Origin of the sequence: Comamonas sediminis (assembly GCF_041107495.1) — a bacterium.
Classification (GTDB): domain Bacteria; phylum Pseudomonadota; class Gammaproteobacteria; order Burkholderiales; family Burkholderiaceae_C; genus Comamonas; species Comamonas sediminis.
On record NZ_JBGBDC010000006.1, the window covers coordinates 113,716 to 227,462 of the forward strand.

The following is a 113,747-nucleotide window of genomic DNA, read 5'->3' on the forward strand; positions in this document are numbered from 1 at the left end:
TGGAATTTGGTCAGCCTCTGTTCATCATTGAATAAGGCCTCGCCCATGTTCAAGAAAATTCTGGTTGCCAACCGCGGAGAGATCGCACTGCGTGTGCAGCGCGCGTGCCGCGAGCTGGGCATCAAGGCCGTGATGGTCTATTCAGAGGCGGACCGCGACGCCAAGTATGTGAAGCTGGCCGATGAGGCGGTTTGCATTGGCCCGGCGCCGTCGGCCCAAAGCTACCTGAACATGCCTGCGATCATCTCGGCTGCCGAGGTGACCGACGCCGAGGCGATCCACCCTGGTTATGGCTTTCTGTCCGAGAACGCCGATTTTGCCGAGCGCGTGGAAAAGAGCGGTTTCCAGTTCATTGGCCCGACGCCCGAGTCCATCCGCATCATGGGTGACAAGGTGTCCGCCAAGCAGGCGATGATCAAGGCTGGTGTGCCTTGCGTGCCTGGTTCGGACGGCGAACTGCCCGACGACCCGGCGCTGATCCGCCGCATTGCCAAGGCCATCGGCTACCCGGTGATCATCAAGGCCGCTGGCGGCGGTGGTGGCCGGGGCATGCGTGTGGTGCATACCGAGGCAGCGCTGGTCAATGCGGTGCAGATGACCAAGGCGGAAGCCGGTGCTGCATTCGGCAATCCTGCGGTGTACATGGAAAAGTACCTGCAGAACCCGCGCCACATCGAAATCCAGGTGATGGCCGACAAGTTCAAGAACGCCGTGTATCTGGGCGAGCGCGATTGCTCCATGCAGCGCCGCCACCAGAAGGTGATCGAAGAGGCGCCGGCCCCAGGCATTCCACGCCGTCTGATCGAAAAGATTGGCGACCGCTGCGTGGCCGCCTGCAAGAAGATCGGCTACCGCGGTGCGGGCACGTTCGAATTTCTGTACGAAAACGGCGAGTTCTACTTCATCGAGATGAACACCCGCGTGCAGGTTGAGCACCCGGTGACGGAATGGATCACTGGCGTCGACATCGTCGGCACCCAGATCATGGTCGCCGCTGGTGAGAAACTGCCGTTCACGCAGCGCCAGATCAACGCACAGATGCGCGGTCATGCGATCGAATGCCGGATCAACGCCGAAGATGCCTACAAGTTCACGCCGTCGCCTGGCCGTGTCACTACCTGGCACATGCCCGGCGGCCCCGGTGTGCGGGTCGATTCGCATGTGTATGCGAACTACTTCGTGCCACCGAACTACGACTCGATGATTGGCAAGCTGATCGTCTATGGCGACACCCGCGAACAAGCCATTGCCCGCATGCGCACCGCGCTGCTGGAGACGGCGGTCGAGGGTATTTCGACGAATATTCCGCTGCATTCGGAACTGATGGTGGATGCCAAGTTCAATGCCGGCGGCACCAATATCCACTATCTGGAAGAGTGGCTGGCTGCGCGCAAGCGTTGATGCACCCCCTTTCATCGTGATAGATGCTGGCATTTCCAAGGGAATGCCAGCTTTTTGCATTAAGGAAACCCTGTCATGTACGAACTGTGCCTGATGTGCCCGGAAGACCGGGTCGAGAGCGTGAGCGAAGCGCTGGATGCGCTCGATGCGCTCAGCGTCTCGGTCGAAGATGCCGATGCCCAGACCGATGCCGAGCAGGCGCTGTTTGGCGAACCCGGCATGCCGCCGCCCAAGGATGGCTGGCAGCGCAGCCGCATCGTGGCGCTGTTCCCGCAGCGCGCTGCAGCCGAAGAGGCGCAGAGCCTGCTGCAGCTGCAGGATTTCTTTGCAGGCTGCAGCCTGCTGGGCATCCGTGAAGTGGCCGAGCAGGACTGGGTGCGCCTGACCCAATCGCAGTTCGCGCCGGTGGACATCACGCCGGATTTCTGGATTGTGCCCACCTGGCACGAATTGCCGGCAGCTGCCACCCGCAGCATCCGCCTGGACCCGGGCCTGGCCTTTGGCACCGGCACCCACCCCACCACCCGCATGTGCCTGCGCTGGATTGCGCAGCGCGGCGCCGAGGGGCAGGATCTGGGCCGCGTGCTGGATTACGGCTGCGGCTCTGGCATTCTGGCCATTGGCGCCGCCAAGTTTGGCGCGCTGGACATCGACGCGGTGGACATCGACACCGCTGCCGTGGAATCGACCGAGTACAACGCCCAGGCCAACCACGTGCAGTTGCGCGCCGGCTTGCCCGATGCCGCACAGGGCGTATACCAGACGGTGCTGGCCAACATCCTGGCAACGCCACTGAAGGTGCTGGCCCCCTTGCTGTGCGCCCATGTGGCCGAAGGCGGTCACCTGGTGCTGGCCGGTATTCTGGAGCGCCAGACCGATGAGTTGAAGGCCGCGTATGCGCCTTACCTGCAGCTGGACGTGGCCGATAGCGAAGATGGTTGGGTGCTGATGACGGCACGGCGCGCAGCAGATTCCGCCACCGGGACAGGCCGCTGAGTTTCTGACCCTACAATCCACTGCGATGAGCCAGATAACGCGTTGCCCCCAGTGCCAGACCCGCTTCAAGGTGGTGGATGACCAGTTGCGCATCTCCGATGGCTGGGTGCGCTGCGGCAAATGCAAGGCGGTATTTGATGCGCTCACGCACCTGGTAGCCAGTGCGCCGGCAGCGCCTGCCGGCCCGCAGGCGCCGTCTGTGGAACAGGCCCCTGTTGCAGCGCAGGCCCCGGTGGCGGCTCCGTCCATGGAGGCGGCGCTCAACCCCGAGCCCACGCAGAGTGGGGCGGCGGTGCTGCGGACCGAGAACTCGCTGCAGGTCGACCCCCATGCCCAGGTGCCCGAGCTGTCGGTGCTGGTGTTTCCGCGCCGTGCCAATGCCAGCGGGGATTCGGGCTATGTGGACTCGTCCTGGATGCAGGCTTATGGGGACGAGGCCGAAGCGCAGACCCCCGCCGCGCCACCTGCAGCGCAGGACCGCAGCGGTCTGGAAAGCGAATGGCAGCCGATGGCCGACCAGCGCCCGGAATCGCTGCGCAGCAGCCGGGTGGATTTTTCGGCGACCGACGATCTGGCAGAGCTGCAAGCCCGCGAGGGCCGCTTGCTGGAGGCCATTGCCGAGCGCCAAAAGCCCGCAACTGTGCCTGTGCCGCCAGCGCCCGTGCAGCCCGCTACTGTGGATGATGCTCCGCTGCCCGTCGCTGCGGAGGTGGTGGCACCTGTTGCCCCTGTTGACCCTGTTGCAAACGACCGGCATGTCCCGGAACCTGCTTTGCCTCCGCCGTATTTGCGGCAGAGCAGCGCCCATGGTCTGTCCGACCCCGCCCCGGTAGCGCGGCAAGAGGATGAACTGCTGCTGGCGCCCGAGATGGCGGGCAGAAGCCTGCATGCGGGCAAGGTAGAGCCCTCGCTGTCCGGGCCGACCAACTATGTGGCGCAGATGGATGAGGCCGTTGCGGCGGCCGATGCCGCGGCGGCCGATGCCGCGGCTGCCGTTGGCATGGATAGGGCCGCCGAGCCCGGCTTTGTACGCGCTGCCAAACGCAAGGCGTTCTGGCGCAAGCCCTGGGTGGTGGTGCTGTCACTGCTGCTCAGTCTGCTGCTGTTGGCGGCCTTGCTGCTGCAGATGGCGCTAACCCAGCGGGACCGCCTGGCGCTGGCCCAGCCCCAGTGGCGGCCAGCACTGCAAGCGGCCTGCCGCCTGGCGGGTTGCGAGATAGCGCCGCCTCGGCAACTGCAGTCCGTCTCTATCGACAGCACCAGTTTCAACGCCGTGGGGCCACGCCAGTTCCGGCTGCGGGTGGTGTTGCGCAATGGGGCAGACTATCCGGTGGCAGTCCCTGCGCTGGAGTTGAGCCTCAACGACGCGGCAGAGAAGCTGGTGCTGCGCCGCGTGCTGCGCCCGCAGGAGCTGCAGGCACCAGACGCGCTGCAAGCGCATGGCGAGTGGACGGCGGAGATGGTCATCCAGGTGGCAGAGGCTGCCGGCGATGTGGTGGGCTACCGCGTACTCGCGTTCTACCCTTGAAATTTTGATAACAGAAAGAATAGCTTCATGGCTTCGCTGATCTGCGGCTCGCTCGCGTTTGACAACATCATGACCTTCTCTGGCCGCTTTGCCGACCAGATCATGCCCGATCAGATTCATATCCTGAACGTGTCCTTTCTGGTGCCGACCCTGCGGCGGGATTTTGGCGGCTGCGCCGGCAATATCGCCTACGCGCTGAACCTGCTGGGCGGCAAAGCCCTGCCGATGGCCGTCGTCGGTCATGACGGTGATGGCTACGTAGCGCATTTCAAGCAGCTGGGCATCGACACGCGCTTCATCAAGAAGCTCGACGACCATTACACCGCCCAGTGCATGATCACCACCGACATGGACAACAACCAGATCACCGCCTTCCACCCCGGCGCGATGATGCAGGCCCATCAAAATACCATCACCAAGGACTGCGGCGCAGCCATTGGCATCGTGGCGCCCGATGGCCGTGACGCCATGCTCCAGCACGCCGAGCAGCTGCATGCCGCCGGCATTCCCTTTGTGTTTGACCCCGGCCAGGGCCTGCCGATGTTCGATGGCAATGACCTGCGCCACTTCATCAGTCTGGCCACCTGGGTGACCGTGAACGACTACGAAGGCAAGATGCTGAGCGAGCGCACTGGCCTGTCGTTTGCCGATATCTCGACCCAGGTGCAGGGCCTGATGGTGACCCTGGGCGCCGAGGGCTGCGATCTGTGGGAAAACGGCGAGCGCACCCATGTGCCTGGCATCCAGGCCGCTGCGGTCGTCGATCCGACCGGCTGTGGTGACGCCTGGCGCGGTGGTTTGCTCTGGGGCCTGGAGCATGGCCGCCCGCTGCGCCAATGCGTGGAACTGGGCAACCGCATGGGCTCGCTGAAGATCGCAGCACGCGGGCCGCAAAACTACCAGCTGGATTTTGACCCTGCAGCGGTCTGAGACGGCGGCGCAAACCCCCTGGGTTGGGCCTTGCCGTCACGCTGGTTCAACGGGGGCCCAACGCGGGAAATGCGCCCGATGGGCTGAGGCGGGGCAAGCGCTCCTCTGAGCGGGCCCGGGCATCAACCCTTCGCAAAGGCCTCCAGCGCCTCGCCGGTCATCCGGTATTTGATCCATTCGCTCTGCGGCTTGGCGCCCAGGCTGTCGTAGAACTGGATCGATGGGGTGTTCCAGTCCAGCACGCTCCATTCGAAGCGCCCGCAGTCCTTGTCCAGCGCAATGCGCGCCAGATGGCGCAGCAAGGCCTTGCCCGCGCCGCTGCCGCGGTGGCCGGGGTCCACGTACAGGTCTTCCAGGTACAGGTCTTCCAGGTACAGGCCATTGCGCCCCTGCCAGGTGGAGTAATTGAAGAAATACACCGCAAAGCCGATGGCCTGGCCATCCTCCTCGCAGATCAGGCCATGCGCGGTGGCACCTGCACTGAACATCGTCTTGTGCACATGGGCGGGTGTGGAGAGCACCTCGTGCTCGGCGTTTTCGTAAACGGCCAGGTCGCGCACAAAGCGCAGGATGGTATCGGTGTCGTCGATGGTGGCGGGGCGAATGGTCAATGGCATACGGAAAAGCCGCGTAGGGCGCTGGCAAGCAAAAGCTCAATCGTACAACGGCAGCCAGGCGTGCACGGCCCAGGCCAGCACAATGCCGCAAACCACGCCACCCAGAATCTCGGCAAGGCTGTGGCCCATGCGTTCGCGCAGTGCAGTGGTGGTCGCCGCCGGGGCCTGCTGCTGTAGACGATTGATGGCCTGCGCATGCTTGCCTACCTGCCGGCGCAGGCTGCTGGCATCCAACACGACGATGAATGCCAGGGTCAGGGCAACGCCAAAAGCCGGGTGGTCAATACCATGCTTGAAAGCAACCAGCGCAGCCATGCTGCTGACGATCGCGCTGTGGTTGCTGGGCATGCCGCCATAGCCGATCAAGCCAAAGGCGGGCTTGCCCGCGCGCCAGCTGTTGATCAGAAACTTCAGTGAGCCGGCCACCAGCCAGGCCAGCAGCGGGGTCAGCAGATAGGACAGATCCATGCTTATCCTTTCAGTCCCGCCAGCGCCCACAGGCACACCAGCACCCATGCCAGTACCGTCAGCAGCAGCGGCAGATCGCTGAGCAAGGCATCGGTGGGCGACTCACCGCCGTCGAGCTTTTCCACCACATACCAGTAGCGAAACAGCCCAAACAGGACCAGCGGAATCGACACCACGAGTTGCGGGCGGACCGACATCACAAACATGCTGTAGAACAGCAGGGCACCGGTCGCAGCGATCTCGGCATAGCGCTCCACCAGCGACACCGAATATTTCTGCAAGACTGCCCGGGCTTCGGTACCCGTTTGCAGCAATTCCTGGCGCCGCTTGAGCGCCGCAAGATACAGCGCCAGACACAAGGTGGTGACAAACATCCAGGAGCTGATTGGCACCTGCAGCGCCTGCGCGCCGCCCCATACGCGCAGTACAAAGCCGATGGCGATCGTGAAAATATCCAGGACTGGCTGGTGCTTGAGGTAGTAGCTGTAGGCCAGATTCAGCACCAGGTAGGCGGCAATCACTGGCAGCACCTGCGGGGCCCATGGCCAGGCGGCCAGCAGCAGCGCATACAGCACCAGCAGCAGCAGCAGCGCCTGGCGCACCGTGACCAGGCCCGCGGCGAGGGGGCGGGTCCGGGATTTGCTGGGGTGCTTGCGGTCCTGCTCGATATCACGCAGGTCGTTGACGATGTAGGTGGCCGAGGAGGCCACACAAAACAGCAGCATGGCCAGCAGCGCCTGGACTACGGCATGCCGGTCGGTGAACGAGCCGGTGAATACCAGCGGTGCCAGCACAAAGCCGTTCTTGATCCACTGGCGTGGCCGCATCAGGCGCAGCAAGCCGAGCAGGCGTTGAGAGGGCGAAGCAGTGGTCGCGGGCATGGCGCTATCTTGCAGCACGCAGACGGTCTAGTACGCCAAAAATGGCACCTAACCAGAGCAGGATAAAGCCCGGCAGGAAGACGGCTGCATGGCGCTCTACCTCGACCATACCGTCGCCAAATACCGAGCTGAAGATGCTGTAGAAGCACAGCAAGCCGCCGATCCAGATGGCATGTGCCCACAGGGATTGGCGACCACGAGGCAGGAGCGCATAGACAAATGCCGCTGCTGCCAGCATGGCCATGACAGCAACCATTGCCAGGTACAGACCTCGTGGGGCACTGACGATCAGCGATGAGGGCGAACTGGCATACATGCCCGGAGACAGCTCACTGGCATGGTAAGGATAGAGTTGCGGGAAAAAGCCGTAGACCGGTTTGTAGGCCTCCACGCCTGCGAGCAGCGTCTTGGCAATAGTCGACGGTTGCTTCGCTGCCAGGTTCAGCAGCTTTAAGCGGCTGATGCTGGCAACCTCCGGGCAGATATTCTGTTTGAGGCCATGGTTGAAGGCATGCGCACCAATGCCGGCCATCTGGGCACATTCTGGGCGCAGCCCCAGGCTGACTGCAGCCTCCTCAGGGTTGCGGGAGTGCATCAGCACGCCATAAAAGATGGTGTCGGTGCGGTTGACGCGGTCGATGCCGGCATAGAACTCCTGGCTTTGTGCGGGGCGCAGATAGCTATGGCACAGGCTGGCCACCAGTACAGCGCAGAGCATCGCGGTGCTGTGCAGGCGGTACTGCCTGCCATTGAAGAGCAGGAAGACGGCCGTCAGCACGATGGCCAGGTAAAAGTACTGCTGGTTGGAAAACCCGAGCATGAAGGTCAGCAACGCGAGCAGCAGCGAGGCCCAGGGACTGCGCGAGAACGCATCCAGGCGGCAGGCCAGCAAAGCCGTGACGACAAATAACGAGAAGAACAGGCTGCTGAAGACCGGGTAGAGCGACTGGAAATACAGCAAGGTGCTCATGTCCCACCACAGCAGCACAAAACAGGCACTGAGAAACACGCGCAGGCGCATGCTGCGCAAGGCCCACATCAGCGCGGTATAGGCCAGCAGCACGATGACCCATTTGGCATAGGCCAGGTGCTGGATGGGGAAGGTGTCGCCCACGCTGTGGCCCAGCTTGAGTGCACTGAGGTAAATGGTTTCAGCCGTCGGATTGCAAAACTGCCACAGCCTTTCGCCGTTGTAGTGCAGCTGCGCGACCACCCGGTCAGGCGCAGGGCTGTGGAAGGCTTCGGACTGGGCGTCAAAGTTCCAGATGCCTACGCAGCCGGAGGTGCGCAGGAAATCGAAATTGTTGGGGTAGCCGAGCACAGGCGAGTGCGCGCTGAACACCAGAAAACGAACTGTACCCAGCAGCAGCAGCACGGCAATGAGCAGCCAGGGCCCGCGGGCACCTGGGCGGTTGGAGACAAAGGCTTGCATGGGCGCTATTGTCCGTTGCCCGCCAGCACTTTCTGCACGATCTGGAAATGGTCCTCAAAAAACTCGGCCTCGCGGGCGCGTATCGCATCGATGCTGAGCCAGAAGGCCTCGGCTGCATCATCGTCGGCACGCACCGCAGGCTTGGGGCTGCGCTGCAGGTCGAAATAGTGCACATGGGTGATAGTGCGGCCACGCTGGCTGCGGTCCGGGTGGTCGAACACGGTGACCGACTGCAAGCTGGCCTGCAACTGGGCCTCATTCAACGCGCAATGCGTCTCTTCCTGGAGTTCGCGCAGGCACGATTGCCAGAGGCTGTCGCGCGGCTCGACAAAGCCGCCGGGCAAGGCCAGCAGACCCTTGCCGGGCGCATGGCCTCGGCGAATCACCAGCACGTCATTGCCGCAGCGCAGCAGCGCATCGACGGTCACGAAGACCGGCGGGTAGGGCGCTGCCGCCCAGGAGGCCTGGTAGCGGCGCAGCATCTGCCATTCGGTTTGCAGTGCGGCGTATTCGGGGGTGGCGCGGAACTGCTGCAGAAACTGCAGCGAGCTGGCCGGCAGCATGCCGGCCAAGGCGGCCAGGCCTGCTGCGGAATCATTGCCTTGCAAGCCAAAGTAGGCGTCGCGGATGGGGGTGGCGTCAATGCTGTTCTGGCGCGGCAGGCTGACCAGCTCCCAGCCAGGGAAGTGGGCCAGGTAGCTGCTGCTCTCGTCCTTGAAGTGGCCCACCAGGCCAATGCGGGCGCCAGGTTGGCTGTGGCTGGTGACAGCTTCGCGCACGGCCGTGACCCAGCGCGGCTCGTCGTAGTAATCGCGGATGGGCACAAACACCAGGCGCGCCGCATCGGCCGGGCTCAGTGCTGCGGCAAACATCTGCGCACGCTCTTGCCAGGTAAAGGGGTTTTTGGGGCTGCGGGCCTGCAGTGCCGATCCCAATACCACCACCACCTTGCTGGCGCGGGCAAGCGCGTGCTGCAGCAAGGCCAGGTGGCCCAGGTGCGGCGGCTGGAAGCGGCCAATCAATACCGCCAGGTCATAGTGCTCGTTAGCTGCGCTCATATCTCGTTGTCTTGGTGCCTGCTGGTGTGTTTGTTGGGGATTATGCGCTGGGCATGCGCCGGCTCGCTTCAGGGGTAGTAGGCCGCAATCGGCATTTGCCGGCCGGTGCCAAAGGCGCGGGGGCGCAGGCGCAGAATGGGCGGCGCCTGGCGGCGCTTGTATTCGCTGCGGTGGACCATGCGCTGCACCTTGGCGACGGTCTGGCGGCCCGCGTCCGTCTGCGCCAGCCGCTCGACGAACTGCTGGGCGGCGTTGTATTCCAGGGTCGACAGGCGCTGGCCTTCGATCAGGATCTTGAGGATCTCGTCGAGCACCGCATAGGGCGGCAGGCTGTCCTCGTCCTTCTGGTCGGGGGCCAGCTCGGCCGATGGCGGCTTGTCGATGATGGCCTCGGGGATCAACTCGCGCCCGGCGCTGGCGTTGATGTGGCGCGAGAGCGCGAAGACCTCCGTCTTGTACAGGTCGCCCAGCAGCCCCAGGCCGCCATTGGTGTCGCCATACAGGGTGCAATAGCCTACGGAGATTTCGGACTTGTTGCCCGTGGTCAGCAGCAGATGGCCGAAGGCATTGCTGTACTCCATCAGGATGGTGCCGCGAATGCGGGCCTGAACGTTCTCCAGCGGCAGGCCCTGCAGTGGCGCGCCAAAGCTGGTCTCGAACTGCCGGGCATAGCCCTGTACCAGGTCGGCAATCGGGTGGGTGTGCAGCGCAATGCCCAGGTTGCGGCACAGTGCCACCGAGTCGTCCACCGAGCCGCTGGAGGAGTAGCGCGAGGGCATGGTGATGCCGACCACGTTCTCGGGGCCGAGTGCCTCTGCTGCCAGCGCCAGGGTGAGCGCGGAATCGATGCCGCCCGAGCTGCCCACGACGACCTGGCGAAAGCCGCAGCGGCGCGCATAGTCGCGCAGACCCAGAATGATCTGCTGGCGGTAGAACTCCATCGTCGGCAGGCCTTCTGCCGGTGGGCGGGCAGGTGGCGTGCCATCGGGCAGGCAGAAGCCGCCGTTGTCAAAGCCCAAGGTGCAGACGGTTTGCACAAAGCGCGGCGCTTCCCAGACGATGCCGCGCTCGGGCTGTACTGCAAACGATGCACCATCGAACACGATCTGGTCCTGGCCCCCGATCTGGTTGACATACAGGATGGGCAGGCCGTGGCGGCGCGCGGCCTGGCTGAAGATCTGGTGGCGTTCCTCGCGCTTGCCCAGGTGGCTGGGGCTGGCGTTGATGCTGACGACCACATCGGGGGCCGCATCGGCCATGCGCTCGAAGGGGTTGGTCGCGTAGTCGGCACCGCTGTCGTTCCAGCCGTCCTCACAGATCAGAAAGCCGACCTGCATCTGGCCGATGCGCAGCACCTTGGCCACATCGCGGCCCGGCTCGAAGTGGCGCCGTTCGTCAAAGATGTTGTAGGTGGGCAGCAGCTGCTTGTCGTACTGCAGGCGGATGGCGCCGTTGTGCAGCACCAGCAGGCTGTTGTGCAGATGCTTGCCGGGGCCGGCGGCGCGGGTGGGCGCGCCCAATACCCAGTGCAGATCGGGCAACTGCTGGCTCTCTTGCAACAGGCGCGCAATGCCGGCATCCACGCGGGCCAGAAAATCGGGCTCGTCGAGCAGATCGCCGGGGTAGTAGGCGGTCAGTGACAGCTCGGCAAAGACGACCAGCTGCGCGCCTTCGGCCTGCGCCTGGCGGGCGGCGGCCACCATCTGGTCGATATTGCCATCCATGTCGCCGACGGTGGGGTTCAGTTGGGCCAGGGTGATCTTGAGCATGGCGGCTCCTTAATGCGTCACATGGAACACTTGCTTGAGGTAGGCGAGGTAGGTCTCGTCGTCGCACAGGGTCTTGCCTGGGCTGTCACTGAGCTTGGCCACCGGTTGGCCATTGGCGTGGGTGAGCTTCATCACGATGTTGAGCTGCTTGAGACCCATGTCATTGGCAAGTTGCGTACCTATGCCAAAACCGCACTGGATGCGATCGGCGAAGTGCTGGTAGAGTGCCAGCGCGCTGTCCAGGGTCAGGCCATCGGAGAACACCAGGCGCTTGGAATGCGCATTGATGCGCAGCTTGGCGTAGTGGGCCAGCGCTTTTTCGCCCCATTCATAGGGGTCACCGGAGTCATGGCGCAAGCCGTCGAACAGCTTGGCAAAGTACATGTCGAAATCGGCGAGGAAGGCATCCATGCCCACCGTGTCGGTCAGTGCGATTCCCAGGTCGCCCCGGTACTCTTGCACCCAGTCTTCGAGCGCGGCGATCTGGAAATCGCGCAGCCGCACGCCGTGGGCCTGGTAGCTTTGCAGGTATTCATGGGCCATGGTGCCGATGGGCACCAGGTTCAGATCACGGGCCAGCAGCACATTGGAGGTGCCCTTGAACCACTGCGCCGTCTGCGTGGCAAAAGCTTGTACCACCTCGCGCTGCCAGGGGGCCGAAAAGCGCCGGCGCACGCCAAAGTCAAACAGCTCAAAAGGGTGGCGGTGCTTGGCCTCTTGCGCCAGCTCCTGCAGCCGCACGATCTTGGCGCCCAGGCGCTTGCGCCCTTCGGCCAGCGCGCTGGCCTGGTCAAAGCGGCGGAAGTACAGCTCGTTGACGATGGAGAGCACAAAGATCTCGAAGCCCATCACATGCACCTGGGGACCATGGGCGACGATATGCAGGCCATCGCCATCGGGCTCGACCTCGATAAAATCACGCTGGAACTGGAAGATGCGCAGAAAGTCGATGAAGTCGCTCTTCATGAAGCGCAGGCTGGCCAGGTAGTCGAGCTCATCCTTCTTGAACTTCAGCGCGCACAGCGCGTCGATCTCGGTGCGCACCTCGGCCAGCAGATCGACCAGCGGAAACTTGGTCTGCGAGCGGCAGACAAAGCGGTAGGTGGACTGGGTCTGCGGATGGCGATGGAGCATGGCCTGCCACATCGTGAACTTGTACAAATCGGTGTCGAGCAGGCTGGTGATGATGGGCTGCATACCGCGTCTTTCTCTGTCAAAAAGGAGAGCTGCCAGCGCCAGTTCAGTCCGTGCTGGCGCTGAAGTATTTATAAATGGAAAGCAGTGCTGGTGCAGCAGCGTACACCGATGGCGCGCATCTGCTGCAAAAAGGTTTCTTGGGCCGCTTCAAAGCCAGCGACGGGGCTCATGCAGTCGGTCAGCAGGACGATGCGCGAGAAATCCTCGGCGCCCCAAAGCGGCCCCATATGCTGCACGATGTGCTCGGTGGTGGCACGCACGCAGTGGCTGCCCGCCTCACCGGCAATCACCAGCGTATCGGCCTGTGCCAGCTGCTGCAGCAGGGCGGTGTTGAGGCCAGTGTCCGCATCCTGCGGATCGGGCACCTCGGCGCAGATGGCGCTGTAGTGTTCGGTGTAGGGGTTCATGCCCTTGAACACATGCTTGACGGCGCGTTGGCGCTGGCTCTGCCATTGGCGGCAGGCATTCAGGATGCTGGCGTGCACGCCGTGGCCGATGCTGCCGATTTCGCAGTGCAGCGGCCAGACCATCAAGGTGTAGCGGCCCTGGGCTTCCAGTGCATCCAAATAGGCGAGGCTGCGGTCCTGCTCGTCCAGGTTGCGGGGCCTGAAGCTGCTGTCGCGCAGCTGCGCGGCCGTGATGGCGGTAAAGGGCTGCACCGGGCTGCCATCGCCTTGCTGCCAGAAGGCGGGGTGGGCAATGTCGTAGGCCTGGTGGGAGTCGAGCGTGACGGTGATGCCATCGAGCTGAGAGGCATGCTGCAGCAGCCATTGCGCCAGGCGTTGCATGTCTGCATGGGCGCCCGCCACCGGCAGGCTGGGGGCAAATGGCGAGGGGCTTGCCGCACTGCTGGGGCGCCAATCTGGCGGCAGGTCGCAAAAGTCGTTTTGCGGGTCGATGATGAGCAGCTGTGTGCGTTGGCGCATGTCTTTCTCCTTCAATGAATGCCAGTCTACGCCTGTTAAATTAATTTTGCAACTAACTGATTGTGGGGGTCGGCAGCAAATCCTTGGCCTGAAGCCTAGGTTTGTATTGATTCCGGGTAGCTGTGGCGGCATACTGCCCCTTATGAGAAAGACTTGGTACAGAAATGAATCAAAGTGAAACCGCCTTGGGCCAGGTGCTGACCACCGTGGATGTGGTGGTGCTGACCTTGGTGGACGGGGTGTTGAGCGTCGTGCTGGTGCAGCGCGAGCGCGCGCCGTTTGCCGGGGTGTGGGCTTTGCCGGGCGGCTACATCCATGCGCAAGAAGACGCCGATGCCTATGCCAGTGCCGCCCGTGTGCTGCGCAGCAAGGCGGGGATTGAAGACGCTTATCTGGAGCAACTGGCCACGTTTACCGGCCCGGCACGGGACCCGCGCGGCTGGTCGGTCGCCATCAGCTATTGCGCACTGATCCCGCAGCAGAAGCTGCCGACCCATCGGCCCGGGCTGAAGCTGGTGCCGGTCACTGCCACCGGCCAGTTGCCGTTTGACCATGCACAAATCCTGCAGGCCGCAGTGGCGCGGGTGCGCAGCAAGAGCCAGTACTCCTCGCTGCCGGTGCATTTCTTTGGCGAGAGCTTTACCTTGCCGCAGTTGCAGCAGGTCTATGAAAGCATTTTGGGCGAGCCGCTGAACAAGGTGAGTTTTCGGCGCAAGATGGACGAGCTGGGCATGCTCGAGCCCGTGCCGGGAGAAATGCAGGCCGGCGGTGCACACCGGCCGGCGCAGTTGCACCGGGTTCGGCCGGAGTTCAAGCAGCAGCTGGCGCTGAGTGCGCGGGGATTGTGACTGCGCTGCCTGGGCCTGTGACCCTCCCATGAAAAAATCCGCTGGATCACTCCGAGCGGATTTCTTGCGAAGACAGACCTGAATTACTTCAGACCGGCAGCAGCACGCAGCAGCGCAGCCTTGTCGGTACGTTGGCTTCGGCCGGGCCTGGCGGCCCTTCACATCGCGAGCGATGTGAGCCTGCGCCGAAGAACCGACAAACTCGCTGCGCTCGGGGCCTTACAGGCCCGCAGCAGCGCGCAGCACTGCTGGCTGTCAGCGGTCTTTGGCTTCGGCCGGGCCTGGCGGCCCTTCACATCGCAAGCGATGTGAGCCTGCGCCGAAGAACCGACAAACTCGCTGCGCTCGGGGGCCTTACAGGCCCGCAGCAGCGCGCAGCACTGCTGCCTTGTCGGTTCTTTCCCAAGTAAACTCCGGCTCCTCACGGCCAAAGTGGCCATACGCCGCCGTCTTGCTGTAGATCGGGCGCAGCAGGTCCAGCATCTGGATGATGCCTTTGGGGCGCAGGTCGAAGTGCGCGGCCACCAGCTTGGCGATGTCGGCATCGGGGATCACGCCGGTGCCTTCGGTGTAGACGGTGATGTTCATCGGGCGGGCCACGCCGATCGCGTAGGCCACCTGCACCTGGCACTGGCGCGCCAGACCGGCAGCGACGACGTTCTTGGCGACGTAGCGGGCAGCGTAGGCGGCAGAGCGGTCCACCTTCGTGGGATCCTTGCCGGAGAAGGCGCCTCCGCCGTGGGGGCAGGCACCGCCGTAGGTGTCCACAATGATCTTGCGGCCGGTGAGGCCACAGTCGCCCTGGGGGCCGCCCACGACGAAACGGCCGGTGGGGTTGATCAGGTACTTGGTGTCCTGCAGCCATTCGGATGGCAGCACGGGCTTGATGATCTCTTCGATGATGGCTTCGGTGAAGCTAGCCTTCATCTTGGTAGCGGTTTCCGACTGGTCGGGGCTGTGCTGGGTGGACAGCACCACGGTGTCGATGCTGTGGGGCTTGCCATCCACATAGCGCATGGTGACCTGGCTCTTGGCGTCAGGGCGCAGGAAAGGCAGGCGGCCATCCTTGCGCAGCTGGGCCTGGCGCTCGACCAGACGGTGTGCGTAGTAGATCGGCGCGGGCATCAGCTCGGGCGTTTCGTCGCAGGCATAGCCGAACATCAGGCCCTGGTCGCCAGCACCGGTGTTCAGTTCATCATCGCTGGCCTTGTCCACGCCCTGGGCGATGTCCTGGCTCTGCTTGTCATAGGCCACCAGCACGGCGCAACCCTTGTAGTCGATGCCGTAGTCGGTGTTGTCGTAGCCGATGCGCTTGATGGTGTCGCGGGCCACCTGGATGTAGTCCACGTTGGCGCCGGTGGTGATTTCGCCTGCCAATACCACCAAACCGGTGTTGGTCAGTGTCTCGGCAGCCACGCGGCTGTGCGGATCTTGGGTGAAAATAGCGTCCAAAATCGCATCAGAGATCTGGTCGGCTACTTTATCGGGGTGGCCTTCGGATACCGATTCCGAGGTGAACAGAAAATCGCTGTTTGCCATAAACAAAAAACTCCTTCAAAGCTTTGGCAATTGCGTTGCCCGAGCCTTGAGGGAGCCTGGCGAACGCTTTAGCAGTTTGTTTTTAACGTCGCCCTGCAAGTTGCTCTTTAACTCAGCGACCGACATATTCTAATGCCATTCTTGTTTCGACTGTTTGCTGCGCTGCCGTTGTGGCTATTGCATGGCCTGGGCGCTGTCCTGGGCTGGCTCACCTTTGCCGCCTCCCCCACCTACCGCCGGCGCTTTGTGGCCAATGCCCGGCAGGCAGGCTACCGCTTTGCCGATGTGAAAAAAGCGGTGGCCCATGCCGGCCGCATGGTGGCCGAGGTGCCGCGCCTGTGGTTTGGCGCGCCGCTGCCCTGTGATATCCATGGCGCCGAAGTGATCGAGCAGGCACTGGCCGATGGCAAGGGCATTGTGTTCTTGACCCCGCACATGGGGTGTTTTGAGCTCTCGGCCCAGTACATGGCACGGCGCTGGGGCGTGGTGCATGGCCCCATCACCGTGCTCTACCGCCCGGCGCGCCAGACCTGGTTGGCCAAGCTGATGGAGACGGCGCGCGCGCGTCCTGGCCTGGCCTCGGCACCGACGACGATGGCGGGGGTGCGGCAGATGATCAAGGCCTTGCGCCAAGGCCATAGCGTGGGTCTGCTGCCTGACCAGGTACCGCCCGACGGCCAGGGCATGTGGGTGCCGTTTTTTGGCAAGCCGGCCTACTCGATGACCTTGGCCGCCAAGTTGGCCCAGCAGACCGGTGCGGCTGTTATATTGGCGCGCTGTGTGCGCCGGCCTCTGGGCCGGGGCTTTGATCTGTATGTGCGCGGCCTGCAGGCCCCGCTGGCCCAGGAGGCCGAAGCCGCCGTGCTGCAGATCAACCAGGAAATGGAGCGTCTGATCCGCGAGAGCCCCGAGCAGTACCTGTGGGGCTATGCGCGCTACAAGCAGCCGCGCAGTCAGGCTGCCGCTCCCTCGGAAGGTCAAAAGCATGGGTAAGTTGTTTATCGGTTGGATGTGGCTGATGTCGCACCTGCCTTTGTCGGTGTTGCGCGGCCTGGGCTGGTTGATGGGGCGCGTGCTGTTCTATCTGGTGCCATCGCGCCGCCGCATTGCGCTGCGCAACCTGGAGCTGTGCTTTCCCGAGACCACTGCCGCGCAGCGGCGCGACTGGGCCAAGCAGAGTTTTGTGGTGTTCTGCCAAACCTGGCTGGACCGCAGCTGGCTGTGGTTCGCGCCGCAAAAGACCTTGGAGAAACGCACCCGCATGACGGGCGCGCTGCAGGAGCTGGAAGGCGATACACCGACCATCATCTTTGCGCCGCACTTCTACAGCATGGATGCCGGGGGCACGGCACTCACCATCCACTGCAACCGGCCCTTCACCAGCATCTTCTCGACCCAGCCCAATGCCGATGTCGATGCCTGGATCCGCAAGGGCCGCCAGCGCTTTGGCGATGTGCGCATGCTCAACCGCGACGATGGCATCAAGCCCATCATTGCCAGCCTGCGCAAGGACCATGGGTTGTTGTACCTGCTGCCGGACATGGACTTCGGCCCGAGCGACTCGCTGTTTGTGCCTTACTTTGGCCAGGTTGCCGCGACCATTCCCTCGCTGTCACGCTTTGCGCGGCTGGGCAAGGCCAAGGTGATTGGCATGTATACGCGGCTGACACCCCAGGGCTATGAGGTGACCATCTCGCCCGCCTGGCAGGACTTTCCCAGTGACGATGTGGTGGCCGACACCACGCGCCAGAACCGCGAGCTCGAAGCCCAGATCCGCACTATGGTGCCCCAGTACTATTGGGTGCACAAGCGCTTCAAGACCCGGCCGGAAGGCGAGCCCTCGCTCTATTCATAAACAACAAAGGCCCGAAGGGGCCTTTGTTGTTTGGCGTTCGTGCCGTTTATTGCTCGTCCGCAGGGGCCTCTGGCGCCGCAGCAGCGGCCTCGGGGCTGGCCAGCCCTTCCGGGTGCGACCACTGCCACAGCAGCTGGGCCACCTTGTCCACATTCTGCTTTTTCAGCGCGCTGAACAGCATCACCTCGCCACCACCGGCATTGAGCTTGGTGATGGACAGGATCTTGGCCTGCTCGACGCGGGTCAGCTTGTCGGCCTTGGTGAGCAAAATCAAGAACTTGAGGCCTTGCTCCACCCGAGGGCGGATGATGTCGAGCAGCGCTTCGTCGAGCTCGGTCAGGCCCAGGCGCGGGTCGCAGAGCAGCACAATGCCGGTCAGGCTGGGGCGGCTGACCAGGTAGTTCACCATGACCTGCTGCCAGCGTTTCTTGTCCTCGCGTGAGACGGCCGCATAGCCGTAACCGGGCAGGTCGGCCAGCACGGCATCCATGACGCCTTTCTTGCCCAGCGAAAACAGGTTGATGTGCTGGGTGCGCCCGGGCTTTTTCGACGCAAAGGCCAGCTGGTTCTGCTGGGTCAGCGTGTTGATCGACGTGGACTTGCCGGCATTGGAGCGGCCCACAAAGGCGAACTCGGGCACATCGACGACAGGCAATTGGTGCAGTTGCGCAGCGGTGGTGAAGAAGCGGGCGGTGTGCATCCAGCCCATAGCCGCCTTGCCATCGATGCCTGGGCTTGGCGTGTCTGCAACGGCTTGGGGGGTACTAGGTGTTGTCGTCATGTGCGTTCGAGTCTATCTAAGGCATCATTGTAGAATCTGGCCGCTTTGGCCTTATACCCATAAACCAGACAAAGACCCACGATATGAAGTTGCTCGCCCCTTTGCTGACAACGGCTGTACTGGCTTTCTGTTCCGTTTCTGTGTATGCGGCGTCAGAGACGCCCAACCGGTCGCCCAAGCCAGACCTGGTCAAAGGGGAGGCCAGCTACACCGCCGTCTGCGTGGCCTGCCACAATGCCGATGGCAACGCCTCCATTGCCATCAACCCCAAACTGTCGCAGCAGCATCCCGAGTACCTGCTCAAGCAGCTGCAGGAGTTCAAATCCGGCAAGCGCAAGGACCCGGTGATGCAGGGCATGGTCGCAGGTCTGTCGGATGCGGACATGCTCAACATCTCCGCCTGGCTGGCCAGCAAACCCGGCAAGCTGGGTTTTGCCAAGGACAAGGACGCTGTTGCGTTGGGTGAGCGCATCTACCGCGGCGGTGTGCCTGACCGCCAGATTGCTGCCTGCGCGGGCTGCCACAGCCCCAATGGCGCCGGCATTCCGGCCCAGTACCCGCGGCTGGCAGGCCAGAACGCCGATTACGTCAGCAAGACCTTGCATGATTTCCGCGATGGCAAGCGTGGCAACAGCTTGCAGATGACGGGGGTCACCGCCAAGATGAACGACAAGGAAATCAAGGCAGTGTCAGACTATATTGCGGGCTTGCGTTAGGCTTTTTCTGGGGGCTTGTGTCCGCGCCAACACATTGATGGCGCTGCGGGGCATTTTCCGGACCTTCGGGCTATCCCTAGGTGGGCCTACTAAACTTACGCGTTCTGCGAACTTGTACCCGGGTGGTGACTCCATGGTGTGCGGACTGGCAGCGCAGCAGCGGTCCTGCCCCTGCTTTTCACCGATAGCGTCGTACCATGTCTGAATCTTCTCCCCCGCCAGCGCAACTGCAGCCCCAATTGGCCCCTCGGGCTGTCTATGAGATGCTGTCGTCGATGCGCTTTGCGATTGCGCTGCTGTCGATCATCTGCATTGCCTCGGTCATTGGCACGGTACTGCGCCAGCATGAGCCGGCCGTCAACTATGTCAACCAGTTCGGTCCTTTCTGGGCGCAGCTGTTTCTCGTGCTCAAGCTCAATGCCGTCTACAGCGCCTGGTGGTTCCTGCTGATTCTGGCGTTCTTGGTGACCAGCACCAGCCTGTGCATTGCCAAGCATGCGCCTAAATACCTGGCTGATTTGCGCCACTACAAAGAGAATCTGCGGGTGCAAAGCCTGCAGGCCTTCCACCACCAGGCCAGCGCCCATTTGGCAGAGACCCCGGCGCAAGCAGCGCAGCGGGTGGGGGCGCAACTGGCCGGCAGTGGCTGGAAGGTGCGCTTGCAAGAGCGCAGCGATGGCTGGATGGTGGCGGCCAAGGCCGGTGCTGCCCACAAGATCGGCTACCTGGCCGCGCACAGCGCCATCGTGCTGATTTGCCTGGGCGGCCTGCTCGATGGTGATTTGATGGTGCGCGCGCAAATGTTGCTGGGGGGCAAGACCACCTTCAGCGGCAGCGGCATGATTGCCGATGTGCCCGAGCAGCACCGGCTGTCCGTCCGCAACCCGACGTTCCGGGGCAATCTGATCGTGGCCGAAGGCGCACAATCGGGCACGGCCATCCTCAACCAGTCGGATGGCATCCTGCTGCAGGATCTGCCGTTTTCGGTGGAGCTGAAGAAGTTCATTGTCGAGTACTACTCGACCGGTATGCCCCGGCTGTTCGCCAGCGAAGTGGTGCTGCATGACAAGGAAACGGGGGCCTCGGTCGAAAAGCGCATCGAGGTGAACCATCCCGCCAGCTACCAGGGCATCGAGATCTACCAATCGAGCTTTGAAGACGGCGGATCGCGCCTGCAACTGCGCGCAGTGCCGCTGGTGCCCGGCATGAAGAGCTTTGAGGTCAACGGTGAGGTGGGGGCGTCCACGCAGATCACGATGGGAGAGGGGCAGGCGCCGCTGGAGATGGAGTTCACCGGCCTGCGCACCATCAATGTGGAGAACATGGGCGCCAACCCGGGCGATGCAGTGCAAGGCGGCACCGATGTGCGCAAGGTGGATTTGAGATCCAGCCTGGACAACCACCTGGGCGCCGGCAACAAGGTGACCACGCCGCGCGACCTGCGCAATGTGGGTCCCAGCGTCAGCTACAAGCTGCGCGACGCCGCCGGCCAGGCGCGCGAGTTCAACAACTACATGCTGCCCGTTGACATGGGGGATGGCCAGCCGGTGTACCTGTGGGGTGTGCGTGAAACCTTGGCCGACCAGTTCCGCTATCTGCGTATTCCCGCCGATGAGCAATCGAGCTACCGGGGATTTTTGCGCCTGAAGGCGGCACTGCAAACGCCGGCGATGCGCGAGCGGGCCGTGCAGCAGTATGTGGAGGGCGCCGTCGAAGCAGGCCGCCCGGCGTTGCGCGAGCAACTGTATGCCTCGGCCCTGAAAGCGCTGGTGATTTTTGCTGGCGATGGACAGACAGGCGCGAGCAGCGTCACCGGCTTGCAGGCGATTTCGGCCTTCATGGAGCAAAATGTGCCCGAAGGCGAACGCGCCAAGGCCGGCGAGGTGCTGGTGCGCATCTTGAATGGTGTGCTGTTTGAGCTGATGCAGGTGGCGCGGACTGACGAAGGCCTGGCACCGCTGGCGCCCAATGCGCAGACGCAGCGCTTCATGACCCAGTCGGTGCTGTCGCTCAGCGACGCACTGCTGTACCCGGAGCCGCTGGTGTTTGAGCTGACCCAGTTTGACCAGGTGCAGGCGAGCGTCTTTCAGGTGGCCAAGGCCCCGGGTAAGCTGGTCGTGTACCTGGGATGCCTGTTTCTGATTCTGGGGGTGTTTGCGATGCTCTATGTGCGCGACCGGCGCCTGTGGGTCTGGCTGGCGCCGCGTGCCGATGGCAGTTCGGACGCGCGCATGGCGTTGTCGACCAACCGCCGGACCCTGGATGTGGACCGTGATTTTGAAGGCCTGAGCCACAAGCTTCTGGGCACCAGCCCCAGCGGAGAACAACGATGAATACTGCTTCCACCCATCTGCCGCCTGCCCAGGCGGGCACTGTGGTCCAAACGGTGCAACTGAGCCCCGGCTACTTCAGCAGCCGGTCGGTGTGGGACTGGCTGTTTGCGTTGGCCCTGGCAGTGGGCGGCGGTTTTGCGCTGTTTTTGTATGGCCACCATATGGATGGCTATGAAAAAGGCATCCTGATCGCATCGGTGCCGTTTTTCATCTGGCTGGGCTGGTTCTGGCGGCCCTTGCAGCTGTTGATGGTGGTGGTGGCTGCGCTGTCACTGCTGGCTATTGGCCTGTACCGGGTCGATGGCGCAGGGCAGATCGCGCGCTCGGAAACGGTGTTTGGGCTCAAGTACTTCCTGTCCAGCCAGTCGGCCATTCTATGGATGAGCGTGCTGTTCTTCATGAGCACGGTGTTTTACTGGATCGGACTGCTCTCCAAGGGCGAAGGATCGACACTGACGACGGTGGGCAGCCGCCTGACTTGGCTGGCCATCGTGATGGCCTTGGTGGGCACGATGGCGCGCTGGTATGAGAGCTACCTGATGGGGCCGGACATCGGCCATATCCCTGTCAGCAATCTCTATGAGGTGTTTGTGCTGTTTGCCTGGATGACGGCACTTTTCTACCTCTACTTCGAAGCGCATTACCAGACCCGGGCGCTGGGCGGCTTTGTGATGCTGGTGGTCAGTGCCTCGGTCGGATTTCTGCTGTGGTACACGGTGGCCCGCCAGGCCCATGAGATCCAGCCACTGGTGCCCGCGCTGCAAAGCTGGTGGATGAAGCTGCATGTGCCGGCCAATTTTGTCGGCTACGGCACCTTTGCGCTGGCTGCGATGGTGGCACTGGCCTATCTGCTGAAGGCGGCCACGCAGCGGGCGCTGTGGATCGGCCTGGTGCTCGTACCCATGCTGGTGCTGGTGCTGCCGTTGGCGGCCTTCCGTGTCTGGGGTGATGAAAGCCTCTACCCCTCGCTCGACAAGACCTTGCGCATGGCCTTGCCGCTGGAGCTGTTCTTTGCGCTGATGATCGGGTTGCGCCACTGGATCAACCGGGGCACGCCGCGCCTGCAGATCATGGATGACCTGATGTACAAGGCGATCGCCGTGGGCTTTGCGTTCTTCACTATTGCCACCGTGCTGGGGGCGCTGTGGGCGGCCGAGGCCTGGGGCGGTTACTGGAGCTGGGACCCCAAGGAGACCTGGGCGCTGATCGTCTGGCTGAACTATGCTGCCTGGCTCCACATGCGCCTGGTCAAGGGCCTGCGCGGTGCAGTCTCGGCCTGGTGGGCGCTGGTGGGCCTGGTGGTGACGACCTTTGCCTTCCTGGGGGTGAACATGTTCCTGTCCGGCTTGCACAGCTACGGTACGCTGTAAGCGGTACGGACCAGGCTTACTGCGGGCGTTGCGGCTGCGGCGAGATCGCCTGCTGGGGCAGGGTGTAGTTCTGGTTGTCCATCAGATCGACCCCGCACATCAGGTGGTCGAGCCAGTCAAAGAACTGGGCGATGGCCGGGCCCATGATGGGTGCGCCGTGCTGAGGCACGATCAATGAAATATCCAACTGGCGCGCCATGGCCACCCACAGGCGCAGCACCTTGTTGGACACCATGTAGCGCCGGTGAAAGCCCTCCATGCGGGGAATATGGGGGGCCAGGTCCGTCACCGGCGTGCGGGCGATATAGCCATCGGTCATCGAGACCCCCAGATCGCCGGTGAACAGGATGCGGCTGATCGGGTCGTAGAAGTGGAAATTGCCTTCCGCGTGCAGAAAATGCGCGGGCAGGATGTGCAACTGGCTCTGGCCCAGCGGCAGAATGCCACCGGGGTCCTGCACGGGAATGACCCGGTTTTCCGTCTTGCCGACCTTGGTGAAATGCGGCACAAAGCGCTCCCAGACGCGGGAGATCACCAAGGATGCACGGGTGGAGGTGAGCCAGCGGTCCAGTGAGGCGATGATGTCCGGGTCGGCATGCGATGCGATCAGGTAGGACAGCTTGTGCGGCGAGAAATAGCGCACCATGCCCATATACAGTTCATTGAAGGCGAGGTTGCCGCCCGGGTCGATGATGGCGCCGGTGCCATGGTCGACAATCAGGAACTGGTTGGCCTGCACGGCCTGCGCATCCTCTTCCACCAGATCGGTGAACATCAGACAAGCATGCTGCTCGTCACGGTACAGTTCCACAGGTTCCAACGCCATCTCTTCCGCCCACACATCAATTGCAACGGGCGTGACTGTAACGGGGTGTAGTGGATTGGACCTTGAGGTGGATCAAGGATGCAGGCGGGGTGGATTGCCGCCGCCGCTTTCATCAGGGCCTGGCAGGGGCCTGCATCACCGGGGACGGCTGCAACTGGGGCTCAGGCCGGTCCGGTGCACTGGGGTCCAGCGTCTGCGGCAAGGTCGCCCGGTTGGCTGCTGCAGGCTCGGTCGGCAGGTACAGAGGCCCACGCTGGCCACAAGCTGCCAATAGTGCCGCACCGGTGGCAAGGACAAAGGTCCTGCATACAATTTGGTAAATACTCCACATTGAAGCATTGTAATGAACGAACTCGAATACCTGGATGCCGCGGAAAAACTCTTGCTGGCGGTTGAGCAGACCTGCGACCGCATCAATGATGAGACCGATGCCGATATCGACGCCCAGCGCGTAGGCGGCCTGCTGACCCTGGTCTTTGCCAACCGCAGCCAGATCATCATCAACCTGCAGCCTCCGCTGCATGAGGTATGGCTGGCGGCCAAATCCGGCGGCTACCACTACAAGTGGGATGGCAGCGTGTGGCGCGATACCAAGACCGGTAACGACTTCTTCGCCGACCTGACGCGCGATGCCGCAGTCCAGTCAGGTCTGCCGCTGGTCTTCAAGGCCTGAAGCGGATCGCCCGCAAAAAAGGCCAGTTCGTAGCGATACGGACTGGCCTGGTGGCTGGGTGCTGCTGCGTCAGTTGCGGAACAGGTCCAGAATCTTGTTGCGCTCATCAGCGTTCGGTGGCGGCACCATGGTGTCGGCGGTAGGCGCCGGCGAGTCCAGTCCCAGATTAGGCGCGCTGCGGGCGTACTCTTCGTAGAGCCAGTCACCGCCGACGTTGACCAGTCCGTTTGGAGGCGTCATCTTGGCCACCGGCACATCCTTGAGCGCGTGCTGCATGTAGTTGATCCAGATGGGCAGACTGAGGCCCCCACCATATTCGCGCGCACCCAGACTGCGGGGGTTGTCATATCCCATCCAGACAACGGCCGCATTGGTGGGCTGGAAGCCCGCAAACCACGCGTCCACCGAATCATTCGTGGTACCGGTCTTGCCATAGATGTCAGGGCGCTTGAGTTGGGCCTGGGCCTTGGCAGCCGTGCCGTAGCGGGCAACGTCCTGCAGCAGCGAGTCCATCACGAACGCATTGCGGGCATCAATGGCGCGGGGCAGGTCATCGGTGGCGGGCGGCGTGAATTCGGACAGCACATTGCCCCGGTGGTCGGTGATTTTGGCAATCAGATAAGGATTGACCCGGTGCCCGCCATTGGCGAATACCGAATAGGCAGCCACCATCTGCATCGGTGTGACCGAGCCGGCGCCCAGCGCCATGGGCAGGTAGGGGGGCTGCTTGTCGGCATCAAAGCCGAACTTCGTGACCCATTCCTGGGCTTTTTTCGGGCCCACCGACTGCATCACGCGGATGGTCACCAGGTTTTTGGAACGGGCCAACGCCTGGCGCATCGTCATGGGGCCATCGAAGCGGCCATCAGAATTTTTGGGTTCCCAGGGTTGTTGCCCTGCCGATCCGGGGAAGCTCAGCGGAGCGTCATTGATCACAGTCGTGGGCGAAAAACCTTTTTCCAGCGCTGCCGAATAGATAAAGGGCTTGAAGCTGGAGCCCGGCTGGCGCCATGCCTGGGTCACGTGGTTGAACTTGTTCTTGTCGAAATCGAAGCCACCGACCAGTGCCTTGATGGCACCGCTGCGCGGATCGAGAGAGACAAACGCCCCTTCGACCTCGGGCAGCTGGGTCAGCTCCCAGGTTTTCTTGGCGGTTTCCATGATGCGCACCACAGCGCCGGGGCGCAGCTTGGTGTTGGGTGGCGCCTTGTCGCTCAGACCGGATTGCACCGGCTTGAGGCCCTCACCGGTGATCTCGATCGGATCACCATCGGCGCGGATCACCACGACCTTGCGCGGTGCGGCTTCCAGCACCACGGCAGAGAGAATGTTGCCATTGTCCGGGTGCTGGGCGAGCACCTCGTCGATCGCCTCGTCGCGCTCCTGGCCTGCTGCGGGCAAGGTGATGAATTTCTCCGGACCGCGATAGTGCTGGCGCTTTTCATAGTCCATGATGCCCTTGCGCAGCGCGTCATAGGCAGTTTCCTGGTCGCTGGCGATCAGCGTGGTGTAGACATTGAGGCCACGGGTGTAGGCTTCGTTGCCATACTGCGCAAAGATCAGCTGGCGCGCCATCTCGGCCACATACTCTGCATGCACCCGGTTGTCTGCATAACTGGAGCGGATCTTGAGCGGCTCCTCGCGTGCCTGGCTGGCCTGGGCCGGCGTGATGAACCGGTTTTCTTCCATCCGGTCGATGATGTAGAGCTGGCGAATGCGGGCGCGCTTGGGATTGCTGATCGGGTTGTAGGCTGATGGCGCCTTGGGCAGGCCTGCCAGCATCGCTGCTTCGGCCACGGTCACATCCTTGAGCGGCTTGCCGAAGTAGGTCTCCGATGCGGCGGAGAAGCCATAGGCGCGGTTGCCCAGATAGATCTGGTTCATATAGATTTCCAGAATCTGGTTCTTGCTCAAGGTGTGCTCAAGCTTAAGGGTCAGCAGGATCTCATATATCTTGCGGGTATAGGTTTTTTCAGACGATAGATAGACATTGCGGGCTACCTGCATCGTGATCGTCGATGCACCCTGGGCCTTTTCACGCCCCAGGTTGGCGAGCAAGGCACGCGCCATGCCCTTGTAGTCCACACCGCTGTGCTCGAAGAAGCGCGTGTCTTCAATAGCCAGCACGGCATCCACCATCACCTTCGGAATTTCGCTGATGGGCGTCAAATTGCGGCGTTCTTCACCGAACTCGCCCAACAAGGCGCCTTCTGAGGAGTAGACCCGCATCGGCAGCTTGGGGCGGTAGTCGGCCAGTTCCGAGACATCAGGAAGGTTGGGGTAGGCCATGGCCAGGCCCACGGCGACGACCGCAGCACCGGCGATGGCACCCGCGACCAGCAAGGCCAGCAGCCAGCCAAAGAACTTCAGCGTTTTGGTGGCAAAGCTCGAGGGCTTGGACTGCTTGGGGGGCTTGGGAGGTTTCTCAGGCGTTCTGCGCGAGATCGGAGCGTCTGGATTCATGGGGTCAGACCGTCGAGGGGAGCTTGCATAAGCAGGGGATGCTATCACGCGCCTGCTTCGCGTGGCGTTGGCGCCGGTTTTGATTTAGCTTGTGACAAATGTCATGCGGCGTCCAATGTTTCCCTTGTATCGTATTGTTTTGACAACGAATCGGCGCGGCGAGCAGGTGGTTCTTTGCTGGGCGACTATCTTGCTGATAGCATTCATAAGGGGTGTTAAGTTTTGTAGCTCAATATAGAGCAAATTAGGGAGGAGCCCATCTTGGTCTCAATGGGATCTTTGTTCCGACGCCAGCCGCCTAGCCTCTTGGGGATAGATGTGAGCGCGTCGAGCATCAAGTTGGTTGAATTGGGGAGGAGTGGTAGCGGTCAATTCATTGTTGAACGCTGTGCGCAAGAGCTGCTGGAGCCAGGCTGGGTGACCGAGTCGGGCATCGAGCGCTTTGACGAAGTGGCCGATTCCTTGCGCCGCTTGGTCAAGAAAAGCGGCACCCGCACCAAGCAAGCGGCACTGGCGTTGCCGCTTTCTGCCGTTATTCAGAAAAAAATCGTGCTGCCATCGGGGCTGTCAGAGCTCGAGATGGAGTTTCAAGTTGAATCAGAAGCTAACCAATACATACCATTTTCCCTCGACGAGGTGAACCTGGACTTCTATGTGATCGGTCCGTCCTCCAATTCGGTAGGCGATGTCGATGTTCTCATCGCGGCCGCACGCAAAGAGACGGTGCAGGACCGGCAAGGTCTGGCCGAAGCGGCAGGCCTCAAGCCCGTGGTGCTGGAGATCGAATCCAATGCCACCGCGCTGGCTGCCCGGCGCTTGATCGGCAACATGCCCAGCAAGGGCAAGGATGCATTCATTGCCATTTTCGAGATTGGGGGCAGTGCGTCGTTCCTGCAGATCATCCACAACAACCAGGTGATCTATGAGCGCGACCAGTCTTTCAACGGCGGCCAGCTCACGCAGATGATCATGCGCCAGTATGGCTTCTCGCAAGAAGAAGCGGAGCAAAAGAAGCGCGGCAATGACCTGCCCGCGGATTACAAGCAGGTGGTGCTGCGGCCTTTTGTCGAGAGCATCGGGCAGGAGATCAACCGCGCCCTGCAGTTTTTCTTCACCAGCACCCCCCACAACCGCATTGACCATATCTTGCTGGCTGGTGGCTCGGCGGTGCTCAGTGGTCTGACGGATGCAGTGATCGATGCGACCGGCTTTGCAGCGTCTGCTGCCAATCCGTTTGAAGACATGGTGATGGATGCGGCAGTGCGCACGCGCAGCAAGAGCAAGGACTTCACGACCTATCTCACCGCCTGTGGACTGGCGTTGCGGAGGTATGCGGCATGATCTTGATCAATCTGCTTCCGCACCGCGAAGCTGCGCGCAAGAAGCGCAAGGAAAGTTTCCAGGCATCGATGCTGGCCGCTGCGCTGGTCGGTGCGCTGGTCTGCGGCGCCGTCTACATGTTCTACCAGTACAAGATCGACCTGCAAGGCCAGCGCAACGCGCTGTTGACGCGCGAGATCAAGGCACTGGATGTCAAGATCGCCGACGTTGCCAAGATCGACGCGGAGATCGCTGCATTGAAGGCCCGGCAAAAGGCCGTTGAAGACCTGCAGTCCGATCGCAACCTGCCTGTCCATTTGCTCAATGAGCTGGTGCTCCAATTGCCAGACGGCGTCTACATCGAGAGCCTCAAGCAACAAGAGCAGACCGTGCAGATCCAGGGCATCGCCCAATCCAACGAGCGGGTGTCCGAATTGCTCAACAGCCTGGCCACCAAGACGCCGTGGCTGTCCAAGCCTGAGCTGGTCGAGGTGGTGGGTACGACCACACAGATCAATACCCGTGAGAGAAAGCGGGTCGCTGGCTTCAACCTGCGTTTCGGCTTGGTGCGCTCCAGTGATGTGGAGCAGGCCCACAACGCGCAGGCGCTGAAAAAGTAAAGGCGACCATGGCAACGAAAAAAAATATGCAAGTGGGAGAGGCGCTGCAAGGCTTTCAGCGCCAGTTTCAAAACCTTGATCCCAAGGACCCCTCTGTCTGGCCGGCTGCTCCTCGCGCGGTCTTGTTGGTGTTTATTGCGGCACTGGTAATTGGTTTGGGCTGGTATGCCTATTTGAGCAGCTTTGAGGACGAGCTGTCGGTGTCGCAGGCCGAAGAGCTCAAGCTCAAGGAAGACTACAAGACACGTCTGCGCAAGGCGGTCAATCTGGATGCGCTGCGCAAACAGCGCGAGCAGGTGTTGCAGTACGTGACCCAGCTGGAAAAACAATTGCCCAGCAAGGCGGAAATGGCTGCGTTGTTGTCCGATATCAACCAGGCCGGTATTGGCCGCAGCCTGCAGTTTGACCTGTTCAAACCGGGTCAGACGGTGGTGCGGGACTATTACGCCGAGTTGCCAATCACCTTGCAGGTCAATGGCAGGTACCACGATATTGGCTTTTTTGCGGCGGACGTCGCCAATCTCTCGCGCATCGTGACCTTGAACAACATTGCGCTGGCGCCCGCCAACAAGGAAAGTGCGACGTTGGTGCTGAACGCTACCGCAAGAACCTTCCGCTATCTGGATCCGCAAGAGCTCCAAGAGCAGCAAGCGGCGAAATCCAAGCAGAACGCGAAGAAGTAAGGTGGATATGCATACTTTGTCTAAATGGATAGGCGCTGCGTTGGCGGTGTCGCTGTTGGCAGCCTGTACTGACGAAGGCGATGACCTGCAGCAGTGGATGCAGCAGGAGCAGGCGAACACCCGGCCTTCGGTCAAGCCTATCACGGCGCCCAAGGAGTTTGTGCCTCAGGGCTATGTGGCCAGTACGACGCTCGACCCCTTCAGCAAGGAACGTCTTGCCGCGTTGCTGGGTGGCAGTGCCAACGCGCCTGCAACCATCTCTGACGCCCTGGTCGCACCTGAACGTGCGCGGCGCAAGGAGCAGCTCGAATCATTCCCGCTGGACACCATCTCCATGGTGGGCTTTTTGAAGAAGGGCGGACTGGATGTCGCCTTGATCAAGGCTGATGGCTTGATCTACCAGGTCAGCAAGGGCATGTATCTGGGCCAGAACTACGGGAAGATTAAAAGCATCAGCGAAAGCGCAGTCACCCTGCGGGAGATTGTGCAAGATGGTGTGGGTGAATGGATAGAGAGAGATGCAGTGCTTGAGCTGCAGGAGGCCAAAAAATGAAGAAATTCAGCGTATTAATCCCTCTGATGGCCATGCTGTTGCCATCCTGGGCGCTGGCGCAGGGGCGTATCAACAAGGTGTCGACGCTCGTGCGGGATGGCGTCGAGCTGGTCAAGATCGAGACCGAAGGTGCGCCTCTGGTATTGCCCGAGACCTTCAGCATCCAGTCGCCTGCGCGCGTGGTGCTGGACCTGCCGGGTTTCAAAAGCGCCATGCCCAGTAACCGGGTGGAACTCAACCAGGGCAACCTGCGCTCGTTGAATGTTGTGGAAACGGACACCAAGGCCCGCGTGGTGCTGAATCTCAAGGAAAGCACCAGCTACAAGACCGAGATCAGCGGCAGCGATTTGCTGGTGTCACTGGAGCCTGCGGCGAAGGCTGTGCCCACCGCAGCGGCGCAAAACACGCAGTTTGCCGAAGACGGCAACAATTATTCGCAGCCACTGTCAGATCTGGATTTCCGCCGGGGGAGCGATGGTGCGGGTCGGCTGGTCATCACGTTGCCCAACAACAAGGTGGGCGTGAATATCTCCAAGCAAGGCGATGGACTGACGTTGGAGCTGCAGCACACCTTGTTGCCCGAGGCCCTGCGTCGCCGGCTGGATGTCGCCGACTTTGGTACGCCCGTCGGCATGATCTCTGCCCGCCAGGCAGGCAGCACCGTGTTTGTGCAGCTGAAAAACGCGGGTGAATGGGAGCACAGCGCCTACCAGAGCGACAACCAGTTTGTCGTCGAAGTGCGCCAGCGCAAGAGCGATCCGAACAAGCTGGGCTCCTCGGGCACGTTCACGGGCGAGAAGCTCTCGCTGAGCTTCCAGAATATTGAAGTGCGGTCGCTGCTGCAAGTGATCGCCGATTTCACCAACTTCAATATCGTGACATCGGACACCGTCAACGGCGCGCTGACCCTGCGTCTGAAGGATGTCCCCTGGGACCAGGCGCTGCAGATCATTCTCGATGCCAAGGGTCTGGGCATGCGCAAGTCCGGCACGGTGCTGTGGATCGCACCCAAGGATGAGATTGATGAGCGCATCCAGAAAGACTTCGATGCCGTTGCCAAGCTGGAAGAGAAGGTCCCGCTGCAGACCCAGGCTTTCCAGCTCAACTACGCCAAGGCGACCGAACTGCTCAAGCAAATCACCACCAATTCAGGCAGCGGTGGTGGTACAGGCGGCACCCAAAGCCGCTTTCTGACGGCACGCGGTTCGGCCATCGCTGAGCCCCGTACCAACCAGTTGTTCGTGACCGACGTGCCCGCCAAGCTGGAGGAGCTGCGCCGCCTGCTGGTGACCCTGGACATTCCCGTGCGCCAGGTGCTGATCGAGGCGCGCATTGTTGAGGCACGCGACACCTTTGGCCGTGCGCTGGGTGTGCGCCTGGGTGGCGGTGATATGCGTGCCGCTAACGGTGGTGATGGCGGCTACAGCATTGGTGGTGGCAACCGCGTGGGCTTTGGTACCAGCTATGACAACGCGGTTGGCACCACGGGTATGGGTGGGACCAACACGTCGACGGGTAACTTTGTCAATCTGCCCGCGGCAGCCCTGTCCACGGGGGCAAGCAGTGGTACATTTGCGCTGTCCATTTTCAACTCCGCCGCCAACCGCTTTTTGTCGCTGGAATTGTCTGCGATGGAAGCCGACGGCAAAGGAAAAATTGTCTCCAGTCCGCGTTTGATCACGGCCGACCAAACCAAGGCGTTGATCGAGCAGGGTACCGAAATTCCATACCAGAACTCTGCGCAGAATGGTGCGACGACCGTGGAGTTCAAAAAGGCGGTGTTGAAGCTCGAAGTGGTACCTCAGATTACGCCTGAAGGCAGCATCATCTTGGACTTGGACGTTTCCAAGGATTCCCAGGGTGCGAACACTACAGCGGGTCCTGCAATCGATACCAAGCACATTAAGACCCAAGTCTTGGTGGAAAATGGCGGGACCGTGGTGATTGGCGGTATTTTTGAGCTCTCGGAAACACAGACCACTAACAAGATTCCGCTGTTGGGCGATGTGCCGGTGCTGGGCAATCTGTTCAAGAACAACGTTCGAGAATCGGAAAAGCGTGAAATGCTGGTGTTCATTACGCCAAAGATGATTTCAGACCGCGGTGAAATGCGTTAATTAAGATAGACAGGGAGAGTTATGAGAAATTTGTTGAAGCCCTTGGCGCTGGTGGCGCCGCTGTTGTTGGCAGCCTGTGGTGGCGGTGGTGGCAGCGGGGGTGAATCGCAGCAGCAGTACAGCATCAAGCTGACGTCGTCGAAGACCACCGTGCCGGTGAATGTGGGGGGAAGTTTGCCGGGCTATGGCAATGGTGACTACTACCCCTATATGTCCACCCTTTATATCCAGGCCAATGCGGGCAATAACCCGATTCCTAACCAGGAAGATGGTGCTTTTTCGTGCAATATCACGTCGGGACTGGATTCGGGCGCGCTTTATTACCTAGATGGTAAAGATGAGCACACCGTCGATGTCGCCATGGGTACGGAAACCGTCAAGGTGCCCGGTGCTTACCGCAATATCACGCTGGGCTCCAACGCCGGCGGTGCATCATTCCACATCATCTCGCATGGCATCGCTGGCGATGTGACCGTGCAGTGCAGCGTGACCGATCCACGTGACAACAAGATCTATACCGACCGTGCCACAGTGAAGGTTGGCGGCGGCAGCACCGCGACACCAGCAAATGTTACGCTCACCAAGGATGCGACCTATCTGGGCTCGCGTGACAACGTGAACAACATCGCCAACAGCATGGTGGTGCAGGCGATCCTCAAGAACGACAATGACCAGCCCGTGAGCAGTTCGGGCAATGCCAATCTGCAGGTCAGCATTGTTCCCAATGCCGCATCCGACGGCGCCAGACTGCTGGCCGGTGGCCAGACCAACAGTGGTTCCATCCAGATCAGCACCGTCAATGGCATTGGCCAGTTCTCGGTGGCCAGCGGTCCTGCTTCGGGCTCGCTGCTGCTGCGTTTGACCGTCGATCGCGCCGACAATGACCTGACCAATGGCATCCAGCAGCCCATCACCCAGTACGCGGTGATTCCTGTTGTGCATGCGATTGCTTCCAGTGCGCTGACCATTCCTGAGTCGGAACTGGCGCAGACGGTGCAGAATGCCGAGCCCTATTCTCATGCTCTGGTTGTAGAAGGTGGTGTTGCTCCTTTCCTGTGGTCAACCACTTCGACCCTGCCAACCGGTCTGAGCCTGAGCTCTGACGGCCTGATTTCCGGCACTCCGAATGTCAAGGGTCCTGGTGCATACACCGTGGTGTTGAATGTGCGCGATGCCAACGGTGCGACCGCGCGCCAAACCCTGGTGTTGACCGTCGTGGGCAACCTGCCGGACAACCCTGTGGCCTTCACCATCAATGGTTGCACCGGTTCGTCGACGTCGCCATGCGAGATCGCCTCGGTGGAAGTGGGAACCTCCTACACCTACACCTTCTCGGCCACTGGCGATAATGTGACCTGGGCGCTGGAAGGCGCACCTAGCTGGCTGCAAGTGGTGGGCCAAGGCTCCACCGGCCGTATCGCTTCGGGCTCTCCACTGACCTGCGCAGATGTGGCCACCTACCGCATGTTTGTGACGGCGAAGAACGCGACCAATTCGGTCAGCCGCGAAGTGACCTTCCGTGTGACTGACACGGCAGGCACTTGCACGCCGACGACACCGACGACCCCTACTGCAGCGTCTTGATGACAAGCCTGTAGTTCCCACCTGGGTCTGCGTTAAAAACCTCCGGCACGCCGGAGGTTTTTTTATGCCCGCCATTGCCGCTATCATGTGCAGTCCGTTTTCAGGATGTAGCGCAATGGCACCTTCCGTGTGTTTGATTGGGCTGCCCGGCAGTGGGAAATCCACCATTGGCCGGCAGCTGGCACGCCTATGGGGTGTGGATTTTGTCGATTCCGACCATGTGATCGAGGCGCAGCTGGGCTGCACGATCAAGGAGTACTTCTCGGCCCAGGGCGAGCAGGCTTTCCGCGATGTCGAGGCCCAGGTGATTGCCGCGTTGGCGACACGGGATCGGGCCTGCATCCTGTCCACCGGTGGCGGTGCGGTGCTGCGGCCCGAGAACCGCGCCGTGCTGCATGCCCACACAACGGTGTTCTACCTGCATTCCAGCCCCGAGGACATTGCCCGGCGCCTGCGCAACGATACCGGGCGCCCCTTGCTGCAAGGTGATGACACGCTCAAGCGCCTCAAGGACCTGCTGGCCGTGCGCGCGCCGCTGTACGAAGAGACAGCGCACTACACCATCGACACCTTGCGCTGCGGCACGGGCCAGGTTATGCGCAAGGTCAGCATGCAGGCCGAGTTGGCGGGCCTGGTGCCGCAGCCGGGCGCCACTTTGGCAACTCCCCGATAATGGACGAGCGATATCCATACAACTTTCCGACGCAAACGCTGTGACCGACACTGTTCATATTGACCTGGGCGACCGCTCCTACCCTATCCTGATTGCTTCCGGCTTGCTTGCCCAGGCGGACACCTTTGCACACTGCCCCAAGGCGTCGCAGGCGCTGATCGTCAGCAATGAAACGGTGGCCCCGCTCTATGCCCGCCAACTGCAGGCTGCGTTGGCACCCCACTACCCCAAGGTGGAACAGGTGGTGCTGCCCGATGGCGAAGCGCACAAGAACTGGACGACCCTGCAAGGCATTTTTGATGCACTGATGCACAATGGCGCCGACCGCAAGACGGTGCTGTTTGCACTGGGTGGCGGTGTGGTGGGTGATATGACCGGCTTTGCCGCTGCCAGCTTCATGCGCGGCGTGCCTTTTGTGCAGGTGCCCACCACCTTGCTGTCGCAGGTGGATTCGTCTGTCGGCGGCAAGACCGGCATCAACCACCCGCTGGGCAAGAACATGATCGGCGCCTTCTACCAGCCCCAGCTGGTGGTCTGCGACCTGGACACCTTTGACACCTTGCCCGCGCGCGAGCTGAGCGCTGGCTTGGCCGAAGTCATCAAGTACGGCCCGATTGCGGACATGGCGTTCATGGACTGGCTGGAGGCCGAAATGCCCGCGCTGATCGCCGGCGACAAGCGGGCGCTGGCCCATGCCGTGCGCCGCAGCTGTGAGATCAAGGCCGATGTGGTCTCCAAGGACGAGCGCGAGGCGGACCTGCGCGCCATCCTCAACTTTGGCCACACCTTTGGCCATGCGATCGAAGCGGGCATGGGCTATGGTGTCTGGCTGCATGGCGAAGGCGTGGGGGCCGGGATGGTGATGGCCGCCGAGCTGTCCCAGCGTCTGGGTCTGGTCGATGCTGCCTTTGTGCGGCGCCTGCGTGCGCTGGTGGCCCGTGCCGGTTTGCCGGTGCGCGGTGCCATGTTGGATAGCCAGGACAATGCAGGCCGCTATCTGGAACTGATGCGCCACGACAAGAAATCCCAGGCCGGCGCGATCCGCTTTGTGCTGATCGATGGGCCGGGCAAGGCGGTAGTGCGCGAGGCGCCCGATGCGCTGGTGCGCGAAGTCATCGACCTGTGCTGCGCCGAGGCAGTGCAGGCCTGACCGGATGGACCGCCCCGCGCCGCTGATGCAGCCAGCCGAGCCCCAGCAAATCTGGACCGAGCTGGGCCTGGCGCCTTATGCCTGCTTCTCCCACCGCAGCCAGGGCCGCCTGCATGCACAAGAGGCGGCGCCCACGCGTAGCGCTTTTCAGCGTGACCGCGACCGGATCGTGCACTCCACCGCTTTCCGCCGTCTGGTCTACAAAACCCAGGTTTTTTTGAACCACGAGGGCGACCTGTTCCGCACCCGCCTCACGCACTCGATCGAGGTGGCGCAGCTGGGCCGCTCGGTGGCGCGGGCACTGCGCATCAACGAAGACCTGACCGAGGCGATCTGCCTGGCCCATGACCTCGGCCACACGCCTTTTGGCCATGCGGGCCAGGATGTGCTCAATGACTGCATGCAGGACTTTGGCGGCTTTGAGCACAATATGCAGAGCCTGCGCGTGGTCGATACGCTCGAAGAGCGTTACCCCGACTACAGCGGGCTGAACCTGTGCTTTGAAACCCGGGAAGGGATTCTGAAACACTGCTCCGCCAAGCATGCGCGGCAGCTGGAGGCCCGCGAGCCGGGCGGCGTGGGCCAGCGTTTCCTGCTTGGCCAGCGGCCTGGTCTGGAAGCCCAGCTGGCCAATCTGGCCGATGAGATTGCCTACAACGCCCATGATGCCGACGACGGCGTGCGCTCCGGCTTGATCAGTCTGGGGCAGCTGATGGGCGTGCCGCTGTTTGCCCGCTATGCCCACGAGGCGCTGGCCGAGTACCCGCAGTTGCAGGAGCCGCGCTGGCAGCGCAAATGGCTGTACGAGGCCACGCGCCGCATGCTCAGCGAGCAGATCTACGATGTGATCCGCCACACCAGCGCTGGCCTGCAGGCTGCGCAGCCGGCCGATGTGGATGCCGTGCGCCAGCTGCCCGCCCTGGTCGGTTTCAGCAGCACGATGGCCGCCGAGTCGGCCGAGCTCAAGCGCTTTCTGTTCAAGAACCTGTACCGCCATCCGCAGGTGATGCAGACCACCGGCCAGGCCAAGGTTGTCGTGCGCGAGCTGTTTGACATCTACCTGGCCGACCCCGCCCAGATGAAGCCGCGCTTTGCCGCCCGTGCCGCCGGTCTGGACCCGATCGCCTGCGCCCGCGTGGTGGCCGATTTCATCGCCGGCATGACCGACCGCTATGCCCTGCGCGAGCATGAACGCCTGACCGGCCAGCGCGTGCTGGTCCCCTGACAGCCGGACGCCTGCACGCTGGGCATGGCTTAGCGCTGCAAGTGGCAAAGCGCCCCTCGCTACAATGGCAGGCCCAGCGTCAGCCTCTGCCTGCCTGCGGCCTTGCGCCGCCATGGCGCCCAGCGCCCACCCCTTTGCAGGGTGATGGCCCGCAGACAGCCCCCGCTGGCCACCTATAACTCCACCAGAAAGCCCCACGATGACCGATACCCATGCTGCACCTGCGCCTGCAGATGAGGCCTTGCACCAGGTGGTGATGGCCGACACCGTGAACTGGCTGGAAAAAGCCGTCATCGGTCTGAACCTGTGCCCGTTTGCCAAGGGTGTGCATGTCAAGGACCAGATCCACTATGTGGTGAGCGATGCGCAGGATGCCGAAGCGGTGGCACATGATCTGCACCGTGAGCTCGAAGCGCTGGCCGAAGCCAATCCGGACAAGCGCGATACCACGTTGCTGATCCTCCCTTATGCGCTGCATGATTTTCTGGATTTCAATGATTTCCTCGAAATCGCCGACGACATGATCGAAGAGCTGGATCTGGGCGGCATCCTGCAGGTGGCCTCGTTTCACCCCTTGTTCCAGTTCGAGGGCACGACGGTCGATGACGTGACCAACTGCACGAATCGCTCGCCATACCCCATCCTGCACCTGCTGCGCGAAGAGAGCATTGACAAGGCGGTCGAGGCCTTCCCCGAGGCGGATGCGATTTACGAAAAGAACATGGACACGCTCGATGCGCTGGGCCTGGAAGGCTGGTTGGATCTGGGCGTGGGCCCGCGCTGCCCCTTCCCGCACCAGGATGCTGCCAGCGACAAGGCCAAGGAATGAAAACGATGAAAGCACCGCGCGCCGCTGGCCGTAGCACCCCCAAGCCCGCCGCCCCCGATGTCGCCCAGCAGCTGGAGCTCAAGCCCGGCCAGTCGATTGAGCTGCTCAAGGCGCTGCACATTCTCACGCGCGATGGCAAGCTGAACCAGGATTCGCGCCGCAAGCTCAAGCAGGTCTACCACCTCTACCAGTTCATCGAGCCTTTGCTGACCGAGCTGTCGGCGCAAGACCACCCGGTCAGTCTGGCCGACCATGGCGCCGGCAAGTCCTACCTGGGTTTTATCCTCTACGACCTGTTCTTCAAGAACCTGGGCCGTGGCCATATCTACGGCATCGAAACCCGTGCGCCGTTGGTCGAGGCCTCGCAGCAGCTGGCTGGCGATCTGGGTTTTGACCGCATGTCGTTCCTGAACATGTCGGTCGCCGATTCCACCCGCACCGATGCGGTGCCCGAGCGCTTTGATGTGGTCACGGCGCTGCATGCCTGCGATACCGCCACCGATGACGCCATCGCCTTTGGTCTGGAAAAGCGGGCCCGTGCGATGGTGCTGGTGCCTTGCTGCCAGGCCGAAGTGGCGGCATGCCTGCGCCAGAACAAGGCTATGAACCTTGCGCGCACCCCCTTGGCAGAGCTGTGGCGCCACCCCATCCACACCCGTGAGATGGGCAGCCAGATCACCAATGTGCTGCGCTGCCTCTACCTGGAAAGCCAGGGCTACCAGGTCACCGTGACCGAGCTGGTCGGCTGGGAACACAGCATGAAGAACGAGCTGATCCTCGCCAGGTACACCGGCCACAAAAAGCGCGCGGCGGCCGAGCGGCTGCAGCAACTGTTGGCGGAGTTCGGTCTGGAGCAGTCGCTGCAGCACCGCTACCGGATGGAAGCAGTCGCTGCCTGAGAAAGCCTTGCATGCGCCTATAGCGCACCAAGGTATCGCATTCGTGACGATGCGGTGACGTCATCGGATATTCATGGAGCCGTCATTTCCGCTTCCTAGACTGGGCCCTTTCCAACGGTGGTCCCACAATCAGGAGAGTCGAAGCGATGAGCAAATCCATTTCCGACAAAGTCGTCCGCAACACGGACGGCAACACACCATTCAGCACCATCCTGGAGACGCATATGTCGCGTCGCCTGGTGATGCGCGGCAGCCTGGGCTCGGCGCTGGCGCTGTTTGCCGGGGCCAGCATCTCCGCCTGCGGGGGCGGCAGCGATGGCGATGACGACCAGGCCGTCAAGCTGGGTTTTGCGTCGCTGCCCAACTCGATGACGGATGCCTGCGTGGTGCCCGCCGGCTATGTGGCCTCGGTCATCGGAGCCTGGGGCACGCCGCTCAACGACCAGGCAGCGCCCTGGAGCAATGAAGGCCGCAACAGCTCGCAGGACCTGTTGCACTCCACCGGCATGCACCATGACGGCATGCATTACTTCCCGCTCGCCGGCAGTTCCAGCGAAGGCCTGCTGGTGGTCAATCACGAATACATCGACGAGAAGGCCTTGCATCCGAACGGCCCCACCTCGGTGGACGGCAAGCGCCCGGCAGAAGAGGTGCGCAAAGAGGTCAATGCCCATGGCGTGGCCGTCATGCATGTGCGCAAGCAGGGCAGCCAGTGGGAGATCATCAAGAACTCGCGCTACAACCGCCGCTTCACCTCGGCCACGCCGATGAACCTGTCGGGCCCTGTGGCGGGCACGGACTGGGTCAAGACGCCGTTCTCCACGGCCGGCACCCAGGTGCGCGGCACCAACAACAACTGCGGCAACGGCACCACCCCTTGGGGCACCTACATCACTGCCGAAGAAAACTGGGCCGCCTGCTTTGTCAACACCGGTGAGGTGACTGCCGCCCAAAAGCGTGTCGGCGTGCAGACCAAGGCCGGCCGCTACCAGTGGGAGACGGCTGCGGGCGATGCGACCGAGCAGCAAGGCGAATTTGCCCGCTTCAACATCACCGCCAGCGGCGCCGATGGCCTGCAGGACTGGCGCAACGAGGTCAACGGTTTTGGCTACCTGGTCGAGATCGATCCGTATGACCCCGGCAGCACGGCCACCAAGCGCACGGCGATGGGCCGGTTTGCGCACGAAGGCGCGGCCTACGGCATCCCGGTGGCGGGCAAGCCGCTGGCCTTCTACAGCGGCGATGATTCGCGCTTTGAGTACATCTACCGCTTTGTGTCCGAAGCGCTGTGGGACCCCAAGGATGCTGCGCGCAGCGACCGCATTGCCGTGGGACACAAGTACCTGGACAAGGGCACCCTGTACGTCGCGCGCTTCGATGCCGACGGCAAGGGCGAGTGGCTGGCGCTGACCCCCACCACCAAGGGCAAGGACGGCCGCAGCCTCGGTGAGGCCTTTGGCACCATCGATGCCATCCTGATCAATACGCGCGGTGCGGCAGATTTCGTGGGCGCCACGCCGATGGACCGCCCCGAGTGGACCGCCGTGCACCCCAGCAATGGCGATGTCTACCTGACCTTGACCAACAACACCAGCCGCAATGCCGAACGCGGCACCAACCCCGCCAACCCGCGCCTGAACAATGTCAACGGCCACATCGTGCGCTGGCACGATGACGCCGGTGCCCACACCTTCCGCTGGGACATCTTTGTCTTTGGCTCGGATGCCGCCTCCAACGCCGACACCAACCGCTCGGGCCTCACCGAGCTCAACCAGCTGGCCAGCCCCGATGGCATTGCGTTTGATGACCGTGGCATTCTGTGGATCCAGACCGACAACGGCATCGACGGTGGCCGCAACAACGCCGTCGCCAAGGCCACGAACGACCAGATGCTGGCCGTCGTGCCCGGTGCGCTGAAGGATGCCAAGGGCACGGGCCCGGTCATCAACGCCGCCAACCAGGCCGAGCTGCGCCGCTTCTTTGTCGGCCCGAACGAGGCCGAGATCACCGGCTTCGCCTATACCCCGGACCACACCAGCATCTTCCTCAACATCCAGCACCCGGTGAACTGGCCTGCCTATGGCACGGCCGACGCCACCCGCGCGCCCGATGGCAAGGTGCGCCCACGCTCGTCGACGGTGGTGATCCAGAAAGCGGACGGCGGCCCGATCGGCGTCTGATCCTCTAGCTGCGCTGCATAGAAAAAGCCGCCGGTCCTGGACTGCCAGGATCGGCGGCTTTGCTCTGTGCGCTTGGACGGATTAGCCTGCGGTCGCGCCCGAGGTCTTCACCACTTGCTTCCACTTCTCGTTTTCAGCGGCGATGAACTTGCCAAACTCCGCTTGGGACTCGGTCACCACTTCGCCGCCCTGGTCGCCGATCTTTTTGATCACGTCAGGCTTTTGCAACACCTTGATGATCGCAGCATGCAACTTGGCCTGCACATCGGCGGGCGTCTTCGTGGGGGCGAACAGGCCAAACCAGGAGGTGGCCTCGTAGCCGGGCACGCCTGCTTCGGCAACGGTTGGCACATCGGGCAGCTCGGGCGAGCGCTTGGCGGTGGTCACCGCCAGCGGGCGCAGCTTGCCCGAGCGCACATGCTGGATCGCAGAGGGCATGTTGTCGAACATGATCGCAATCTGGTTGCCCAGCAGGTCGGTCACGGCCGGTGCGCTGCCCTTGTAGGGGATGTGGATCATGTCGACCTTGGCCATCATCTTGAACAGCTCACCCGACAGGTGGATGGAGCTGCCGCTGCCCGAGGAGCCAAAGTTCACCTGGCCGGGATGGGCCTGGGCGTAGCTGATCAGTTCCTTGACGTTCTTGAAAGGCTGCGCCGGGTTGGCCACCAGCAGGTTGGGCACATTGGCCACGCGGGTCAGCGGTGCAAAGTCCTTGTTGGGGCTGAAGGGCATCTTCTTGTAGAGCCATTCATTGATCGCGTGGGTGCCCACGGTGCCCATGAAGATGGTGTAGCCGTCGGCCGGCGCACGTGCGGCGAACTGGCCGCCGATATTGCCACCAGCACCGGCGCGGTTGTCGATGATCACCGGCTGGCCCAGCTCCTCGCCCAGCGACTGGCCGACGATGCGGGCCAGGATGTCGGTGGTGCCACCAGCCACGAAGGGCACGACCATCGTGATGGGCTTGTTCGGGAAGGCCTCTGCCGCAAAAGCGGCAGGCACCAGGGCGGCGCCCAGGCTGGCAGCGGCGATGGCTTGCAGCACGGTGCGGCGGGCGTTGAAACGGGTGGTGTTCATGGGTATCTCCAAAGCAAAGTGAAAAAGGCTGCCACTTGTTTTGTCAGTGCTTGTTGGGTCTCGCGTGACAGCCGGAGGAAGGGAAGGTCTGGCCCGGTTTATGGCCAGAGCAGGGAGGAGCCGATGTAGATGGCCCCCACAACGAACATCGAGACCACGGTGTAGCCCATGATGTCCTTGAGCTTGAGCTTGGACAGCGCCAGCGCAGGCAGGATCCAGAAAGGCTGCACCAGGTCGTTCCAGCCATTGCCCAGCATCACCGACATGGCGGTGTGGGCCTGCGATGCGCCCAGGGTCTTGGCCGCTTCGATCATGAACGGGCCTTGCAGCACCCAGTGGCCGCCGCCCGAAGGCGCAAAGAAGTTGATGAAGAAGGAGCTCACCAGGCCCCACAGCGGCAAGGTATAGGCGGTCGAGAAGCTGACGAACACATGGGCGATCGATTCGACCAGGCCCGAGGCATGCATGATGGCCATGATGCCGGCGTAGAACGGGAACTGCAGAATGATGCCGCCAATGGTCTTGACGCCTTCATTGACCTTTTCCACATACTTCATCGGCGTGCCCAGCAGCAAGATGCCCAGGAACAGGATGAAGAAGTTGATCATGTTCAGATCGAGGCTGCCGTTCTGCATGAAGTGCATGGCCACAAAAGCCATTCCGGTCAGGCCGATCAGCCAGCTCAGGATGCGGCTGTTGTTCAGGCGGCCGGCAAAGGTCTTTTCGTCGCCCAGCAGGTTCGCGGCCGATGGGCCCTTGGACTCTTCGTTGCTGGCCAGTTCGGCACTGATCTCGGTGACTTTTTCACCGGCTTTCGGATGCATCGCCGCATTGATCAGCGGCAGCACGATCAGCACGGCCAGCGCGGTCAGCAGGATGTGGGGCGAGAAAATGGTTTCGCTCAGCGGGATGATGCCCATCTGCTTTTCAAAGCTGTGGCCCTTGGTGGAGATCAGCACCGGAATGGTGGCCGACAGACCCAGGCTGTACATCGTGAAGCCGGTGTAGGCCGAGGCGATGATCAGCGGGTAGTGCACGCCCTTGACGCGCAGCGCCAGCTTCTTGGCCATGATGCCGCCGATCACCAGACCAAAACCCCAGTTCAGGTAGCTGCCCACGCAGCCCACGACGGTGGCCATGATGATGGCGCCACGCGGCGTGTGCACCATACCGGCAATGCGGTTGAGGAAGCGGTCCACCACCGGTGCGGCCGCCAGCACATAGCCCATCACCAGAATCACCGCCATCTGGGTGGTGAAGGCCAGCAGGCTCCAAAAGCCCTTGCCCCAGTCCTGCACCACCAGGTTGATGGGCCGGCTCTCCACAGCAAAGGCCAGCACCATGGTGAGCAAGGTGAGCAGGATCGCGAACACAAAGGGGTCGGGCAGATACTTGCGCATCAGCTCGGTGAAAAAAGCGGTGATTTTTGACATCGATGTCTCTTGTTATCAATGGAAGGAGCAAAGCGGGGCCTGCAACCGACAGGCCCACGAAAAAAGGGCTAGACCGGTGCCACGCCCACGGTCATGCCGCCACAGACATAGAGCGCCTGGCCGGTGACAAAACCGCTGCGCTCGTCGAGCATGTAGGCCACGGCATGGGCCACGTCGTCGGGCGTGCCCACGCGCTTGACGGGCACGGACTGGATGATCTTTTGCGTGCGCTCGGCGCCCGGTGGGTTGGCCTTGTCGAACAGCTCGGTGCGGATGGGGCCGGGGCCGATTGCATTGGCGGTGATGCCCCATTGGCCCAGCTCCAGCGCCCAGACACGGGTCATGCCGATCAGCCCTGCCTTGGTGGCGGCGTAAGCCGTGCGCAAGTCCTTGCCCAGCGCCGCGCGCGAGGACATGTTGACGATGCGGCCAAATTGCGCCGCTTGCATGCCGGGCAGCAAGGCCTGCATGCACTGGAACGCGCAGCGCAGGTTCAGCGATACGGCGAGGTCGAACTCGGCCAGCGTCTGGCTGGCAGCGTCGTTGGGCACCACGATGCCGACGTTGTTCACCAGGCGGGTGATGGGACCGCCAGCGAGCGCTTCGTTCAGCGCGCGGGCCGTGTCTTCGGCACTGCTGAGGTCGGCCTGGATCGCGACAAAACCGGCGGGCACCTGGTCGATCTGGCGGTCGATGATGACCGGGTCATAGCCATCGGCATGGCAGCGCAGCGCAGCGGCTGCACCAATGCCGGCGCCGCCGCCGGTGATGAGCACGCGGGGGCGTGCAGAGGTCGATGGAGTCGATGGAGTGGACATAGCGGTTTCCAAGAAAGGCGTCACAGGCAGCACTGGCCGGCGACATAGGCCTTGCGCCAGCGCGTGATGCGCACCTGGGCAAACAGATCGGCCTGGTAGAAGGGATCGGATTCGATAAAGGCCTGGGCCGCCTCGCGCGTGTCCAGGTCCACCACATAGAGGCCACCGCCCATGTCGCTGCCGTCGTCCTGCAGCTTGGCGCCGCAGGCCAGCAGCAGCTCCGCGTTGCGCGCCAGAAAGTCCAGGTGCGCCGGGCGGTGGGCTTGGCGTACGGCCTGGTGTTCGGGCTTGTCGAAAGTCTCAATGATGTAGGGCATGGTGGCTCCGGGGTAGGTTGCGGCAGGCCAGGCTAGCGCTGCTGCCGCCGTAAAGCATTTCTCTGAAGGCCGGTCTCAGACCGTGGCAATCGGGGTCACCGGCGAGGCAATGGCGCCGGGCAGGTTCAGCGGTGGGGCGGTCAGCAGAAAGCGGCTGCGCCCATGGGCACGCAGCCACTGCGCCAGCGGTGTCAGATGCCACAGCTCGCCCAGGTGCAGGCCCAGCTTGAACAGGCAGTGCTCATGCAGGGGCAGCGCCGCGCAGCAGTCAGCACCAGGCTGGGCTGGGTGCGCCTCGACGGCATAGTTGTCGGCCGCAATCACGGCGATCTGGCTGTCGCTGATCCACTGCAGCAGCTTCTCGTCGCGGCCATTGAGCACCGCGCAGCTGTTGTTCAGCACCACGGGGTCGGGGTTCTTCTGCATCGCCAGCACCGCCTGGGCAAAGCCGGTGTGCAGGCACAGCATGTCGCCGGGCTCGATCTCCAGCCGGTCGGCCTCGATCACGCGCATCCATTCGTCGTAGCCAATCAGGCTGCGGGCATCGCCGTAGTGCGCATGCAGGTCCATCATCACGCCCCGGCCTTGCACGCCGTTCTGGGCCATGCCCTCAATGCCCAAGGCCTTGGCGCAGCTGGTGCTGCCGCTGCTCTCGGCCGTGGGCATACCGGTGTCGCTGACCAGCAGCGGCCCCAGTACATCGCGGCCTGCGGCAAAACCGTTGTAGTAGAGCGGCTCGGGTACACCATCGCCATTGGCGTCGAACAGCTGGCCGGCATGGGCCAGGCCATCCCACTGGGTGGAGTACTGCAGCGACAGCACGGCCATGTCGTCGGACAGCACATCGGTGCGGCCGGGCTCCAGATCACCGAGCAGGCAGTTGAAGTTGACCAGGCCCTTGCGCTGCAAGGGGCGCAGCACGGGCGGCTTGCGGTTGGGGTTGAGGGCGCTGCCGCCGGGGTAGTCCAGCGGCAGGCTGAGCGAAAAGCGCAGGCCTTCCTGCACCTCGGCAACACCCTGGCGCACCTTGGCGGCCGTCAGCAGGTGGAGGCGGCCGAGTTGGTCATCGGGGCCGAAGTCGCCCCAGGTCGATCCTGCAGGGCGCTGCTTCCAGCGTGGATTGGCATCGGACATGCTTGTCTCCTTGGTTGAGGAAGGGCTGCAGCGGGCGGTTGTTGTTCTTGGTGCCCGTCTGCCTGGTTCAAGGCGGCTGCCTCAGTGTTTCTGCAAAAAGCTGCCCAGTGCCAGGTCAAAGGCCTGGGGCACTTCGAGGTTGGACAGGTGCGAGGCCGGCACCGTCGCCAGTTCCGAGCCGGCAATGGCGGCATGCATCGCTTCGGCATCGGCCACCGTGGTCACCGGGTCGGCGCTGCCGCCAATCAGCAAGGTGGGGGTCTGGATGCGGGCGATATCGGCGCGCAGGTCTTCCACGGCCAGGGCCTCGCAGCAGCTGGCATAGCCTTCGGGGGCAATGCCGGCAATCCAGGCCTGGGCGGTCTGCACCACCTGGGGCTGGCTGGTGATGAAGCCTTCAGTGAACCAGCGGCTGGGCGATGAATCGGCCAGGGTCTGCATGGCTGCTGCGCCATTGGCACGCACCAGGGCCGCGCGGTCGCGCCAGCCTGCTTCGGCACCAATCTTGGCGGCGCTGTTGGCCACGGTGATGCTGCGCATGCGTGCGCCGGCATGCACGCCCAGCCACAGTCCGGTGAGGCCGCCCATCGAGATGCCGCAGAAATGGGCCTGGTCGATGCCCAGGCTGTCCAGAATGGCCAGCACATCGCCGCCCAGTTGGGCGAACTGGTAGGGGCCAGGGCTCACGACGCTGGCGCCGTGGCCACGGGTGTCGTAGCGCAGCACGCGGTACTGGCTGCTGAAAGTGCGGGCCTGGGCGTCCCACATATCCAGGGTGGTGCCCAGCGAGTTGGAGAAAACCAGCACCGGCGCGCCCTCGGGGCCTTGCAGATCGATGTTGAACATGCCGGTCGCAGTGGTGATTTGTTGTGTTGCCATGGCGTTCTGTCCTTCAAAAAGTGCCCCTGCATCGCTGCGCGGGCAAGGCTGCGCCAAGGTGGCCGAGGCAGCAGCGCTGGTGTTTGGGGGGAGGGTGTCGGGGGATGCGGGGCAAGGCGCGGCCCTAGCAGGCCCGCGCTTGCCGCCGCAGTGGGGCGTCAGACTTTTTCGAGGATCACGGCAATGCCCTGGCCCACGCCGATGCACATGGTGCACAGCGCGTAGCGGCCGCCCAGTGCATGCAGCTGGTTGACGGCGGTGGTAGCGAGGCGTGCGCCCGATGCGCCCAGCGGGTGGCCCAGCGCAATCGCGCCGCCCCATTGGTTGACGCGCTGGTCATCGTCCGCAATGCCCAGGTCGCGCAGCACGGCCAGGCCTTGGGCGGCAAAGGCTTCGTTCAGCTCGATGACATCGATGTCGGCCAAGGTCAGGCCGGCCAGCGCCAGCACCTTGCGCACGGCAGGTGCCGGGCCAAAGCCCATGATGCGCGGTGCCACACCAGCGGTGGCCATGGCCACCACACGGGCGCGCGGGGTCAGGCCGTATTGCTGGGCGGCTTCTTCATTGGCCAGCAGCAGGGCGCAGGCGCCGTCGTTCACACCCGAGGCGTTGCCGGCCGTCACGGTACCGCCTTCGCGCACCACGCCCTTGAGCTTGGCCAGCGCTTCGATCGTGGTGGTGCGGGGGTGCTCGTCCTGGCTGATCACCAGAGCATCACCCTTTTTCTGCGGAATGGTCACGGCCACGATCTCGCGCGCCAGGTGGCCGGCAGCGATGGCCGCTGCAGCCTTTTGCTGCGACGCCAGGGCCATGCGGTCCTGGGCTTCGCGCTCGATCTTGAAGTCGTCGGCCACGTTCTCGGCCGTCTCGGGCATGGAGTCCACGCCGTACAGCGCCTTCATCTGCTTGTTGACAAAGCGCCAGCCAATGGTGGTGTCGTAGACGGCATTGTTGCGGCTGAAGGCGGATTCGGCCTTGGGCATCACAAAGGGTGCGCGGCTCATCGATTCCACACCACCGGCGATCATGAGGCGCGCTTCGCCCGACTTGATGGCACGGGCAGCCGAGCCCACGGCATCCAGACCCGAGCCGCAGAGGCGGTTGACCGTGGCGCCAGGCACCTCGATGGGCAGGCCCGCGAGCAGGCTGGACATGCGGGCCACATTGCGGTTGTCTTCGCCGGCCTGGTTGGCGCAGCCGTAGATCACATCGGTGACGGCCGTCCAGTCCACGCCGGGGTTGCGCTCCATCAGCGCCTTGATGGGCACGGCGCCCAGGTCATCGGTGCGCACACCGGCCAGCGCGCCGCCGTAGCGGCCAAAGGGGGTGCGCACGGCGTCGCAGATATAGGCATGGGTCATGTTGGTCTCCAGGGATGAATACAAATCGGCGCTGCGCTTACAGCAGGCGCAGGCCGATCATTTTTTCGAGTTCGGCCTTGTCCAGACCGTCAACGGTGTCGATGAGCTTGAGGCCCTGGTCGGTGACCTCGATGGTGGCCACATCGGTGTAGATGCGCTTGACGCAGCCAATGCCGGTCAGCGGATAGCTGCATTGCTTGACGATCTTGCTCTCGCCCTTCTTGGTCAGCAGGTCCATCATCACCCAGGTCTGCTTGGCGCCGATGGCCAGGTCCATCGCGCCGCCCACGGCGGGAATGGCACCGGCTTCACCGGTGCTCCAGTTGGCCAGGTCGCCGTTCTCTGCCACCTGGAATGCGCCGAGCACGCAGATGTCGAGGTGACCGCCGCGCATCATTGCAAAGCTGTCGGCATGGTGGAAGAAGCTGCCGCCTGCCAGCAAGGTGACGGGCTGCTTGCCGGCATTGGTGAGGTCATAGTCTTCCTCACCAGCGGCCGGCGCCGGGCCCATGCCCAGGATGCCGTTTTCCGACTGCAGGATCACTTCGCGGTCCTGGGGGATGTGGTTGGCCACGGCCGTCGGCTGGCCAATGCCCAGGTTCACGTAGGCGCCGTCATGGATGTCCTGCGCCACGCGGGCGGCCAGTTCGTCTTTCGTGCGTTTTTGGTAGCTGCTCATGGTCTTGTCTCCTGCTTCAGGCTGTTTTCTTGAAGCCACCGGCTTGCGTGGCAACGCGCTCGATCTTGATGACCTGGTTGACATAGATGCCAGGGGTGACCACGGCTTCGGGGTCGAGCTGGCCCAGCTCCACAATCTCATGCACGGTGGCCACGGTGTACTTCGCCGCGGTGGCCATCACCGGGCCAAAGTTGCGGGCCGATTTGCGGTAGGTGAGGTTGCCCCAGCGGTCGCCTTGCTCGGCCTTGATCAGCGCCACATCGCCATAAATGGGGTACTCCAGCACATAGTGCTTGCCATTGATCTCGCGCGTTTCCTTGCCGGCAGCCAGCTCGGTGCCGTAGGCTGTGGGGCAGAAGAAGGCGCCGATGCCGGCGCCGGCCGCGCGCATGCGCTCGGCCAGGTTGCCTTGCGGCACCACTTCGAGCTCGATCTTGCCGCTGCGGTAGAGCTCGTCAAACACATAGCTGTCGACCTGGCGCGGGAAGCTGCAAATGATCTTGCGCACGGCACCGGTCTTGAGCAGGGCCGCCAGGCCGGTGTCGCCATTGCCGGCGTTGTTGTTGACCACCGTGAGATCGCGCGCACCCTGTGCGATCAGGCCGTCAATCAGGGCCGCTGGAATGCCGGCGGTGCCAAAGCCGCCGATGAGCACGGTCGAGCCATCCTGGACGCGGCTGAGGGACTCGGCAATCGAGTCCGAAATCTTGTTGATCATCTTGTCTCCTGGTTCTGAACACGGGTCGCAACAGGCTGCTGATCCCGCTGCGGCATGGTCGCGCTGCGCTGGGGCAGTGCCTGTACCGCGTGCGACAAATGCAATGCCGAGGCTGCCTGCGCGGACCTGGGAATGCATTTGAGAGGATCGGCGGCCCTTAGGGAGTTTCTGCAAAACTCCCTGCCGTGGTCTGCACGCGGGCTCGGGCGATCTGCCGCGTTGTCTTTCTTGTCAATAGCTGGCTATTGACTGCAAAAGACGCCTTGCATCTCATCCCGATCCGCGTCCATCCCGCTTGGCGAGGGTTTTGCAGAACCTCCCAGAGGCTCTTGGTAAAAATGTTCGTATATAGAACATTAGTTCGCTAAAAGAATTATAGACTGCCGGATAATCCGCTACCCGATGTCCCTGCGATTTGCTTTTGTATTGCCAGGGATCCGCTCCACGCCAACGACCACGATTGCGGCCTATGAAAGAAGAAGACCCGACCCTCCGCCCCAGTGACAGCTATGTGCAGTCCTTCGCGCGCGGGCTGGAGGTCATCCGCAGCTTTGGCGCTGCCGCGCCGCGCCAGACCTTGACGGAAGTGGCCGAGGCCACCGGCATGACGCGTGCCGGCGCGCGTCGCATCCTGCTGACCTTGCAGACCCTGGGCTATGTGCGGGTGGAGGGCCGTTTGTTTGCGCTCACGCCGCGCATCCTGGATCTGGGCTTTGCCTATCTGTCGTCGATGCCGGTCTGGAACCTGGCCCAGCCGGTGATGGATGCACTGGTCGAGCAGACGCATGAGTCCTGCTCCATCGCCGTGCTCGATGGCCAGGATGTCGTCTACGTTTTGCGCGTGCACACGCACAAGATCATGAGCACCAACCTGGGCATGGGCTCGCGCCTGCCCAGTTTCTGGACTTCGCTGGGCCGGGTGCTGCTGGCCGAGCTTCCGCCCCAGGAGCTGCAGCCTTTGCTCGAGGGCCGTGACCGCACGATGTTCACCCGCTTCACCCTCCAGGACGATGCGCAGCTGCTGGCCGAGCTGGCCCAGGTGCGTGCACAGGGCTGGTGCCTGCTCAACCAGGAGCTCGAAGAGGGGCTCACCTCGGTCGCTGCCCCCATCCGCAATGCCAGCGGCCAGGTGGTGGCGGCCATGAATATCAGCGGCCAGGCGAACCGCACCACGCCCGAGATCATGCAGGGCGAGTTGCTGCCCCAGCTGTTGCAGGCGGCGGGGCGCGTTTCGGGCCTGTTGGGCTACCAGGCGGGCCGGGGCATTGGCGGCAAGCTGGCGCCACGTTAAGCCGCAGACGCGGCTCGGCATTTCCATTTCATGGCTTCCCTGGCGCCGCCGGGTGCCGGCTTGGGTACGTCCTGTTGCAGTCCGGGTAGCCCTCCCCTGAGGGCGGGATTCGATGGCTTTGCGCCGCGCCGTTCCAGGGTTTCGATCGCGCGCAGCCTGCCTGCGTACTGTGTTTCAGCCATTTCTTAAGAAAACCTGAAGAAGTCTTAAGAAACCGCCTGCTGTGGCTTTGTCGCCTCTGTGTATCCCATTCTTAAAGATATGTAAATGAGAACCATTTTCCTCTTTAAGATGTGCGAGCTTTTTCACGGTGGTAGCCAACCAGAGTGCGGATTTCCCATCCGGTATAGCCAGACCGAACACATACCAAGGCAATAAAAGGAACTGGAATGGCTTTCAAAACCCAACCTGTGGTGGCAGCAGTGGCGCTGCTGTGCGCGGGCTATGCAGCGGCGCAGCAAGCGCCGGCCGAGACGACCTTGCAGGAAGTGCGCGTGCAGGCAGATACCGCGGCGGACGTGGGCTATGCAGCGCCCACAGCCAAGAGCGCCACGAAGATTGAAGCGCCTTTGCGCGACATTCCGCAAACCGTCAACGTGGTGCCCCAGCAGCTGATGCGCGACCAGGCCGTGCAGTCGATGCAGGACGTGCTCAAGGCCGTTCCCGGCATTGGCCTGTCGCATGGCGATGGCCAGCGCGACCAGGTGACGATCCGGGGCTTCACGGCGATTGCGGACCAGTTCGTCGATGGCGTGCGCGATGACGCGCTGTATTTCCGCGACCTGTCCAATGTCGAGCAGGTCGAAGTGCTCAAGGGCCCGGCATCGGTGCTGTACGGCCGGGGGTCTTCGGGTGGTCTGATCAACCGCATCACCAAGAAGCCCGGCATCGACCGCAGCGAAGTGGGCCTGACCCTGGGCAGCTGGAACCAGCGCCGGGGCGAGTTTGACCTGGCGCGTGCGCCGCAGGACAGCATCGTCTCCTACCGCCTGACCGGCGCCATCGAGCGCGCCGACAGCTACCGCGACCAGCAGTTTCTGGACCGCAAGGCGCTGGCCGGCTCGGTGCAGTTCAAGTTCAGCGCGGACACGCAGCTGCTGCTGCAGGCCGACTACCTCCAGGACAGCCGCCTCACCGATTTTGGTATTCCCGCCTTCCAGGGCCGCCCGGTGAATGTGCCGCCCCGCACCTACTATGGCGCGGCCAATGCACGCGATACCGATGTGAGCACCTCGGAGGTGTACTCGGCCTCGGCTACGTTGAGCCACCGCTTCAACGACAGCCTGAGCCTGCGCAATGTGCTGCGCTACTACGACTACAGCCTGGACCGCAGCAACACCCTGGTCGGCGCGGTCAACGAGAAGGCGCAGACGGCGACCCTCAACCGTGGCCATCTGGAGCGCGACGAGCACGGCTTTTTCAACCAGCTGGAGCTGACGCAGAAGCTGGAGCTGGCGGGCATGCAGCACCAGCTGCTGTACGGGCTGGAGCTGGGCCGCCAGAACAAGGGCTTGCTGAGCATCAACCAGAGCAATGTGGGGACGGTGTCGCTGTTCAACCCGGTGCTGCCGGCCGTCTCGCCGGTGCTGACGGCTGCACCTTCGGCCAACAACGACAGCGTCTTCAGCGTGGCCAGCGCCTATGTGCAGGACATGGTCGCCCTGGCCCCCGAATGGAAGCTGCTGGCTGGCGTGCGCTATGACCGCTTCCGCCAGGAAACCGACAACTACACGCCAGGCAGCGTCAACCTGGGCCGCACCGATGTGGCATGGAGCCCGCGCGTCGGCATGGTCTACCAGCCCAGCAATGCGCTGTCATACTACGTGTCGCTCAGCAAGTCCTTCCAGCCCTCGGGCGAGACCTTTGCGCTGGCAGCCAACAATGCCCAGCTGGCGCCTGAGAAAACCACCAGCCGTGAGGTTGGTGTGAAGTGGGATCTGCTCGACGGCAAGGCCAGCGCCAATGCGGCGCTGTTCGAGATCGAACGCACCAACATCAAGAGCGTGGACCCCGTCAGCAACACTTTGGTGCCGCTGGGCGTGCAGCGCACCCGGGGCCTGGAGCTGAGCTTTGCCGGCGACCTGTCGCAGGGCTGGCAGATCTGGTCAGGCTATGCCTACCTGTTGAGCGAGATGACCTCGTCGCCCGCTGTCGATGCCGGCCAGCCCGTGGAAGGCAAGCGCGCCACCTTGACGCCCAAGCACAGTGCCAATGTATGGGTGACCAAGGCCCTGGGCCATGGCTTTGGCGCCGGGGGCGGCATCAGCTATGTCGGCGCGCGTTTTGCCAACCCTGGCAACACCGTCGTACTGCCGGGCTACGCCACCTTGGATGCCATGGCCTACTACCGCCTGAACCAGGTGGACCTGCAGCTCAAGCTCAACAACCTCCTGGACAAACGCTACATCGTGGCCGGGCACGGCTCCTCGCCCAACCTGAACCTGCCGGGCGCGCCGCGCTCGGTGCAGTTGGTGGCGCGCTACCGCTTCTAAGCTGCAAGGCGGGGATAGAGAAAGGCCATCTGCCCAGGGGCGGATGGCTTTGTGTTGTGAGTGGTGCTGTGGTAGCTTGGGGCAACCCCTGCGCGCAAGGTGGCCGCGATTCGGGGGCAGATGCTGCGATTGCGTAGTGCATAGGGCGCAGCGTTGATAATGGAGCGGCTTTTCCTCTGCCGTCCTTTGCTGACGTTTCACCATGGCCCGCCTTTCCCGACTCAGTCTTCCCGACATGCCGCACCATGTGCTGCACCGGGGCAACAACCGGCAGACGGTCTTTGTCGATGATGAGGATTTCCAGCACTTCAGCGATTTGCTGCGCCAGCTGGCGCAGACCCACCTGGTGGCAGTGCATGCCTTTGTGCTGATGCCCAACCACTTCCATCTGTTAATCACACCCCAGACCGAGCAGGGCCTGCCGCTGTTGATGCAGGCGCTGGGCCGGGCCTATGTGCGCTATTTCAATGCCCGCCACGGGCGCAGCGGTACTTTGTGGGAAGGGCGCTACCGCTCGACGGTGGTCGAACCGGCCGAGCCGTTGCTGCAATGCATCATCTATATCGATTCCAACCCGCAGCGCGCAGGCCTCGTCGCTAAGGCAGAAGACTATCCCTGGTCCAGCTGTGCGCACCATTTAGGTGCAAAACCAATGGCGTGGTTGCGCGATCCGGCGGCCTTCTGGGCCTTGGGCAACACCCCCTTTGCGCGGGAGGCCCGCTATGCCCAGATGCTGGCCTATGGCCTGTCGCAGCGTGAGTCAGGTGCGCTGACCGATGCGGTACAGGGCGGCTGGGCGATGGGCAGTGCGGACTTTGTGCAATCCCTGCAGTCCAAAACGGTGCGCAGGCTGCACAAAAAGAGTGCGGGCCGTCCCCGTTTGGTCGCTCCCTCCGGCGAGTGAAGCAAAAATTTCATATATATCAACGATTATTTGGCTATTTTTAATATGACCCCAATTAATTGTTGAGAAAAATCATTTGAAAATAATTGGTATCTGACCCTAAATAAAATACTTGCTCGGGTATGGGCAGCTGCTCTACATTGACCTTCCCGCGATAGATTATTTGAAGGATTGCGCCATGTCGGCTACCGCACGCGAGCAGATGCAAGCTCAGGGTCTGTATGACCCGACTCTGGAACACGATGCCTGCGGCGTCGGTTTTGTGGCCCACATCAAGGGCCAGAAGAGCCATGCCATCGTGACCCAGGCTCTGAAGATTCTGGAGAACCTGGACCACCGGGGTGCGGTGGGTGCCGACAAGCTGATGGGTGATGGCGCCGGTATCCTGATCCAGCTGCCTGACGCGCTCTACCGCGACGAGATGGCCGCCCAGGGCGTCAAGCTGCCGCCGTTTGGTGAATACGGCGTGGGCATGGTGTTCCTGCCCAAGGAACATGCATCGCGTCTGGCTTGCGAGGAAGAGTTGGAGCGCGCCATCAAGGCCGAAGGCCAGGTGCTGCTGGGCTGGCGCGATGTGCCGGTCAACCGCGAGATGCCGATGTCGCCTACGGTGCGCGAGAAAGAGCCGGTCATCCGCCAGGTGTTCATCGGCCGTGGCGCCGATGTGATCGTGCAGGATGCGCTGGAGCGCAAGCTGTATGTGATCCGCAAGACCGCCAGCGCGGCGATCCAGAACCTGCAGCTCAAGTACAGCAAAGAGTACTACGTGCCCAGCATGAGCAGCCGCACCGTGATCTACAAGGGTCTGCTGCTGGCTGATCAAGTAGGTACCTACTTCCGCGATTTGGAAGATGAGCGCTGCGTCTCGGCGCTGGGCCTGGTGCACCAGCGCTTCTCGACCAACACCTTCCCCGAGTGGCCACTGGCCCACCCTTACCGCTATGTGGCGCACAACGGTGAAATCAACACCGTCAAGGGCAACTACAACTGGATGCGCGCCCGCGAAGGCGTGATGAGCTCGCCCGTTCTGGGCAACGATCTGCAGAAGCTCTACCCGATCAGCTTTGCGCACCAGTCCGACACGGCCACTTTCGACAACTGCCTGGAGCTGCTGACCATGGCGGGCTACCCGCTGGCCCAGGCGGTGATGATGATGATTCCCGAGCCTTGGGAGCAGCACGCGACGATGGATTCGCGCCGCCGCGCTTTCTACGAATACCATGCCGCGATGATCGAGCCCTGGGATGGCCCCGCATCGATCGTGTTCACCGATGGCCGCCAGATCGGCGCTACCCTGGACCGCAATGGCCTGCGTCCGGCCCGTTACTGCGTGACCGACGATGACTTCGTCATCATGGGCTCCGAATCGGGCGTGCTGCCCGTGCCCGAGCACAAGATCGTGCGCAAGTGGCGCCTGCAGCCCGGCAAGATGTTCCTGATCGATCTGGACCAGGGCCGTCTGATCGACGACGAAGAAGTCAAGTCCTCGCTGACCAATGCCAAGCCTTACATGCGCTGGATTGAAGACCTGCGCATCCGCCTGGATGACGTGGTCAAGCCCGTGGCCGGCGAGTCGCAGATCGACCAGCAGGCCAAGGCCTCGCAAGAGTTCGGTGCGATTGCCGAGGAGCAGAAGTCCCCTGAGCTGCTGGACCTGCAGCAGGCCTTTGGCTACACCCAGGAAGACATCAAGTTCCTGATGAGCCCGATGGCCGCGAACGGCGAAGAGGGCATTGGCTCGATGGGCAATGACAGCCCGCTGGCCGTGCTGTCCGACAAGAACAAGCCGCTGTACAACTACTTCCGCCAGATGTTCGCGCAGGTGACCAACCCGCCGATCGATCCGATCCGTGAAGCGATTGTGATGAGCCTGGTGTCCTTCATCGGCCCCAAGCCCAACCTGCTGGATATCAACCAGGTCAACCCGCTGCTGCGTCTGGAAGTGACCCAGCCGGTGCTGGACTTCAGCGACATGGTGAAGCTGCGCAATATCCGCTCGCACACCGCTGGCAAGTTCAGCTCGGCCGTGCTCGACATCACCTACCCGCTGGAATGGGGCAGTGAAGGCGTGGAAGCGCGCCTGGCATCGCTGTGCGCACAAGCGGTTGATGCGATCAAGACCGGCAACAACATCCTGATCATCAGCGACAAGGGTGTCAGCAAGGACCGCGTGGCCATCCAGGCACTGCTGGCGCTTTCTGCCATCCACCAGCACCTGATCCGTGAAGGCCTGCGTACGGCCTGCGGTCTGGTGGTGGAGACCGGCACCGCCCGCGAAGTGCACCACTTTGGCGTGCTGGCCGGCTACGGTGCCGAAGCCGTGCACCCCTACCTGGCGCTGGAGACGATCACCTCGATCCACAAGCACCTGCCCGGCGATCTGTCGGCAGACAAGGCGATCTACAACTACATCAAGGCCATCGGCAAGGGTCTGTCCAAGATCATGTCGAAGATGGGTGTGTCCACCTATATGTCCTACTGCGGTGCGCAGCTGTTCGAAGCGGTCGGCATCAACAGCGAAACCATCGACAAGTACTTCACCGGCACCTCCAGCCGTGTTGAAGGCCTGGGCGTGTTCGAAATTGGCGAAGAAGCCATCCGCCGCCACAAGGCTGCCTTTGGCAACGACCCGGTGCTGGCCACCATGCTGGACACCGGTGGCGAATACGCCTGGCGTGCCCGTGGTGAAGAGCACATGTGGAGCCCTGATGCGATTGCCAAGCTGCAGCACTCGACCCGCGCCAACAGCTTCAACACCTACAAGGAATATGCGCAGCTGATCAACGACCAGAGCAAGCGCCACATGACCTTGCGCGGCCTGTTCGAGTTCAAGATCGATCCTGCCAAGGCCATCCCGGTCGAGCAGGTCGAATCGGCGGCCGAGATCGTCAAGCGCTTTGCCACCGGCGCCATGTCGCTGGGCTCGATCAGCACCGAAGCCCATGTGACCCTGGCCGTGGCGATGAACCGCATCGGCGGCAAGAGCAACACCGGTGAGGGCGGTGAAGACCCCGCCCGTTACCGCAACGAGCTCAAGGGCATCCCGATCAAGCAGGGCGAATCGCTGGCGTCGATCATCGGCAAGGACCAGATCGAATCGGACTACGTGCTGCAAGACGGCGACAGCCTGCGCTCGCGCATCAAGCAAGTGGCATCGGGCCGCTTTGGTGTGACGGCCGAGTACCTGGCCTCTGCGGACCAGATCCAGATCAAGATGGCGCAGGGCGCCAAGCCCGGTGAAGGCGGCCAGCTGCCAGGCGGCAAGGTGACCGAGTACATCGGCAAGCAGCGCTACTCGGTGCCCGGTGTGGGCCTGATCTCGCCCCCGCCGCACCACGACATCTACTCGATCGAGGACCTGGCCCAGCTGATCCACGACCTGAAGAACGTCGCCACGCATTCGTCGATCAGCGTCAAGCTGGTGTCCGAAGTCGGTGTCGGCACGATTGCCGCCGGCGTGGCCAAGTGCAAGGCCGACCACGTGGTGATCGCCGGCCATGATGGCGGCACGGGCGCATCGCCGTGGTCGTCGATCAAGCATGCGGGCTCGCCATGGGAGATCGGCCTGGCCGAAACCCAGCAGACCCTGGTGCTCAACGGCCTGCGCAGCCGTATCCGTGTGCAGGCAGACGGCCAGATGAAGACCGGCCGCGACGTGGTGATCGGTGCGCTGTTGGGTGCCGATGAGTTCGGCTTTGCCACCGCACCGCTGGTGGTCGAGGGCTGCATCATGATGCGCAAGTGCCACCTCAACACCTGTCCGGTGGGTGTGGCCACGCAAGATCCCGAGCTGCGCAAGAAATTCAGCGGCAAGCCCGAGCATGTGGTGAACTTCTTCTTCTTCATCGCCGAAGAAGCGCGCCAGATCATGGCCCAGCTGGGTATCGCCAAGTTCGACGACCTGGTGGGCCGTGCCGACCTGCTGGACATGAAGGCCGGTATCACCCACTGGAAGGCCAAGGGCCTGGACTTTGGCCGCCTGCTGGCCCGTGCCGAAGTGGCGGGCGATGTGCCGCTGTACCACACGCAGAACCAGGACCATGGTCTGGAAAAGGCCTTCGACAACATCCTGATCGAGAAGTCGCGCCCCGCCATCGACAAGGGCGAGCGGGTCAAGATCCTGGAGACCGTGCGCAATGTGAACCGCACCGTGGGCGCGATGCTCTCGGGCGCAGTGACCAAGGTGCATCCCGAAGGCCTGCCTGACGACACCATCCACATCCGTGTCGAGGGCACCGGTGGCCAGTCGTTTGGCGCCTTCCTGTGCAACGGCATCACCCTGTACCTGGTAGGTGACGCGAACGACTACACCGGCAAGGGCCTGTCCGGCGGCCGCGTGGTGGTGCGCCCGAGCCTGGATTTCCGTGGCGAAGCGCACAAGAACATCATCGTGGGCAACACCGTGATGTACGGCGCGACCACCGGTGAGGCCTTCTTGAGCGGCGTGGCCGGCGAGCGCTTTGCAGTGCGCCTGTCGGGTGCCACGGCGGTGGTCGAGGGCACCGGTGACCATGGTTGCGAATACATGACTGGCGGTACCGTGCTGGTGCTGGGCAAGACCGGGCGCAACTTTGCAGCCGGCATGAGTGGCGGTGTGGCCTACGTCTATGACGAGGACGGCCAGTTCGCCAGCCGCTGCAACACCACGATGGTCACGTTGGACAAGGTGCTGAGCCAGTCCGAGCAAGAGGGCAGCATCGACAAGGGCATCTGGCACAACGGCCAGACGGACGAAGCACAGCTCAAGCGCCTGCTTGCCGACCACCTGCGCTGGACGGGCAGCAAGCGTGCCCGTGACCTGCTGGACAACTGGGCGGAGGTGCGCAGCAAGTTCGTCAAGGTCTTCCCGACCGAGTACAAGCGCGCGCTGGGTGAGATCCACGCCCGCGCCGAAGCCAAGGCGCAAGTCGCCAAGGCCAAGACCTCGGCCAAGAAGAGCGTGGACGCCGCCGCGAAGTGAGGCCGCTGGCGGCCCTGCCGCCAAGCACCCCGACCCTTATTAATGACCACGATTGCTGTTCCCGCCAACGCGGCGCGGGCAGCAGCCAAGCAAGAGATCCGATCATGGGAAAAGTCACAGGCTTTATGGAATATGCGCGTATCGACGAGGGCTATGCCCCCGTTGAGGACCGCCTCAAGCACTACAAGGAATTTGTTGTTGGCCTGAACTCGCAGCAGGCCAAGCAGCAAGGCGCCCGCTGCATGGACTGCGGCACGCCGTTCTGCAACAGCGGTTGCCCGGTCAACAACATCATTCCGGATTTCAACGATCTGGTGTACCGTGCCGATTGGGCGGCAGCCTTTCATGTGCTGGATTCGACCAACAACTTCCCCGAGTTCACGGGCCGCATCTGCCCCGCGCCTTGCGAAGCGGCCTGCGTGCTGAACATCAACAGCGATCCGGTGGGTATCAAGTCCATCGAACATGCCATCATCGACCGTGCCTGGGAAGAGGGCTGGGTGCAGGCGCGTCCTCCCAAGCACCAGACGGGCAAGAAGGTAGCGGTGGTGGGCTCCGGCCCTGCCGGCATGGCGGCAGCCCAGCAATTGGCCCGTGCGGGCCATGCGGTGACCTTGTTCGAAAAGAACGACCGCATCGGCGGTCTGCTGCGCTACGGCATCCCTGACTTCAAGCTCGACAAGGTCCACATCGACCGCCGTGCCGCTCAGCTGCAGGCCGAAGGCGTGACCATCCGCACCGGCGTGCTGGTGGCTGGCAAGGACGGCCTGGGCAAGGACAGCAAGGTCACCAACTGGGCCAAGGAAACCGTCTCGCCCGAGCAGCTCAAGGCGGAGTTCGACGCGGTGCTGCTGACCGGCGGCTCCGAGCAGTCGCGCGATCTGCCAGTGCCCGGCCGCGACCTGGACGGCGTGCACTACGCGATGGAGTTCCTGCCCCAGCAAAACAAGATCAATGCCGGCGACAAGCTCAAGGGCCAGATCCGCGCGGATGGCAAGGACGTCATCGTCATCGGCGGTGGCGACACCGGCAGCGACTGCGTGGGCACCAGCAACCGCCACGGCGCCAAAAGCGTCACCCAGTTCGAGGTGATGCCCATGCCGCCCGAAGAGGAAAACAAGCCGCTGGTCTGGCCTTACTGGCCGATCAAGCTGCGCACCAGCTCCAGCCACGAAGAAGGCGCTGTGCGTGAGTTCGCGATCTCGACCAAGACGTTCAACGGCGACAAGGGCAAGGTCAAGAGCCTGACCACCGTGCAGGTCGAGTTCAAGGACGGCAAGCTGAGCGAAGTCAAGGGCACCGAAAAGGAATGGCCTGCCGACCTGGTGCTGCTGGCCATGGGTTTTGTGAACCCCGTCTCGCCGGTGCTGGAAGCCTTTGGCGTCGACAAGGACGCCCGTGGCAACGCCCGCGCCACCACCGACTTCACCGGCGGCTACGCCACCAATGTGGACAAGGTGTTTGCCGCTGGCGACATGCGCCGTGGCCAGTCGCTGGTGGTCTGGGCCATCCGCGAAGGCCGCCAGGCCGCCCGTTCCATCGACGAGTACCTGATGGGCTGGAGCGATCTGCCGCGTTAAGGCCGTCGGGGCGCGTATGGCGCCGCTCAGAGGGGCCCTTTGAACGGAGCCCACAAAAAAACGCAAGCATCAGAAATGCTTGCGTTTTTTGCTATGCGTGGTCAAAGAATATCGGTGGCATGGCATAAAGCTGCGTCGCTCGGCTTAACCAGGTTCGCAGGTGTGACGTCGGGCATGCCATCTGCTGTGAGCGTTGTGATGAGCGACAGACAGCTGTTGTTGGCGGAGGTGTTGAACCAAGAAAATGCCTTGTCGTCTTGCGATTTCAGCACCACAAACCGCGCTTCGTAGTCTTTGCCAGCCTGCGGGGTAAATGTCTTGTTGACGCGGCATTGGACCTGCTTGCCGTTGTTCGTGTGGCCGTTGCTGAGATACGCAAAAGTCAGGGGCTCGTTGGCGGGTACATAGAACTCGGAGACAACGGTGCGGCCCTCACTTTTCAGCCTAACTGGCTCACCCGGCATGTTGAGGGTGCGGTTGTTCTGGTCTGCAAAACCTTTTTTCGATGAGACCATGACCCCTGCATTTGGCACGCGCCAGTCCACGCAGGCACTTTTGGGCACGGCGCGCACCATACCGTCAGAGATGATGCGAACGCGCGCTCGCTCGCCATCGCTGGGCTCTTGGTAAGCGGTCGAAAATGATTTCACGGTCTGGATATTTCCGCAGCCTGCCAGCAGGGAGGCGCCAAGCAGTGCCGCAAAACTTGGAAGAAATTTCATAACTGATCCGGTGTTCGATGATGTTGGTGGGAATTCTAGGCGGGGTCATTGTTGAGCAATCGTGCATATGGTCCACTGGGCTGTCGTGGAGACAGTGGTTAACAAACCCTGCTGGTTTTCAACACAGACAGCATCCATCTGGGATGGATACCCCCGGGGAGTAAGCTGGGTTTTCATACATTCTTCATACGGGAAATTTATGAATCTGACTTATACTCTGGCCCAGTACCTGAGTTTGGCGTGCTTTTGCGCCGTTGCGAATACCGCCTGCCATGCCCCATAACGCCGAAGACAAGCACCGCGCCATCACCCGCCTGCGCCGCATCAAGGGCCAGGCGGAGGCCTTGGAGCGGGCGGTGGAGGCGGGCAGTGATTGCGCCCCCATCCTGCAGCAGCTCGCCGCCATGCGCGGGGCCGTACACGGCCTGATGGCCGACTTGCTTGATGGCCATATGCGCGAGACCATGGCCAAGCAGCCGGCGCCATCGCAGGCGGACATTGACGAAATGCTGTCGCTGCTGCGCTCGTACTTGAAATGAACATCCCCCTGTGGCGCTGCGCGCCTTCCCCCCGCTCTCGCATGGCGGTGCCATGCGGGCAGGGGGACGACAGCCTCGGTGTGGGGCGGCGCGGCCGGCGTAGGCCCTTCCTCGCTGTCTCGCGGCTGGGCAGCGCCCGTGTTATGAATATTTGTCCATCTTTTGACCTACTAGGAGTCCACCCATGAAATCCCGCGCCGCTGTTGCCTTCAAAGCCGGAGAGCCTTTGCAGATTGTCGAGATCGACGTTGCGCCACCCCAGAAGGGCGAAGTGCTGGTCAAGATCACCCACACGGGCGTGTGCCATACGGATGCCTTCACCTTGAGCGGTGATGATCCCGAAGGCATCTTCCCGGCGGTGCTGGGCCATGAAGGCGCCGGCATTGTGGTGGAAGTGGGCGAGGGCGTTACCAGCGTCCAGCCAGGCGACCATGTGATCCCGCTGTACACGGCAGAGTGCGGCGAATGCCTGTTCTGCAAGAGCGGCAAGACCAACCTCTGCGTGGCGGTGCGCGCCACCCAGGGCAAGGGTGTGATGCCCGATGGCACCACGCGCTTCAGCTACAACGGCGAGCCGATCTACCACTACATGGGCTGCTCCACCTTCTCGGAGTACACCGTGGTGGCCGCCGTGTCGCTGGCCAAGGTCAACCCCGATGCCAACCCCGAGCAGGTCTGCCTGCTGGGCTGTGGCGTGACCACCGGCCTGGGCGCTGTCAAGAACACTGCCAAGGTGCAAGAGGGTGATACCGTGGCGGTGTTCGGCCTGGGCGGCATCGGCCTGGCGGTGATCCAGGGCGCGCAGCTGGCCAAGGCCGGCCGCATCATTGCCATCGATACCAACCCCGGCAAGTTCGAGCTGGCCAAGACCTTTGGCGCAACCGACTGCATCAACCCCAAGGATTTCGACAAGCCAATCCAGCAAGTGATCGTCGAGATGACCGGCTGGGGTGTGGACCACAGCTTTGAATGTATCGGCAGCACCCAGGTGATGCGTGCGGCGCTGGAATGCGCGCACCGTGGCTGGGGCCAGAGCGTGATCATCGGCGTCGCAGGCGCGGGCCAGGAAATCTCCACCCGTCCTTTCCAGCTGGTGACCGGCCGCAAATGGCTGGGCACCGCCTTTGGCGGCGTCAAGGGCCGCAGCGAGCTGCCCGGCATGGTGGAAGACGCGATGGCCGGCAAGATCCAGCTCGAACCCTTTGTCACCCACACCATGGGCCTGGCCAAGATCAACGAGGCTTTCGACCTGATGCATGAAGGCAAGTCGATCCGCTCGGTGGTCAATTACGCCAGCTAAGCATCGCTGAAGGCCGCTGGTCCGTGATGGCCAGCGTCGGCTGCCAGCACGGGACGCAATAGTCCTGCACGCCACTGGCAGCGGTGCCAGGGGCGACAATGCGAGGCTTGTTGTCCCTGCGGGCCGGCCCGCACCATTGAAATCCATGTCTTTTACCTCTCTTGGCCTTGCACCGTCGCTGGCCCACGCTGCCCAGGCCCATGGCCTGATTGCACCCACGGCCATCCAGACCCAAGCCATTCCGGCCATTCTGGACGGGCGTGACCTGCTGGGCTGCGCGCCGACCGGCTCGGGCAAGACGGCGGCCTATGTGCTGCCCTTGATGCAGGCCTGGATGCTCAGCGATGCAGCAGGCCAGGCGGGCCGCCATGAGACGCAGGCCTTGATCCTGGTGCCTACCCGCGAGCTGGCCACCCAGGTGGCCGAGCTGGTCTACTTTGTCGGCGAGGCGCTGGGCCGCCGCCCCAAGGTGGCCGTGCTCACCGGCGGTGTCTCCATCAACCCCCAGCTGCTGGCCTTGCGCGGCGGTGTGGATCTGGTGATTGCCACGCCCGGGCGCTTGCTCGATGTGGTGGCGCACAGCAAGCTGCGGCTGGACACCATCAGCACCCTGGTGCTGGACGAGGCCGACCGGCTGATGGACCTGGGCTTTGCCGAAGAACTGCAAAGCGTGCTGGCCCTGGTGCCGCCGCGCGAGCAGCGCCAGACCCTGCTGCTGTCGGCCACCTTTGCCCCAGCGGTGCAGGCGCTGGTGCCCACCTTGCTGCGTGCCACGCATGAGAAGGTGGAGATCGCCTCGACCCACCTGCAGGATGCCACCATCGTGCAGGAGGCCTACTACCTCGATGCCGCCAAGCGCACCGCCTGGCTGCGCGAGCTGGTGACCCAGTACGCCGGCCAGCGCATGCTGGTGTTTGTGGCCAGCCGCTACAGTGCCGAGCATGTGGCCAACAAGCTCTATGACAAGGGCATCAGCGCCACCGCCTTCCATGGCGAGCTGAGCCAGGGCGCACGCCAGCAGGTGCTGCAGGAGTTCCGCAGCAGCCAGTGGCAGGTGCTGGTGACCACCGACCTGGCCGCGCGCGGCATCCATGTCGAGGCACTGCCCCTGGTCATCAACTACGACCTGCCGCGCTCGCCCACTGATTACACCCACCGCATCGGCCGTACCGGCCGGGCCGGTATCTCGGGCCTGGCCATCAGCCTGGTGACCCCCGCCAGCCTGGCGCACTGGAAGCTGATTGCCAAGCGCAATGGGCTCGATGTGGCGCTGCAGACCCTGGACCAGTACCCGGTCACCGAAGCCGTGCCCGCGCATGCGCCCTCTGAAGATGCCGGCAATGGCGGCATCAAGGGCAAGCGCATGAGCAAGAAAGACAAGCTGCGTGCAGCGGCCGCCCAGGCCGCATCCCCGCAAGCCCCTACCGAAGGAAATTCCGATGTCTGATGCCCAAGCCAGCCTCAAGCTGCAGGCGGCCCATGCCTGCTTTGGCGGCGCCCAGCGTTTTTATGAGCATTTCTCCAGCCAGATCGGCCTGGCGATGAAGTTCTCGGTGTTTCTGCCGCCCAAGGCGGTGGAAGGCGAGAAAGTGCCGGCGCTGCTGTACCTGGCGGGCCTGACCTGTACCGAAGAGACCTTCATGACCAAGGCCGGCGCGCAGCGCCTGGCGGCTTCGCTGAACGTGGCCCTGGTCACCTGCGACACCAGCCCGCGCGGCGCGGGCCTGCCTGGCGAAGCGCAGAGCTGGGATTTTGGCGTGGGTGCCGGTTTCTACCTGGATGCCACGGCCAAACCCTGGGCACTGCACTGGCGCATGGAAAGCTACATCGTCGACGACCTGCTGCCACTGCTGGGCGCCAAGCTGCCAATCGACCTGCAGCGCCTGGGCATCTTTGGCCACAGCATGGGTGGCCATGGCGCGCTGACCCTGGCGCTGCGCCATCCCGGCGTGTTCAAGTCGGTCTCGGCCTTTGCGCCGATTGCCAACCCCATTAATTGCCCTTGGGGCCAGAAAGCCTTTGCCGGCTATCTGGGCGACAACCAGGCCGAATGGGCGCAGCACGATGCCACCGCCTTGATGGCCGCGCAAAAGCAGCCGCCTTACCCGGCCGGCATCCTCATCGACCAGGGCCTGGCCGACAAGTTCCTGCTCGAAAAGCAGCTGCTGCCCGAAGCCTTTGAAGCTGCCTGTGCGCAGATCGGCCAGCCTTTGACCCTGCGCCGCCATGGCGGTTATGACCACGGCTATTACTTCATCCAGAGCTTTATCGACGAGCACCTGCGCTTTCATGTGAGCCAGCTGTAGACAGAAGCCGATACGCGGATTTCTGCCAGGCGCTGCCGCCCACCCCGGGCTGGGGCGCCTGTTTTATTTGCGCGCCTCGGTCAGCATGCGCAGTGCCAGGCCCGCGAGCACGGTGCCCATCAACCAGCGCTGCACCTGCACCCAGCGGGGGCGGCTGGCCAGAAACCCGGCTATCGAGCCGGCCAGCATCGCGATGGCGGCATTCACGCTGATGCTGACCACGATCTGCGTGAAACCCAGCACCATCGACTGGGAAAAAACGCTGCCATGCGCCGGGTCGATGAACTGCGGCAGCAGCGATAGGTACATTACCGCGATCTTGGGGTTGAGCAGGTTGGTCAGAAAACCCATCGCAAACAGCTTGCGCGGGCTGTCCTGCGGCAACTGGCGCAGCTCGAAGGGCGCGCGTCCGCCGGGCTTGACCGCCTGCCAAGCCAGGTACAGCAGGTACAACGCGCCGCCAATGCGCAGTGCATCGTAGGCGTAGGGAATGGCCATCACCAGCGCGGTGATGCCCAGCGCCGCGCACAGCATGTAGAAGACAAAGCCCAACGCCACACCGCCCAGCGAGATCAAGCCTGCGCTGCGCCCCTGGCATATCGAGCGGGAGATCAGATAGACCATGTTGGGCCCGGGGGTCAGGACCATGCCCAGGGAAATGAGGCCAAAGGCGAGCCAGTTGTGGAGTTCAGGCATGGGGCGGGCGCAAATCGCAGTGCAAGAGGGTGGCGGGAGAGGAGGCGCCGACTGCGCATCAGGTGCTGCGCGGCGCTCCCACATCATAGACGCGCAGAGCGCGGTCGCCTATCTCCAGTGCAGGCCATGCAGCGCGCCAGGCCTGGATATGGCTGGACGCAAAATGCGCATCCAGCGCAGCCTGGTCGCTCCACAGCTCTTTGACGTGGATCAGGCCGGGCTCCAGTACATCCTGGGCATAGCCATATTCCAGGCAGCCTGCCTCGGCGCGTGAGGCTTCCACCATCGCCCGCATGGCGGGCAGCGCGCGTTCCAGGTTGGCGGCGGGCAGGCGAACGGTACCAACGATCAACAGCATGGCTTCTCCTATCAGCGGGCCATTTTAGGGTCAGCGCATCCAGCCAGGCACCTTGGTTTCCAGCAGCTGGGGCACCATGTCGGCGCTGGTCCACACCACCGCCAGCTGCTCCCACTGCGCCGCCCAGCGCTGGGCATCGTCGCGGCCCAGACCGATGACCAGAAAACCCGGTTCAGCCGGCCAGCCATTGGCGGGGTGCTGGGCGACCGCAGGCAGCGCGGCCAAGCCGGCGGCGCCCAGCGCGCGGCCCAACTGGGCATGGCGTTCGATATTTTCGTCCTTGTTCAGCAGCTCACCCATGGGGTTGAAGGCGGTGATGAAGCAGCTGCAATCGGTCTGGTGCTGCCGGTATAGTGCGCCGAGCGCCGCCTGGGCCTGGCCCACCTGCAGCAGGAACGGAGCCTGGATCAGCACGTGGTACCGGGTTTCTTCAAAGGCCTTGCGCAGTTCGGGCGAGAGGGTGGTCATAAATGAGGGGACGCCAGTGTTGTAAATCATTCACTCGCGGTATAGAAGGCCGTGAAATGTAGATGCCCTGGTCTCTGTATGGCGACCAGGGCAGCCATCGTAGCGGCTTGCTGACGTCCGACTAGGCCGGCGGAGTTTTCCCCATAAGCGACACGAAATTCGTGTGATCGGAGACAATACGCGATTCGCCCGCACTCTGATGCTTGTAAAAATCAAGTCAAGTGCTCTTACTTTGTCTTTCTCTTTGGTTGAGACACATGAAAAAACGTTCTTTCGTTGCCACCCTGGCGCTGACTGCCTTGCTCACCGCTTGCGGCAAGAATGATGCGCCCAAGCCTGCGGCTGAAGCACCCGCGCCTGCGCCTGTTGCTGCAGCGGTGACCAAGCTGGTGGTCGGTCTGGACGACAACTTCCCGCCGATGGGTTTCCGTGACGAGAAGAACGAAATCGTGGGTTTTGACATCGACATGGCCCGCGAAGCGGCCAAGCGCGCTGGCATCGAAGTGGAATTCAAGCCAATCGACTGGAACGCCAAGGAGGCCGAGCTGCTGGGCAAGCGCGTCGACGCCCTGTGGAATGGCCTGACCATTCTGGAAGAGCGCAAGGAAAAGATCCTCTTCACCGACCCCTACATGGTCAACAAGCAGATCATCATCGTGAAGGCGGGCTCGCCGATCAAGACCAAGGCCGACATGGCTGGCAAGATCGTGGGCGCCCAGGAAGGCTCCAGCGCCGTGACCGCGATGGAAAAGGACAAGGAACTGTCCTCCCAATTCAAGGAAACCAAGCTGTTTGGCGACAACATCGCCGCACTGATGGACGTGGAAGCCGGCCGCCTGGATGTCGTGGTGGTGGACGAAGTGGTCGGCCGCTACCTGGTCTCCAAGAAGCCTGACAACTACGTGGTGCTGGCCGACGACTTTGGCACCGAGGACTATGGTGTGGGCTTCCGCAAGGACGACGAAGCCACGCGCAACAAGATCAACGACGTGCTGGCCGAGATGAAGAAGGACGGCAAGGCCGAAGAAATCGCCAAGAAGTGGTTTGGCGCCGACGTGATCAAGCACTGATCTGCAGGTGACTTCGCACCGGGCCGGCACAGCGTGCCGGTCTTGTGCTTTTGGGCACGGCCCATGGCCGCCGCAGCGCTGGACGCTGCCCGGCGGCCAGAACGGATTTTTATGACAGGAGTGCCAGACCGGGAGCGCCAACGCGTTCCAAGGCACTCGTGCCTGTGGCAACCAGGCCCGCGGAGCCGGTGCCACCCTGAAGGCCATCGATGGATTATGTAATTTCAATGCTGGGGCCGCTGTCAAACGGCGCCCTGGTGACTCTCAAGCTGTTCTTCATCACCCTGGCACTGTCGGTGCCGCTGGGTCTGGCCTTGGCGTTGGCGCGCATCTCGCGCTTCAAGGCGCTGGCGCGCTTTGTCGAGGCCTATATCTGGCTGATGCGCGGCACACCGCTGATGCTGCAGCTGCTGTTCATCTACTTCGCGCTGCCCTTTGTGCCGGTGATCGGCGTGCGCCTGCCGGACTTCCCGTCGGCCGTCGTGGCATTCGCGCTCAACTATGCAGCCTATTTTGCGGAGATTTTCCGCGCCGGTATCCAGAGCGTGGACCGGGGCCAGTATGAAGGCGCCAAGGTGCTGGGCCTATCCTACAGCCAGACCATGCGCCGCATTGTGCTGCCCCAGATGGTGCGCACCATCCTGCCGCCGGTCAGCAACGAGACCATCACGCTGGTCAAGGACACGTCGCTGATCTATGTGCTCGCTCTCAACGACCTGCTGCGCGCCGCGCGCGGCATTGTGCAGCGCGACTTCACCACCACGCCCTTTGTGGTGGCGGCCGCCTTCTACCTGCTGATGACGCTGGTGTTGACCTGGGGCTTCAACCGCCTGGAAAAGCGCTATGCCAGGTATGACGCCTAAACAGTGCGTAACGATGAATCGGCACGAAGCAGTAGCAGCGAACAGCGCAGGAGAATGGCAATGACAGGCAATGACATGGGCACCCCGGTAATGGTGCAGGCGCGCGACATCCGCAAGGCCTTCAATGGCAATGAGGTGCTCAAGGGTGTCTCGCTGGATATCCACAAGGGTGAGGTGATGGCGGTGATCGGGCCATCGGGCTCGGGCAAGAGCACCTTTTTGCGCTGCTTGAACCACCTTGAAGTGATCGATTCGGGCGCGGTGGTGGTCGAGGGCCAGACCCTCGTCAGCACCGATGCGCAAGGCCATGCCCAGTACGCACCGGAGGCCCAGATGCGAGCGATTCTGCGCCGCATGGGCATGGTGTTCCAGGGCTTCAACCTGTTCCCTCATCTGTCGGTGATTGACAACATCACCGAGGCACCGATGGTCGTCAAGGGCCTGACGCGCGAGCAGATCATGCCCAAGGCCCAGGAGCTGCTGCGCAAGGTGGGCCTGCTGGAGAAGGCCGATGCGTATCCGGCGCGCCTGTCGGGCGGCCAAAAGCAGCGCGTGGCCATTGCCCGGGCGCTGGCGATGGAGCCCGACATCATGCTGTTTGACGAGCCCACCTCGGCGCTCGATCCGGAGCTGACGGGCGAAGTGCTGCGCACGATGCGCCAGCTGGCCGAGGAGCACATGACCATGCTGGTCGTCACGCACGAAATGGGCTTTGCCCGTGAGGTGGCCCAAACCGTTGTTTTCATGGACCAGGGCGCGCTGATCGAGGCCAAGCCGGCGCGGGCATTTTTCGAAGACTGCAGCCATCCGCGCATTCGTTCCTTTCTGGACAATATGCTCTAATTACGGGCGCTTCTCACCGTTGTTGACGCTGCAGGCAAGCCGCGTCAACGCCTTCTGTGCGATGCTGAAGGCTGGCTTGATGGCACAGGCCGCAACAATAGCCTGCGGCCTTGCGGGGCTTAGGCAGTCCGGGTTACGATCGGACGATTTAAATACATTCATGAATGTTTGTTACAAGCCGTAAGCCGCTCTCCTGCGCTGCGGCAACTGACTACAGAAAAGAGCCCTGCCCCCTCTTATGATGACGATGCCGGATGTTGCCGGCTTTTCTATGCAATCTTCTGCCTCACCACCTCTTGTCGAACTGCGCAACGTCACCTTTGGCTATGGTGACCGCACCATCCTGCGCGATGTGTCGCTGACCATCCCGCGCGGCAAGGTGACGGCGCTGATGGGGGCGTCCGGCGGTGGCAAGACCACGGTGCTGCGGCTGATCGGCGGCCAGGCCCGTGCGCAGGCCGGTCAGGTGCTGCTCGATGGCCAGGATGTGGGCGCGATGAGCCAGGCGCAGCTGTACGCCGCGCGGCGCCGCATGGGCATGCTGTTCCAGTTTGGCGCGCTGTTCACCGATATGACGGTGTTCGAGAACGTGGCCTTTCCGCTGCGCGAGCACACCGATCTGTCCGAAGGCCTGGTGCGCGACATCGTGCTGATGAAGCTGCAGGCCGTGGGCCTGCGCGGTGCACGTGATCTGATGCCTTCGCAGATTTCCGGCGGCATGGCGCGGCGTGTGGCACTGGCCCGCGCGATGGCGCTGGACCCCGAATTCATCATGTACGACGAGCCTTTCGCCGGTCTGGACCCGATTTCGCTGGGTACATCGGCCCAGCTGATCCGCGAACTCAACGATGCATTGGGCCTCACCAGCATCATCGTCTCGCACGATCTGGAAGAGACGTTCAAGCTGGCCGACCAGGTCATTATTCTCGGCCCCGGCGTGGTGGCGGCGCAGGGCACGCCCGATGAGGTGCGTGCCAGCAGCGATCCGCTGGTGCACCAGTTTGTCCACGCACTGCCGCAGGGCCCCGTGCCTTTCCATGTGCAGGGCCCCAGTCTGGATGCGGATTTTGGCGTGGATGCACTGAAAGGAGGCCGCTGATGCGTTGGTGGCACCCTGCTGATATTGGTTTTGCGCTGCGTTCCAAGGCGGCCGCAGTGGGCCAGGCCACACGCCTGCTGCTGCGCCTGCTGGCCGGGCTGGGCTATGTGCTCAAGCGCCCCGGTCTGCTGCGCGACCAGATCCATTTTCTGGGCAACTACTCGCTGGCCATCATTGGCGTGTCGGGCTTGTTTGTCGGCTTTGTGCTGGGTCTGCAGGGCTACTACATCCTGCAGCGCTACGGCTCAGCCGAGGCGGTGGGCATGATGGTGGCCCTGACCCTGCTGCGCGAGCTGGGCCCGGTGGTGACGGCGCTGCTGTTTGCCGGGCGGGCCGGCACCGCATTGACGGCCGAGATCGGCCTGATGAAGGCGGGCGAGCAGCTGTCTGCGATGGAGATGATGGCCGTCGATCCGGTCGAACGCATTCTGGCACCCCGCTTTTGGGCGGGCCTGATTGCGATGCCATTGCTGGCTGCGGTGTTCAGCGCCATCGGCATCATGGGGGGCTGGATCGTCGGCGTGCTGCTGCTTGGCATTGATGGTGGCGCCTTCTGGGGCCAGATGCAAAGCGGCGTCGATGTATTCAAGGATCTGGGCAATGGCGTGATCAAGAGCGTGGTGTTCGGCATCACGGTGACCTTTGTCGCCTTGCTCCAGGGCTTTGTCGCCAAGCCCACCCCTGAAGGTGTCTCGCGTGCCACCACGCGCACCGTGGTGATGGCCTCGTTGTCGGTGCTGGCGCTGGATTTCATGCTCACCGCGATGATGTTCAGCATCTGACGCCTACCTATCGATAGAAAAGAGAAACGGATTCGCATATGCAGCCCTCCAAAACCGATATCTGGGTTGGCCTGTTTGTCATGCTGGGCGCTGCCGCGCTGGTGTTCCTGGCGCTGCGCGCAGGCAACCTGCTGACCTTGGATTTCAACAAAGGCTATGAAGTGACCGCCCGCTTTGACAATATTGGCGGCCTCAAACCCCAGGCCGCAGTGCGCAGCGCCGGGGTCAAGGTGGGACGCGTCAAGAGCATTGGCTTCAACGACCAGACCTTCCAGGCCGATGTCCATATCGAGCTGACCAATGGCTATGCCTTCCCCAAGGACAGCTCCTTCAAGATCCTGACCAGTGGACTGCTGGGTGATCAGTATGTGGGGGTGGAGGCCGGCTTCGACGAAAAGCCCTTGGTCAGTGGTGATACCGTCACCAATACACAATCGGCTATCGTGCTGGAAAATCTGATCGGCCAGTTCCTCTATGGCAAGGCATCGGAGAGTTCCGCTCCCAAACCTACCGAATAACACAAGCAAAAAAAGAGAACGATGATGCGTTATCCAACCAAGCAACCCCATGCACATGCCCGCAGCTGGCTGCTGGCCTCCTCCCTGGGTCTGGCAGCGGTGCTGAGCGGCTGTGCCAGCGGGCCCGGCGCCAACCCGCGCGACCCGCTGGAGCCCTACAACCGCGCAATGTTCAGCTTCAACGATGCGGTCGACAGTGCGGTGCTCGAGCCCGTGGCCACCGGCTACCGCGATGTGACGCCGACCGTCGTGCGTACCGCCGTGACGAACTTCTTCGCCAACCTGGGTGATCTGTGGTCGGCGGTGAACAATGCATTGCAGCTCAAGGGTGAAGGCACCTACAACAGCGTGGTGCGCTTTACGACCAACACCGTGTTCGGTCTGGGCGGTCTGATCGATATCGCCAGCGAGATGGACATCGAACGCCACAAGCAGGACTTTGGCCTGACGATGGCCCGCTATGGCATGCCTGCAGGCGCTTATATCGTCTGGCCATTGCTCGGCCCCTCGACCATCCGCGATTCAGCGGGCATGGTGGTGGACTGGCAGGGCAACGTGGTCAGCTCGATCAACGATGTGCCGGTGCGCAACTCGCTGACCGGTCTGCGCATCGTCAATACCCGCGCCAATCTGCTGGGCACGACCTCGCTGGTGCAGTCCGCTGCGCTGGACAAGTACAGCTTTACCCGTGATGCCTATCTGCAGTTGCGTGAAAACGCGACCCGTTCGGGTGACGAGGAGGACGAAACCCAGTGGATGAACGAATCGGCTGCTGAACCTGCTGCTCAAGGCAACGGGAAGTAAGCGAAACGTTATAAAGCCTTACAACAAACAGGATGGTGCATGCAACTGCGTGCCGTCCTCAGTATCTAAAAACGCTCAGGTCTGCAGTGCAGACGCGGGTAGAAAAGGACACATTATGATGAATCGTCGAGCATGGGGGCAGTATTGCGCTGCCTGGGCGCTGGTAGCCGGCATGGCTTCGGCCCCTTTGGTGGCAAGCGCCGCAGACATGGCACCGGACGCAATGATCAAGCAGCTCTCGGACGAGGTGCTCAACACCTTGAAGACCGACCAGGCGATCCGCAGTGGCGATGTCTCGAAGATCACCTCGTATGTCGACAGCGTCGTGATGCCGAATGTGGACTTTCGCCGCATGATGGCGTCGGCCGTGGGCCCCAAGTGGCGTACCGCGACGGCGGCGCAGCAGCAGCAACTGCAGGATGAATTCAAGAAGCTGATGGTCAACACCTATGCCGGTGCGCTGCACCAGGTGAGCGACCAGACCATCAGCGTCAAGCCCGTGCGCATGCAAGCCGGTGACAAGGAGGTGGTGGTGCGCTCGGAGATTCTGGGCCGTGGCGACCCGATCCAGCTGGACTACCGCCTGCAGAAAACGCCTGGCCAGGGCATGGGCTGGAAGATCTACAACCTGAACGTGATGGGCATCTGGATGGTGGAAACCTACCGCAACCAGTTCCAGGAAGAGCTCAACAAGCCCGGAGGCAGTCCTCAGACCTTGATCGACTCCATTGCCGCCCGTAACAAGGCCAATGCGGGCAAAAAGTAAGCGATGGCCGTGCTCAGCCTCCCGTCGACCCTGACCCATGACCAGGCCCAGGCCTGCCTGCAGCAGTTGCAGGCAAGCCTGGCACAGCTGCCCGCAGGCGCTGCGGTGCAGATCGACGCCAGTGGGTTGGCGGTGTTCGACTCATCGGCGCTGGCCGTGCTGCTGGGCTGCCGCCGCGCGGCAATGGCGGCGGGCCGGCCCTTGCAGATGCGCGGTCTGTCCGCGCCGGTACTGTCGCTCGCGCGCCTCTATGGCGTCGATGGCCTGCTGCAAACCGCCGGCTGATCACTGAATCCCCAGGACAGCGCCATCTGGCCGCTGCGCCTACAATGGCCGACTCATGTCCGCCATCGCATTCCAATCCGTCTCCAAGGTCTACCAGACCGCCAAGGGGCCCTTCCAGGCATTGAACAACGTCAGCCTCGATATCGAGGAAGGGGAGTTCTTTGGCCTGCTCGGCCCCAACGGCGCGGGCAAGACCACCATGATCAGTATTCTGGCCGGCCTGGCCCGCGCCAGCAGTGGCTCGGTCAAGGTGCTGGGCAGCGACGTGCGCGAGGACTATGCCAACGCGCGGCGCAAGCTCGGCATCGTCCCGCAGGAACTGGTTTTTGATCCCTTTTTCAATGTGCGCGAGTCGCTGCGCATCCAGTCCGGCTACTTCGGTGTGAAGAACAACGATGCCTGGATCGATGAGCTGCTCGAAAGCCTGGGCCTGGCCGACAAGGCCACCGCCAATATGCGCCAGCTCTCGGGTGGCATGAAGCGCCGCGTGCTGGTGGCACAGGCGCTGGTGCACAAGCCGCCGATCATCGTGCTCGATGAGCCCACGGCCGGCGTTGATGTGGAACTGCGCCAGACCTTGTGGCAGTTCGTCAGCAAGCTCAACAAGCAGGGCCATACGGTGCTGCTCACCACCCACTACCTGGAAGAGGCCGAGGCGCTGTGCAACCGCATTGCGATGCTGCGCTCGGGCCATGTGGTGGCCCTGTCGACGATGGCCGAGCTGCTGCAGGGCAGCTCCTCGAACGTGCTGCAGTTCAAGACCGATGGCCTGCTGCCAGCGGACCTGGCTGCCCAGGCGCGCATCACCGGCCGCATTGTGCAGCTGCCCGCCAGCAGTGCAGCGGATGTGGAGCGTATCCTTGCCCAGCTGCGCACTGCCGGCGTCGTGGTGGAAGACCTGGAGATCCGCCGCGCGGATCTGGAAGATGTGTTCTTGCAAGTGATGGCGCGCGATGCCGTGGTGGACCATGCCACCACGCAACTGGGTGCGGGAGTGGCACGATGAGCGGCTGGCAAACCCTGTTTTACAAAGAGGTGCTGCGTTTTTGGAAGGTGAGCTTCCAAACCGTGGCCGCGCCGGTGCTGACTGCCGTGCTCTACCTGCTGATCTTTGGCCATGTGCTGCAAGGCCGGGTGACGGTGTTCGGCGATGTCAGCTACACCGCCTTCCTGGTGCCGGGCCTGGTGATGATGAGCCTGCTGCAGAACGCCTTTGCCAACAGCTCGTCGAGCCTGGTGCAAAGCAAGATCATGGGCAGCCTGGTGTTTGTGCTGCTGACGCCGCTGTCGCACTGGGGCTGGTTCTTCGCGTTTGTCGGTGCCTCCATCGTGCGCGGTCTGGCCGTGGGCCTGGGCGTCTATGTGATCACCTTGTTCTTTGCGCCGCCGCATTTTGCGTCGCTGCCCTGGGTGCTGATGTTTGCGGTGCTGGGTGCCGGGCTGATGGGAACGCTGGGCCTGCTCGCCGGCCTGTGGGCGGACAAGTTTGACCAGATGGCGGCATTCCAGAATTTCGTGATCGTGCCGATGACTTTTCTGTCGGGCGTGTTCTATTCGATCCAGTCGCTGCCCCCGTTCTGGCAAAAGGTCAGCCACCTGAACCCGTTCTTCTACATGATCGACGGCTTCCGCTACGGCTTTTTTGGCCAGAGCGATACCTCCCCCTGGCTAAGTCTGGGTATTGTGGCCGTCGCCTGGCTGCTGGTGAGTGCGCTGGCCGTGCAGCTGCTGCGCACCGGCTACAAGATCCGCAACTGATGACTACCTGCTGCAGCCCGCGTGGCTGCAGCCGCCTGGCCAGCGTCCCGCCCCACGGCGCGGCTGGCAGGCATTTAGAACCGAACAAGTGAGAGCATGCAATGACTGCTGAGGACCTCAAAGACATCATCACCGCCGGCCTGGCCTGCGAGCATATCGCGCTCGAAGGCGATGGCCGCCACTGGTTTGCGACGATCGTGTCGCCTGCCTTCGAGGGCAAGCGCCTGATCCAGCGCCACCAGCTGGTCTATGCCACGCTGGGCCAGAAGATGCATACCGATGAAGTGCATGCGCTGTCGATGAAGACTTACACCCCTGCCGAGTGGGCTGCCCAGCAGGCCTGATTTTTCTTGTTTCAACCCAGGCTGGCCCAGCCCCATCCGGCGCGGATGCACAGGCTGCCGCTGGCGAAAGTGCCCCATGGACAACACCACCATGATCACCTTGGCCCTCTCCAAAGGCCGCATTTTTGACGAAACCCTGCCACTGCTGGCAGCCGCAGGCATCGAGGTGCTGGAAGACCCCGAAAAATCGCGCAAGCTGATTTTTGCCACCACCCAGCCCGATGTGCAGGTGGTGCTGGTGCGCGCCTCCGATGTGCCCACCTATGTGCAATACGGCGGTGCCGACCTGGGCGTGACTGGCAAGGACACCTTGCTGGAGCATGGCGGTGACGGCTTGTTCCAGCCGCTGGACCTGCAGATTGCCAAGTGCCGCGTGAGCGTGGCGGTGCGCAATGATTTTGACTATGCCCAGGCCGTCAAGCGCGGCGCGCGCCTGCGCGTGGCCACCAAGTACCCGCAGATTGCCCGTGAGTTCTTTGCGCGCAAGGGCGTGCACGTGGACCTGATCAAGCTCTACGGCAGCATGGAACTGGCGCCGCTGACCGGCCTGGCCGATGCCATCGTTGACCTGGTGAGCACCGGCAATACGCTGCGCGCCAACCACCTGCAGGAAGTCGAGCACATTATCGACATCAGCTCGCACCTCGTGGTGAACCAGGCGGCGCTCAAGCTTAAGCAAAAGCGCCTGCGTCATATCATCGATGTGTTTGCAGCCGGTGTGGGCCAGAACAGCTGAGCCACGCCCACCATCCTCAGGCGGGCACCTGCCTGTTTGAAAAGTGTCTGAGTCAGAAGGTAATCACTATGGAATTCGTCGCCGCTCCCGCCCGTCTGTCAACCACCGATGCCCAGTTTGCGCATGACTTTGCGCAGCGCCTGCATTGGTCGGCAGACACGGATGCTGCCATTGAGCAGCGGGTGGCCGACATCCTGGCGGATGTGCAAAAGCGTGGCGATGCCGCCGTGCTGGACTACACCGCGCGCTTTGATGGCCTGCAAGCGGACAGCATGCAGGCGCTGGAGCTGCGCAAGGACGAGCTCAAAGCCGCATTCGATGGCCTGCCGGCCGAGCAGCGCGAGGCGCTCGAATCCGCCGCGCGCCGCGTGCGCAGCTACCACGAGGCCCAGAAAAAGGCCAATGGCGAGAGCTGGAGCTACCGCGACGAAGACGGCACCTTGCTGGGCCAGAAGGTTACGCCGCTGGACCGCGTGGGCATCTATGTGCCCGGTGGTAAGGCCGCCTACCCCAGCAGCGTGCTGATGAACGCCATCCCGGCCCATGTGGCCGGTGTGGAGGACATCATCATGGTGGTGCCCACGCCCCAGGGCGTGAAGAACCCGCTGGTGCTGGCCGCTGCCTATGTGGCCGGCGTACACCGGGCCTTCACCATTGGCGGTGCGCAGGCCGTGGCCGCGCTGGCCTACGGCACTGCGACCATTCCCAAGGTGGACAAGATCACCGGCCCGGGCAATGCCTATGTGGCCAGCGCCAAAAAGCGGGTGTTCGGCCTGGTCGGCATCGACATGATTGCCGGCCCCAGCGAAATCCTGGTGCTGGCCGATGGCACAACGCCACCCGACTGGGTCGCGATGGACCTGTTCTCGCAGGCCGAGCACGACGAGCTGGCGCAGTCGATTCTGCTGTGCCCGGATGCCGCCTACCTGGATGCCGTGCAGCGCGAGATCGACCGTCTGCTGCCCGAGATGCCGCGCAAGGCCATCATCGCCAAGAGCCTGTCGGACCGGGGCGCGCTGATCCTCACGCGTGACATGGAAGAGGCTTGCGCGCTGAGCAACCGCATTGCGCCCGAGCATCTGGAGGTCTCCAGCCGCGATCCGCACCAGTGGGAGCCGCTGCTCAAGCACGCGGGCGCGATCTTCCTGGGCGCCTACACCAGCGAGAGCCTGGGCGACTACTGCGCCGGCCCCAACCATGTGCTGCCCACCAGCGGCACCGCCCGTTTCTCGTCGCCACTGGGTGTCTACGATTTCCAGAAGCGCTCCAGCCTGATCGAGGTGAGCGAGGCCGGTGCCCAGGTGCTGGGCAGGACCGCCGCGGTACTGGCCTACGGCGAAGGCCTGCAAGGCCACGCGCGCGCGGCCGAGATGCGCATCAAGCGCTGAGTACTGCACGCCTGCTGCCCTGGCTCACAATGGCCGGGGCACGGGCTGATCAGCGGCGCTCGCAGGCGGCAGGTACGTAGACGCGCCACTGCACCACCAGCTGGGTACGGCTTTGGCCCCGGGGCCAGGGAATGCTCCACGCGCCCTCATGCATGCGCATGCCTTGCAGACCGTCCAGCACTGGATACGGCCCGGTAGGCGCATCCCGATCCGCATCCTCTTCCAATTGCCAGATCCGCAGCGCGCCATGCTGCTGCAGGCGCTTGGCCGTGGCCCAGGGCGAATGGCGCGGATCACCGGGTATCAGCACCGACGGTTGGCTCTTGGCGCCGATGGCGACCAGGCCGCCCGTCCAGGCATCGCTGGCCACGGTATCGAGCGGGCAGCTGGACAGCGCGTTCCAGGTGGCTTCGGCCTGTTGCGCCAGCGCAGCTGAGGGCCAGTCGCTGCGCACGGGGCTCCTGCGGAAGTCCGAAATCTTCCACAGGTACAACCCACAGAGCACGGAAATCACCGTGAGCCACACGATGATGCCGCGCAGCAGATAAGGGCGGATGGGCGCCAGCCAGGCGCTGGGAATCAGCGCTGCAGCCAGCACGCCGCTGAAAGGCCACATCGGCACGCCCCACATATCACGCAAACGCAAGCCCAGCGCCATGCCCAAGGTGGCCAGCAGCAAACCCGGGGCCAGCGCGATCAGGCAGAGGTAGGCCGGCTTGGCGCTGTGCCATTGCCAGGGGGCCGACAGCGCAGGCCGCAGCCTGGACCAGCGCAGCCGCAGAAAGCCAAACAGCAGCACCAGCAGCAGCGGCAGGTGGTTGAGCAACTGGGTCAGCAAAAAGCCCAGCGCGCCTGCGCGGGCGGATTCGCCATAGTGGTTGGAGGAGCGGTCCTTGGCATAGGAGAAGGGCAGCCAGTCGTTGTTGTGCAGCCAAAGCAGATGCGGTGCAAATACCAGCCCCATCACGGCCAGCGCCAGCCAGGGGCCTGGGCGGCGCAGCAGGCTGCGTGCGGGGCTCAGCACGGTAAACAGCCCCAGGCAGAGCAGCAGCAGGCCGATGGAATACTTGCTCAGCAGCCCCAGTCCCGCCATCAGGCCCAGCATCAGCCACTGCCAGCGCTTGTCGTCCTGCCAGGCGGCCAGGTAGAAGTAGCAGATGCCGGCCCAAAAGGGCATTTGCGCGATGTTGTGGTTGAACTCCAGCGCGGGCCGGGTGTAGAAGGCCACGCCCATCGTCAGCACGGTGCCGATAAAGGCGCGCTCGCGCCCCACGAGGCGGCAGGCCGTGAGCCAGACCAGCCACAAGGTCAGCGCCACGCAAAGCTGGCTCAGCGCAAACGGGCCCCAGCGGCCCAGTGCCAGAAAGGACACATGCAGCGCAATGGGCGGCAGCGGCGGGTGCTTGTAGTAGCCCCATTGCCATTCACGGCCCCAGCCCAGGCTCTCGACCACATCGAGCGGAAAGCTGGGGGCCAGCAGCGGTGGAAAGAGGGTCCAGGCCAAGGCGTACAGGCAGGCACAGGCCAGCACGAGACGCAGCGTTTTCTGGTGATCGTGCGGCTGGGATGGGGGCGAAACGGCAGGGGACATGCAGTGGAGCGAGAGAAGGCTTCACAGCGCGGAGGCTGGTCGAGAGCTATGTAAAGCCCGCTAGTGTAGCTGCAGGCTATCGGCCGCATCTCCCGTGGGCCGTGCATCGCCGCAGGTATTGGTTACTGAAATATCAGCCGCTGCGGGCCGGCGCGAGCCATTCGGCCAGACTGCGCAGCGCGGGCGCGCAGGGCTGTGCCAGCTTCAGGTCCAGCAGCGCGTCATCGCGCATCTGGCCCAGGTTGATGGCCGCCACCGGCATGCCGGCCTGCTTGGCGGCATGCACAAAGCGCAGGCCGGAATACACCATCAACGAGCTGCCCACCACCAGCAGCGCGCCGCTGGCGGCCAGATGCTCCATGGCCTCCTGCCTGCGCGCGGCCGGAACATTTTCGCCATAGAAGAAGACATCCGGCTTGAGAATGCCGCCGCAGGCGGGGCAAGCCGGCACCTGGAAAGCGGCAAAGTCCACACCGGCCAGATCGGCATCGCCATCGGGGGCGGCGCTGGCACTCAAGTGGCGCCAATCGGGGTTGGCGTCGATCAGCTGGTGCTGGAAGTCCGCGCGCGCCAGGTGCTGGCCGCAGCCCATGCAGACCACCTGGTCCAGCCGGCCATGCAGGTCCACCACCCGCTGGCTGCCCGCGCGCTGGTGCAGCCCATCGACATTCTGGGTGATGAGCGCCTGGACATAACCGGCTTGCTCCAGCTGGGCCAGCGCCTGGTGCGCGGCATTGGGCTGGGCCTGCGAGAACACCGGCCAGCCGATCAGGCTGCGCGCCCAGTAGCGCTGGCGCGTGAGCGTCTCGGCCATGAAATCCTGAAAGCGCACCGGGGCGGGGCGCTTCCAGGCGCCTTGCGCATCGCGGTAATCGGGGATGCCGCTGCCGGTGCTGACGCCAGCGCCGGTCAGCACGGTCCAGGGTCGGTGCTGCTGCAGCAAGTGCGTCAAAGCCGCCAGATCGGTCGATGCGGCGGCTTGCGGGAGGAGGTCGGTGAGAAGTGGCATGGCTCAGACCTTGATGATAGTGGCCGCAGCGCCCGATTGCTGCAGTCTGGATTAGAGACACGAAATTCGTGTTGCACGAATTTCGTGTAAAATCGGCGCCATGAAAAATCTCACCATCACTGTGGAAGACAGCGTGCTGGAATGGGCCCGGGTCGAGGCCGCGCGGCGCGGCACCAGCGTCTCGCGCATGGTAGGGGATTTTATGGCTGAGCTCCAGCAGCGCGAGGACGCCTATGAACGCGCCTATCTCGCCTGGCGCACGGACGAGCGCAGCTGGCAAGGCGGCGCCATGCCCCCGGCCGGCGCAGCTGCGGCACGCACCATCGGCGGCCGCCGCAAGACTGGGCAGGAGGGCGCATGAGCACCGTGTTTGTCGATACCTCGGTGCTGGTCGCCGCAGAGAATGTCTCGGACGCCGCGCTCTACCAGGCCACCTTGGACTGGCTGGATGTGCTGTGGAGCACCCGTACCGGCCGCACCGGCAACCAGGTGCTGAGCGAGTTCTACGACCAGGTCACGACGGCGGCCAGCCCCATGCCCCAAGGCGATGCACGTGCTGCCATCCGCCGCTACCAAAGCTGGACGCCGTGGAAGACCGATGCCGCCACGTTGGAGACCGCGTGGGCGGTGCAGGCGCGCCATGCGTTGGACTTTGGCGATTGTCTGGCGGTGGCCTGCGCCCAGCACAGTGGCTGCCAGCAGATGCTCAGCCTCTACCTGCCCCATGGCGCCGAGTTTGGCGGGGTCACCATCGTGCACCCGTTGCGGCAAGCCGCACCGGCCCACGGCCAGGGTTGAATGTTTCTGATGTGAAAGAGTGATCCGATGACGTCTCAAGACAAGTCTCTGCAGGCCTTGCAACGCATCCGCGCCGATGTGCGCGCCATGCAGGCCTACCATGTGCAAGATTCCAAGGGTCTGCTGAAGATGGACACCATGGAGAACCCCTACCGTCTGCCGGATGCACTGCAGCGCAAGCTGGGCGAGCGGCTGGGCGCGCTGGAGATCAACCGCTACCCGGGCGAGCGCCTGGAGACGCTCAAGAAAATGCTGGCCGACTATGTGGGCGCGCCCACGGGCACGGCCGTGCTGCTCGGCAATGGCTCCGACGAGATCATCACCTTGCTGGCGCTGGCCACGGCCCAGCCCCATGCCGGCGGACGCGCCAAGATGCTCGCGCCGATGCCGGGTTTTGTCATGTACCCGATGTCGGCCCAACTGCAGGGGCTGGACTTTGTGGGCGTCAACCTGACAGCAGACTTTGACCTCGATGTGCCTGCGATGCAGGCCGCCATTGCTGCGCAACAGCCCGCCATCACCTATATCGCCTACCCCAACAACCCGACTGCCACCTTGTGGGATGACGACAAGGTGCAGGCTGTCATCGATGCGGTGGCCGATGTGGGCGGCCTGGTGGTGATGGACGAGGCTTACCAGCCCTTTGCCAGCCGCAGCTGGATCGACCAGATGCGCGCCGATCCTGTGCGCAACGCCCATGTGCTGCTGATGCGCACCCTGTCCAAGTTCGGCCTGGCCGGTGCGCGCCTGGGCTACCTGGTGGGGCCGGCGGTCATCGTCAACGAGATCGACAAGGTGCGCCCGCCCTACAACATCAGTGTGCTCAACTGCGAGACGGCGATTTTTGCGCTGGAAAACGAGGCGCTCTATGCCGAGCAGGCGCGCGCCATCCGGGCAGAACGCCAGCCGCTGATCGACGCGCTGCAGGCGCTCAGCGGCGTGCGCAAGGTCTGGCCGTCGGAAGCGAACATGGTTCTGATGCGCGTGGACGATGCGGGCAAGACCCAGGCGGCGATGAAGGCGCGTGGCGTACTCGTCAAGAATGTCTCGGCCATGCACCCGTTGCTGGCCCAGTGCCTGCGGCTGACCGTCGGTACCCGTGAAGAAAATGCCCGCATGCTGGCGGCGCTCAAGGAGTCTCTATGAACCATCTGGTGCCCACCCCATCGTCCGCCACGCCGCTGCACCGCACGGCCGAGGTGGCGCGCAACACTGCCGAGACCCGCATCCAGGTGCGTGTCGACCTCGACGGCACGGGCCAGGCCCGTCTGAACTCGGGCATCGGCTTTCTGGACCACATGCTCGACCAGATCGCGCGCCATGGCCTGATCGATCTGGACATCGAATGCGCAGGGGACCTGCACATCGACGGCCACCACACCGTCGAGGACATCGGCATTACGATGGGCCAGGCCTTTGCCAAGGCAATCGGTGATAAAAAAGGCATCCGCCGCTATGGCCATGCCTATGTGCCGCTCGATGAGGCGCTGAGCCGCGTGGTGATCGATTTCTCCGGCCGCCCGGGTCTGCACATGGATGTGACATTCACCGCCGGCAGCATTGGCCAGCTCGACACGCAGCTGGTGTACGAGTTCTTCCAGGGCTTTGTGAACCATGCCGGCGTGACCTTGCACATCGACAACCTCAAGGGTTTCAACGCCCACCACCAGTGCGAGACCATCTTCAAGGCCTTTGCGCGCGCACTACGTTTCGCATTGGAGCATGATCCCCGCATGGCTGGCGTGATACCGTCGACCAAGGGCTCGCTGTAAGCTGCCGTTGGCGGCAGTTGCTACACTCCATTCTTGCTATGACAACTTCATCCAATACCGTTGCCGTGGTGGACTACGGCATGGGCAATCTGCGCTCGGTGTCACAGGCCGTGCAGGCGGCGGCTGCGGGCTCGTCCGTGGCCGTGGTGGTGACGGCCGACCCCGATGTGGTGCGTGCTGCCACCCGCATCGTGTTGCCAGGCCAGGGCGCCATGCGCGACTGCATGGCCGAGCTCAAGGCCTCCGGCCTGCAGGACAGCGTGCTGGAAGCGGCCCGCAACAAGCCGATGTTCGGCGTCTGCGTGGGCATGCAGATGCTGCTGGACCACAGCGAAGAGGGCGACACCCCGGGCCTGGGCCTGATTGCCGGCCAGGTGCGCAAGTTCCAGCTGGCGGGCCGCACCCAGGCCGATGGCAGCCGTTACAAGGTGCCGCAGATGGGCTGGAACCAGGTGCAGCAACAAGCCCATGGCGGCCAGCCGCATCCGGTCTGGCAGGGCGTGCCCGACCAGTCCTATTTCTATTTTGTCCACAGCTTTTATGCGGCCCCCGCCAGTGATGCCCAGTGCCACGGCTGGGCTGAATACGGCGAGCGCTTTGCCTGCGCCATCGGCCGCGACAACCTCTTCGCGACCCAGTTTCATCCGGAAAAAAGTGCGGACCAGGGCCTGGCGCTCTACCGCAACTTTCTGCACTGGAACCCTTAATCCTTTCACCGACAACCGCCAGCCTCACTACCATGCTGCTCATTCCTGCGATTGACCTCAAGGACGGTCACTGCGTGCGCCTCAAGCAAGGCGATATGGACCAATCCACCACCTTTGGTGAAGACCCGGTTGCGGTCGCGCGCCGCTGGTACGATGCCGGCGCGCGCCGCCTGCATCTGGTGGATCTCAATGGCGCCTTTGCCGGCCAACCGAAGAACCTGCCGGTCATCAAGGCCATCCTCAAGGAGTTCGGTGACGAGCTGCCCGTGCAGCTCGGCGGCGGTATCCGCGATCTGGACACCATCGAGAAGTACATCGATGCCGGCATGCAGTACGTGATCATCGGCACCGCTGCCGTGAAGGACCCGGGCTTCCTGCAGAACGCCTGTACGGCTTTCGCCGGCCACATCATCGTCGGCCTCGATGCCAAGGACGGCATGGTCGCGACCGACGGCTGGAGCAAGATCACCCAGCATTCGGTCATCGAGACCGCCAAGCGCTTTGAGGACTGGGGGGTGGAATCCATCATCTACACCGACATCGGCCGTGACGGCATGCTCAGCGGCATCAATATGGAAGCGACCATCAAGCTCGCCCAGTCGATCAAGATTCCGGTCATTGCCTCCGGAGGTCTGTCGGGCATGGCGGATATCGAAGCGCTGTGCAAGGCCGAACCCGAAGGGGTGGAAGGCGTCATCTGCGGCCGCGCGATCTATACCGGCGATCTGGATTTTGCAGCGGCACAGGAGCGGGCTGACGAGCTCAGCGACAGCCTCTGACCAGGGGCGGGCCCCGCGTCAGCGGCGCTGTTTTGCGAGGCCACCGACCGGTGGCCTTTTTTATGGCTGTGTCAATTGAAACAGTTTGTATACTGCCTCAGTGGTTTGCTGGTGTTGGGGCTGTGGGACCTGGACTACACCCCGCTTTTAAGTCGATGTGTTGACTACAAATTTGAAGAATGTCAACAAATGCTAGTTGTTACCGGCAGCAGCTTATGTTGACTGGTAAGCGATTTACATAAGTTTGGCTTATTGGACAATGTACGCTTGGTCAGGATGCCTGCAGCTATAGGAGCCTTGGATAGCGCATTCTGCGAGACCTCTTTGAAAGCCCCCTGTGATACTCGTGACTGGCGGAGCCGGCTATGTTGGCTCTCATATCTGCATTGCGCTGGCCGAAGCCGGCATGCCGTTCTTGATTCTGGATAACTTCAGCAATGCCAGGCGTTCGGTCATTACGCGGCTGGCCAAAATCCTGGGGTTCACACCGCCGTGTATCGATGCCGATGTGCGTGATGTGACCGTGCTCGAGCAGCTGTTCGACGAGCAGCATTTCGATGCCGTCATCCACAGCGCCTTTCTCACTGCATCAGCGGATGCCGCGCGTGAGCCGCTGCGCTACTACGACAACAATGTCTCGGGCACGATTGGTCTGTTGCGCGCGATGCAGACCGCAGGGCTGCGAAACCTGATCGTCTCGTCGTCGTCGGTGGTCTACGGCGATCCAGCGCCGGTGGCTGTGCGAGAGGATGCACCGCTGTCGGTCAGCACCGCCTACGGCCAGACCGCATTGATGGTCGAGCAGGTGCTCAGCAGCCTCGATGAGGCCTCGCCCAAGCGCTGGCGCATGGCTTTGCTGCGCAGTTTCAATGCGGTGGGCTGCCATGACAGCGGCCTGATCGCCGAAGACCCGCCGCGCATGTCCTCCCATGTTGCGCCTTACCTGGCCCAGGTCGCTGCCGGCAAGCGCGATGGTCTGCGCATCTACGGCGGCGATTACCCCACACCGGATGGCACGCCCATACGCGACTATCTGCATGTGATGGACCTGGCCCGGGCCTATGTGGCGACCTTGCCGTACCTGCGCAGCCATCCGGGCCTGTCGCGCTTCAACATTGGATCGGGCCAGCCTACGTCGGTGCTGGGTCTGGTGCGCGCTTTCGAGCATGCCAATGGCCGCGCGGTACCTTTCCGCATTGGTGCACGCCGGGCAGGCGATGCGGCCCACTGCTGGGCCGATATTTCGCGCGCCCGCGCCGAGCTGGGCTGGCAACCCCAGCTGGGGCTGGACCGCATGATGGAAGACGTCTGGCGCTGGCAGATTGGTGTAGGCCGCAGCGTGCATTGACAGGCGCTGCAGGACCAGCCTGGCCGCACCCAGCGCCAGGCTTTTTTCTTGCCCGCAGGCTGCGTCCCGGCGCTGGGCGTGTTATTGTTTTGCCCGTCTGGCGCCATCGCCACCGCTTCCATCTGCAACGAGATCCTCCATGCTTGCCAAACGCATCATTCCCTGCCTGGACGTCACTGGCGGCCGCGTCGTCAAAGGTGTCAATTTCGTCGAACTGCGCGACGCCGGCGACCCGGTGGAGATTGCGGCGCGCTACAACACGCAGGGCGCCGATGAGCTGACCTTTCTCGACATCACCGCGACCAGCGATGGGCGTGACCTGATCTTGCCGATCATCGAAGCGGTGGCCAGCCAGGTCTTCATTCCGCTGACCGTCGGTGGTGGTGTGCGCACGGTGGCCGATGTGCGTCGGCTGCTCAACGCCGGCGCCGACAAGACCAGCTTCAACTCGGCGGCCATTGCCGACCCGGCCGTCATCAATGCCGCCAGCGACCGCTACGGCTCGCAGTGCATCGTCGTGGCCATTGATGCCAAGCGCCGCCAAGGCCAGGATGTCATCGAACGCGGAGAGGGCTGGGATGTCTACAGCCATGGCGGACGCAAGAATACCGGCCTGGACGCCATCCGCTGGGCCAGTGACATGGCCGCGCGCGGTGCCGGGGAGATTTTGCTCACCAGCATGGACCGTGATGGCACCAAATCCGGTTTTGACCTGGCCTTGACCCGTGCAGTCGCCGATGCCGTCGGTGTGCCGGTGATTGCCTCCGGTGGCGTTGGTAATCTCGACCACCTGGCCGATGGCGTGCAGCAAGGCGGCGCCGATGCCGTCCTCGCGGCCAGCATCTTTCACTACGGCGAATTCACCGTGCAGCAAGCCAAGGAGCGTATGCGCGAGCGCGGTATTCCCGTGCGTCTGTAAGACTGACAAGCCCCTTCTGCTTTCAACGCCGGTCCCCGCAGCGTTGCAATGCCCTCGGCGCGCTTGGGGAATGGCGTTCCCCAGGGTAGGTAGTTAGATCTGGCCGGGAAGGTCCGGCCGGGGAGGTCCAGCCGGCCAGCACCGGCCTCGGGGCCTCACCGCCTCGGATTCGGGTGCTCGCCAGAGGCTCTTCGGCCCGCATCCCTGGCGTGCACCGGCCCGCTAGCCATGCTTGAGAGCGGGCTCTTTTCCGGCAGACGCACTCGCCAGCAGCCCAGCAGCAGCGGAGCGCCCATCGGCCGCGCTTCGCCTTTCCACGCCCGTCCACGTTCACCAGTCAAGCGCGGCTGACAGCTGCGCCATCAGATCTTCCCGGGTTTTTCCTGCGTGCTGGGACGGCAGTGTCGGGCCAGGGCCCGGCATCTCCGCAAGCCGGACCCATGCCTGCATTTTTCCGGTACTTCGCCGTGAACGTCCCTTGCCAGCTGCGCAGAGCCGTTCGTCATTAATGATCTGCAATTCTATAAAAATGATTGATTTTCTCGATCACAAACCTTGATTTGCAATGTTTGACAATGTTTCTAAAGTTGACACACACTCATTAAACGCAAGATGCTATAAACCCGATCTATCTAATTTTGGTCACAGTTTGTTTCGGTTGTCTGGGAAGATTCGTATATCAAGACCGTCGGCAATTGCAATTGAACTATGAAAAGTGTCGCTAACTGTATCTAGCGGCGCTGTCTAAGGGCTGGGGAGTCGTCGGCTATGTCGGTGTTTGGGATATGCGTTGCGCAGGGATCGTCCTGCCTGTCTCACTTTCGTTGGTTGCACGCACGCGCGGTGCTGCTGGTGGTATCGCTGCTTCTGCCCTTCGGCGTCTGGGCGCAGATGTGCGCGGCACCTGGCAACGATGGGGCAGGGGCGGCCACCGGGGTGGTGAATGATTACTTCCCGGGCGCCGGCGCTTCGACACTGGCTGCTGGCAGCACCAGCCTGACCTTGGGCACCCAGCGAACCGGTGCCGCCAACAAAACCCTGGCCGCCAATGATTTGTTGCTGGTCATCCAGATGCAGGATGCGAGCATCAACGCGGTCAATTCCAGTGCCTATGGCAGTGGTGGCAGCGGCGGCCAGGGCTCGACCAGTGTCGGCAGCACCGGCCTGTATGAATTTGTCCGTGTCGTCTCTGTGTCGTCCGGGGTGGTGAGCTTTTCGCCCGCACTGACCAACACCTACCGCAATGCGGCGGCGACCGCCACCTCCGGTCAGAAGACCTACCAGATCGTGCGCGTGCCGCAGTACACCAGTGCGTCCGTCAGCGGGGTGACTGCGCCGCCATGGAACGGCGCTACCGGCGGGGTCGTGGCCATCGATGCCCGTGATGTGCTGACGCTCAACGGCGCAACGGTGGAGAACCAGGCCAACCGGGCGATCTTCCTTGCAGGCAAAGGCTTTCGCGGCGCCGTAGGCAGCAATGGCGCGAGCCGTGGCTCGCGCGATGACTGGATGGGTGACTACAGCAGCGCAGGCGGTGGTGGAGGCAAAGGGGAAGGTATTGCCGGCACTCCGCGGTATCTGGCCAACAAGGTCACGGCTTATGGCTCCAAGCTGGTCAACGCAGTGGCTTCGGGGGGTATTAATTCGGTGGATAACACCGCCGAAGGCTATCCCGGCGGTTCACGTGCACGAGGCGCCCCCGGCAATGCCGGTGGTGGCGGAGCCGATGGTGCTCCGGCTGGCACCAACAACAACCAGTACAACTCCGGCGGCGGGGGCGGCGGTAACTATGCCGCCGGTGGCGTGGGCGGCCGGCCCTGGAACTACCCGCTGGTCGACAGCGGGGGCCGAGGCGGCGGTGGCTATGTGGGCACCACCGCTTTCAACCGCATTTTCCTCGGCGGCGGCGGCGGCGCTGGTGGCACCAATGACGGCACTGCCGATAACAATGCCTATGGCAACAACGGCATTGCTTGCGCGGACACGGGCGGGCACTGCTCTTCCGGCGCTTCGGGCGGCGGCATCGTCATCTTGCGTGCGCAGAGCGTTACCGGCACTGGTGTGATCGACGTGCGTGGTGCCAATGGCTACAACGTGCAAAACGATGCCGCTGGCGGCGGCGGTGCGGGTGGCTCGGTCATCATCCACTCGGTCGAAGGCGGATCTGCGGTGATCGATGCCAGTGGCGGGGATGGCGGCAACGCCTGGGCGGGCAACCAGACCAATGCTGCCAACCGCCATGGCCCTGGCGGCGGCGGCGGTGGCGGCTTCATCGCCTTCTCTCCGTCCAGCATGTCGGTCACTACCACGATCAATGGCGGTACACCCGGCTACACCACCAATGGCACCACCGACAACTACGGCGCCTTTGGCAACCAAGGGGGCATCGCTTCGTTCCAGTCGCCGAACGTTCCTGGCACCTTGCCGGGTGCCTCCTGTGCGATTGACCTGCGCCTGACCAAGAGCAATGGCGTCAACATCGTCAATGCGGGCGGGCAAACCACGTACACGCTGACGGCCAGCAATGTGGGCGCGTCCCCCACCACAGGCACGGTCACCATCGTGGACAAACTGCCGCAGGGTGTGACCATTCCCGCTGGCTCGCTGCCGTTGACGGGCGCCAATGCCGCCAACTGGAGCTGCTCTGGCGCTGCCGGATCGCGCCTGATCACCTGTACCAGCGCTACCGCGATTCCCGCTGCAGGGAGCAGCGTGTTCGGGGTGACCGTCAATATCGGACTGCTCTCGGCGACGGGCCCCACGGCTACCAACAAGGCCAAGATCGGCGGCGGAGGCGATCCCCTCCACAGCACGGCGCCCACCGAAGCTGCCGTGGATGCCTGTACCGGCAACCAGTCCCCCGCAGGCTGCGCGCTGGATGTGGATGCGGTGAATTCGCCGCTGCTGAGCCTGACCAACACCGACAACACCGACGTGGTGCTGGCAGGCGGCACCACAACCTATACGCTGACGGTCAACAACGTGGGCAATGCGCCCACGGCCGGCACCGTCACCGTGGTGAATGCACTGCCCACCGGCATGGCCTACACCGGCGCGGCGAGCTTTACCAGCGGGGTGTTCAGCTGCAGCTACACCTCGTCGAGCAACAGTGTCAGCTGCACGACCAGTTCGGTGATCGCCGCAGGTGCCAGTGCCGCGATATCGCTGCCGGTGTCGATTGCGAGCACGGCGCCCAGCGCTTTGGTCAATCTCGCCAGCGTTGGCGGTGGCAGCGATTCGAGCAAGCCCAACGCGCCGACGGTCGCGTCCACGCAAAGCTGCTCTCCTGCGATCGCATCGGAAATCGCGACGGGCTGCGCCGCTGACACCGATGCGGTCAAGCGCGTGCAGCTGTCCTTGACCAAGGACGATGGCCGTTTCGGCATCTACGTCGGAGGCACGACCACGTATGCATTCCGCGTCAGCAACACCGGCGATACCGCCTCGGTGGGCACGATCAACTTCCGCGATGTGCTGCCGGGCCCGATGAACTGGCCCGCAACGTTGACCAAGACGGGCGCCAATGCGGCGGACTGGACCTGCACGCGCCTGAGCGCCACCGAAGTGAGCTGTACATCTGCCGCGCCGATTGCGGCCGGTGGTGTGAGCCAGTTCAGCCTGCTCGCCAATGCGGGTGCGATGACCAGTGGCACCCAGTACATGAACAAGGCGCGCGTCGGGGGCGGTGGTGATGCCACGCTGGCCACCGCTGCGCCCACTGCGGACCAGGTCAATGCCTGTACCAACAACAGCATTCCGGCGGGTTGCGCGATTGATCTGAACACGGCGCAGACACCGCCGACGCTGCGGCTGACCAAGACCCATGCCGATCCGCAATCCAAGGCGCCGGGGGCGGCGGTCGCCTTCACGCTGACGGTTGCCAACACGGGCGCGGAAGCCCTGGCCAATACCGTGCGGGTGGTGGATGTGTTCCCTGCCGGGCTCAGCAATGTCACGGTCGCTGCGACGCAGGGTATTTTTAGCTGTGCAATGGGCTCCGGCGCCGACAGCAATGTGCTGACCTGCAACAACACGGCAGGTGCCTTGGCCGCCAATGCGTCGGCCAGCATCGCGGTGACGGCGACGGTCTCGGCTACGACCAGCACCACCTTGGTCAACAAGGCGCAGGTGGGTACCGACAATACCGACCCCAGCACCAGCAGCTACCCCACCAGCACCACCGCCGCCGCCTGTACGGCGCTCAACACGCCTACCGCAGGCTGTGCCACCGACTCCGTTCCGGTGGTGCCATCGGCCACGTTGACGGTGGTCTCCAGTGTCAATGCCCGCGCTGCCAGCACGGACCAGTTCACCGTCGGCATCAGCAATGGTGGCCCCAGTGCGACGACGGCGGGCACCGCCACCAGTGTGAGCACTGCCGGCTTTGCGGTGACGCCGGGCACCAGCTACGTCCTGAGCGAGACCGCTGCGGGCACGACCAATCTGGCGCGCTACACCACCAGCTACGCCTGTACCAATGCCACGGCCGGCGGCACTGCGGTAGCGCCAGGCACTGGCACGACGCTGACGCTGACGCCGCAGGCGGGCGATGCCATTACCTGTACGTTCACGAACACGCCGATTGCGCCCCGTCTGACGCTGGCCAAATCGATTGTTTCGCGGGCCTTGGCGTCCGACCAATTCACGGTGGCCATCAGCAATGGCGGCCCCTCGGCGTCCACCACCGGCACCAGCACGACGGCCAGCACCACGGTCTTCACAGCGACCGCCGGCACCAGCTACACGCTGAGCGAATCCGTGCTGGCCGGCGCCAATCTGTCGCGCTATACCAGCAGCTACAGCTGTAGCAATGCCGGCGTTGCAGGTACCGTGATGCCGTCGGGCACGGGCACCAGCTTCAGCCTGGCGCCCCAGGCGGGCGACAACATCAGCTGCACCTTCAGCAACACCGCCATTGCGCCCAGACTGACGGTCAATACGGTGGTCGCCGGCCGCCTTCTCAGCACCGACCAGTTCACGGTCGGCATCAGCAACGGTGGCCCCAGTGCGACGACCACCGGTACGCAAACCACGGCCTCGGCAGGCCCGACCACTGCGACGGCAGGCACCAGCTACCTGCTGACCGAAACCGCTGCCGGCACGCCTGCCACCAATCTGGCCCGCTACACCACGACCTACAGCTGCACCAATGCCACTGCGGGTGGCACCAGCGTCGGATCGGGCACCGGTACCTCCATCACCGTGGTGCCCCAAGCCGGCGATGACATCAGCTGCACATTCACCAACACGCCGGTCTATCCCAAGCTCAGCGTGACCAAGGCCGCATCGCCGGGCAGCTTTGTCGCCGGTGCCAGCGGCCAAAGCTACCGCATCACCATCGGTGTGGCCAATGGCCCCACCACCGCTGCCATCAGCATTGCCGACAGCCTGCCCACCGGTGTGACCCTGTCCGGCGCGCCCACCGTCAGTGGCGGTGCCACATTGAGCGGTTGCAGCACCAGCGGCAGCACCATTGGCGCGTGCCAACTGGCCAGCGGCTTGGCCAACGGCAGCTATGTCGTGACCATTCCCGTCTCTGTCGCACTGTCGGCCACCAGCACGGGCGCTGCCAACACCGCCAACTTGGGCGGTGGTGGTGACCCCAGTTGTACCGCGGCCACTACGACGGACGCATGCGATCCGACCACAGGGGCGGTGGCTGTGAAGACACCCGCCAATGTCGGCCTGGTCAAATCCGGCGCTGCTACCGCTGTGGCTGGCAACAGCTATGTCTACACGCTGGCGCTGAGCAACAGCGGCCAGACCGCCACCGCCTCCAACCTGGTGGTGCGCGACCAGTTGGCCCCTGGCATGGTGGCTACCGCCGTCACCGGTGCCAACTGCGGCACCTTGCCCAGCGCTGCTGGCGCGTTGCTGAGCTGCACCGTGGCCGATCCGGTTGCGGCCGATGGCGGAACTGCCAGCATCCAGCTGACGGTGACCATGCCCAGCGGCGGCGGCAATGTCGTCAACTATGCGGCTACCCATCCATCGGGTAGCGGCAACCCCGGTGTGGATCCTGGCCCGGCCTGTACCAATGCCGCCAATGTGGTGTGTGCCAGCGCGACCACCGCATCCAGCACCCCTGCCAATGTCAGCCTGAGCAAGACCGGTGCGGCCACCGCGCTGACCGGCTCGAGCTACGTCTACACGCTGACCCTGAGCAACAGCGGCCAGCTCGTTACCGGCAGCAACCCGATCATCAAGGACCAGCTGCCCGCAGGCGTGGTAGCTACCTCGGTCAGCGGTGCCAGCTGCGGCACGCTGCCCAGCAGTGCCGCAGCCCTGCTGACCTGTACCGTGGCGGGTCCGGTCGCCGCAGGCGCATCTGCCACTGTGCAACTGACCGTCACTTTGCCAAATGCCGGCGGAACCTTGGTCAACAACGCGGCGACCAACCCTACGGGCTCAGGCGCTCCTGGCGCGGATCCCAGTGCCACCTGTGTGAACAGCGCCACCACCTTCTGCGCAAGCCATAGCCTCGCGGTCAACACGCCGGCAAGCCTGGCAACCACCAATGTGCTGACATCGGTCAATGGCAGCCCGGTGCCTGCCGGCTACCTGGCCAAGCCCGGCGATGTGCTGACTTACACGGTGACCGTCGTCAACAGCGGTGGCACGGCAGGCTCCACCGACGTGGGCCAGACCGTACCTGCCGGTACCACCTATACGGGCAGCGGCCAAGGCTGGAGCGCAGGCTGCACGGATGCGGGCACGCAGTGCACGCAAACCGTGCCAGTCGGAGCAAACCAAACCAGCACCGTGCAGTACACCGTCACCGTCGCCAGCCCAGGCAGCACGGCAACGATTGTTGATACCGCCACCAGCTCGGTAGGCACCTGCACCGCTTGCCAGGTCAGCACCGATACACAGCGGGCAGACATGCAGGCGAGCATCTCGGTCAGCCCAGGCACCACCAGTGCGACGGGTGTGGAGCTGACCTACACCAGCATCTGCAAGAACAATGGCCCGCAAACGGCCCTGAACGCCGCATGCACGGTGAGCGCTCCTGCTGGCGCCGCAACGACCTGTACACCCGCCAGTCCGGCTGCAACGCTCGCTTCCGGCTCCAGCATCACCTGCACCACCAAGCTCACACCGAGTGTGGTGGGTGACTACGCTGTGAGCGTTGCCACCAGCAACACCTTGTTCGACCCCGCAACGGGCAACAACAGCGCAACGGCGACCGTCAAGGTCAACACGCCAGCAGCCCTGCGTATCGTCAAGAGCCTGGCGCAAGTCAACGGCGCGGCTGTGCCTGCCAATTACGCAGCCAAGATCGGCGATACGCTGACCTATGCGATGGTGGTGACCAACACCGGCGGCACCGCTGGCACCACGGTCTTGACCGAGACCGTGCCGGAGGGCACCCAGTTTGTCGGCGGCAACGCGCCAGACCTGAGCCAAGGCTGGAGCCAGGCTCCGCAAGCTTGCGACGCGGCAGCCAGCATCTGCACGCAAACCGTGTCGGTCCCTGCACAGAGCCCGGACGGTGTTCCCGGTCAGCAGACGGTGCAGTTCACCGTGAAGGTCCTGGCCCCAGCGACCAGCAACGGCAAGATCACGAACACCGTGGCGAGCGACGTGGCTGCCGCCTGTGCTTCCGGTACTTGCGCGGTCGAGACGGCCAATGCAGTGGCTGATATGCAAGCGCAGATCAGCTCCATCCCCGCTACGGCGGTGGTCGTGGGTCAAAGCGTCACCATCACCGGCACCTGTACCAACAACGGCCCCGCCGATGCGGTGAACGCCAGTTGCGCCATGGCCGTGAACAATGCCGGCACCAGCATTGCCGGCACCTGCGCTGCCAATGCCGACCTGGCAATGGGCGCGAACCTGAGCTGCTCTGCGACCTTTGTCGCAGCCGAAGGTGCGATCAGCGCCACCATCCATGCGACTACGCAAAGCTACGAGAGCAACACGGCGAACAACACAGACACCAAGTCCACGGTGGGCAATACGCCAGCAAGCCTGGCAACCACCAATGTGTTGACTGCAGTGAACGGCAGTCCAGTGCCGGCAGGCTACCTGGCCAAGCCCGGTGATGTGCTGACCTACACCGTCAGCGTTACCAACAGCGGCGGTACCGCTGGCTCCACCGAAGTGGGTCAGACGGTACCAGCAGGCACGACCTACACCGGTACCGGCCAAGGTTGGGGCGCAGGATGCGCGGCAGCGGGCACGCAGTGTGCGCAGCCAGTCACTGTTGCCGCAGGCCAGACCAGCACGCTGCAGTACACGGTGACGGTGGCAAGCCCAGGCTCGATTGCAACTATCGTGGACACGGTTACCAGTTCGGTGGGCACCTGCACGGCTTGCCAGGTGACTACCGACACGCAGCAGGCAGACATGCAGGCTACCGTGACAGTGACGCCAGGCGCGACCAGCACCACAGGGGTGGAACTGATCTACACCAGCGTGTGCAAGAACAATGGTCCGCAAACGGCTTTGAACGCAGCTTGCGCAGTGACCGCCCCAGTTGGCGCTCAAACCACCTGCACGCCAACCAGCCCAGCGGCTACCTTGGCTTCTGGCACCAGCATCACCTGCACCACCAAGTTCACGCCAAGCGTGGCTGGTGACTATGCCGTGAGCGTGGCTACCAGCAATGATCTTTACGACGCGGCACCAGGCAACAACACGGCCAACGCCACTGTCAAGGTCAACACGCCAGCAGACCTGCATATCACCAAGACCTTGGCGCAAGTCAATGGCGCGGCTGTGCCAGCGAACTATGCAGCCAAGATCGGGGACAAGCTGACCTATGCGATGGTGGTGACCAACACGGGTGGTACTGCTGGTACGACGGTCCTAACTGAGACCGTGCCTGAAGGTACCCAGTTTGTAGGTACTACAGCCGACCCAAGCCAGGGCTGGAGCCAAGCACCGGTTTGTGAGGCAGCAGGTAGCACCTGCACGCAAAGCGTGACGGTGCCAGCGCAAAGCCCTGAAGGTGCTGCTGGTGAGAGGACCGTTGAGTTCACCGTGGAAGTGATTGCGCCAGCCACCAGCAACGGCAAGATCACCAATACTGTGCTGAGCGATGTGGCAACTGCTTGCGCAGGCACCAACTGCGCAGTGGAAACGGCGAACGCTGTTGCTGATATGCAAGCGCAGATCACCGACATCCCAGCAACGGCGGTGGTGGTGGGCCAAAGCGTGACCATCACTGGCGTGTGCACCAATAGCGGCCCAGCGAATGCAGTAAACGCTAGCTGCCAGATGGCGGTGAACAACGGTGGCACAAGCATTGCAGCGACTTGTGGTGCAAACGCGAACCTGGCGATGAGCGAAAGCATCAGTTGCTCGGTGACGTTCATTGCCGCCGAAGGTGCGATCAGCGCCACCATCCATACGACTACGCAAAGCTACGAGAGCAACACGGCCAACAACACAGACACCAAGTCCACGGTGGGCAATACGCCTGCGAGCCTGGCGACCACCAATGTGCTGACCTTGGTCAATGGCAGTCCAGTGCCCGCTGGCTACCTGGCCAAGCCCGGTGATGTGCTGACCTACACCGTCAGCGTTACCAACAGCGGCGGTACCGCTGGCTCCACCGAAGTGGGTCAGACGGTACCAGCAGGCACGACCTACACCGGTACTGGCCAAGGCTGGGGTGCAGGTTGCACGGCAGCGGGCACGCAGTGCGCGCAGCCAGTCAGTGTCGGCGCCGGTCAGACCAGCACGGTTTCCTACACGGTTACTGTGTCCAGCCCGGGCAGCACGCCAACGATCGTGAACACTGCTACCAGCTCGGTGGGCTCCTGCACGACCTGTGTGGTGACGACCAACACGCAGCAGGCAGATATGGCGGCAGCTGTGACCGTGACGCCAGGCGCTATCAGCACCACCGGTGTGGAACTGATCTACACCGCTGTTTGCAAGAACAACGGCCCACAAGCAGCACTGAACGCATCTTGCGTGGTGAGCGCACCAGCGGGCGCATCGGCAGCAATCTGCACGCCAACCAGCCCAGCGGCTACGTTGGCTTCGGGCGACAGCATCACTTGCGTCACCAAGCTCACGCCGAGCAGCGCTGGTGACTATGCAGTCAGCGTGGCTACCGGCAATGACCTGTACGACGCAGCGCCAGCCAACAACACTGCCAACAGCAGCGTCAAGGTCAACACGCCAGCTGCGCTGAGCATCGTCAAGAGCTTGGTGCAAGTCAATGGCGCCGATGCGACTGCTGGCTACGCCGCCAAGATTGGCGACAAGCTGACCTATGCAATGGTGGTGACCAACACGGGTGGTACTGCTGGTACGACGGTGCTGACCGAGACCGTGCCAGAGGGCACCCAGTTTGTGGGCGTCAGCAGCGATCCAACCCAAGGCTGGAGCGAGGCACCTCAGAAATGCGAAGCAGCAGGTACCACCTGCGTTCAAAGCGTGAACGTGCCAGCACAAAGCGCCGAGGGTGTAGCCAGCGAGCGGACGGTTCAGTTCACCGTAGAGGTCGTTGCACCGGCTACGACGAATGGCAAGATCACCAACACCGTTGCTAGCGACATGGCTACAGCTTGTGCAGGCACCAACTGCAGTGTGGAAACATCAAACGCGGTTGCCGACATGCAAGCGCAGATCACCAGCATGCCAGCGGGTGCCGTGGTGGTGGGTGACAGCGTGACCATCACGGGCGTCTGCACCAACAATGGCCCCGCCAGTGCTGCAAGCGCTAGCTGCGCCATGGTGGTCAGCAATGGTGGTGCATCCATCACTGCCACTTGCGATGCTGCCAAGACCTTGGCTGTCAATGAGACCCTGAGCTGCTCGGCAACCTTTGTTGCAGCCCAAGGCGACATCAGCGCAAGCGTGAGCGCGGCAACGCAAAGCTACGAATCGGACAAGACCAATAACACGGACAGCAAGTCCACGGTAGGTAATACGCCAGCAAGCCTGGCAACCACCAATGTGTTGACCGCAGTGAACGGCAGCCCTGTGCCAGCCAATTACTTGGCCAAGCCCGGTGATGTGCTGACCTACACCGTCAGCGTTACCAACAGCGGCGGTACCGCTGGCTCCACCGAAGTGGGTCAGACGGTACCAGCAGGCACGACCTACACCGGTACCGGCCAAGGTTGGGGCGCAGGATGCGCGGCAGCGGGCACGCAGTGTGCGCAGCCAGTCACTGTTGCCGCAGGCCAGACCAGCACGCTGCAGTACACGGTGACCGTGGCAAGCCCAGGCTCGATTGCAACTATCGTTGACACGGTTACCAGTTCGGTAGGCACCTGCACGGCTTGCCAGGTGACTACCGGCACGCAGCAGGCAGACATGCAGGCTACCGTGACCGTGACGCCAGGCGCGACCAGCACCACAGGTGTTGAGTTGGTCTACACCGCTGTCTGCAAGAACAACGGTCCACAGAGTGCGATCAATGCAGCTTGCGTGGTAATTGCTCCCGCGAATGCCGTGACGACTTGCGCGCCAACGACGCCAGCAGCAACGCTTGCTTCGGGGTCCAGCATCACCTGCACCACCAAGCTCACGCCAAGTGCAGCCGATGACTATGCCGTGAGCGTGACGGCCAGCAATGCGCTGTACGACGCGGCACCAGGCAACAACACGGCCAATGCCACTGTCAAGGTCAGAACGCCAGCAGACCTGCACATCACCAAGACCTTGGCGCAAGTCAATGGCGCGGCTGTGCCAGCGAACTATGCAGCCAAGATCGGGGACAAGCTCACCTATGCGATGCTGGTGACCAACACGGGTGGTACATCTGGCACGACGGTCTTGACCGAGACCGTGCCAGAGGGCACCCAGTTTGTGGGCGTCAGCAGCGATCCAACCCAAGGCTGGAGCGAGGCGCCCGAGGCTTGCCTGGCAGCAGCCAGCACCTGCACGCAAAGCGTGACGGTGCCAGCGCAAAGTGCCGAAGGTGCTGCTGGTGAGAAGACCGTTGAGTTCACCGTGGAAGTGATTGCGCCAGCGACCAGCAACGGCAAGATCACCAATACCGTGCTGAGCGATGTGGCGGCTGTTTGTACCGGCACCAGCTGCTCGGTGGAGACCAACAACGCAGTGGCAGACATGCAAGCGCAGATCACCGACATCCCAGCTACGGCGGTGGTGGTGGGTCAAAGCGTGACCATCACTGGCGTCTGTACCAACAAGGGCCCCGCCGACGCTGTAAATGCCAGCTGCGAGATGACCGTGAACAACGGCGGCAACAGCATCCCGGCAAGCTGCGGTGTCAATGTGAATCTGGCATTGAACGAAAGCATCAGCTGCACGGCCAGCTTCACGGCTGTAGAAGGTGCGATCAGCGCCACCATCCATACGACTACGCAAAGCTACGAGAGCAACACGGCGAACAACACCGACACCAAGTCCACGGTGGGAAACACTGCGGCTAGCCTGGTAACCACCAATGTGTTGACCGCAGTGAACGGTAACCCTGTCCCTGCTGGTTATCTGGCCAAGCCCGGCGATGTGCTGACCTACACGGTGACGGTTGCGAATACCGGCGGCACCGTAGGCAGCACTGATGTGGGCCAGACGGTGCCAGCAGGCACGAGCTACACGGGAACGGGCGAGGGCTGGGGCGGCGGTTGTGCAGCAGCATCGAGCACCTGCAACCAGACGGTAGCAGTGGGCGCGGGCCAAACGAGCTCGGTGACCTACACCGTCACCGTGGCGGGCCCTGGCAGCACTGCCACCATTGTCAACACGGCCACCAGCAGCGTTGGCAGCTGCAGCGCTTGCCAGGTAACGACCGGCACGCAACGTGCAGACATGCAGGCCACCGTGGCTGTGACGCCAGGACCGACCAGCACCACCGGTGTGGAACTGGTCTACACCAGCGTGTGCAAGAACCAGGGCCCACAAAGCGCGCTCAACGCATCTTGCATCGTGACTGCGCCAGCCAATGCGGTTACCACTTGCGCGCCTGTGAGCCCAGCCGCCACTTTGGAGTCTGGTGAGAGCATCACCTGCACCACCAAGTTCACGCCAAGTGATGCGGGTGACTACGCAGTCAGCGTTGCGACCAGCAACACCTTGTACGACCCGGCTGCAGGTAACAACACGGCAACGAAGACCGTCAAGGTCAATACGCCGGCCGAGCTGAACATCGCCAAGACCCTGGCGCAAGTCAACGGTGCTGCAGTCCCTGACAACTATGCAGCCAAGATCGGTGACACGCTGACCTACCACCTGCGGGTGACCAATGCGGGCGGTACCGCCAGCACCCTGGAGCTGACCGAAACCGTGCCGGAAGGTACCAGGTTTGTCGGTGGCGCTGCCGCTAACCCTGACCAGGGTTGGAGCCTGGCACCCCATGCCTGCGACGCAGCAGCCAGCACGTGCACGCAAAGTGTGACCGTTCCCGCGCAGAGCGCAGGCGCACCGGGCGAGCAGACCGTGCAGTTCACGGTGGAAGTGCTGGCGCCAGCGACCAGCAGCGGCAAGATCATCAATACGGTGACCAGCGATGTGCCAGCCGCTTGCGCGGCCGGTGGCTGCACGGCGGAAACGGCCAATGCGGTCGCGGACATGCAAGCGCAGATCACGACGATTCCATCTGGCGCCGTGGTGGTTGGCGACAGCGTGACCATCACCGGCCAATGCACCAACAACGGCCCGGTGGAGGCGGTGAATGCCAGCTGCGTGATGACCGTGAACAACGGCGGCAACAGCATTGCAGCGACTTGCGGTGCCAACACCCAGCTTGCAGTGGGCGAAAGCATCAGCTGCACAGCGACCTTCACGGCCGCTGAAGGATCCATCAGCGCCAGCATGACGGCGGCAACCGATAGTTATGAGAGCAACACCGCAAACAACACGGCCACCCAGGCTGTCAACGGCAATACGCCTTCGGCAGTGACAGTGCGCAATGTGCTGGTGAAGGTCAACGATGCGCCCGTGCCTGCCGGCTATGTGATCAAGCCCGGTGACAAGCTGACCTACCAGGTCCTGGTCAGCAACACGGGCGGTACGCCGGGCTCGACGGTGCTGACGGAGACGGTGCCTGTGGGCACCCGCTATGCCGGTACCGACGAAGGGTGGACGGCGGGTTGCGGCGCATCGCGCAGCACCTGCAACCGTTCCGTGACGGTGCCCGGCGGTAGCGCTCAGGCACCGGGCACGGTGGCTTTCGAGTACACGGTGCGCGTGGAGGACACGGTCAGCAGCCCGAATGTGGTCAATATTGTGGACAGCAGTGCACCAGGCAGTTGCAGTGCAGCCTGCTCGGTGAGCACGCCGACGCAAGCGGCCGATATGCAGGTGAGCATGCCTGCGACCATCGATGCCAAGGTGGGCGTGGAGTTCACGCTGACCTCGGTCTGCCGCAACGCAGGCCCCGCCACGGCAAGCAATGCCCGCTGCGATGTGAGCGGCGCACCGACCGGTGCGGTCACCGTGTGTACGCCGACCCCGCCGATCGCTTCGCTGGCGGTGGGTGAGTCGGTCACCTGTACCACCAAGTTCACGCCGAGCTCGACGGCTGCCATCACGATCACCACGCGCGCCAGCAGCGATGTGTACGACCCTGTCGCGGCCAATAGCGAGGCCTCCGCGTCCGCCGTGTTCACCAGCACACCGCCAGCTGCCGTCAAGGCAGTGCCTGTGAATGCCGCATGGGCGATGGGTCTGGTGGCCTTGTTGCTGATGCTGTTGGCAGGCAGGGCCCTGCCGCATCGCCAGGGCCGTGGTCGGCAGAACTGACCATTTTTGACCCTCAACCCCACCGGCCCGGCTGCATTCGCTGCACCGGGCCGGTTGCATTGGGGGCTGTTTTCTCCCTGCAGTGCGCACAACTGCATTGAATGCGAGACAATTCCCCGCATGAACTGGCTCGATCAAGTGAAATGGGATGCGCAGGGCCTGGTGCCCGTGATTGCGCAGGAGCAGCACACCAAGGATGTGCTGATGTTTGCCTGGATGAACCGCGAGGCGCTGGCCCACACGGCCGAGCTGGGGCGGGCGGTGTACTTCAGCCGTTCGCGCGGCAAGCTGTGGTTCAAGGGCGAAGAGTCCGGCCATGTGCAGACCGTGCACGAGATCCGCATTGACTGTGACAATGATGTGGTGCTGCTGAGCGTGACCCAGACGGGGCATGAGCCGGGCATTGCCTGCCACACAGGCCGCCACAGCTGTTTTTACAGCGTGTTGCGTGATGGCCAGTGGCAAGCGGTCGATCCGGTCTTGAAAGACCCGGAATCGATCTACAAATAATCCCTGTCCAGCATCCGCCTTCCTTTGCAGCCCTTTGCGGCTGCTTCGCTATATTTCCGATATGACCGATACCTCCCCCTCTGCTGCCATGTCCTCAACGGATGCCTTGATGCGTCTGGCCGAAGTGCTGGAGTCGCGCAAACCTGCCAATGGCGGTGATCCCGAGGCCAGCTATGTGGCCCGTTTGCTGCACAAGGGGCCCGACGCCTTTTTGAAGAAGGTGGGAGAGGAGGCGACCGAGGTGGTGATGGCTGCCAAGGATGTGGACCACGGAGCGCCCGCCTCCAAACTGGTGTACGAAGTCGCCGATCTGTGGTTTCATACGATGGTTGCGCTGACCCACTATGGCCTGAGCCCCGCTGATGTGGTGAATGAACTGGTACGCCGCGAAGGCCTCAGTGGTCTGGAAGAGAAGGCGATGCGCAAGGTAAAAAACCGTGAAGCTGAAGAAGGGAGTTCCGCATGAATGATGTCGTTGACGTGAAGACTGTGGATTCGGCCGCGATGGAAAGCCTCAAGACCTGGGGCTGGGTGAGCTACCTGCTGCACCTGATCGTGGCAGTGGCGGCGGTGGTGCCCAGTGCGCAGGCCAGCATCGTGCTGCTGCTGATTGCGCTGGTGATCGACCTGGTCAAGCGCAGCGATGCGCAAGGCACCTGGCAGCAAAGCCACTTCTCCTGGCGCATTCGCAGCGTCATCTGGGCCGGCATCTTGTATGTGGTCACCGCGCCGCTGTGGATCCTGTTCCTCGTCCCTGGCTGGATTGCCTGGACGCTGATTTCGCTGTGGTTCCTCTATCGCATCGTGCGCGGCATGCTGGCAATGAACAAAGACCAGGCCATCCATGGCTAGCGCCGAGCCGCAGCCCGAAGCGCCAGCGCTGCCGGGAGAGCCGGTGCCCGTCGAAGCCGAAGCGCCCAAACGCCTGCCGCGCTCCAAGGGGGTGGACGAAAACACCCCCCCGATCAGCCTGGCCTTGCAAGGCGGCGGCTCGCATGGTGCCTTCACCTGGGGGGTGCTCGATGCCTTGCTGGCTGACCGCAGCCTCTGGGCCGAGGGCATCAGCGGCACCAGTGCCGGCGCGATGAATGCCGTCGTGATGGCCTATGGCTATGGCAAGGCGGCAGCGACCCAGACAGACCGGCGCAAGGCCCATGAGGCCGGCTGCGAATCGGCCCGGGAGAGCCTGACCCAGTTCTGGGAAGGCGTGGGTACCATGGGCAGCCTGATGGCGGGCGTGCCGATGGCTGGCAAGGCCATCTGGGACATGATGAGCCAGTGGCTCTCGCCCTACCAGACCAATCCCCTCGATATCAACCCGCTGCGCCGTCTGCTTGAGAAAGTGGTGGATTTCGACTTTTTGCAGCACGAGCAAGGCCGCAATGCCCCCCGGGTGTTTGTCTGCGCGACCAATGTGCGTACCGGCAAGGGCGAGGTGTTCAGTGGCAAGCGCTTGTCCGCCGATGCGGTGATGGCCTCCGCCTGCCTGCCGATGATGTACAAGGCGGTCGAGATCAAGGACCAGCACTACTGGGACGGCGGCTACTCCGGCAATCCCTTGCTCTACCCGCTGATCTACCAGACCGGCAACAGCGATGTGCTGCTGGTGCAGCTCAACCCGATTGAGTACAACGAGGTGCCCACCAACGTCCAGGAAATCATGGACCGTATCAATGAAATCACCTTCAACGCCAGCTTGCTGGCCGAGTTGCGGGCGATGGGCTTTGTGCGCCGCCTGCTCGATGAAGGCAAGCTGGACCGTGAACGCTACAAGTACATGCTGATGCACCATGTGGATGGGGGTGCCGTGCTCAAGAGCTATGGCGCGTCCAGCAAGAACCGCTCCGATGCGCCCTTTGTGCGCGAACTGTTTGAGCGGGGCCGTGTGTCCGGCGAGAACTGGCTGACCCAGCACCGCGCCGATGTCGGTGTGCGTTCTGGCTTCAAGGTGTAATTTACTGATGGTTGGCACGGTTGCTGCTTGTACCGTGCCCAGTGCTGGTGGCTGCCCGCTGCGGCGCCGCCGTTGTTTTGAGAGATAAGAATTTTATGCACGATCCCGACTGCCTTTTTTGCAAAATCATCGCCGGCCAAATCCCGTCGAGCAAGGTTCATGAGGACGAGGACATGCTGGTGTTCAAGGACATCCACCCGGCCGCTCCCGTGCATTTGCTGATGGTGCCCAAGCGGCACATCCCGTCGATGGCGCAGGTCGGTGCCGAAGATGCTCCGTTGCTGGGCCGCATGCTGGCCAAGGCACCGCAACTGGCGCTGGACAACGGCTGCAACCCCTATCCGCAAGGGGGTTTCCGGCTGATGGTCAACACCGGCGAGGAGGGCGGCCAGGAAGTGCACCACCTGCACATCCACCTGCTGGGCGGCCCCCGGCCCTGGAAAAAGGGCTGAGCGCTGGCTCCGCCCAACGGCGATGACCTCGCCCTGTGACAGTATTACGAAACTGGTAGATGCCCAAGGCGTCTAAAATGTGCATATTCGCTAGGAGAATTTCATGGGTTCCTTTTCTGTTTGGCATTGGCTGATTGTTCTGCTCATCGTGGTGCTGGTGTTCGGCACCAAGAAGCTCAAGAACATCGGCACCGATCTGGGTGGTGCGGTCAAGGGCTTCAAGGATGGCATCAAGGACGGCAGTGACTCGGCCTCGCCCGCTGCCCCCACGACGACCACGGCACAGCAGGTGGGCCAGTCGCCCGTCGCTGACAAGAACTCCACCATCGACGTAGAAGCCAAGAACAAGGGCTGATATGCGCGCCGCTGGGGCTGCGGGCCAGCCGCAGCAACCGTTGCTGTGCATTCGATGGGACTGGAATGTTTGATCTCGGTATCTCCAAAATGGCCTTGATCGGTGCGGTGGCACTGATCGTCATCGGCCCTGAAAAACTGCCGCGCGTTGCGCGCACGGTGGGCACCTTGCTGGGCAAGGCGCAGCGCTATGTCAACGACGTCAAGTCCGAGGTCAACCGCTCGATGGAGCTTGACGAGCTGCGCAAGATGAAAGAGAACGTCGAGTCGGCCGCGCGGGATGTGGAAAACACCATCCGCACCAATTCGGCAGACTTCGAGAAAAACCTCAACGACCAGGCCAATGGCCTGGCTTCATCGGCCAGCGACGACAGCTTCTACACCGCAGATCCCTATGCCGAGAGCTATGACAGTGGCTCGGCATCGGCGGTGGCGCCGGTCTACCACCACCCGCGCAAGAACTGGCGCGTAAAGCGCGGCGCGACGCCCCAGTGGTACAAGCACCAAGCGGGTGTGCGCACCCATGTGCAGTCGGGCGCGGCACGCGTGGCACGTTTCCGGCCCAAAAAGCCATCGTCCGGCCTGTGATGGCGCACGCAACGCATCAGGCTCCAGGGGCAGGGCGTTGGCATGTTTTCTCCCTGGCATTCCACCGGTCCGCGATGGTGCAGCCTGCCTCCAGGTGCTGCACGCCGGTGATGCCTTGATCCGCAACTGATATCCCCATGTCCGAAACCCCTTCCAAAGAAGACGAGCTGGCCGGCACCGAGCAGCCCTTTGTGCAGCACCTGATGGAGCTGCGCGATAGGCTGCTCTACAGCATTGGCGGTGTGCTCGTCGCCGTGGTGCTGCTGGCCATCTGGCCGGGGCCTGATGGCTTGATGAATTTCATTGCCCATCCGATCAAGATGCACATGCCGCCCGACGCCAAGCTGATCGCGGTTGGCGTGTTCTCGCCTTTCATCGTCCCGCTCAAAGTGCTGGGCATGGCAGCGATCTTGCTGGCACTGCCCTGGATCATGTACCAGCTGTGGGCCTTTGTGGCACCGGGCCTGTACATGCATGAGCGCAAGTTTGCGCTGCCGCTGATCTTCTTTGGCAGCCTGCTGGCATACGCCGGCATTGCCTTTGTGCAGCTGTTCGTGCTCGACCGCATGTTTGGCTTCATCCAGCACTTCACGCCGTCAAGCGTGGCTGCCACGCCCGATATCGCCTCGTATGTCGAGGCCATCTTGTCGCTCTACCTGGCCTTTGGCCTGGCCTTCCAGGTCCCGATTGTGGTGATTCTGCTGGTGCGCCTGGGCCTGGTGGAGATTGCCAAGCTCAAGTCGTTCCGCGGCTACTTCATCGTGCTGTCGTTTGTCATCGCGGCGGTGGTGACCCCGCCGGATGTGCTGTCGCAGATTTCGCTGGCCGTGCCCATGTGCATTCTGTACGAGGTCGGCATCCTGGGCGCCACCTGGTTCTCGCGCAACCAGCCCAAGAAGGAAGAAGAGAGCGACGCTGACGCAGCAGCCTGATTACTGCCAGCCCGCCAGATACACCAAAGCCCCATGCTGACCTGGGTTCAGCCGGGGCTTTGGTATTTGTGGGGTACGGGGGCTGGAGCGGCTTGGCCGCAGCGGTAGTGCTCGGCGGCCTGGTTCCACATCGGTGGGATGCATGACCCTGGCGAAGGCGCAGCCAGCGCACCCCGCCAGCGCTTAACGCCGGCCTTGGGGCATCGCGCGGTTGTTGACCGGGCGGGTGCCGGGAGTGATCGGCAGGGTCAGGCTCTGGTCCCCCCGGCGCAACTGCACTTCGGACGTGGTGCCGGGCACCAGCGCGGCCACGGCCGTCAGCAGGCTTTGCACATGGTGCACCGGCATCGCGCCGATCTGGGTGATCACATCACCGGGGCGGATGCCGGCATTGGCGGCAGGGCCGCTTTGCAGCACGCCGGTGATGATCACACCGGTGTCGGCCTTGACGCCAAAGGTGTCGGCCAGCTCGGGTGTCAGGTCATTGGGCTCTACGCCGATCCAGCCGCGGGTGACCTTGCCATCGCGCACGATGCTGTCGAGCACGTTCTTGGCCAGCGCGATGGGGATGGCAAAGCCAATGCCCATGCTGCCTCCCGAGCGCGAATAGATGGCCGTGTTGATGCCGACCAGATTGCCGTTGACATCGACCAGCGCGCCGCCCGAGTTGCCGGGGTTGATGGCCGCATCGGTCTGGATGAAGTTCTCGAAGGTGTTGATGCCCAGCTCACTGCGGCCCAGCGCGCTGATGATGCCGCTGGTCACCGTTTGGCCCACGCCAAAGGGGTTGCCAATCGCCAGTACCTGGTCGCCGACCTCGGCCGAATCCGAATTGCCCAGCACGATGACCGGCAATTTGTCGAGGCTGATCTTGAGAATGGCGAGGTCCGTCTCCGGATCGGTGCCGATGATCGTGCCCTTGGCTTTGCGGCCATCGGTCAAGGTCACTTCGATATCGTCGGCGGCCTCGACCACATGGTTGTTGGTGAGCACATAGCCGTCAGGGCTGACGATTACGCCGCTGCCCAGGCCCGCCTGGTTCTGCACGCCCTGGTCGCCAAAGAAGAACTGGAACCAGGGGTCATTGGCGCGCGGGTGGCGCACTGCCGTGCTGGTGTTGATGCTGACCACCGCCGGCGACGCTTTTTTGGCAGCGGGGCTGAAGCTGCTGGTCGCGACGCTGGCCCGGTTGGCTTCGCTTTGCGGCGCCTCGATCAACGCGATGCCGGCATTGCTGCGTACCGCGTTGTTGCGCTGCAGCCAGCCGGGCTGCAAGGTGGCGACGATAAAGTACAAGGCCAGCAAGACGGTGACCGATTGTGCGAAAAAAAGCCAGAGGCGTTTCATAGAACCTGGGATAGGGTGAAGGTGGCCGCGCCTGGCTGACAGCCAGCAACGGCGTTGGCATTGCTATTGATTATGGCACCGGGCCTGGGGGCAAGGCGCTGCGGTGCCGTCTGATGCGCTGCGGCGCAGGCGCCGCGCGGCGGTTGACGGGCGCAGCAGGGCCACGGGTATTCTGGCGCATCTCGCGGCCATCTGCGATGCAATCCATCGTATTTGACGATGTCATGGCTGCGACATTGTTCTCCAAATCGGACCAATCCCAGAGATTCTCGAAGAATGCCTCTAAAAACCGTTGCTGGCGGAACGATGTCATTGCGGCACAGATAGGATGGCGCCGTTGCAAGCCCCAGCAGAGAGGGATACTTTTCGTGACACTGACCGAGGCCAAAGGGTAAGTACCTAGAATGGCTTCCCAACCTTTTGACTGCGCTCCTGCGCTCATCGTGGTTCCCTGCGAAGGGGTCCATCTCTCCTCTCGCTTGCGCTGACTCCCGCCATCCCGGGGCTCGCCGAACCCCTTGATACGCGCCCACAATGCGCTGCGTTTTGCGCTGTCCTGCTCTGATATGTAGAGGACACATGACTTCGCTGACTGCTGACCAAGGTGGGGCTTCCGCTGCTTCGCCTGCCAACCGCCCCTTGAACCGGGACGACTACAAGACCCTGGGCCTGTCGGCCCTGGGCGGCACCCTGGAGTTTTATGACTTTGTGGTGTTTGTATTCTTTGCCAACGTACTGGGATCGCTGTTCTTCCCGGCCTCGATGCCGGACTGGATGCGCCAGCTGCAGACGCTGGGCATCTTCGCGGCTGGCTACCTGGCCCGCCCCATTGGCGGGATCTTGATCGCCCACTTTGGCGACATTCTGGGCCGCAAGCAGATGTTCACCTTGTCGGTGTTCCTGATGGCCGTGCCCACCTTGGTGATCGGCCTGCTGCCGACCTATGAAACCATTGGCTTGGCCGCGCCCATCCTGCTGCTGGCGATGCGCGTGCTGCAAGGCGCTGCGATTGGCGGCGAGATGCCCGGTGCCTGGGTGTTTGTCGCCGAGCACGCACCGGCCAAACGCTATGGCTTCGCGATTGGCTCGCTGACCTCCGGCATCACCGGCGGCATTTTCCTGGGCTCGATCATTGGCGTCTGGCTCAACAGCGTCTACAGCGCCGCCGAGATCCACGACTGGGCCTGGCGCATTCCGTTCATCCTGGGCGGCGTGTTTGGCCTGGTGTCCGTGTACCTGCGCAAGTTCCTGCACGAGACCCCCATCTTCCAGGAGATGCAGGCCCGCAAGCAGGTGGACCGCGAACTGCCGCTGAAGACCATCCTGCGCGACCACCGCGAAGCCAGCGTAGTCGTGGCGCTGATGACCTGGATCCTGTCCACCGCCGTGGTGGTGGTGATCCTGTTCACGCCTTCCTATCTGCAAAAGGTGTTCCATATCGCCCCAGCGGTGGCCCTCAAGGCCAATGCCGTAGCGACTGTGACCTTGACCCTCGGCTGCGTGTTCTGGGGCTGGCTGTCGGACCAATGGGGCACGCGTGCCGCGATGGTGCTGGGCTGGGGCGGCATGGCCGTGACCGCCTATCTGTTCTACCTGAACCTGCCAGGCACCGAGGTCTCGCTGGTCTGGACCTATGCGCTGGTGGGCTTCTTTGTGGGTGCGATCTCGCTGCTGCCCGTCGTTGGTGTGCGCGCCTTCCCGCCCGAGGTGCGCTTCACGGGACTGTCCTTCTCGTACAACATGGCCTATGCCGTGTTCGGTGGTTTGACGCCGATGCTGGTGTCCGTCTGGCAACAGGCCGATGTGATGGCGCCTGCCCACTATGTGGCCGCGATGGGCGTGCTGGGCGTGGCCATGGGCTTCTGGCCGCTGGCCGTCAAGGGCTGGGTCGCCAAAAAGTAAATCCGCTTTTTGGCGGATGGCGCCTCGAACCCGCTGCATGCCTGGCATCAGCGGGTTTTTTGATTCCGGGGTGGCGCGGCGCACAGGTCTGAGACAATCGGGCATGACTACGACCCGCCAAGACATGCTGCAGGCCTTTGATGCGCTGCTGCAGCCCGCCCGCTTCAAAGACTATGGCCCCAATGGTTTGCAGGTGGAGGGCAAGGCGGAGATCCGCAAGCTGGTCAGCGGTGTGACGGCATCGCGGGCGCTGATCGAGGCGGCCATTGCCGCCCAGGCCGATGCGATCTTTGTGCACCATGGCTTGTTCTGGCGTGGTTACGACGGCCGCATCACCGGCTGGATGAAGCAGCGCATCGAACTGCTGATCAAGCACGACATCAATCTGTTCGCCTACCACCTGCCGCTGGATGCGCACCCGGAGCTGGGCAACAATGCCCAACTGGGCGTGCAGCTGGGCTGGCAGGCCGACGCCCGTTTTGGCGACCAGGAACTGGGCTTTATCGGCAGCCTGGATGCGCTGCCACCGGTGCAAGTGGCTGCGCACATACAACAGACCCTGGGCCGCTCCGTCACCGTGGTGACGGGCGAGACGCCGCGCCCCATCCACCGCATGGCCTGGTGCACCGGTGGCGCGCAGGGCTTCTTCGAGGCCGCGATGGCTGCCGGTGCTGATGGTTTTCTGACCGGCGAGATATCCGAGCCCCAGGCCCACCTGGCGCGCGAGACCGGCGTGAGCTTCTTTGCGGCCGGCCACCATGCGACCGAGCGCTATGGCGCGCCCGCCGCTGCGGCCGCCGTGGCCCAGCAGTTGGGCGTGGCGCATCACTTTATCGACATCGACAATCCCGCCTGACGTTTCTCCGAAGGACATCCCCGTGCACTCCGCTTCCCTGCTCGCCATCACCCAGGGCGACCCCGCCGGCATTGGCCCGGAAATCGTGGCCAAGGCCTTTCGTGATGCGCCCGAGCAGATGCTGGGCTGCTTTGTCGTCGGCGAGCTGCAGACCCTGCGCCGCGCAGCGCAGATGCTGCAGGGCCCTGGCCGCTGCGCGCTGCCGGTGGCCGAGATTGCGGATCCGCAAGAGGCCTGGAGCGTGCCGCCGCGTTGCATGCCGGTGCTGTCACTGCCAGGCTTGCCCGGGCCTTTGCCCTTTGGCCAGGTGCAGGCCGAGGCCGGGCGCTCTGCTGCCGAGTGCGTGCGCTGGGCGGCGCGCCAGGCCTTGCAAGGCCGGATTGCCGGGTTGGTGACGGCGCCCTTGAACAAGGAGGCGCTACACCTGGCCGGGCTCCCGTTCCCCGGCCATACCGAATTGCTGCAGGCCGAAGCGGCCCAGCATGCCGGGGTAGCACTGGCACAAATGCCGGTGCGCATGATGCTGGCCAATGAAGCGCTGCGCACCGTGCTGGTGAGCATCCATGTATCGCTGCGCGATGCCATTGACGCGGTGACCAAAGAGCAGGTGCTGGAGACCATCCGCATCACGCACGAGGCCTTGCTGCGTGCGCTGGGGCGGCCCCCGCGGATAGCGGTGGCAGGGCTCAATCCCCATGCCGGTGAAGCAGGGCTGATGGGCCGTGAAGAGCTGGAGCACATAGCGCCCGCCGTGGCCGCTGCGCAGGCGCTGGGCATGCAGGTGATCGGCCCCGAGCCGCCCGATACCGTCTTCATGCGCGCCCGCCACAGCGCCGAGCATCCCGGCGCCTTTGATGTGGTGGTGGCCATGTACCACGACCAGGGCCTGATCCCCGTGAAGTACCTGGGGCTGGACGAGGGCGTCAACGTGACCCTGGGCCTGCCGCTGGTGCGCACCAGCCCGGACCATGGCACAGCCTTTGACATTGCCGGCCAGGGCCTGGCCGATGCGGCCAGCCTGATCGCGGCAGTGCAGATGGCACGCCGCTTGGCCGCAGGGAAGCAGCAGGCATAAAAAAGCAGCCTCCAAAGGCTGCTGTGGTGTCTGTGCAAAAGAAGCAGAATTTCTGCTTCCTTGTTGCAAAAAATCAACGCTTTTGCTGCAGACTGTCGCGGATTTCGCGCAGCAGCACCACGTCTTCCGGGGGGGCTGCTGGTGCGGGAGGAGGCGTGTCGCGCTTGAGGCGGTTGATCTGCTTGACCATCAGGAAAATGATGAAGGCCAGGATCGCGAAGTTCACCGCGACGGTGATGAAGTTGCCATAAGCAAACACCGGAATGCCCGCTTTTTTCAGTGCATCGAGCGTACGCGGCACGCCATCGGGAATGGTGCCCAGCACGACGAAGAGATTGGAGAAGTCCAGCTTGCCAAAGACCAAACCGACGAGGGGCATGATAAGGTCGTTCACGACCGAGTCGACGATCTTGCCAAAAGCGGCGCCGATGATCACACCAACGGCCAGATCCATCACATTGCCCTTGACCGCGAACTCGCGGAATTCCTTCATGAAGCTCATGCGCTGCTCCTGTCAATTAAACATGACGCCTAGTATCGCTCAGCTTCAAGGGTTTCGGCGCATTGCATGATGGGCAAGACACTTCGTACAATCCGCCAAAAACCGAGATATAAGCGTTGACCAAGGAGCCCCATGAGTGATTCTTCCATCGACTCCAGTAAAAGGACGTGGCTGATAGCGTCGGGATGCGCAGGTGCTGTCGGAGGAGTCGCCACTGCGGTTCCGTTTGTCAGCTCCTTCAATCCTTCAGAAAAGGCCAAGGCCGCCGGCGCTGCCGTTGAAGTGGATATCTCGGACCTCAAGCCTGGCGAGAAAATCACCGCCGAATGGCGCGGCAAGCCGATCTGGATCCTGCGCCGCACGCCTGAGCAGATCGCCGAGCTGCCCCAGCTCGATGGCCAGCTCGCCGACCCCAAGTCGGAGCGCACCGCCTATCCGACACCGGCCTACGCCAAGAACGAAACCCGCTCCATCAAGCCCGAGGTGCTGGTCGTGATCGGCATCTGCACCCACCTGGGCTGCTCCCCCACCGACAAGCTGCAGCCCGGCCCCCAGCCTTCGCTGCCCGACGACTGGAAAGGCGGCTTTCTCTGCCCCTGCCACGGCTCGACCTTTGACCTGGCCGGCCGCGTATTCAAGAACAAGCCCGCGCCCGACAACCTCGAAGTGCCAGCGCACCAGTATCTGAGCGATACCAAGCTGCTGATTGGCGAAGACAAAAAAGCATAAGGAGGCGCGATGGCACACGAATTCAAGGAGATATCGCCGAACGCCACCTTGGGCGCCAAGGCCGGCAACTGGCTGGAGAACCGCTTTCCCACGGCATTTGAGGCCTACCGGGTCCATATGTCGGAGTACTACGCACCGAAGAACTTCAACTTCTGGTACATCTTTGGCTCGCTGGCGCTGCTGGTGCTGGTGATCCAGATCGTCACCGGCATCTTCTTGGTGATGCACTACAAGCCCGATGCCGAGAAGGCCTTTGCCTCGGTCGAGTACATCATGCGTGATGTGCCCTGGGGCTGGCTGATCCGGACCATGCATTCCACCGGTGCGTCGGCGTTCTTTGTCGTGGTCTATCTGCACATGTTCCGGGGCCTGTTGTACGGCAGCTACCGCAAGCCGCGTGAGCTGGTCTGGGTGTTTGGCTGCGCCATCTTCCTGTGCCTGATGGCAGAGGCCTTCATGGGCTACCTGCTGCCCTGGGGCCAGATGTCGTACTGGGGCGCCCAGGTGATCGTCAACCTGTTCTCGGCCATTCCCTTCATTGGCCCGGATCTGGCGCTGCTGATCCGTGGCGACTATGTGGTGGGCGATGCCACCTTGAACCGCTTCTTCAGCTTCCACGTGATTGCCGTGCCGCTGGTGCTGCTGGGCCTGGTTGCGGCGCACTTGCTGGCCTTGCATGATGTGGGCTCGAACAACCCCGATGGCATCGAGATCAAGGGGCCTAATGCGCCCAAGGATGCGCAGGGCCGGCCGCTCGATGGCGTGCCCTTCCACCCGTACTACACGGTGCATGACCTGTTTGGCGTGGCGGTGTTCCTGTTCATCTTCTCGGCCATCGTGTTCTTTGCGCCGGAGATGGGCGGCTACTTCCTCGAGTACAACAACTTCATCCCGGCCGACCCGCTCAAGACGCCCAACCACATCGCGCCGGTCTGGTACTTCACGCCGTTCTACTCGATGCTGCGTGCCATTACCGGCGAGATGATGGTGGCCCTGTCGGTGATCCTGGTCGCGGCGGTTGCCTATGTCTGCATCAAGACCCGCTTGGCGACCATCCTCAAAGGGCTGCTGGTGCTGGCAGGCCTGGTGGTGCTGGCCATGTTTGGCGCTTTTGCGTTCACCGGCATTGCGGCGCTGGGCGGTATCGACGCCAAGTTCTGGGGTGTGGTGGTGATGGGCCTGGCGGTGATCATCCTGTTCTTCCTGCCCTGGCTGGACC

General features: G+C 63.0%; 100 protein-coding genes (2 of these 100 only partly in view). 69 read left to right on the forward strand and 31 right to left on the reverse strand.

What is annotated here, in order from left to right:
- The 5 genes from accB to AB7A72_RS14610 form a co-directional block, all read left to right on the forward strand.
- Positions 1–35: the end of an acetyl-CoA carboxylase biotin carboxyl carrier protein gene (gene accB / locus AB7A72_RS14590; RefSeq protein WP_239810704.1), read on the forward strand. 421 nt of this gene lie to the left of the window's left edge; the window shows 35 of its 456 coding nt (coding positions 422–456); its start codon lies off the left edge, out of view; the stop codon is at positions 33–35.
- Between the two features lie 10 nt (positions 36–45).
- On the forward strand, positions 46–1,401 hold the full coding sequence (accC, locus tag AB7A72_RS14595; RefSeq protein ID WP_021026145.1) for an acetyl-CoA carboxylase biotin carboxylase subunit: 1,356 nt from the start codon (positions 46–48) through the stop codon (positions 1,399–1,401).
- Positions 1,402–1,476: 75 nt separating this feature from the next.
- A complete protein-coding gene (gene prmA, locus AB7A72_RS14600; RefSeq protein ID WP_312417393.1) occupies positions 1,477–2,397 on the forward strand; it encodes a 50S ribosomal protein L11 methyltransferase in 921 nt (306 codons plus the stop codon).
- Positions 2,398–2,422: 25 nt separating this feature from the next.
- Positions 2,423–3,925, forward strand: a complete 1,503-nt coding sequence (locus tag AB7A72_RS14605; protein ID WP_369460395.1) for a zinc-ribbon and DUF3426 domain-containing protein — start codon at positions 2,423–2,425, stop codon at positions 3,923–3,925.
- 27 nt (positions 3,926–3,952) lie between these two features.
- Entirely contained in the window at positions 3,953–4,855 is a 903-nt protein-coding gene (locus AB7A72_RS14610) for a carbohydrate kinase family protein (RefSeq protein WP_239810707.1), read from the forward strand.
- Positions 4,856–4,977: 122 nt separating this feature from the next.
- Here AB7A72_RS14610 and AB7A72_RS14615 read toward each other — a convergent pair whose 3' ends face one another.
- From AB7A72_RS14615 to AB7A72_RS14650, 8 genes are all read right to left on the reverse strand, one after another.
- Positions 4,978–5,472 carry a GNAT family N-acetyltransferase gene (locus AB7A72_RS14615; protein ID WP_369460396.1) on the reverse strand — a complete coding sequence of 165 codons (495 nt, stop codon included), beginning with the start codon at positions 5,470–5,472 and terminating at the stop codon, positions 4,978–4,980.
- A gap of 36 nt (positions 5,473–5,508) precedes the next feature.
- A complete protein-coding gene (locus tag AB7A72_RS14620; protein WP_239810709.1) occupies positions 5,509–5,940 on the reverse strand; it encodes a divergent PAP2 family protein in 432 nt (143 codons plus the stop codon).
- 2 nt (positions 5,941–5,942) lie between these two features.
- Positions 5,943–6,821 carry a decaprenyl-phosphate phosphoribosyltransferase gene (locus tag AB7A72_RS14625; RefSeq protein WP_369460397.1) on the reverse strand — a complete coding sequence of 293 codons (879 nt, stop codon included), beginning with the start codon at positions 6,819–6,821 and terminating at the stop codon, positions 5,943–5,945.
- Positions 6,822–6,825: 4 nt separating this feature from the next.
- Complete coding sequence (gene wsfD / locus AB7A72_RS14630) at positions 6,826–8,253, reverse strand: glycan biosynthesis hexose transferase WsfD (protein ID WP_369460398.1); 1,428 nt, start codon at positions 8,251–8,253, stop codon at positions 6,826–6,828.
- 5 nt (positions 8,254–8,258) lie between these two features.
- Positions 8,259–9,311 carry a bifunctional nicotinamide-nucleotide adenylyltransferase/Nudix hydroxylase gene (locus AB7A72_RS14635; protein ID WP_312458471.1) on the reverse strand — a complete coding sequence of 351 codons (1,053 nt, stop codon included), beginning with the start codon at positions 9,309–9,311 and terminating at the stop codon, positions 8,259–8,261.
- 68 nt (positions 9,312–9,379) lie between these two features.
- Positions 9,380–11,080, reverse strand: a complete 1,701-nt coding sequence (locus AB7A72_RS14640; protein ID WP_369460399.1) for an NAD+ synthase — start codon at positions 11,078–11,080, stop codon at positions 9,380–9,382.
- A gap of 9 nt (positions 11,081–11,089) precedes the next feature.
- Positions 11,090–12,277 carry a nicotinate phosphoribosyltransferase gene (pncB, locus tag AB7A72_RS14645; protein ID WP_369460400.1) on the reverse strand — a complete coding sequence of 396 codons (1,188 nt, stop codon included), beginning with the start codon at positions 12,275–12,277 and terminating at the stop codon, positions 11,090–11,092.
- Positions 12,278–12,345: 68 nt separating this feature from the next.
- The gene (locus AB7A72_RS14650) at positions 12,346–13,203 is read right to left on the reverse strand and encodes a cysteine hydrolase family protein (RefSeq protein ID WP_369460401.1); all 858 of its coding nucleotides are present in this window, start codon (positions 13,201–13,203) and stop codon (positions 12,346–12,348) included.
- Positions 13,204–13,367: 164 nt separating this feature from the next.
- Between AB7A72_RS14650 and AB7A72_RS14655 the strand changes: the two genes are divergently transcribed.
- Positions 13,368–14,051, forward strand: coding sequence for an NUDIX hydrolase (locus tag AB7A72_RS14655; protein ID WP_369460402.1), 684 nt, complete (start codon positions 13,368–13,370; stop codon positions 14,049–14,051).
- Positions 14,052–14,405: 354 nt separating this feature from the next.
- On the opposite strand, the gene metK is transcribed toward AB7A72_RS14655, so the two are convergent.
- Positions 14,406–15,590 (reverse strand): methionine adenosyltransferase, encoded by a 1,185-nt coding sequence (gene metK / locus AB7A72_RS14660; protein WP_021026133.1) that lies wholly within the window; start codon positions 15,588–15,590, stop codon positions 14,406–14,408.
- A gap of 132 nt (positions 15,591–15,722) precedes the next feature.
- Between metK and AB7A72_RS14665 the strand changes: the two genes are divergently transcribed.
- Together AB7A72_RS14665 and AB7A72_RS14670 are read left to right on the forward strand one after the other, a co-directional pair.
- Positions 15,723–16,583: a lysophospholipid acyltransferase family protein gene (locus AB7A72_RS14665; RefSeq protein ID WP_369460403.1), complete on the forward strand. Its 861-nt coding sequence runs from the start codon at positions 15,723–15,725 to the stop codon at positions 16,581–16,583.
- Entirely contained in the window at positions 16,576–17,445 is an 870-nt protein-coding gene (locus AB7A72_RS14670) for a lysophospholipid acyltransferase family protein (RefSeq protein WP_369460404.1), read from the forward strand. The genes AB7A72_RS14665 and AB7A72_RS14670 overlap by 8 nt, the downstream gene beginning before the upstream one ends.
- A gap of 46 nt (positions 17,446–17,491) precedes the next feature.
- On the opposite strand, the gene yihA is transcribed toward AB7A72_RS14670, so the two are convergent.
- Entirely contained in the window at positions 17,492–18,226 is a 735-nt protein-coding gene (gene yihA / locus AB7A72_RS14675) for a ribosome biogenesis GTP-binding protein YihA/YsxC (RefSeq protein WP_239810720.1), read from the reverse strand.
- Between the two features lie 83 nt (positions 18,227–18,309).
- On the opposite strand from yihA, the gene AB7A72_RS14680 reads away from it, so the two are divergent.
- From AB7A72_RS14680 to ccsB, 3 genes are all read left to right on the forward strand, one after another.
- Complete coding sequence (locus AB7A72_RS14680) at positions 18,310–18,942, forward strand: c-type cytochrome (protein ID WP_239810721.1); 633 nt, start codon at positions 18,310–18,312, stop codon at positions 18,940–18,942.
- 197 nt (positions 18,943–19,139) lie between these two features.
- A complete protein-coding gene (locus AB7A72_RS14685; protein ID WP_407064987.1) occupies positions 19,140–21,275 on the forward strand; it encodes a cytochrome c biogenesis protein ResB in 2,136 nt (711 codons plus the stop codon).
- Complete coding sequence (gene ccsB / locus AB7A72_RS14690; RefSeq protein ID WP_239810722.1) at positions 21,272–22,645, forward strand: c-type cytochrome biogenesis protein CcsB; 1,374 nt, start codon at positions 21,272–21,274, stop codon at positions 22,643–22,645. The genes AB7A72_RS14685 and ccsB overlap by 4 nt, the downstream gene beginning before the upstream one ends.
- A gap of 16 nt (positions 22,646–22,661) precedes the next feature.
- Here ccsB and AB7A72_RS14695 read toward each other — a convergent pair whose 3' ends face one another.
- Together AB7A72_RS14695 and lptM are read right to left on the reverse strand one after the other, a co-directional pair.
- Entirely contained in the window at positions 22,662–23,471 is an 810-nt protein-coding gene (locus tag AB7A72_RS14695; RefSeq protein ID WP_239810723.1) for an oxygen-binding di-iron domain-containing protein, read from the reverse strand.
- Positions 23,472–23,583: 112 nt separating this feature from the next.
- Entirely contained in the window at positions 23,584–23,802 is a 219-nt protein-coding gene (gene lptM / locus AB7A72_RS14700; protein ID WP_239810724.1) for an LPS translocon maturation chaperone LptM, read from the reverse strand.
- A gap of 12 nt (positions 23,803–23,814) precedes the next feature.
- On the opposite strand from lptM, the gene cyaY reads away from it, so the two are divergent.
- The gene (cyaY, locus tag AB7A72_RS14705) at positions 23,815–24,144 is read left to right on the forward strand and encodes an iron donor protein CyaY (RefSeq protein ID WP_239810725.1); all 330 of its coding nucleotides are present in this window, start codon (positions 23,815–23,817) and stop codon (positions 24,142–24,144) included.
- A 69-nt stretch (positions 24,145–24,213) separates the two neighbouring features.
- On the opposite strand, the gene AB7A72_RS14710 is transcribed toward cyaY, so the two are convergent.
- On the reverse strand, positions 24,214–26,607 hold the full coding sequence (locus AB7A72_RS14710; protein WP_369460405.1) for a penicillin-binding protein 1A: 2,394 nt from the start codon (positions 26,605–26,607) through the stop codon (positions 24,214–24,216).
- Between the two features lie 261 nt (positions 26,608–26,868).
- Between AB7A72_RS14710 and AB7A72_RS14715 the strand changes: the two genes are divergently transcribed.
- The 12 genes from AB7A72_RS14715 to AB7A72_RS14770 all read left to right on the forward strand — a co-directional run bounded on the left by AB7A72_RS14715 (position 26,869) and on the right by AB7A72_RS14770 (position 40,440).
- Positions 26,869–27,948, forward strand: coding sequence for a pilus assembly protein PilM (locus AB7A72_RS14715; RefSeq protein ID WP_312529338.1), 1,080 nt, complete (start codon positions 26,869–26,871; stop codon positions 27,946–27,948).
- A complete protein-coding gene (locus AB7A72_RS14720; protein ID WP_239810727.1) occupies positions 27,945–28,547 on the forward strand; it encodes a PilN domain-containing protein in 603 nt (200 codons plus the stop codon). Before AB7A72_RS14715 ends, AB7A72_RS14720 begins: the two co-directional genes overlap by 4 nt.
- Before the next feature lie 8 nt (positions 28,548–28,555).
- Positions 28,556–29,230, forward strand: a complete 675-nt coding sequence (locus tag AB7A72_RS14725) for a type IV pilus inner membrane component PilO (protein WP_312416626.1) — start codon at positions 28,556–28,558, stop codon at positions 29,228–29,230.
- 7 nt (positions 29,231–29,237) lie between these two features.
- Positions 29,238–29,783 (forward strand): pilus assembly protein PilP, encoded by a 546-nt coding sequence (locus AB7A72_RS14730; protein WP_369460406.1) that lies wholly within the window; start codon positions 29,238–29,240, stop codon positions 29,781–29,783.
- The gene (pilQ, locus tag AB7A72_RS14735; protein WP_312416621.1) at positions 29,780–31,900 is read left to right on the forward strand and encodes a type IV pilus secretin PilQ; all 2,121 of its coding nucleotides are present in this window, start codon (positions 29,780–29,782) and stop codon (positions 31,898–31,900) included. The genes AB7A72_RS14730 and pilQ overlap by 4 nt, the downstream gene beginning before the upstream one ends.
- Positions 31,901–31,921: 21 nt before the next feature.
- The gene (locus AB7A72_RS14740; protein WP_369460407.1) at positions 31,922–33,484 is read left to right on the forward strand and encodes an Ig domain-containing protein; all 1,563 of its coding nucleotides are present in this window, start codon (positions 31,922–31,924) and stop codon (positions 33,482–33,484) included.
- 115 nt (positions 33,485–33,599) lie between these two features.
- Positions 33,600–34,157: a shikimate kinase gene (locus AB7A72_RS14745; protein WP_369460408.1), complete on the forward strand. Its 558-nt coding sequence runs from the start codon at positions 33,600–33,602 to the stop codon at positions 34,155–34,157.
- A 40-nt stretch (positions 34,158–34,197) separates the two neighbouring features.
- Positions 34,198–35,307, forward strand: coding sequence for a 3-dehydroquinate synthase (aroB, locus tag AB7A72_RS14750; RefSeq protein WP_369460409.1), 1,110 nt, complete (start codon positions 34,198–34,200; stop codon positions 35,305–35,307).
- A 25-nt stretch (positions 35,308–35,332) separates the two neighbouring features.
- Positions 35,333–36,532, forward strand: coding sequence for a deoxyguanosinetriphosphate triphosphohydrolase (locus AB7A72_RS14755; RefSeq protein WP_369460547.1), 1,200 nt, complete (start codon positions 35,333–35,335; stop codon positions 36,530–36,532).
- A gap of 199 nt (positions 36,533–36,731) precedes the next feature.
- Positions 36,732–37,361: a DUF1415 domain-containing protein gene (locus AB7A72_RS14760; protein WP_369460410.1), complete on the forward strand. Its 630-nt coding sequence runs from the start codon at positions 36,732–36,734 to the stop codon at positions 37,359–37,361.
- 5 nt (positions 37,362–37,366) lie between these two features.
- Entirely contained in the window at positions 37,367–38,260 is an 894-nt protein-coding gene (locus AB7A72_RS14765; protein ID WP_369460548.1) for a class I SAM-dependent methyltransferase, read from the forward strand.
- Between the two features lie 146 nt (positions 38,261–38,406).
- Complete coding sequence (locus AB7A72_RS14770) at positions 38,407–40,440, forward strand: PhoX family protein (RefSeq protein ID WP_369460411.1); 2,034 nt, start codon at positions 38,407–38,409, stop codon at positions 40,438–40,440.
- Between the two features lie 81 nt (positions 40,441–40,521).
- Here the strand turns inward: AB7A72_RS14770 and AB7A72_RS14775 are convergent, their stop codons facing one another.
- The 9 genes from AB7A72_RS14775 to AB7A72_RS14815 form a co-directional block, all read right to left on the reverse strand.
- Complete coding sequence (locus AB7A72_RS14775; protein ID WP_369460412.1) at positions 40,522–41,520, reverse strand: Bug family tripartite tricarboxylate transporter substrate binding protein; 999 nt, start codon at positions 41,518–41,520, stop codon at positions 40,522–40,524.
- Positions 41,521–41,618: 98 nt separating this feature from the next.
- On the reverse strand, positions 41,619–42,953 hold the full coding sequence (locus AB7A72_RS14780; RefSeq protein ID WP_312833756.1) for a short-chain fatty acid transporter: 1,335 nt from the start codon (positions 42,951–42,953) through the stop codon (positions 41,619–41,621).
- A 68-nt stretch (positions 42,954–43,021) separates the two neighbouring features.
- Entirely contained in the window at positions 43,022–43,771 is a 750-nt protein-coding gene (locus AB7A72_RS14785) for an SDR family oxidoreductase (protein WP_239810738.1), read from the reverse strand.
- Between the two features lie 20 nt (positions 43,772–43,791).
- Positions 43,792–44,088 (reverse strand): YciI family protein, encoded by a 297-nt coding sequence (locus AB7A72_RS14790; RefSeq protein ID WP_230770513.1) that lies wholly within the window; start codon positions 44,086–44,088, stop codon positions 43,792–43,794.
- Between the two features lie 75 nt (positions 44,089–44,163).
- Entirely contained in the window at positions 44,164–45,222 is a 1,059-nt protein-coding gene (locus AB7A72_RS14795; RefSeq protein ID WP_369460413.1) for a cyclase family protein, read from the reverse strand.
- Between the two features lie 81 nt (positions 45,223–45,303).
- Entirely contained in the window at positions 45,304–46,101 is a 798-nt protein-coding gene (gene pcaD, locus AB7A72_RS14800; RefSeq protein ID WP_369460414.1) for a 3-oxoadipate enol-lactonase, read from the reverse strand.
- A gap of 158 nt (positions 46,102–46,259) precedes the next feature.
- Positions 46,260–47,462 carry a 3-oxoadipyl-CoA thiolase gene (pcaF, locus tag AB7A72_RS14805; protein ID WP_369460415.1) on the reverse strand — a complete coding sequence of 401 codons (1,203 nt, stop codon included), beginning with the start codon at positions 47,460–47,462 and terminating at the stop codon, positions 46,260–46,262.
- A 37-nt stretch (positions 47,463–47,499) separates the two neighbouring features.
- Complete coding sequence (locus tag AB7A72_RS14810) at positions 47,500–48,141, reverse strand: 3-oxoacid CoA-transferase subunit B (protein WP_239810742.1); 642 nt, start codon at positions 48,139–48,141, stop codon at positions 47,500–47,502.
- Between the two features lie 16 nt (positions 48,142–48,157).
- Positions 48,158–48,859: a 3-oxoacid CoA-transferase subunit A gene (locus AB7A72_RS14815; protein WP_021026103.1), complete on the reverse strand. Its 702-nt coding sequence runs from the start codon at positions 48,857–48,859 to the stop codon at positions 48,158–48,160.
- A gap of 469 nt (positions 48,860–49,328) precedes the next feature.
- Between AB7A72_RS14815 and AB7A72_RS14820 the strand changes: the two genes are divergently transcribed.
- The 5 genes from AB7A72_RS14820 (at position 49,329) to AB7A72_RS14840 (ending at position 60,086) form a co-directional block, all read left to right on the forward strand.
- Positions 49,329–50,150 carry an IclR family transcriptional regulator domain-containing protein gene (locus AB7A72_RS14820; protein ID WP_239810744.1) on the forward strand — a complete coding sequence of 274 codons (822 nt, stop codon included), beginning with the start codon at positions 49,329–49,331 and terminating at the stop codon, positions 50,148–50,150.
- 389 nt (positions 50,151–50,539) lie between these two features.
- The gene (locus tag AB7A72_RS14825) at positions 50,540–52,642 is read left to right on the forward strand and encodes a TonB-dependent receptor (protein WP_369460416.1); all 2,103 of its coding nucleotides are present in this window, start codon (positions 50,540–50,542) and stop codon (positions 52,640–52,642) included.
- Between the two features lie 202 nt (positions 52,643–52,844).
- Positions 52,845–53,546, forward strand: coding sequence for a transposase (locus AB7A72_RS14830; protein ID WP_369460417.1), 702 nt, complete (start codon positions 52,845–52,847; stop codon positions 53,544–53,546).
- Positions 53,547–53,724: 178 nt separating this feature from the next.
- Entirely contained in the window at positions 53,725–58,506 is a 4,782-nt protein-coding gene (locus tag AB7A72_RS14835; RefSeq protein WP_369460418.1) for a glutamate synthase-related protein, read from the forward strand.
- Between the two features lie 104 nt (positions 58,507–58,610).
- Positions 58,611–60,086 (forward strand): glutamate synthase subunit beta, encoded by a 1,476-nt coding sequence (locus AB7A72_RS14840; RefSeq protein WP_312529370.1) that lies wholly within the window; start codon positions 58,611–58,613, stop codon positions 60,084–60,086.
- A gap of 101 nt (positions 60,087–60,187) precedes the next feature.
- On the opposite strand, the gene AB7A72_RS14845 is transcribed toward AB7A72_RS14840, so the two are convergent.
- On the reverse strand, positions 60,188–60,808 hold the full coding sequence (locus AB7A72_RS14845; RefSeq protein ID WP_369460419.1) for a hypothetical protein: 621 nt from the start codon (positions 60,806–60,808) through the stop codon (positions 60,188–60,190).
- A gap of 272 nt (positions 60,809–61,080) precedes the next feature.
- Between AB7A72_RS14845 and AB7A72_RS14850 the strand changes: the two genes are divergently transcribed.
- From AB7A72_RS14850 to fghA, 4 genes are all read left to right on the forward strand, one after another.
- A complete protein-coding gene (locus tag AB7A72_RS14850) occupies positions 61,081–61,347 on the forward strand; it encodes a metal/formaldehyde-sensitive transcriptional repressor (RefSeq protein WP_021026096.1) in 267 nt (88 codons plus the stop codon).
- A gap of 184 nt (positions 61,348–61,531) precedes the next feature.
- Positions 61,532–62,647: an S-(hydroxymethyl)glutathione dehydrogenase/class III alcohol dehydrogenase gene (locus AB7A72_RS14855; protein ID WP_369460420.1), complete on the forward strand. Its 1,116-nt coding sequence runs from the start codon at positions 61,532–61,534 to the stop codon at positions 62,645–62,647.
- 145 nt (positions 62,648–62,792) lie between these two features.
- Entirely contained in the window at positions 62,793–64,094 is a 1,302-nt protein-coding gene (locus AB7A72_RS14860; RefSeq protein ID WP_369460421.1) for a DEAD/DEAH box helicase, read from the forward strand.
- Complete coding sequence (gene fghA / locus AB7A72_RS14865; protein WP_369460422.1) at positions 64,087–64,953, forward strand: S-formylglutathione hydrolase; 867 nt, start codon at positions 64,087–64,089, stop codon at positions 64,951–64,953. Before AB7A72_RS14860 ends, fghA begins: the two co-directional genes overlap by 8 nt.
- A gap of 63 nt (positions 64,954–65,016) precedes the next feature.
- On the opposite strand, the gene AB7A72_RS14870 is transcribed toward fghA, so the two are convergent.
- Genes AB7A72_RS14870 through AB7A72_RS14880 form a run of 3 tightly spaced genes read right to left on the reverse strand, consistent with a single transcriptional unit; the run spans position 65,017 to position 66,475 of the window.
- Positions 65,017–65,649 (reverse strand): LysE family translocator, encoded by a 633-nt coding sequence (locus AB7A72_RS14870; protein ID WP_369460423.1) that lies wholly within the window; start codon positions 65,647–65,649, stop codon positions 65,017–65,019.
- A 58-nt stretch (positions 65,650–65,707) separates the two neighbouring features.
- Positions 65,708–66,007, reverse strand: a complete 300-nt coding sequence (locus AB7A72_RS14875) for a putative quinol monooxygenase (RefSeq protein WP_239810754.1) — start codon at positions 66,005–66,007, stop codon at positions 65,708–65,710.
- Between the two features lie 30 nt (positions 66,008–66,037).
- The gene (locus tag AB7A72_RS14880) at positions 66,038–66,475 is read right to left on the reverse strand and encodes a DUF3293 domain-containing protein (protein WP_369460424.1); all 438 of its coding nucleotides are present in this window, start codon (positions 66,473–66,475) and stop codon (positions 66,038–66,040) included.
- Positions 66,476–66,732: 257 nt separating this feature from the next.
- On the opposite strand from AB7A72_RS14880, the gene AB7A72_RS14885 reads away from it, so the two are divergent.
- The 14 genes from AB7A72_RS14885 to hisD all read left to right on the forward strand — a co-directional run bounded on the left by AB7A72_RS14885 (position 66,733) and on the right by hisD (position 77,731).
- The gene (locus AB7A72_RS14885) at positions 66,733–67,545 is read left to right on the forward strand and encodes an amino acid ABC transporter substrate-binding protein (RefSeq protein WP_239810756.1); all 813 of its coding nucleotides are present in this window, start codon (positions 66,733–66,735) and stop codon (positions 67,543–67,545) included.
- A 209-nt stretch (positions 67,546–67,754) separates the two neighbouring features.
- Complete coding sequence (locus tag AB7A72_RS14890; protein WP_239810757.1) at positions 67,755–68,408, forward strand: amino acid ABC transporter permease; 654 nt, start codon at positions 67,755–67,757, stop codon at positions 68,406–68,408.
- Between the two features lie 54 nt (positions 68,409–68,462).
- The gene (locus AB7A72_RS14895; RefSeq protein WP_305852709.1) at positions 68,463–69,251 is read left to right on the forward strand and encodes an amino acid ABC transporter ATP-binding protein; all 789 of its coding nucleotides are present in this window, start codon (positions 68,463–68,465) and stop codon (positions 69,249–69,251) included.
- Between the two features lie 271 nt (positions 69,252–69,522).
- Positions 69,523–70,350, forward strand: a complete 828-nt coding sequence (locus AB7A72_RS14900) for an ABC transporter ATP-binding protein (protein ID WP_312416553.1) — start codon at positions 69,523–69,525, stop codon at positions 70,348–70,350.
- The gene (gene mlaE, locus AB7A72_RS14905) at positions 70,350–71,132 is read left to right on the forward strand and encodes a lipid asymmetry maintenance ABC transporter permease subunit MlaE (protein WP_239810759.1); all 783 of its coding nucleotides are present in this window, start codon (positions 70,350–70,352) and stop codon (positions 71,130–71,132) included. Before AB7A72_RS14900 ends, mlaE begins: the two co-directional genes overlap by 1 nt.
- 38 nt (positions 71,133–71,170) lie before the next feature.
- Positions 71,171–71,650 (forward strand): outer membrane lipid asymmetry maintenance protein MlaD, encoded by a 480-nt coding sequence (mlaD, locus tag AB7A72_RS14910; RefSeq protein WP_239810760.1) that lies wholly within the window; start codon positions 71,171–71,173, stop codon positions 71,648–71,650.
- A gap of 24 nt (positions 71,651–71,674) precedes the next feature.
- On the forward strand, positions 71,675–72,454 hold the full coding sequence (locus AB7A72_RS14915; protein WP_312416547.1) for an MlaA family lipoprotein: 780 nt from the start codon (positions 71,675–71,677) through the stop codon (positions 72,452–72,454).
- A gap of 115 nt (positions 72,455–72,569) precedes the next feature.
- Positions 72,570–73,220, forward strand: coding sequence for an MlaC/ttg2D family ABC transporter substrate-binding protein (locus AB7A72_RS14920; RefSeq protein WP_239810761.1), 651 nt, complete (start codon positions 72,570–72,572; stop codon positions 73,218–73,220).
- A 9-nt stretch (positions 73,221–73,229) separates the two neighbouring features.
- On the forward strand, positions 73,230–73,505 hold the full coding sequence (locus tag AB7A72_RS14925; RefSeq protein WP_312833837.1) for an STAS domain-containing protein: 276 nt from the start codon (positions 73,230–73,232) through the stop codon (positions 73,503–73,505).
- Between the two features lie 55 nt (positions 73,506–73,560).
- Complete coding sequence (locus AB7A72_RS14930; protein ID WP_021026080.1) at positions 73,561–74,511, forward strand: ABC transporter ATP-binding protein; 951 nt, start codon at positions 73,561–73,563, stop codon at positions 74,509–74,511.
- Positions 74,508–75,263, forward strand: coding sequence for an ABC transporter permease (locus AB7A72_RS14935; protein ID WP_239810764.1), 756 nt, complete (start codon positions 74,508–74,510; stop codon positions 75,261–75,263). The genes AB7A72_RS14930 and AB7A72_RS14935 overlap by 4 nt, the downstream gene beginning before the upstream one ends.
- Positions 75,264–75,364: 101 nt before the next feature.
- On the forward strand, positions 75,365–75,607 hold the full coding sequence (locus AB7A72_RS14940) for a BolA family protein (RefSeq protein WP_369460425.1): 243 nt from the start codon (positions 75,365–75,367) through the stop codon (positions 75,605–75,607).
- Between the two features lie 91 nt (positions 75,608–75,698).
- Positions 75,699–76,343, forward strand: a complete 645-nt coding sequence (gene hisG, locus AB7A72_RS14945; protein ID WP_239812625.1) for an ATP phosphoribosyltransferase — start codon at positions 75,699–75,701, stop codon at positions 76,341–76,343.
- Between the two features lie 68 nt (positions 76,344–76,411).
- Positions 76,412–77,731 (forward strand): histidinol dehydrogenase, encoded by a 1,320-nt coding sequence (gene hisD / locus AB7A72_RS14950; protein WP_369460426.1) that lies wholly within the window; start codon positions 76,412–76,414, stop codon positions 77,729–77,731.
- A gap of 49 nt (positions 77,732–77,780) precedes the next feature.
- On the opposite strand, the gene AB7A72_RS14955 is transcribed toward hisD, so the two are convergent.
- Together AB7A72_RS14955 and AB7A72_RS14960 are read right to left on the reverse strand one after the other, a co-directional pair.
- Positions 77,781–79,322 carry a glycosyltransferase family 39 protein gene (locus AB7A72_RS14955; RefSeq protein WP_369460427.1) on the reverse strand — a complete coding sequence of 514 codons (1,542 nt, stop codon included), beginning with the start codon at positions 79,320–79,322 and terminating at the stop codon, positions 77,781–77,783.
- Positions 79,323–79,455: 133 nt separating this feature from the next.
- Positions 79,456–80,331 carry an NAD-dependent protein deacetylase gene (locus AB7A72_RS14960; protein WP_369460428.1) on the reverse strand — a complete coding sequence of 292 codons (876 nt, stop codon included), beginning with the start codon at positions 80,329–80,331 and terminating at the stop codon, positions 79,456–79,458.
- Between the two features lie 100 nt (positions 80,332–80,431).
- Here AB7A72_RS14960 and AB7A72_RS14965 point away from each other — a divergent pair, with 100 nt between their 5' ends.
- The 17 genes from AB7A72_RS14965 to tatC all read left to right on the forward strand — a co-directional run bounded on the left by AB7A72_RS14965 (position 80,432) and on the right by tatC (position 106,117).
- Positions 80,432–80,692: a DUF6364 family protein gene (locus AB7A72_RS14965; protein ID WP_239810768.1), complete on the forward strand. Its 261-nt coding sequence runs from the start codon at positions 80,432–80,434 to the stop codon at positions 80,690–80,692.
- Positions 80,689–81,129 (forward strand): PIN domain-containing protein, encoded by a 441-nt coding sequence (locus tag AB7A72_RS14970; protein ID WP_369460429.1) that lies wholly within the window; start codon positions 80,689–80,691, stop codon positions 81,127–81,129. Before AB7A72_RS14965 ends, AB7A72_RS14970 begins: the two co-directional genes overlap by 4 nt.
- A gap of 27 nt (positions 81,130–81,156) precedes the next feature.
- The gene (gene hisC, locus AB7A72_RS14975) at positions 81,157–82,275 is read left to right on the forward strand and encodes a histidinol-phosphate transaminase (protein WP_369460430.1); all 1,119 of its coding nucleotides are present in this window, start codon (positions 81,157–81,159) and stop codon (positions 82,273–82,275) included.
- Positions 82,272–82,901: an imidazoleglycerol-phosphate dehydratase HisB gene (hisB, locus tag AB7A72_RS14980; RefSeq protein WP_369460431.1), complete on the forward strand. Its 630-nt coding sequence runs from the start codon at positions 82,272–82,274 to the stop codon at positions 82,899–82,901. Before hisC ends, hisB begins: the two co-directional genes overlap by 4 nt.
- A 38-nt stretch (positions 82,902–82,939) precedes the next feature.
- Positions 82,940–83,608: an imidazole glycerol phosphate synthase subunit HisH gene (hisH, locus tag AB7A72_RS14985; protein WP_239810772.1), complete on the forward strand. Its 669-nt coding sequence runs from the start codon at positions 82,940–82,942 to the stop codon at positions 83,606–83,608.
- 32 nt (positions 83,609–83,640) lie between these two features.
- Entirely contained in the window at positions 83,641–84,387 is a 747-nt protein-coding gene (gene hisA, locus AB7A72_RS14990; protein ID WP_312452012.1) for a 1-(5-phosphoribosyl)-5-[(5-phosphoribosylamino)methylideneamino]imidazole-4-carboxamide isomerase, read from the forward strand.
- Between the two features lie 337 nt (positions 84,388–84,724).
- Positions 84,725–85,735 carry a UDP-glucose 4-epimerase GalE gene (gene galE / locus AB7A72_RS14995; RefSeq protein WP_239810774.1) on the forward strand — a complete coding sequence of 337 codons (1,011 nt, stop codon included), beginning with the start codon at positions 84,725–84,727 and terminating at the stop codon, positions 85,733–85,735.
- A 139-nt stretch (positions 85,736–85,874) separates the two neighbouring features.
- The gene (gene hisF, locus AB7A72_RS15000) at positions 85,875–86,654 is read left to right on the forward strand and encodes an imidazole glycerol phosphate synthase subunit HisF (RefSeq protein WP_312416508.1); all 780 of its coding nucleotides are present in this window, start codon (positions 85,875–85,877) and stop codon (positions 86,652–86,654) included.
- 828 nt (positions 86,655–87,482) lie between these two features.
- Positions 87,483–101,327: a beta strand repeat-containing protein gene (locus tag AB7A72_RS15005; RefSeq protein ID WP_369460432.1), complete on the forward strand. Its 13,845-nt coding sequence runs from the start codon at positions 87,483–87,485 to the stop codon at positions 101,325–101,327.
- Between the two features lie 111 nt (positions 101,328–101,438).
- Positions 101,439–101,837, forward strand: coding sequence for a phosphoribosyl-AMP cyclohydrolase (gene hisI, locus AB7A72_RS15010; protein WP_182328367.1), 399 nt, complete (start codon positions 101,439–101,441; stop codon positions 101,835–101,837).
- Positions 101,838–101,925: 88 nt separating this feature from the next.
- Complete coding sequence (locus AB7A72_RS15015; protein WP_312452114.1) at positions 101,926–102,303, forward strand: phosphoribosyl-ATP diphosphatase; 378 nt, start codon at positions 101,926–101,928, stop codon at positions 102,301–102,303.
- Complete coding sequence (locus tag AB7A72_RS15020) at positions 102,300–102,689, forward strand: DUF4870 family protein (RefSeq protein ID WP_239810777.1); 390 nt, start codon at positions 102,300–102,302, stop codon at positions 102,687–102,689. The genes AB7A72_RS15015 and AB7A72_RS15020 overlap by 4 nt, the downstream gene beginning before the upstream one ends.
- A 91-nt stretch (positions 102,690–102,780) precedes the next feature.
- Positions 102,781–103,791: a patatin-like phospholipase family protein gene (locus tag AB7A72_RS15025; RefSeq protein WP_407064990.1), complete on the forward strand. Its 1,011-nt coding sequence runs from the start codon at positions 102,781–102,783 to the stop codon at positions 103,789–103,791.
- A gap of 95 nt (positions 103,792–103,886) precedes the next feature.
- Positions 103,887–104,243 carry a histidine triad nucleotide-binding protein gene (locus tag AB7A72_RS15030; RefSeq protein ID WP_239810779.1) on the forward strand — a complete coding sequence of 119 codons (357 nt, stop codon included), beginning with the start codon at positions 103,887–103,889 and terminating at the stop codon, positions 104,241–104,243.
- Between the two features lie 103 nt (positions 104,244–104,346).
- A complete protein-coding gene (tatA, locus tag AB7A72_RS15035) occupies positions 104,347–104,598 on the forward strand; it encodes a Sec-independent protein translocase subunit TatA (protein WP_239810780.1) in 252 nt (83 codons plus the stop codon).
- A gap of 65 nt (positions 104,599–104,663) precedes the next feature.
- The gene (gene tatB / locus AB7A72_RS15040; RefSeq protein WP_239810781.1) at positions 104,664–105,185 is read left to right on the forward strand and encodes a Sec-independent protein translocase protein TatB; all 522 of its coding nucleotides are present in this window, start codon (positions 104,664–104,666) and stop codon (positions 105,183–105,185) included.
- A 137-nt stretch (positions 105,186–105,322) separates the two neighbouring features.
- Entirely contained in the window at positions 105,323–106,117 is a 795-nt protein-coding gene (tatC, locus tag AB7A72_RS15045; protein WP_239810782.1) for a twin-arginine translocase subunit TatC, read from the forward strand.
- A gap of 183 nt (positions 106,118–106,300) precedes the next feature.
- Here the strand turns inward: tatC and AB7A72_RS15050 are convergent, their stop codons facing one another.
- Both AB7A72_RS15050 and AB7A72_RS15055 read right to left on the reverse strand, forming a co-directional pair.
- On the reverse strand, positions 106,301–107,464 hold the full coding sequence (locus tag AB7A72_RS15050; RefSeq protein WP_312416491.1) for a trypsin-like peptidase domain-containing protein: 1,164 nt from the start codon (positions 107,462–107,464) through the stop codon (positions 106,301–106,303).
- A gap of 70 nt (positions 107,465–107,534) precedes the next feature.
- On the reverse strand, positions 107,535–107,777 hold the full coding sequence (locus AB7A72_RS15055; RefSeq protein WP_369460433.1) for a hypothetical protein: 243 nt from the start codon (positions 107,775–107,777) through the stop codon (positions 107,535–107,537).
- A 266-nt stretch (positions 107,778–108,043) separates the two neighbouring features.
- Here AB7A72_RS15055 and AB7A72_RS15060 point away from each other — a divergent pair, with 266 nt between their 5' ends.
- From AB7A72_RS15060 to pdxA, 3 genes are all read left to right on the forward strand, one after another.
- Positions 108,044–109,366 (forward strand): MFS transporter, encoded by a 1,323-nt coding sequence (locus AB7A72_RS15060; RefSeq protein ID WP_239810785.1) that lies wholly within the window; start codon positions 108,044–108,046, stop codon positions 109,364–109,366.
- Positions 109,367–109,469: 103 nt separating this feature from the next.
- Complete coding sequence (locus AB7A72_RS15065) at positions 109,470–110,222, forward strand: Nif3-like dinuclear metal center hexameric protein (protein WP_369460434.1); 753 nt, start codon at positions 109,470–109,472, stop codon at positions 110,220–110,222.
- A gap of 22 nt (positions 110,223–110,244) precedes the next feature.
- Positions 110,245–111,297, forward strand: a complete 1,053-nt coding sequence (gene pdxA / locus AB7A72_RS15070; RefSeq protein ID WP_369460435.1) for a 4-hydroxythreonine-4-phosphate dehydrogenase PdxA — start codon at positions 110,245–110,247, stop codon at positions 111,295–111,297.
- Between the two features lie 73 nt (positions 111,298–111,370).
- On the opposite strand, the gene mscL is transcribed toward pdxA, so the two are convergent.
- Complete coding sequence (mscL, locus tag AB7A72_RS15075) at positions 111,371–111,799, reverse strand: large conductance mechanosensitive channel protein MscL (protein WP_312416480.1); 429 nt, start codon at positions 111,797–111,799, stop codon at positions 111,371–111,373.
- A gap of 132 nt (positions 111,800–111,931) precedes the next feature.
- Here mscL and petA point away from each other — a divergent pair, with 132 nt between their 5' ends.
- Both petA and AB7A72_RS15085 read left to right on the forward strand, forming a co-directional pair.
- Complete coding sequence (gene petA / locus AB7A72_RS15080) at positions 111,932–112,528, forward strand: ubiquinol-cytochrome c reductase iron-sulfur subunit (protein ID WP_239810788.1); 597 nt, start codon at positions 111,932–111,934, stop codon at positions 112,526–112,528.
- Positions 112,529–112,537: 9 nt separating this feature from the next.
- Positions 112,538–113,747 carry the 5' portion of a cytochrome b gene (locus AB7A72_RS15085; protein WP_239810789.1) on the forward strand. It continues 239 nt past the right edge of the window, so the window shows 1,210 of its 1,449 coding nt (coding positions 1–1,210); its start codon is at positions 112,538–112,540; its stop codon lies off the right edge, out of view.

What these genes read in the sequence shown, in the direction of transcription:
- AB7A72_RS14760 (WP_369460410.1), top strand. Translation starts at nt 36,732, where the DNA reads ATGACCGATACCCATGCTGCACCTGCGCCTGCAGATGAGGCCTTGCAC.
- AB7A72_RS14935 (WP_239810764.1), top strand. Translation starts at nt 74,508, where the DNA reads ATGAGCGGCTGGCAAACCCTGTTTTACAAAGAGGTGCTGCGTTTTTGG.
- AB7A72_RS14640 (WP_369460399.1), bottom strand. Translation starts at nt 11,080, where the DNA reads ATGCTCAAGATCACCCTGGCCCAACTGAACCCCACCGTCGGCGACATG.
- AB7A72_RS14610 (WP_239810707.1), top strand. Translation starts at nt 3,953, where the DNA reads ATGGCTTCGCTGATCTGCGGCTCGCTCGCGTTTGACAACATCATGACC.
- AB7A72_RS14915 (WP_312416547.1), top strand. Translation starts at nt 71,675, where the DNA reads ATGCGTTATCCAACCAAGCAACCCCATGCACATGCCCGCAGCTGGCTG.
- AB7A72_RS14780 (WP_312833756.1), bottom strand. Translation starts at nt 42,953, where the DNA reads ATGTCAAAAATCACCGCTTTTTTCACCGAGCTGATGCGCAAGTATCTG.
- AB7A72_RS14795 (WP_369460413.1), bottom strand. Translation starts at nt 45,222, where the DNA reads ATGTCCGATGCCAATCCACGCTGGAAGCAGCGCCCTGCAGGATCGACC.
- AB7A72_RS14845 (WP_369460419.1), bottom strand. Translation starts at nt 60,808, where the DNA reads ATGAAATTTCTTCCAAGTTTTGCGGCACTGCTTGGCGCCTCCCTGCTG.
- AB7A72_RS15020 (WP_239810777.1), top strand. Translation starts at nt 102,300, where the DNA reads ATGAATGATGTCGTTGACGTGAAGACTGTGGATTCGGCCGCGATGGAA.
- mlaD (WP_239810760.1), top strand. Translation starts at nt 71,171, where the DNA reads ATGCAGCCCTCCAAAACCGATATCTGGGTTGGCCTGTTTGTCATGCTG.
- AB7A72_RS14830 (WP_369460417.1), top strand. Translation starts at nt 52,845, where the DNA reads ATGGCCCGCCTTTCCCGACTCAGTCTTCCCGACATGCCGCACCATGTG.
- AB7A72_RS15065 (WP_369460434.1), top strand. Translation starts at nt 109,470, where the DNA reads ATGACTACGACCCGCCAAGACATGCTGCAGGCCTTTGATGCGCTGCTG.
- tatC (WP_239810782.1), top strand. Translation starts at nt 105,323, where the DNA reads ATGTCCGAAACCCCTTCCAAAGAAGACGAGCTGGCCGGCACCGAGCAG.
- AB7A72_RS14900 (WP_312416553.1), top strand. Translation starts at nt 69,523, where the DNA reads ATGCAATCTTCTGCCTCACCACCTCTTGTCGAACTGCGCAACGTCACC.
- AB7A72_RS14665 (WP_369460403.1), top strand. Translation starts at nt 15,723, where the DNA reads ATGCCATTCTTGTTTCGACTGTTTGCTGCGCTGCCGTTGTGGCTATTG.
- mlaE (WP_239810759.1), top strand. Translation starts at nt 70,350, where the DNA reads ATGCGTTGGTGGCACCCTGCTGATATTGGTTTTGCGCTGCGTTCCAAG.
- AB7A72_RS14785 (WP_239810738.1), bottom strand. Translation starts at nt 43,771, where the DNA reads ATGTCCACTCCATCGACTCCATCGACCTCTGCACGCCCCCGCGTGCTC.
- AB7A72_RS14670 (WP_369460404.1), top strand. Translation starts at nt 16,576, where the DNA reads ATGGGTAAGTTGTTTATCGGTTGGATGTGGCTGATGTCGCACCTGCCT.
- AB7A72_RS14960 (WP_369460428.1), bottom strand. Translation starts at nt 80,331, where the DNA reads ATGCCACTTCTCACCGACCTCCTCCCGCAAGCCGCCGCATCGACCGAT.
- AB7A72_RS14720 (WP_239810727.1), top strand. Translation starts at nt 27,945, where the DNA reads ATGATCTTGATCAATCTGCTTCCGCACCGCGAAGCTGCGCGCAAGAAG.
- AB7A72_RS14635 (WP_312458471.1), bottom strand. Translation starts at nt 9,311, where the DNA reads ATGAGCGCAGCTAACGAGCACTATGACCTGGCGGTATTGATTGGCCGC.
- AB7A72_RS14625 (WP_369460397.1), bottom strand. Translation starts at nt 6,821, where the DNA reads ATGCCCGCGACCACTGCTTCGCCCTCTCAACGCCTGCTCGGCTTGCTG.
- AB7A72_RS14730 (WP_369460406.1), top strand. Translation starts at nt 29,238, where the DNA reads ATGCATACTTTGTCTAAATGGATAGGCGCTGCGTTGGCGGTGTCGCTG.
- AB7A72_RS14685 (WP_407064987.1), top strand. Translation starts at nt 19,140, where the DNA reads ATGTCTGAATCTTCTCCCCCGCCAGCGCAACTGCAGCCCCAATTGGCC.
- AB7A72_RS14940 (WP_369460425.1), top strand. Translation starts at nt 75,365, where the DNA reads ATGACTGCTGAGGACCTCAAAGACATCATCACCGCCGGCCTGGCCTGC.
- AB7A72_RS14755 (WP_369460547.1), top strand. Translation starts at nt 35,333, where the DNA reads ATGCAGCCAGCCGAGCCCCAGCAAATCTGGACCGAGCTGGGCCTGGCG.
- cyaY (WP_239810725.1), top strand. Translation starts at nt 23,815, where the DNA reads ATGAACGAACTCGAATACCTGGATGCCGCGGAAAAACTCTTGCTGGCG.
- AB7A72_RS14790 (WP_230770513.1), bottom strand. Translation starts at nt 44,088, where the DNA reads ATGCCCTACATCATTGAGACTTTCGACAAGCCCGAACACCAGGCCGTA.
- hisH (WP_239810772.1), top strand. Translation starts at nt 82,940, where the DNA reads ATGACAACTTCATCCAATACCGTTGCCGTGGTGGACTACGGCATGGGC.
- AB7A72_RS14770 (WP_369460411.1), top strand. Translation starts at nt 38,407, where the DNA reads ATGAGCAAATCCATTTCCGACAAAGTCGTCCGCAACACGGACGGCAAC.
- pcaF (WP_369460415.1), bottom strand. Translation starts at nt 47,462, where the DNA reads ATGACCCATGCCTATATCTGCGACGCCGTGCGCACCCCCTTTGGCCGC.
- AB7A72_RS14835 (WP_369460418.1), top strand. Translation starts at nt 53,725, where the DNA reads ATGTCGGCTACCGCACGCGAGCAGATGCAAGCTCAGGGTCTGTATGAC.
- AB7A72_RS14695 (WP_239810723.1), bottom strand. Translation starts at nt 23,471, where the DNA reads ATGGCGTTGGAACCTGTGGAACTGTACCGTGACGAGCAGCATGCTTGT.
- mscL (WP_312416480.1), bottom strand. Translation starts at nt 111,799, where the DNA reads ATGAGCTTCATGAAGGAATTCCGCGAGTTCGCGGTCAAGGGCAATGTG.
- AB7A72_RS14930 (WP_021026080.1), top strand. Translation starts at nt 73,561, where the DNA reads ATGTCCGCCATCGCATTCCAATCCGTCTCCAAGGTCTACCAGACCGCC.
- AB7A72_RS14870 (WP_369460423.1), bottom strand. Translation starts at nt 65,649, where the DNA reads ATGCCTGAACTCCACAACTGGCTCGCCTTTGGCCTCATTTCCCTGGGC.
- AB7A72_RS14650 (WP_369460401.1), bottom strand. Translation starts at nt 13,203, where the DNA reads ATGCGCCAACGCACACAGCTGCTCATCATCGACCCGCAAAACGACTTT.
- AB7A72_RS14605 (WP_369460395.1), top strand. Translation starts at nt 2,423, where the DNA reads ATGAGCCAGATAACGCGTTGCCCCCAGTGCCAGACCCGCTTCAAGGTG.
- AB7A72_RS14765 (WP_369460548.1), top strand. Translation starts at nt 37,367, where the DNA reads ATGAAAGCACCGCGCGCCGCTGGCCGTAGCACCCCCAAGCCCGCCGCC.
- pcaD (WP_369460414.1), bottom strand. Translation starts at nt 46,101, where the DNA reads ATGGCAACACAACAAATCACCACTGCGACCGGCATGTTCAACATCGAT.
- AB7A72_RS14825 (WP_369460416.1), top strand. Translation starts at nt 50,540, where the DNA reads ATGGCTTTCAAAACCCAACCTGTGGTGGCAGCAGTGGCGCTGCTGTGC.
- hisD (WP_369460426.1), top strand. Translation starts at nt 76,412, where the DNA reads ATGGAATTCGTCGCCGCTCCCGCCCGTCTGTCAACCACCGATGCCCAG.
- AB7A72_RS14920 (WP_239810761.1), top strand. Translation starts at nt 72,570, where the DNA reads ATGATGAATCGTCGAGCATGGGGGCAGTATTGCGCTGCCTGGGCGCTG.
- AB7A72_RS14725 (WP_312416626.1), top strand. Translation starts at nt 28,556, where the DNA reads ATGGCAACGAAAAAAAATATGCAAGTGGGAGAGGCGCTGCAAGGCTTT.
- AB7A72_RS15060 (WP_239810785.1), top strand. Translation starts at nt 108,044, where the DNA reads ATGACTTCGCTGACTGCTGACCAAGGTGGGGCTTCCGCTGCTTCGCCT.
- AB7A72_RS14820 (WP_239810744.1), top strand. Translation starts at nt 49,329, where the DNA reads ATGAAAGAAGAAGACCCGACCCTCCGCCCCAGTGACAGCTATGTGCAG.
- AB7A72_RS15050 (WP_312416491.1), bottom strand. Translation starts at nt 107,464, where the DNA reads ATGAAACGCCTCTGGCTTTTTTTCGCACAATCGGTCACCGTCTTGCTG.
- yihA (WP_239810720.1), bottom strand. Translation starts at nt 18,226, where the DNA reads ATGACGACAACACCTAGTACCCCCCAAGCCGTTGCAGACACGCCAAGC.
- AB7A72_RS14955 (WP_369460427.1), bottom strand. Translation starts at nt 79,322, where the DNA reads ATGTCCCCTGCCGTTTCGCCCCCATCCCAGCCGCACGATCACCAGAAA.
- AB7A72_RS14775 (WP_369460412.1), bottom strand. Translation starts at nt 41,520, where the DNA reads ATGAACACCACCCGTTTCAACGCCCGCCGCACCGTGCTGCAAGCCATC.
- pncB (WP_369460400.1), bottom strand. Translation starts at nt 12,277, where the DNA reads ATGCAGCCCATCATCACCAGCCTGCTCGACACCGATTTGTACAAGTTC.
- hisB (WP_369460431.1), top strand. Translation starts at nt 82,272, where the DNA reads ATGAACCATCTGGTGCCCACCCCATCGTCCGCCACGCCGCTGCACCGC.
- AB7A72_RS14875 (WP_239810754.1), bottom strand. Translation starts at nt 66,007, where the DNA reads ATGCTGTTGATCGTTGGTACCGTTCGCCTGCCCGCCGCCAACCTGGAA.
- AB7A72_RS14880 (WP_369460424.1), bottom strand. Translation starts at nt 66,475, where the DNA reads ATGACCACCCTCTCGCCCGAACTGCGCAAGGCCTTTGAAGAAACCCGG.
- AB7A72_RS14850 (WP_021026096.1), top strand. Translation starts at nt 61,081, where the DNA reads ATGCCCCATAACGCCGAAGACAAGCACCGCGCCATCACCCGCCTGCGC.
- hisC (WP_369460430.1), top strand. Translation starts at nt 81,157, where the DNA reads ATGACGTCTCAAGACAAGTCTCTGCAGGCCTTGCAACGCATCCGCGCC.
- accC (WP_021026145.1), top strand. Translation starts at nt 46, where the DNA reads ATGTTCAAGAAAATTCTGGTTGCCAACCGCGGAGAGATCGCACTGCGT.
- AB7A72_RS14810 (WP_239810742.1), bottom strand. Translation starts at nt 48,141, where the DNA reads ATGAGCAGCTACCAAAAACGCACGAAAGACGAACTGGCCGCCCGCGTG.
- tatA (WP_239810780.1), top strand. Translation starts at nt 104,347, where the DNA reads ATGGGTTCCTTTTCTGTTTGGCATTGGCTGATTGTTCTGCTCATCGTG.
- AB7A72_RS14890 (WP_239810757.1), top strand. Translation starts at nt 67,755, where the DNA reads ATGGATTATGTAATTTCAATGCTGGGGCCGCTGTCAAACGGCGCCCTG.
- prmA (WP_312417393.1), top strand. Translation starts at nt 1,477, where the DNA reads ATGTACGAACTGTGCCTGATGTGCCCGGAAGACCGGGTCGAGAGCGTG.
- wsfD (WP_369460398.1), bottom strand. Translation starts at nt 8,253, where the DNA reads ATGCAAGCCTTTGTCTCCAACCGCCCAGGTGCCCGCGGGCCCTGGCTG.
- petA (WP_239810788.1), top strand. Translation starts at nt 111,932, where the DNA reads ATGAGTGATTCTTCCATCGACTCCAGTAAAAGGACGTGGCTGATAGCG.
- AB7A72_RS14840 (WP_312529370.1), top strand. Translation starts at nt 58,611, where the DNA reads ATGGGAAAAGTCACAGGCTTTATGGAATATGCGCGTATCGACGAGGGC.
- AB7A72_RS14970 (WP_369460429.1), top strand. Translation starts at nt 80,689, where the DNA reads ATGAGCACCGTGTTTGTCGATACCTCGGTGCTGGTCGCCGCAGAGAAT.
- hisF (WP_312416508.1), top strand. Translation starts at nt 85,875, where the DNA reads ATGCTTGCCAAACGCATCATTCCCTGCCTGGACGTCACTGGCGGCCGC.
- AB7A72_RS14655 (WP_369460402.1), top strand. Translation starts at nt 13,368, where the DNA reads ATGAATCAAAGTGAAACCGCCTTGGGCCAGGTGCTGACCACCGTGGAT.
- metK (WP_021026133.1), bottom strand. Translation starts at nt 15,590, where the DNA reads ATGGCAAACAGCGATTTTCTGTTCACCTCGGAATCGGTATCCGAAGGC.
- AB7A72_RS15030 (WP_239810779.1), top strand. Translation starts at nt 103,887, where the DNA reads ATGCACGATCCCGACTGCCTTTTTTGCAAAATCATCGCCGGCCAAATC.
- AB7A72_RS14855 (WP_369460420.1), top strand. Translation starts at nt 61,532, where the DNA reads ATGAAATCCCGCGCCGCTGTTGCCTTCAAAGCCGGAGAGCCTTTGCAG.
- AB7A72_RS14710 (WP_369460405.1), bottom strand. Translation starts at nt 26,607, where the DNA reads ATGAATCCAGACGCTCCGATCTCGCGCAGAACGCCTGAGAAACCTCCC.
- AB7A72_RS14860 (WP_369460421.1), top strand. Translation starts at nt 62,793, where the DNA reads ATGTCTTTTACCTCTCTTGGCCTTGCACCGTCGCTGGCCCACGCTGCC.
- AB7A72_RS14885 (WP_239810756.1), top strand. Translation starts at nt 66,733, where the DNA reads ATGAAAAAACGTTCTTTCGTTGCCACCCTGGCGCTGACTGCCTTGCTC.
- pilQ (WP_312416621.1), top strand. Translation starts at nt 29,780, where the DNA reads ATGAAGAAATTCAGCGTATTAATCCCTCTGATGGCCATGCTGTTGCCA.
- AB7A72_RS15015 (WP_312452114.1), top strand. Translation starts at nt 101,926, where the DNA reads ATGTCCTCAACGGATGCCTTGATGCGTCTGGCCGAAGTGCTGGAGTCG.
- AB7A72_RS14745 (WP_369460408.1), top strand. Translation starts at nt 33,600, where the DNA reads ATGGCACCTTCCGTGTGTTTGATTGGGCTGCCCGGCAGTGGGAAATCC.
- hisG (WP_239812625.1), top strand. Translation starts at nt 75,699, where the DNA reads ATGATCACCTTGGCCCTCTCCAAAGGCCGCATTTTTGACGAAACCCTG.
- lptM (WP_239810724.1), bottom strand. Translation starts at nt 23,802, where the DNA reads ATGTGGAGTATTTACCAAATTGTATGCAGGACCTTTGTCCTTGCCACC.
- AB7A72_RS14680 (WP_239810721.1), top strand. Translation starts at nt 18,310, where the DNA reads ATGAAGTTGCTCGCCCCTTTGCTGACAACGGCTGTACTGGCTTTCTGT.
- AB7A72_RS14740 (WP_369460407.1), top strand. Translation starts at nt 31,922, where the DNA reads ATGAGAAATTTGTTGAAGCCCTTGGCGCTGGTGGCGCCGCTGTTGTTG.
- fghA (WP_369460422.1), top strand. Translation starts at nt 64,087, where the DNA reads ATGTCTGATGCCCAAGCCAGCCTCAAGCTGCAGGCGGCCCATGCCTGC.
- AB7A72_RS14815 (WP_021026103.1), bottom strand. Translation starts at nt 48,859, where the DNA reads ATGATCAACAAGATTTCGGACTCGATTGCCGAGTCCCTCAGCCGCGTC.
- ccsB (WP_239810722.1), top strand. Translation starts at nt 21,272, where the DNA reads ATGAATACTGCTTCCACCCATCTGCCGCCTGCCCAGGCGGGCACTGTG.
- AB7A72_RS14620 (WP_239810709.1), bottom strand. Translation starts at nt 5,940, where the DNA reads ATGGATCTGTCCTATCTGCTGACCCCGCTGCTGGCCTGGCTGGTGGCC.
- AB7A72_RS14965 (WP_239810768.1), top strand. Translation starts at nt 80,432, where the DNA reads ATGAAAAATCTCACCATCACTGTGGAAGACAGCGTGCTGGAATGGGCC.
- tatB (WP_239810781.1), top strand. Translation starts at nt 104,664, where the DNA reads ATGTTTGATCTCGGTATCTCCAAAATGGCCTTGATCGGTGCGGTGGCA.
- AB7A72_RS15055 (WP_369460433.1), bottom strand. Translation starts at nt 107,777, where the DNA reads ATGACATCGTTCCGCCAGCAACGGTTTTTAGAGGCATTCTTCGAGAAT.
- AB7A72_RS14615 (WP_369460396.1), bottom strand. Translation starts at nt 5,472, where the DNA reads ATGCCATTGACCATTCGCCCCGCCACCATCGACGACACCGATACCATC.
- AB7A72_RS14895 (WP_305852709.1), top strand. Translation starts at nt 68,463, where the DNA reads ATGGCAATGACAGGCAATGACATGGGCACCCCGGTAATGGTGCAGGCG.
- hisA (WP_312452012.1), top strand. Translation starts at nt 83,641, where the DNA reads ATGCTGCTCATTCCTGCGATTGACCTCAAGGACGGTCACTGCGTGCGC.